The sequence below is a fragment of the Pseudomonas sp. MYb327 genome, from assembly GCF_040438925.1.
Taxonomy (GTDB): Bacteria; Pseudomonadota; Gammaproteobacteria; order Pseudomonadales; family Pseudomonadaceae; genus Aquipseudomonas.
The window spans coordinates 5,499,722-5,613,750 of sequence record NZ_CP159258.1; the positions used below are offsets into that span (position 1 = coordinate 5,499,722).

The following is a 114,029-nucleotide window of genomic DNA, read 5'->3' on the forward strand; positions in this document are numbered from 1 at the left end:
AGTTAAGCTCAAGCCATGGCCCCACGGATAAAAACCAGCGAGCGCATCGTGCAGAACAGCCTGGAGCTGTTCAATCAGCAGGGCGAGCGCAGCATCAGCACCAACCACATTGCTGCCCACATGGAGATTTCTCCGGGCAACCTGTACTACCACTTCCCTAACAAGCAGGCGATCATCGCCGTGCTGTTCAGTGAGTACGAAAGCCTGGTGGACAGCTTCCTGCGTCCGCCTCAGGGCCGCGCTGCCACGGTGGAAGACAAGCGCTTCTACCTCAAGGAATTGCTCTCGGCGATGTGGCGCTACCGGTTCTTGCATCGCGATCTTGAGCACTTGCTCGATAGCGACTCTGATCTGGCCGCGCGCTACCGGCGTTTTTCACAGCGTTGCCTGATCCAGGGCACGCACATCTACGAAGGCTTCGTTGCGGCCGGCATCCTCAAGATGGATCGAGTGCAGATCGAATCCCTGACGCTCAATGCCTGGATCATCCTCACGTCCTGGGTGCGCTTTCTGTGCACCACGCGAGAAAACTCCAGCCATCTCAGCGAGCAAGCGATTAAACGCGGGGTGTATCAGGTGCTGGTCCTGGAGGCCGGATTCGTCACCGATCAGGCCCGGGCCGAGGTGAACGCCTTGTTCGAAGAATTTTACGTGCCGCTGGCCCAAGCGCTGGAAGAAGTGCAGTAGGATCGGGTTTCGCCCAATCACAGGAGCCCGTTATGCCCATTGCGCAACTGATCAGCCCGCAAGCACTGGACCTGAAAAAGGAGCAGCCAGGGTTGGTGGTTCTGGATTGTCGTTTTGCCCTCGAAGACCCGGATTACGGTCAGCGCAGCTATGCCGAAGGACACATCGCCGGATCGAGTTTTGCCGATCTGGAACGTGATCTCAGCGGGAAAGTGATCAAGGGCGTGACCGGGCGCCATCCGTTGCCGGAGCCGGCCGATTTGATCGAACGCCTGCAAGCTTGGGGCATCAACGCCGACACTGAAGTGGTTTTGTACGATGATGGCCCGGGTGCTTTCGCGGCGCGGGCCTGGTGGTTGCTGGCCTGGCTGGGCAAGCGCGATGGCGTGTTTATCCTCGATGGCGGGCTCAAGGCCTGGCACGCGGCCGGTTTGCCGTTGAGCCTGGATGCACCGTCGATCACCCGCGGGTCCTTTGCCGGCACGCCTGACGATTCGCTGCTGCTCAGTGCAGAACGGTTGCAGAAACGTCTCGCCAAACCCGAACTGACCTTGCTCGACGCCCGCGCGTTGCCGCGCTTCAAGGGTGAAATGGAGCCGATCGACCCGATTGCCGGGCACATCCCCGGTGCGCAATGCGCGGCGTTCGCCGACAACCTCGGCAGCGACGGGCGTTTTCTGCCGGCGGATCAGCTCAAACAGCGTTTTGCCGCGAAGCTGGGTGATCGGTCGCCGAATGATCTGGTGGCGTATTGCGGCTCCGGCGTGACGGCTTGCCATAACCTGTTTGCGTTGTGTCTGGCGGGTTATCCGCTGGGGGCGTTGTATGCCGGGTCCTGGAGTGAGTGGATCAATGACCCTTCACGCGGGATCGCCACAGGCGATTAAACGCACACTTCTGTAGGAGCTGGCTTGCCAGCGATTGAGACGACGCGGTGCTTCGGATTGATGGCGTCACCGTTCATCGCTGGCAAGCCAGCTCCTACAGTTCGACACACGCTCTGAGAGATTGCCCGGCACTGCGATACGCCCCCGGCCCCACGCCATACACCTGCTTGAACTGCCGACTCAAATGACTCTGATCGGCAAAGCCCAATTGCGTCGCGACCTCCAGCGGTAAACAACCACTCTGCAACAACGCCCGCGCCCGGGCGATGCGCTGCTGCATCAGCCAGGTGTGCGGCGGCATGCCGGTAGCACGACGGAACACCCGGGCAAAATGGAACGGCGACAGGTTCACCGCCGCTGCCAGTTCTTCCAGCGAGGGCGGCGCGGCCAATTGCGTGTGCAGCAAGTCCTTGGCCAATGCCACCGCCCGGTGTTCCTTGCCAGGTTTGCCGGCATCAGGCACCGACCCGTGACGCTGCAGCAGCGACAGCATCAGCTCCCGCCATGCGGTTTGTTGTTGCAGTGCGGTGACTGGGCTTTCGAGCAGGCGGTGCAGCTGGCAAAAACCGTTCACCAGGTCCGCATCGCGATACAGCGTGGCGCCAAACGCTGGCAGGTTGTGGGTCGGCAGTTCGAGTTCGGCCAGCAGCGAGAGAATCTGCCCGCTGTCCGGATAAAACGCCCGATACAACCAGCCGTCCTCCGTGCCCTTGTGACCGGTGTGCAGTTCATCAGGGTTGATCAGCACCAGCGTGCCACTGCCCGCCAAATGCTCCGCACCGCGATAGCGATACCGTTGGGCGCCGGCCATGATCATGCCAATCACATAGCCGTCATGCACGTGAGGCGCGAAACGTTGCTCGATATAGCGCGCCGATAGCAACTCGACTCCGGCCAGCGGTGCCGTTTGCCAGAAGTGAATCGATTCGCCCTGATCGCTGCCCATTGCTTACTCGCGACCTGCCGAGGTCAGCCATTGGGGAATGCGGCGTTCCAGGTAATAGCCCGGCTGGCGTACCGAACCGTCGACGAATCCGACATGACCGCCCTTGGCCTGCAACTCGAATTGCGTGCAGGCGGACAATTCATCGGCGTGCGGCAAGCTGTGAGGAAAGACGAAGGGATCGTCCGCAGCCTGAATGATCAGGGTCGGCGTACGTATTTCCCCAAGGAAGTAGCGGCTGGAAGCGCGGCGATAGTAATCCTCGGCGTCGTCGAAACCGTTCAATGGTGCGGTTACCCGGCCATCGAAGTCCCAGAACGTGCGCATGTTTTCCAATGAGCCGAGCGCGGCCAGTGCAGCCAGGCCATCCTCGCGCCCGTCATGCTGGAACTGCCGTTGCTTGTTCTTGATGTACGCCAGCATCTCACGCATGAAATGCGCCTGGTACACCTTGGAAAATCCTTGGCCGATCCGGTCGGCGCATTGGTCCAGCCGAAACGGCACCGACACCGCTACTGCGCCGAGCACGCCGCTGTTGCTGCCGGTTTCGCCCAGATGCTTGAGCAAGACATTGCCGCCCAGGGAATAACCGACCGCGTACAACGGTGCGAGTGGGCGTTTGGCCCGCAGGTGCCTGATGGTTTCGGCCAGGTCTTCGCTGGCGCCGGAATGGTAGCTGCGCGGCAACAGATTGGGTTCGCCCGAACAACCGCGCCAGTTCAGCGCGACGCTGGCCCAACCTTGATCCCCGAGAGCCTTTTGCATCCCGGCCACATACGGCGAATTCGAAGAGCCGGTCAGCCCGTGCAACACCAGCACCAAAGGTGCCTCGGCGCTGTGCGGGCCGTGCCAGTCGAGGTCGAGAAAGTCGCCATCTTCAAGCCACAAGCGTTCGCGCTCGCGCTCGATGTGCGTGGTTTTGCGCCACAGCGGTCCCCATAAGGTCTGCAAGTGCGGGTTGCCGAGGCCGAAGGCGGGGGTGAAGGTTTTCATGGGGAATTGGGGGGTGGCTTGTAGTGAGACATTCTATTCAATTGCAGACCGTTGCTTGCGAAATGCAGAGGAGCACATGGAGCGTGTCGTGCTCGCCGCAAGTTGCTAACTTGCCATAAACCAGATGGATTCGCGACCGATGAAAACAGGCCCCTGTGCAGTGGGAACACCGGGGCCGGTTTTCCAGAACTGATGATCAGGCAGAGGTCCCGGTTACGTCGGAGGTATTTTTCTCGATGGGAAACACATGAGCCACGGTTGCGCGTTCGCGGGTGAAGCAAGCGTTGGCTGCCCGCTGAATATCCTGCGCAGTGACGCTGCGTAATTGCGCGACCTCAAGATCGATCAACTGCCATGGCTGAGCAGTTGCAACAAGATGACCGATGCTCCTCGACCGTTCAAAGGGGTTGTCATAGAGCGCTTGCAGAGTGGTGCTTTCCTGCATGGTGGCGGGCTCGATTTCCTCGTGAGTGAACGGCACGCGCTTGACGTCATCCAGCAATGCCCACAGATCAGCTTCGGCTTGCTGCGGATCACCCTTGAAGTAGAAAGCGAGGGTGAATTGATTATTGGCTCGACAGAGTCGAAAGACATTCGCAAAGATTGTCGAGCGGTCGTCATTCTCGAATGACTTCAGGCGTGCGGAGGACTTAAACAGGCAATCCAGGACTTCCAGTGCTCTGACGGATTGCGGGTCGGCGGCGTTTTCCATCCCCGGTGTGTTGAATATGAAGAGCATCAGCGGGTAGTCGGTATCCAGAAATTGCGTTATCTGGCGGTAGCCGGGTTCTGTCGGTCCTTTTATCAAGGGCCTGAAGGGAGCGACGCGCTGGTCCTCCGATCCAAAGTGTCGCTCGACCAGTCGTTTTGCCTCTTCAGCCTCGACATCGCCGACAATCACCAGGCAGGCATTACTGGGGCAATACCGGCTCTGGCGCCAGTTTCTGAGATGTTCGAAGGTCAGTCGCTCAAGATTGTCGGCAATCGTTTCCCGGGGCCTGTAGTAACTGTGCCCGGTGGTTACCAGTGCGTCGATTTCCGGACTAAAACTAACTGCAGATATGAACAAGGACTTTTCCTTGTTGTACAGAAGTGCCTCGTCCAGACAAGTGCGCAGCAATTCATCCGATAGTTCGTCCGTCATGATGGTCGACTGGATTTTGAGAGCGCTTTCCAGGTGTTCGGGGGCGATCAGTAGGCTGTCGCTCAACCTTTCAAGGCCTCCGAAGTTTTGATGAGTGGCTCCGGTCTCTTTGATGAAGTCGTCATAGTCACGCATCAGAGCATCTTGTAATACCGCTGTGACCCCGAAATCTTCGGGGCGCTCGTCATCAGTTCCTACGGCAAAAACCAGTGTGATTCCGACCTGAGGGCTTCTGTGATCCTCGCGGACAATGACCCTCAGGCCATTGTCGAGGGTTAACTCATGGGTGGGGTTGGGCGTTCGTTCAGTCGTTAGCTTGTTCATCCGTTAATCATCCATGCATCCATGCGAGACATTTCGCACGTTTACGATGAGCCAGAAACAGAGAAACAAACCACTTCAGATGTGTTGCGTTTTAAGAAACAGCCGTCGTACCGGGCAGGCCAGCGGCCTGCCCGTGCGCTTTATTCAGCGGGTTTTTCAGCGAGGCGTTGCCACAACGAGTAATACACGCGCCCGGATTTTTGCTCCCGGTGCAGGCGCCAGTTGCCCGGCAGGCCGAGGGTCGACGGCGCGGATTCGCTTTCGGTGTACACCCACGCATCCTCTGCCAGCCATTGGCGCTCTTCTAACAGCGTGCAGACGGCAGGCAGCAGGTTTTGATTGAACGGCGGGTCGAGGAACACCAAGTCGTAGGCGACCGCTGGTTGGGTTTCCAGATAACGCAGCGCATCGGCGGTCTGGACCTGGCCGTTGGTGCAGCGCAGGGTGCCCAAGTGCTCCTTGAGGCTGGACACGGCGAGGCTGCTGGCGTCCAGCGCCTGGCCCATGGCGGCGCCACGGGACAAGGCTTCGAGAAACAGCGCGCCGCTGCCGGCGAATGGATCGAGCACTTTGGCGCCAGGAACGTATGGCGCGAGCCAGTTGAACAGGGTTTCGCGCACCCGGTCCGGCGTCGGGCGCAGGCCCGGAGCGTCAGGGAAGCTCAGCTTACGGCTGCGCCATTCGCCGCCGATGATGCGCAATTGGTTCACGCCGTTATGCACGTTATGAACTGGTTTTTTTGGGCGAGAAGTGGCCATTAATGCTCCGGAACCCCGAGCGGTTGCTCGGCAGGTTTATCAGATGGGGCCGGTAACGGCTTTTGCGGCACGGTCGGGCCAGCGCTGACGATGACCATTTTGTCCGTGCTCAAGTGTTTGTTCAGTGCGGCTTTGACTTGCTCGACGGTCAGGTTCTGGGACTGTTGCATGAAGTCTTCCAGATGACTCAGCGGCAGATTATAGAAGCCGATGGCGCCCAGTTGGCCGACGATATCGGCGTTGCTGGCGGTGGACAGCGGGAAGCTGCCGGCCAGTTCGCGCTTGGCGTCGTCGAGTTCTTTTTCGGTCGGCCCGGTTTTAAGGTAATCGGCGAGAACGTCCTGCACCAGTTTCAGGGTGCCTTCGCTCATTTCGGCGCGGGTTTGCAGGTTGATCATGAACGGGCCACGCGCCTGCATCGGGGTGAAGCCCGAATACACGCCGTACGCCAGGCCGCGCTTCTCGCGTACTTCGCTCATTAGCCGAGTACCGAAACCGCCGCCGCCAAGAATCTGGTTACCCATGGACAGTGCCGCGTAGTCCGGGTCGTCACGGTCGATACCCATTTGCGCGAGCATCAGGTTGGTCTGTTTCGACGGGAATTCGATGTGACCGATGCTGGCCTTGGGTTCGGCCGGTTGCGCGATCTTCGGCAGGGCGGGTCCCTTGGGCAGGCCGGCGGACACCTGCGCGGCAATGGCTTCAGCTTCGGCGCGGGACAAATCGCCAACCAGTGCGATCACCACGTTACCCGCCGCGTAGGCTTTCTCGTGGAAGGCCCGCAACTGCGCGATGGTGATGGCTGGAACAGTGTTGGCAGTGCCATCGCTGGCGTGCGCGTACGGATGATCGCCGTACAGGCGGTTCATCAGTTCCAGGCTGGCGAGTTTGCCGGGGTTCTGTTTCTGATACTCGAAACCGGCAAGCATCTGGTTCTTGATGCGGGCAAACGAGTCGGCGGGGAAGGAGGGTTTGCCGACGACTTCGGTAAACAACTTCAATGCCGGTTCACGTTTATCCACAGCGCTGAGGCTGCGCAGGGACGCAACGGCCATGTCTTTGTAAGCGCCATTGCCGAAATCGGCGCCCAGGCCTTCGAAGCCCTGGGCGATGACGCTGACGTCCTTGCCGGCCACGCCTTCATTGAGCATGGCATTGGTCAGCAGTGCCAGACCGGGCGCGGCGCCATCCTGGCTACTGCCGGCGGCAAAGATCAGGCGCATGTCGAACATTGGCAACTCGCGCGCTTCGACAAACAACACCTTGGCGCCTTCGGCGGTGTTCCAGGTCTGCACGTCAAGTTTGCGGTGGCTCGGTGGCTTGCCGTTGAGTTCGGTCAGCGATTGCAGCTTCTGACTGGCCTTGGCTTTGTCCAGCGCTTCGCTGGCATTGGACTCTTCTGTTTTTGAGAAATAGAACGCGGCGGACCCGATCAGGGCGACGACGATCAGGCCGAGCAGGGCCAAGCGTGGTTTTTTACGCTCACTCATGAGTCGTCTCCTCTGGCAGAACATGGGCAACGCTGAGACGTTCGCGGGTGAAATACAGCTTGGCGGCGTTCTGGATATCTTGTGGTGTCACGCTTTCCAGATCGGCGAGTTCGGTGTCCATCAGTTTCCAGGACAGGCCGACCGTTTCCAGTTGACCAATGGCGGTGGCCTGGCTGGTGATCGAATCCCGCTCGTAAACCAGGCCGGCGATGACCTGCGCGCGCACGCGCTCCAGCTCTTCTGTAGACGGCGCAGTGGTTTTCAGCTGTTCGAGCAGCTTCCACAAACCGGCTTCAGCCTGGTCGATGGTTTTGTTTTTCTGCGTGTTCGGTGAGGCCGACAGGGTGAATAGGCTGTCACCTCGGGTGTAGGCGTCGTAGCTCGACGAACCGCCGGACACCAGCTCTTCGCCGCGTTCCAGTTGTGTCGGGATGCGTGCGCTGTAGCCGCCGTCGAGCAGGGCGGAAATCAAGCGCAAGGCATTCACCGAACGTTTGTCTTCGGCGGTGGCGATGCTCGGCACGTTGAAGGCCAGCATCAGACTGGGCAATTGGGTCTTCACGTGCAGGGTGATCTGGCGTTCGCCGGGCTCGGCCAGTTCCAGAGGAATCTTCGCTGATGGCACGTCGCGCTTGGCGATCGGGCCGAAATAACGCTGGGCCAGGGTTTTGACTTCGTCCGGGGTCACGTCGCCCACTACTACCAATGTGGCGTTGTTCGGTACGTACCAGGATTGGTACCAATGGCGAAGTTCTTCGACCTTCATGCGGTCCAGGTCCGCCATCCAGCCGATGGTGGGCGTGTGATAGCCGCTCGCCGGGTAAGCCATGGCCTTGAAGCGCTCGTAGGCCTTGGACATCGGCTTGTCGTCGGTGCGCAGGCGGCGTTCTTCTTTAATGACTTCGATTTCCCGGGCGAACTCGTCGGCCGGCAGGCGCAGGCTGGCCATGCGGTCGGCTTCCAGTTCGAAGGCCACGCCCAGGCGATCACGGGCCAGCACCTGGTAATACGCGGTGAAGTCGTCGCTGGTGAAGGCGTTCTCTTCGGCGCCGAGGTCACGCAGGATCAGCGAAGCTTCGCCTGGGCCGACTTTGTCGCTGCCCTTGAACATCATGTGTTCCAGGGCATGGGACAAACCGGTCTGACCCGGCGTCTCGTAACTGGAGCCGACTTTGTACCAGACCTGGGAAACCACCACCGGAGCACGATGGTCTTCGCGGACAACGACCTTCAAGCCATTGTCGAGGGTAAATTCATGGGTGGGTTGCGGGTCGGCAGCCAGGGCCGAAAGGGGCAGGCAAACTGTGCTGAGCAGCAGGCCTGCGGCGCGGCGGGCTAGAGCATTCATTCGTTTTTAAACCTTTGGGGCTGCCCGCTTGTTCTTAGCGTCAGCGGGCGAGAGGGTGCTAGGATACTGATCCGTTTTAGCGGCGACCACGCCTATCAGGTCTTTATGCTTGATCAGGTTGAATCGGTTTGCGACGGAAGGTCTGGATTTATCAACTGAATTCCGCTTTTTCGCCGATTTTGCTGCTTTAGTCCAATGAGAAATCGATTTCCTTGAGGCGCTGGTGAGCACCTCGACAAAATGTTGCGCGTGAACAAGCTGGGTCAATCGCAGTCTGTTCTGCATCGAATTTTTATTTGCCGGGGCGCCATTGGCGCGTCGCTACCGTGAGATAGCCGTCCTCCATGTTTGGTTCCAACGACGACAAGAAGACCCCAGCTGCGGCTGGCGAGAAGAAAAGCCTGTTCGGATGGCTGCGTAAAAAACCGCAGGAACCCGTCGTCGAACAGCCACAGCCACTTCCAGAGCCAACGCCTGCGCCGGTGATGGATGCAGAGCCAGCGCCCGTTGTCTTGCCCATCGCCGAACCGGTGTTGCAACCAGTTGCCGAGCCCGAACCTGAAATTGTGGCCGAGCTGCCGCTGACCCCCGTCGCCGAACCTTGGCTGACGTTGCCGGTGGCGGAAGAACCGGTTGCGCTGGTCGAAGATGAGCAGGCGCCGCACGTGACGCCGCCGATTCCTGTGCAGGTGGCTTTGGCACCTGAACCGGTTCAGGCTCCGGTTGTTGAACCTGTTGTTGCGCCAGTCGTTGAGGCTGCGCCCAAGCCAGCGGTCCCTGCATTCGTTCCGCCGGTTGCGCCGATTGTTCAAGCGCCTGCACCTGCACCTGATATCACTCCAGTTGTCGTCGCACCGGTCGAAACACCCGTCGAGCCAGTACGCACCGAAGAAACCAAAGCCGGTTTCTTCGCCCGCCTCAAGCAAGGCCTGTCCAAGACCAGCGCCAGCATTGGCGAAGGCATGGCCAGTCTGTTTCTGGGCAAGAAAGCCATCGATGACGAACTGCTCGATGACCTCGAAACCCGTTTGCTGACCGCTGACGTCGGCGTCGAAGCCACCTCGGTGATCATTCAACGTCTGACCCAAAAGGTCGCGCGCAAGGAATTGGCTGATTCCGATGCACTGTACAAATCCCTGCAAGCCGAGCTGGCGGCGATGCTCAAGCCTGTCGAGCAGCCGCTGAAAATCACTTCGCAAAACAAGCCGTTTGTGATTTTAGTGGTTGGCGTCAACGGCGCCGGCAAGACCACCACCATCGGCAAACTGGCGAAGAAGCTGCAACTGGAAGGCAAGAAAGTCATGCTCGCCGCTGGCGACACCTTCCGTGCTGCTGCGGTCGAGCAATTGCAGGTGTGGGGTGAGCGCAACAAGATTCCGGTCATTGCGCAGCACACCGGAGCTGACTCGGCATCGGTGATTTTCGATGCCGTGCAGGCCGCCAAGGCCCGTGGCATCGATGTGTTGATCGCCGACACCGCTGGCCGCCTGCACACCAAAGATAACCTGATGGAAGAGCTGAAAAAGGTTCGCCGGGTCATCAGCAAACTCGATGCCGACGCGCCGCACGAGGTGTTGCTGGTGCTCGACGCCGGTACCGGCCAGAACGCCATCAACCAGGCCAAGCAGTTCAACCAGACCGTCGAACTGACCGGGCTGGCGCTGACCAAGCTCGATGGCACCGCCAAGGGCGGGGTGATTTTCGCCCTGGCCAAACAGTTTGGCCTGCCGATCCGCTATATCGGCGTCGGTGAAGGCATCGACGATTTGCGTACTTTTGAAGCCGAACCCTTTGTCCAGGCACTGTTTGCCGAGCGGGAGCGTTCATGATTCGTTTCGAACAGGTCGGTAAACGCTACCCGAACGGTCACGTCGGCTTGCATGAGCTGAGCTTTCGAGTCCGTCGGGGCGAGTTTCTGTTTGTCACCGGCCACTCCGGCGCCGGTAAAAGCACCCTGTTGCGCCTGCTGCTGGCCATGGAGCGACCAACCACCGGCAAATTGCTGCTGGCCGGGCAGGACCTGAGCACCATCAGCAATGCGCAGATTCCATTCCTGCGGCGGCAAATCGGCGTGGTGTTCCAGAACCATCAGCTGTTGTTCGATCGCACGGTGTTCAACAACGTCGCGCTGCCGTTGCAGATTCTTGGTCTGTCCAAGGCTGAAATTGCCAAGCGCGTGGATTCGGCCCTGGAGCGCGTGGCGCTCTCGGACAAGACCGACTTGTACCCTGGCGACCTGTCTACCGGTCAGCAACAGCGCGTAGGTATTGCTCGCGCCATCGTTCACCGCCCGGCACTGCTGTTGGCGGACGAACCGACCGGTAACCTCGACCCGCGACTTGCGGCAGAAATCATGGGCGTGTTCGAAGACATCAACCGTCTGGGCACGAGCGTGTTGATCGCCAGTCACGACCTGGCACTGATCGCCCGCATGCGCCACCGCATGCTGACCCTGCAACGTGGTCGATTGATCGGCGATGGGGAGGCTGGCGTATGAGTGCGACACGCAGTCCAAAAGTATCCGAGCGCGTCGCGCCGAAGGCCGCTGACCCGCAACCGACCAAGAAAAAACGCGACGACGATGACGGCCCGGACTTCGCCACGCTGTTCCGTGCCTGGATCGAAAGTCATCGTGCCAGCCTGTTGGACAGCTTGCGTCGTTTGGGCAAACAGCCTATCGGCAGCTTCTTCACCTGCATGGTGATGGCCGTCGCCCTGAGCTTGCCCATGGGGCTGTCACTTTTGCTAAGTAATGTCGAACGCCTTGGCGGTTCCTGGCAGCGTGCGGCGCAGATTTCCCTGTATCTGGAACTCGAGGCAAGCCCTGCGCAAGGCGAAGCGTTGCGCGAGCAGATCAAAAGTATGCCTGGCGTGGCTGATGCTGAATACGTTGGCCGGGATCAGGCACTGGAAGAGTTCCAGCAGCAGTCTGGTCTGGGTGAAGCGCTCAAGGAACTGCCGGAAAACCCGTTGCCTGGCGTGGTTCTGGTGACACCAAACGAAGTCGACAAGCCGGCGCTTGAAGCATTAAGACAAAAACTTTCCGAGCTGCCGAAGGTGCAACAGGCACAGCTTGATCTAGTCTGGGTCGAGCGTCTGGCAGCGATCCTCAAGCTCGGTGACCGATTTGTCTTTGGTCTGACGGTGCTTCTGGTTTCTGCATTACTTTTGGTGATAGGCAATACCATTCGTCTTCATATTGAAAACCGCCGCACAGAGATAGAAGTGATTAAACTGGTCGGCGGCACTGACAGCTATGTACGCAGGCCCTTTCTGTACATGGGCGCGCTGTATGGCTTCGGTGCGGGGATTCTGTCCTGGGGTGTATTGGCGTTTGGCCTGAATTGGTTGAACGACGCGGTGGTTGGACTGGCCGGTTTGTACGGCAGTGATTTTGCGCTGGCCGGAGTGCCAGTTGCCGACGGTCTGTCTCTCTTGCTTGGCGCGGTGCTGTTGGGGTATATCGGTGCATGGATTGCAGTCGCACGCCACCTGAGGGAGCTTGCGCCAAAGTAGTATCATTTTGCTCGTATTGACCTTTCAGCGTTTTTGGGAACTTGTCTTTCGGTTTCCGGTCAATTTTCGCAGTGCTGAACTGCACGAGTTTGTAAGTGGGAGGTTTTTTCGTATGACCAATTCTTTGCAACCTGCATATGCTCTGGTCCCGGGTGCGAACCTGGAGGCCTATGTGCACACCGTCAACAGCATTCCATTGCTGACGCCGGAGCAGGAGCGTGAACTGGCCGAGAGTCTCTATTATGAGCAGGATTTGGGGGCGGCTCGGCAGATGGTGCTCGCCCACCTGCGTTTTGTCGTACATATCGCCCGTAGCTATTCCGGCTACGGTCTGGCTCAGGCTGACCTGATCCAGGAAGGCAACGTCGGTCTGATGAAGGCTGTGAAGCGTTTTAACCCGGAAATGGGCGTGCGCCTGGTGTCTTTTGCTGTGCACTGGATCAAGGCTGAGATTCACGAGTTCATTCTGCGCAACTGGCGCATCGTGAAAGTCGCGACCACCAAGGCCCAGCGCAAGCTGTTCTTCAACCTGCGCAGCCAGAAGAAACGTCTGGCATGGCTGAACAACGAGGAAGTCCATCGTGTGGCGGAAAGCCTCGGCGTAGAGCCGCGGGAAGTGCGCGAGATGGAAAGTCGCCTGACTGGCCACGACATGGCCTTCGATCCGGCAGCAGAAGCCGACGACGACAGTGCTTTCCAGTCGCCGGCCAACTATCTGGAAGACCACCGGTACGACCCGGCCCGTCAACTGGAAGACGCCGACTGGAGCGACAACTCCAACCACAACCTGCACGAAGCGCTGGAAGTGCTGGACGACCGCAGCCGTGACATCCTCTACCAGCGCTGGTTGGCTGAAGAGAAAGCCACGCTGCACGACCTGGCGCAGAAGTACAACGTGTCGGCCGAGCGAATTCGTCAGCTGGAAAAGAGCGCGATGAACAAGCTCAAGTTGTCGATCGCCGCATAACCGGCGAGCAGGCAATAAAAAACGCCCCGATCATTGATCGGGGCGTTTTTGTTTGTGCACGAAGTCTTGGGTTCGGCGATGTTTTTTGTAGGAGCCGGCCTGCTGGCGATCCAGGCGGCACGGTGTATCAGGCAAATCGAAATCGCTGGCAAGCCAGCTCCTACAGGGGGGCGGTGTTATTGGGACCAAGGTGCCCGACGCGAATCGTTGAGCCCCACCAGATAACTATCCCCACCCAACTGACTCATCTGTCGCCGTATCCAGCCTGCGCGTCGCGCCACGTAGCCGGTGGGATGGCTCGCACTCCAGACTCTCGGGTTGGGTAAGACGGCTGCCAGCAAGCTCGATTGCTGGCGGCTGAGAGCTTTAGCGCTCACACCAAAGTGGTGCCTGGCCGCAGCCTCAGCGCCAAACACCCCGTCATCCCACTCGACACTGTTGAGGTACACCTCAAGAATCCGCTGCTTGGGCCAGAACACTTCGATCAGCGCGGTAAACCAGGCTTCCAGACCTTTGCGAATCCAGCTACGGCCGGACCACAGAAACAGGTTCTTCGAAACTTGCTGGCTCAGGGTGCTTGCACCGCGGATAGTGCCGCCGAGTTCATTATGGGCCAGGGCTTTCTGGATCGCGCCGAAGTCAAAGCCCCAATGCTCGGGGAATTTCTGGTCTTCGCCGGCAATCACCGCAACCTTCAGATCGTCGGAGATTTCATCCCACGGTTTCCAGGTGCGTTGCAGGTCAATGGGCTCGCCGTCGATCCAGGATTCGATCTTGCGCTCGACCATCAGCGTTGTCCCGGGCGGCGGCACCACTCGAAAAATCAGCACCAGCAATACGCTGCCGCCCATGAACCAGAGCACGGCCTTCGTGAAACGACGGAAATAGATACGCAGCATAGAGATGGCTTGGCCGAACCCGTGGAGCGGGCCATTATACAGACCCTGTTGATCGAGTCTGACTGGAGTTCTTCATGCTGCGTGGCTTTCTGATGCTGGCTGCTTTTTTCGGCTTCACCGGGGTCGGCCTTGGGGCGTTTGCCGCCCATGGCCTGAAAAACCGCCTGACGCCCGAGTACCTGGCTATTTTCCACACCGGCGTCACCTATCAATTGGTGCACACCCTGGCCCTTTTGGGTGTCGCGTTGTTGGCCACGCAGATTCCCGGGCGCCTGGTGACGTGGGCCGGCGCATCGTTTGCCATCGGCATCTTGCTGTTCTCCGGAAGCCTGTATGTGCTGACCCTGACCGGTGTCAGCAAGCTCGGCATCATCACGCCATTTGGCGGGCTGGCGTTTCTGGTGGGCTGGTTCTGCCTGGGGCTCGCCGCCTGGCGGTTGAGCTGACTGCACGGTCCATTTCATGACGAATGGCTTGGGTCGCCCAGTCTGATCGGGCTAGAATGCCAGCCCTTAAAAATGATGGCGGCATCCAGCATGCGCATTCAGTTGAACGGCGAATCCTTTGAACTGCCCGACGGTGAAACCGTTGCGGCCCTGCTGACCCGTCTGGACCTGACCGGACGCCGGGTGGCGGTCGAGCTCAATCTGGATATCGTCCCGCGCAGTCAGCATGCAGACACCACGCTCAACGACGGCGACAACGTCGAAGTCGTGCACGCCATCGGCGGCGGCTAGCCGTCTGGCCCGCATGGGCCGAGAATTCTGCAAGACCCTCACCCCTACAGAGGATTTCCCATGAGCATCGTTCGTAGCGACAAGCCCTTCGTCCTGGCCGGTCGTACTTACCAGTCGCGTTTGCTGGTCGGTACCGGCAAGTACCGTGACATGGAAGAAACCCGTCTAGCCATCGAGGCCTCGGGTGCCGAGATCGTCACGTTCGCCGTGCGTCGTACCAACCTTGGCCAGATCGAAGGCGAGCCGAACCTGCTCGAAGTACTGTCGCCGGACCGCTACACCTTCCTGCCGAATACTGCCGGTTGCTACGACGCTATCGAAGCCGTGCGCACCTGCCGCCTGGCCCGTGAGTTGCTCGACGGCCACAACCTAGTGAAGCTGGAAGTCCTGGCCGACCAGAAAACCCTGTTCCCCAACGTGATCGAAACCCTCAAGGCCGCCGAAACGCTGGTCAAGGAAGGCTTCGACGTGATGGTCTACACCAGTGATGACCCGATCATCGCCCGTCAATTGGCGGAAATCGGCTGCATTGCGGTGATGCCGCTGGCCGGTCTGATCGGTTCGGGCCTGGGAATCTGCAACCCGTACAACCTGCAGATCATCCTCGAAGAAGCCAAGATCCCGGTGCTGGTGGATGCCGGTGTCGGTACGGCTTCCGACGCCACCATCGCCATGGAGCTGGGTTGTGACGCGGTGCTGATGAATTCGGCTATCGCCCACGCCCAGCAGCCGATCATGATGGCCGAAGCCATGAAACACGCGATCGTCGCGGGCCGCCTGGCCTACCTCGCCGGCCGTATGCCGAAAAAACTCTATGCCAGCGCCTCTTCGCCGCTGGATGGTCTGATCAAGTAAGAGCCATTGATGACTGAATCGAACGACACGCCAATCCAGACGGAAGAAGGCGACGAGCGCCAACACCGCCGCATCAAGAGTTTCGTGATGCGCGCCGGGCGCATGACCGAAGGCCAGCAAAAAGGCCTGGAGCAGGGCACGCCGCTGTTCGTGCTGCCATTGGCCGACGCGCCGGTGGACTTCGACCAAGTGTTCGGTCGCTCGGCGCCGCGCTCGCTGGAAATCGGTTTCGGCATGGGCCACTCGCTGCTGGAAATGGCCGCTGCTTCGCCGGAGCAGGATTTCATCGGCGTGGAAGTGCACCGCCCGGGGGTGGGTGCGTTGCTCAATGGCGTGCTGACCCAGGGTTTGACCAACCTGCGGGTCTACGATTGTGACGCGATCGAAGTGCTCAACCGTTGCGTGGCCGACAACAGCCTGGACCGCTTGATGCTGTTTTTCCCGGACCCTTGGCACAAGAGCCGTCATCACAAGCGCCGCATCGTTCAGGCATCGTTCGCTGAACTGGTGCGCAGCAAGTTGAAGGTCGGCGGTGTGCTGCACATGGCCACCGACTGGGAACCGTATGCCGAGTACATGCTGGAAGTGATGAACGTTGCGCCGGGTTATCGCAACCTGGCTGAAGACGGCAAGTGCGTTCCGCGCCCGGCCGAGCGGCCGATCACCAAGTTCGAACGCCGTGGCGAACGTCTTGGGCATGGCGTGTGGGATTTGAAGTTCGAAAAACTGTCCTAAGCCAAACGCTACAAACCTGTAGGAGCCGGCTTGCTGGCGATGGAGTGTCAGTCAACATTGATGTGTCTGACACTCCATCGCCAGCGAGCCGGCTCCTACGGTTTTTTTTGTGCCTGTGGAAATCAGCGGCGATCAGCTACTACGCCAATCAACACCAACACCACCAGCAGCACGGGCGCCAGGCTGTAGTTGTTGAACTGGCTCAAGCCTTTGACGATCCACGGCGTGGCGTAGATCAGCGCCGCACCGCTGCCGACCATGCAAAGCAGAGACATCAGCGGTACGCGCAAGGCGCCGGCGACACTGCCCAGGCGCTGTTCGACCCAACCTTTGAAATCAGCACCAAACAACACCAGCAGGCAGCCCACCAGGGCCAGGGCGATTTCCGAGAGGTTGCTGCGGCTCCAGCGAGACACGGTGGCGAGCAGGTCGAGTACCAAATCCATTCGATTTCCTTATGTCAGAAATTTCTGCAGCAAGTCGTTGAGGAAGAGTTGTCCGCGCTCGGTGGCCGCCAGACGTGACGGTTCGACCTGCAACAGGCCGCTTTGTTCGGCTTCGCGACGAGCTTCGGCAAGGCTTTCCAGCGACAGTCCGGTGCGTTCCGGATATAGCCGCGATTCGACACCATCAGTCAGGCGCAAAGCGTTCATCAGGAACTCGAACGGCATTTCGTCGTTGGTCAGGGCTTTCTCGCCCGCCTTGAAGTTTTTTGCCGGGTTTAGGTAATCCTTCGGCAGGCGGGTCTTCCAGGTGCGGATAATGCGCCCGTCCGGATGGCTGAGTTTGCCGTGGGCGCCGGCGCCGATGCCGATGAAGTCGCCGAAACTCCAGTAATTGAGGTTATGCCGCGCCGGACGCCCCGGCTGGGCATAGGCCGAGACTTCGTACTGCGCGTAACCGTGCTCGGCGAGCAGCGCCTGACCGGCTTCCTGAATGTCCCACAGCGTGTCGTCTTCCGGCAGCGTCGGCGGCTGGTTCCAGAACACGGTGTTCGGTTCCAGGGTCAGTTGGTACCAAGACAGGTGCGTGGGTTTCAGGGCGATGGCGGTGCGCAGATCGGCCAGGGCATCGTCCAGAGTCTGATTCGGCAAACCATGCATCAAGTCCAGGTTGAAGTTATCGAACCCGGCCTGGCGCGCCATGCCGGCGGCTCGCACCGCTTCGTCGCCGTTGTGGATGCGGCCCAAGGCCTGCAGTTTTTCCTGCTGAAAACTCTGGATGCCAATCGACAGCCGATTGATCCCCAGTTTCCGGTACGCCACGAACTTGTCTTGCTCGAACGTCCCCGGATTGGCCTCCAGGGTGATTTCGATGTCGCTGGCAAACGCAATGCGCTGTTCCACGCCCTTGAGCAAACGGCCCAAGGCTTCGGCACTGAACAGGCTTGGCGTGCCGCCACCGAAGAAAATCGAGCTCAGTTGGCGGCCATAAACGGCATGCAGGTCCTGATCGAGGTCAGCCAGCAACGCATCTACATACTCTTCTTCCGGCAGCACAGGGCTGGCGGTGTGGGAGTTGAAGTCACAATAAGGGCATTTGCGTACGCACCACGGAATGTGGATGTACAGCGCCAGGGGCGGCAGCACAGAAAGGGCGGCCCGAGGCGATTGAGCGTCGCCGCCGAAGATCAGCGGCGACGCGGATGATTCAACGGTCATTTCAAGCCCAGACGCTGGCGCAGCAGATCCATTGCACGGGCGCGGTGACTGATCTGGTTCTTGTCGCCCGGGCTCAGTTCGGCGCTGGAGCAATCGCGCTCCGGGACCCAGAACAACGGGTCGTAACCAAAACCGTGTTCGCCGCTGGCCTGGGTCAGGATGCGCCCGTGCCACAGACCTTCGCAGAGAATCGGCAGCGGATCGTCGGCATGCCGTACCAGCGCCAGTACGCAGACGAACTGCGCACCGCGCTCGGCTTCAGGCACATCCTTCAGTACGTCGAGCAATTTGGCGTTGTTCGCCGCATCGCCCTTGCCGTCGGCGTAACGCGCCGAGTAGATGCCCGGCGCACCGCCAAGGAAATCCACCGCCAGCCCGGAATCATCGGCCAAGGCCGGCAAACCGGAGATGCGCGCGGCATTGCGCGCCTTGAGGATGGCGTTCTCGACGAACGACAGGCCGGTTTCTTCAGGCTCGACCTGGCTGAACTCGCCGATCGAGCGCAGTTGCACCGAGTCGCCGAGCATGGCCTGGAGTTCCTTGAGTTTGCCGGCGTTATGGCTGGCCAATACGAGTTGCGTGAAATTGATCATTCGCCGGGAAAGAGCTCTTGGTTGAAATTGATGGTGTTGATTTTGTCACCGGTCTGCACCTTGATGTCGAAGGTGCGGGTTTCCTGCTGATCCACCGGGAACTGGGCGATGTAGTAGATCGCGCCTTGTTCGGTGATCTGGCGGAAGTTCAGGTTCACGCTCTGGCTGGTCAGGTCTTTGATCGTACCGCTGACCTGGGCCATCTGCGGCTTGCCGTCCTTGATCACCGAAATGTTGATCACGCCCTGGTTCTTGCTACGGGTGAGCTCCGCGGCTTTGGCGATATCCGGCGTCAGGAAGGTGGAGTTGAACGTGTTGTAGTGCACCGTCACATCGCCGAATTTTTCCTGGCGTTCACCTTTGATGGCATCTGCGGCCATGGCGGTGACGCTCAGGCAGGCGGTAAGCAAAAGCAGCGCTAGACGACCCATGATCATTCTCCTCGAAAAGTGGTGATTCAGACCGCGACCTTGTGGTCTGCAAGCCCCGGGCTGCTGACGCGGTAAATGCCGATCTCACCTAACAGATTAGGCCATAGCTTACTGGCCCACCCGTGCCGATGCTGTTGATCCACGGCAAGCCGATCAATGACCTTGGCTTCACGTTCGCGACAAAGTTCTTCAAAGTCTTCGAAGGTGCAGAAGTGGATGTTCGGCGTGTTGTACCAGGTGTACGGCAGGAACTCGGAAACCGGCATCCGTCCCTTGCTCGCCAGGTACCAGCGGCAACGCCAGTGACCGAAGTTGGGGAAGGTGATGATGCATTGGCGGCCGACCCGGAGCATTTCGTCGAGGATCTTGTCCGGGTAGTGCACCGCTTGCAGTGCCTGGGTCATGACCACGATGTCAAAACTGTTGCTGGCAAAATTGCCCAGGCCCTTGTCCAGGTCCTGTTCGATGACGTTGATGCCCTTGGCCACGCACTCGGCGATGTTGTCCGCGTCGTTTTCCAGGCCATAACCGGTGACCTGCTTGTTATCGCGCAGCCAGGTCAGCAGTTCGCCATCGCCGCACCCGAGGTCGAGCACGCGGCTGCCGGCGGGGATCCATTCCTGGATGATTTCCAGATCAGCTCTCATGTCTTCCTCAAAGCGAAATGCGGTTCATGTAATTGCCGAATGCCTGCAAATAACGCGGGATCGGAATCAGGAAGGCGTCATGGCCCTGTGGCGCGTCGATTTCCAGGTAGCAGACGTCCTTGCGCGCGGCCATCAGGGCATCCACCAGTTCCCGGGAGCGAGCAGGGGAAAAGCGCCAGTCGGTGGTGAACGACATCACGCAGAACCTGGCTTTTGCGCCTTCGAAGGTTTTGGCCAGGTTATCGTCGAAGTTCGCCGCTGGATCGAAGTAGTCCAACGCTTTAGTCATCAACAGATACGTATTGGCGTCAAAGCGTCCGGAGAACTCTTCGCCTTGATAGCGCAAGTAGCTTTCAACCTGGAATTCGACGCTGTGGAAGTCGTAGTTGAGCTTCTCGCTTTTCAGGCCGCGACCGAATTTCTCACCCATGGAGTCGTCGGACAGGTAAGTGATATGCCCGACCATCCGCGCCAGCATCAGTCCGCGCTTGGGAATCACGCCTTGTTCCTGGAACGAACCGCCGTGGAACTCGGGGTCGGTGAGAATCGCCTGGCGCGCCACTTCGTTGAACGCAATGTTCTGCGCCGACAACTTGGGCGCCGAGGCGATGGCCAGGCAGTGCCGCACGCGGTCCGGGTAGGTGATGGTCCACTGCAAGGCTTGCATGCCACCCAGGCTGCCGCCGATGACGGCGGCCCATTGGCCAATGCCGAGCAGGTCGGCCAGGCGCGCCTGGCTGTGCACCCAGTCTTCCACCGTCAGCACCGGGAAGTCGGCGCCGAACGGTTTGCCGGTTTCCGGGTTAATGCTGCTCGGGCCGGTGGAGCCATTGCAGCCGCCGAGGTTGTTCAGGCTGACCACGAAGAATTTGCTGGTGTCGATTGGCTTGCCGGGACCGATGCAGCTGTCCCACCAGCCGGGTTTGCGGTCGTCGGCGCTGTGGTATCCCGCCGCGTGATGGTGGCCGGACAAGGCGTGGCAAATCAGCACGGCGTTGCTCGCCGAGGCGTTCAGCGTGCCGTAGGTCTCGTAAATCAGGTCATAGGCTGGAAGCGAGCGACCGCAGGCCAATGCCAGGGGTTCGCTGAAGTGCGCCACTTGCGGCGTCACCAGACCAACAGAATCGGGGGAAAAGGCAGCTGGCATCGACCCTGCTCTCGTTGAAATGAGGCGTAAGTCTAAAGACCGCTGCCTTTAGCAGCAAGCTAACGCTTTCCCTCTGCAGGAGCCGGCTTGCTGGCGAGGCGGAGAGCCTGACGGACCACGTTGTCCGGATCGCTGGCAAGCCAGCTCCTACAAGGGATGTGGCGGTCGCGGAATGAACGCGACCTGTAGGAGCCGGCTTGCTGGCGATGAACGATGAACGATGACTCGGTCAACCAGGCTGTCGCAACAGAATCAAATCAGCCCGAACAATTCCTTCGGCATCAGCGCGTAGTAAGCAAGGCGCGGGATCAGCCAGCTCTGCAGCAATTGCAGCGCAATGAAGGCGAAGATTGGCGAGATGTCGAGGCCGCCAAGGTTCGGGATGATCCGGCGGAACGGCGCGAGTACCGGCTCAGTGATCTGCTGCACCAGTTCTGCGCCCGGGTTATGACTGCCCGGCGCGACCCAGGACAGGATCACGCTGATGATCATCGCCCAGAACAGGATTTTCAAAAACAGCGCGAAAATGCCGATCAACGCCCACGGAACGAGGAACAGCACGTCGACCGAGTAGCCGCTGAGCAGCAGGATGACCGCGAACAGCGCCATTTGTACGATCAACGCCAGTACCAGCGACGACATGTCCAGCCCGAACATGCTCGGGATAACCCGGCGCAGCGGCTTGAGTAGCGGTTGAGTGGCCTTCACGGCGAATTGGCAGAGCGGGTTGTAGAAGTTCGCCCGCACCAGTTGCAGGATAAAGCGCAACAGCACGATCAGCAGATACAGGCTGCCCAGGGTTTGAATCACAAAAATGGCAGCGTCATTGAGTCCGAGCATTATTGATTCCTTTGTAAGAGCTGATTAGCGGCCGAGTTGCTCAGCCATTTCGGCGGAGCGGTGCGCGGCGGCGCCGAGTGCTTTTTCTACCAATGCTTCAAAACCGTCGGCCTGGAACGACTTGATGGCGGCTTCCGTTGTGCCCGCAGGCGAAGTCACGCGGCGACGCAGTTCAGCGGCGTCGACATCGCTGGCCACGGCCATGTGCGCGGCGCCCAAGGCAGTTTGCAGGGTCAGTTGCGCGGCGATGTCCGCCGGCAGTCCGAGTTTCACCCCGGCGGCGGTCATGGCTTCGATCAGCAGGAAGAAGTACGCCGGACCGGAGCCGGACACGGCGGTGACCGCGTCCAGTTGCTGCTCTTCGGTCAACCACAAGGCGATGCCCACGGCGGACAGCAGCTCTTGCGCTTGCTGGCGCTGATCGGCATTCACTTCGGCGGTGGCGAACAAGCCGCTCACACCCTGACGCAGCAGCGCCGGCGTGTTGGGCATGCAGCGCACGATCGGCTGGGCGCCGAGCCAATTGTTCATGCTGGCGCAGGTGATGCCGGCGGCAATCGACACCACCAGTTGATTCGGTTTGAGACTTGGGCGGATCGCCTCGCAAACGGCTTTCATCGCCTGGGGTTTGACCGCTAGTACGATCAGGTCGGCGTCCTGGATGGCTTCGGCGTTATCGGCGAATACCTCGATACCGTGCTCGGCCTTGACGCGCGCACGGGTTTCTTCACCCGGATCGCTGGCGCGGATCTGCGCGGCGTCCAGACCTTTGGCCCGCAGGCCGCCGATCAAACTGGCCGCCATGTTGCCGGCACCGATAAAGGCAATTCGAGTCTTGCTCATGTCAGATCCTTATAAACAGAAGAGTCAGCCATGGATCATGGTTGGCTATGCATTTGTTGAGAGCCGCGAGCGCCGAACAGGGCTGTTCCGATGCGAACCCACGTGGCGCCCATGGCAATGGCCGATTCGAGGTCGTGGCTCATGCCCATGGAAAGTGTGTCGAGTGGCAGGTTCAGGCTGGCTTGCAGGCTTTGCACGGCCGCGAAAGCGGCATCCTGGACGGCGCGATCTTCGGTCGGCTCGGGAATGGCCATCAACCCGCGCAACTTCAGGTGCGGCAGTTCACTGATGGCGTTGGCCAGGGCTGGCAGGTCGGCCGGAGTACAGCCGGACTTACTGGCTTCACCGCTGACGTTGACCTGGATGCAGATATTCAACGGTGGCAAATCGGCGGGACGTTGTTCGGACAAGCGTTGTGCGATTTTCAGACGATCCACGGAATGCACCCAGTCGAAGTGCTCGGCGATGGCGCGAGTCTTGTTCGATTGAATGGGGCCGATGAAGTGCCAGATCAAGGGCAGGTCGGCCAATTCGAGCTGCTTGCCCAAGGCCTCCTGCAAGTAGTTCTCGCCAAAGTCGCGCAGGCCGGCGGCATAGGCTTCGCGCAGGGCTTGTGCGGGCTTGGTCTTGCTCACGGCCAGCAGCTGGACGCTGTTTTCGGCGCGGTTGGCGGCGATTGTTGCCGCGTGTATGCGCGAACTAACCAGTGAAATGTTGTCTGCTATGGTGGACATCAAGAGGCGCCAACGGTCTGAAGGTTGGCGGCATTCTACTGGAATTGAGGAGTGCTATGGATATCACTGAGCTGCTGGCGTTCAGCGCAAAACAAGGAGCTTCCGATCTGCATCTGTCCGCCGGCTTGCCACCGATGATTCGCGTCGATGGCGATGTTCGGCGGATCAATCTGCCGGCCCTGGACCACAAAGAAGTGCAGGCGCTGATCTACGACATCATGAACGACACCCAGCGGGTCGACTTCGAAAAGCATCTGGAAACCGACTTTTCCTTTGAAGTGCCCGGCGTGGCACGCTTTCGGGTCAATGCGTTCAACCAGAGTCGCGGTGCTGGTGCGGTCTTCCGTACGATTCCCTCCAGAGTCCTGAGCATGGATGAACTGGGGATGGGCGATGTGTTTCGCAAGATGACCGATGCGCCCCGGGGGCTGGTGCTGGTGACCGGCCCCACCGGTTCCGGCAAGTCCACGACGCTGGCGGCGATGATCGATCATCTGAGCAACCATCGCCATCACCATATCCTCACGATCGAAGACCCCATCGAGTTCGTTCACGAATCACGCAAATGCCTGATCAATCAGCGCGAGGTGCATCGCGACACCCGCAGCTTCGCCACGGCGCTGCGTTCGGCCCTGCGGGAAGATCCGGACGTGATCCTGGTCGGAGAGATGCGCGATCTGGAAACCATTCGCCTGGCCCTGACTGCCGCTGAAACCGGTCACTTGGTGTTCGGCACGCTGCACACCACATCGGCGGCGAAAACCATCGACCGGATCGTGGACGTGTTTCCAGGTGATGAGAAATCGATGGTGCGGTCGATGCTTTCCGAGTCGTTGCTGGCGGTGGTGTCCCAGACGCTGGTAAAGAAAATCGGCGGCGGACGCATTGCTGCCCACGAGATCATGCTCGGGACTTCGGCGATTCGTAACCTTATCCGCGAAGACAAGGTGGCGCAGATGTACTCATCGATTCAGGCAGGCGGATCGCTGGGGATGCAGACGCTGGATATGGGCTTGAAGGACTTGGTGACCAAAGGGCTGGTCAGTCGTGAGCACGCGCGGGAGAAGGCGCGCTCACCGGACAGTTTTTGAGGGATGGATACAGCATTGTGGCGAGGGAGCTTGCTCCCGCAGGTTGCGAAGCGGCCCCAAAAAGTGCGAGCGCTACGCACTCGAGCGGGAGCAAGCTCCCTCGCCACAAGTGCCCGCCTCAGGCGGGCGCTTTCAAATCAGCGCTGAACAACCCGCATCGCGTTTTGTTCTTTCGGAAGAACCCGCTTGGCCACTACGTAGTGCTTTTCCCAATACGGTTTCTTCAAGGTGTCGATGCTCACCGACTTGCCACGACGTGGCGCGTGGATGAAGCGGTCGTTGCCGAGGTAGATGGCAACGTGATTGACTCGACGACTCTTGATGTTGAAGAAAATCAGATCGCCCGGCTTCAGGTCGTCGCGATCGACTTTCTCGCCGTGACCGCTGGCCATGGCATTGGAGGTGCGTGGCAGGTCAAACGTAGCGTCGTTGAACGCGTATTTCACCAGGCCGCTGCAATCGAAACCTTTGCTCGGGCTGCTGCCTCCCCAACGGTACGGTGTACCGAGGACGTTAACGGCGCGGCTCAGCACGTTGCTGCTTTCCTTGGTCGCCATCGGCGGGACCAGGCTGCTGTTGTTGCTCAGTTGAGGAGCAAGCTTGACCGATTTCTTGCTTTTGCTGGATGGAGCAGAAGCATGGGATTTTGGGGTGTAACCATTAACATTTGGAAGACGTTGCTCACGATTGGTGGCGTGGGCGGCCAGTGGCATCAAAAGGCAAATGGTTAGCCATGTCTTGAAAAATGAACGCATTAGGCAGGGCTCGTATGTGTGAACGCGCAACTTTATAACAGCTTTTTTGTCCCTTCCGAGGCCGTTGGTCGATTCAACTTGTGGTCAACGGAACCAAATAAGCGGCAAATTGACGCAATTGTCGGACAGAAAGCAGGCGCCACGGGGCTTCGACAGGGGACAAAGTAGCATTTGCCATACGTCGGGAGCTCGTAAAAAAGTCACAAAGATTTAAAGAATATTTATCTATCGTGTGAATCGAGGTCATCCATGAACAGCTATCAATCCCCCGTTCCACATCAAGATACACACAGCAAAGTGATCGGGTATCTGCTGTGGATTTTCGGTTTTACCGGTGCTCACCGCTTCTATTACGGCAAGCCGGTGACCGGAACGATCTGGTTTTTCACCTTTGGTTTGCTGGGCATCGGCTGGCTGATCGACTTGTTCCTGATTCCGTCCATGGACCGTGAAGCAGACTTGCGGTTCACTGCGGGGCCGATCGAATACAACGTTGCATGGATTCTGCTGACGTTTCTTGGGGTGTTCGGCGTGCACCGGATGTATCAGGGGAAATGGATCAGCGGGTTGCTGTACCTGGTGACGGGCGGGTTGTTCTTCGTGGGGGTGCTGTATGACTTCTGGACGTTGAATGATCAGGTTTCCGTTCGAAATGCACAGAATCGCGGCGCCTTTCAGTAAGTCATCGCTAGCAGGCTAGCCCTGCTAGCGATTGAGACGACGCGGTTTTATGCCTGGTGGCTGATTCGTCCATCCACCAGGGTGTAGCGCACAACACCCGGCAGGCTGTGCCCCATGAACGGGCAATTCTCGCCCTTGGACAGCCAGCTCTCGCCGGCCACGGTCGAAGCCGTCGGGTCGAACAGCACGATATCCGCTGCGCCACCCACGGCCAGCTTGCCCGCCGGCAGGCGCAAGGCCTCAGCAGGACCGGCGCCGAGGCGTGCCAGCAGGGTTGGCAAGTCCAGCAAACCGTCTTCCACCAGCGTCATCGCCAGCGGTAACAGCAGTTCAACGCTGCTGATGCCCGGCTCGGTGGCCCCGAACGGCGCCAGTTTGGCGTCTCGTTCGTGGGGTTGGTGATGGCTGGAAATCGCCGAAACCACGCCCGACTTCACTGCCGCACGCAAACCCTCTCGGTCGGCGCGGGTGCGCAGTGGCGGCTGGACGTGATAGAGGCTGCTGAAATCGATCAGCGCCTCATCAGTCAGGATCAACTGATACAGGGCGACATCCGCCGTGACTTTCAAACCACGGGCCTGGGCCTGGGCGATCAATGCCACACCGCGAGCGCTGGTGAGCTGGCTGAAATGCGCGCGCACGCCGCTTTGCTCGACCAACAGCAGATCCCGCGCCAGAGCCACGGTTTCGGCAGTTTCCGGAATGCCCGGCAGACCGAGGAAACTGGCGGTCGGACCTTCATGGGCCAGACCGCCTTCCGCCAGGTCATGATCCTGAGAGTTGAAAATCACCGTCAGGTCGAAGGTCGCCGCGTATTCCAGCGCCCGGCACAGGGTGCGGGTGTTGCGGAAACTCTCCAGGCCGTTACCGAAAGCGACGCAGCCGGCGTCGCGCAACGCGACCAGTTCGGCTAGCTGTTCGCCGTCCAGGCTTTTGCTCAGGGCGCCGATCGGGAAAACTTTGGCGTTGCCGGCCTCGCGGGCGCGGTCGAGGATCAGTTCAGCCACGGCCGAGGTGTCCAGCACCGGTTTGGTCTTCGGTGGGCAGCACAGGCTGGTCACGCCACCAGCGGCGGCGGCGCGGGTTTCGCTGGCGATCGAGCCTTTACGGCTGTAACCCGGCTCGCGCAGGGCAACGTTGAGGTCAACCAGGCCGGGTGCGGCTACCAGGCCTTGGGCGTCGATGGTGTCGATGGCGACAAAATCGGCCGGCGCGGCGCCAATGGCGACGATCTTGCAGGCTTCAATGTGGATATCGGTGACTTGATCCAGGCCGCTGGCTGGATCGATGACGCGGGCGCCGAGAATGCTGAGCTTCACTGGGCGTTCTCCTGCTCGAATTGGCGTTGTGCTGTCTGCCCGCTCATGGCCATGGACAAAACGGCCATACGAATCGCGATGCCGTAGGTCACCTGGTTGAGGATCACCGAGTGCGGGCCGTCGGCCACCGCCGACTCAATCTCTACCCCACGGTTGATCGGCCCCGGGTGCATGACGATGGCATCGGGTTTGGCGCCGGCCAGGCGCGCGGTGGTCAGGCCGAACAGGCGATAGAACTCGCCCTCGCTCGGCAACAGGCCGCCGGTCATGCGTTCACGCTGCAGGCGCAGCATGATCACCACGTCGACGTCTTTCAGGCCTTCGGTCATGTCGGTGTAGACCTTCACGCCGTATTGCTCGATACCGATCGGCAGCAAAGTTTTTGGCGCGATCACGCGGATGTCCGGGCAACCGAGGGTTTTCAGGGCCAGCATGTTCGAGCGTGCGACCCGCGAGTGCAGGATGTCGCCGACGATGGCCACCGAAAGATTCTCGAAACCGCCCTTGTGCCGACGGATCGTGAGCATGTCGAGCATGCCTTGGGTCGGGTGCGCATGACGGCCGTCGCCGCCGTTGATGATCGCCACTTGCGGGCACACATGTTCGGCAATGAAGTGCGCGGCACCGGAGTCACCGTGGCGCACGACGAACATGTCGGCAGCCATGGCTTCCAGATTGCGCAGGGTATCGAGCAGTGTTTCGCCCTTGCTCGCCGACGATGTCGAGACGTTCAGGGTGATCACGTCCGCCGACAGGCGCTGGGCCGCCAGTTCGAAGGTGGTGCGGGTGCGGGTGGAGTTTTCGAAGAACACGTTGCACACGGTCTTGCCGCGCAGCAGCGGGACTTTCTTCACCGCCCGGGCGCCGACTTCGAGGAACGAGTCGGCGGTGTCGAGGATTTCCGTCAGCAACTCGCGGCGCAAGCCGTCGAGCGAGAGGAAGTGGCGCAGCTGGCCCTGATCATTGAGCTGCAGCGGGCGCTTGGTTTCTAGAGGCGTCATCGCGAGGGGGACTCTCAATAGGGCGAATTAAAGGGCGAGGTCTTGCACTTCGAGCGCAAGCTCCGGACCGGACAGCTTCACCCGTTCGTGGGCTGCCAGGGACAGGGTCGCGCCGACCACGTTCGGGCGTATCGGCAGTTCACCGGCGTCCAGGTCCAGCAGGCACACCAGCGTCACGCTGGCCGGGCGGCCGTAATCGAAGAGTTCGTTCATGGCGGCACGGATGGTGCGGCCGCTCATCAATACGTCGTCGATCAGCACCAGGTGCTGGCCTTCGATCTCGAACGGCAAGGCCGACGGGCGCACTTGTGGGTGCAGGCCGTTCTGGCTGAAATCGTCGCGGTAGAAGGAAACGTCGAGCGTGCCAAGCGGTTCAGCGCTGCCCAGCTCTTTCAGCAGGGCCTGGGCGACCCAGACGCCGCCGCTGCGGATACCGATGTAGCGCGGTTCGCTGATGCCACGGTGTTCCAGGTGTGCCTTGAGATCAGTCGCCATCTGGCGGATCAGTTCGGCGGGATTGGGCAGGCTCATGGTTGCTCCTTCTTTGGCCCGAGCGGGCTTGTGCTAGAGGTGGCTCGGGTTGTTACTAAAAGAGCCGCATCGCGACTCTTCAGGATTGGGTGCATCAGGATTCGAACAGCGCGCCATTTTCGTCGAGCCAGCCTTGCAACAGCAGGGCGGCGGCGATGGCGTCGACGGGATTGTCGCGGTAACTGCCTTTTTGCCCGCCTCGGGCCAGGCGTTCGCCCTTGGCCTCAAAGGTGGTCAGACGTTCATCGTGGGTATAAAAGGGCAGGTTGAAGCGACCGTTCAGGCGCCGGGCGAATTTTTCCGCGCGGGCGCACATGTCGCTGGGGGTGCCGTCCATGTTCAAGGGCAGGCCGACCACCACGGCGTCAGGTTTCCACTCTTTAATCAGGGCTTCGACCTGATCCCAGTCGGGAATGCCGTTCTGTGCTTTCAAGGTGCACAGCTCGCGGGCCTGGCCGGTGATGACCTGGCCGACCGCCACGCCGATTTGTTTGGTGCCGTAGTCGAAACCCAGAATCAACCGCAGGGCCATCAGGCGTGCCCCGCCTGGCTGGTGAGCAGGCTGAGATTGACGCCAAGGTGCCTGGCCGCCGCTTCGAGGCGCAGTTCGCTGCTGGTGTTGAACAGGATGTCGGCGTCGAACGGGCAAGTCAGCCAGGCGTTTTGCGCCAGTTCGGCTTCCAGTTGCCCGGCTTCCCAACCGGCGTAACCGAGGGTAATCACACTTTTCGCCGGACCGACGCCATCGGCGATGGCGAACAGCACGTCCTGGGAGGTCGACAGGGACAGCTCGCCTTCCAGATCAACGGTCGCCTGAAAGCTCTGCCCCGAAGGGTGCAGGACGAATCCGCGATCGGTCTGCACCGGCCCCCCGATGAAAATTGGCACGTGTTGGCAAAGCGCTGGAGGTTCGATATCCGGGCGCAATTGCTCAAGGATGTCGGCCAGGTTCAAGTCTTGCGGACGGTTGACCACCAGCCCCATGGCACCATTGGCCGTGTGCTCGACGATGTAGGTCAAGGTGTGCGCAAAGTTCGGGTCGACCATATGCGGCATGGCGATCAGGAAGTGATGCTTGAGGTAGCTGGGGCTGACGTTTTTCATGAGCGCTAGTGTGGCGTTGGAGGGGCGAACTGACAAGCTGGGGATGCTTTTTTGATGTGCTTTTGAGGGCCCCATCGCTGGCAAGCCAGCTCCTACAGGTTGCCGCAGTCTGTAGGAGCTGGCTTGCCAGCGATGGGGCAGTCCGATTACTGGATATCGGCCAGTCAGTTACTGGAAAGGCGGTCGCCGCGCGCAAATTTCCAGGTGCGGATGATTTCCAGCCGATCGATATCCGACAAATCCCCGGTAAACGGCGCAAATGGCGCTGCCAGCCGCACGATGCGTTGAGCCGCCTGATCCAGCAAGGGCTGCCCGGAGGACTCCAGCACCAACACCTCATACAGCGAACCGTCGCGGTTGATCGACACCATCAGCCGCAAGTTGCCGTAAATCTGTTTGCGCCGAGCCTCGTCGGGGTAATTGAGGTTGCCGATACGCTCGACCTTCTTGCGCCATTCGTCCTTGTACCAGGCGCCCTTGTCTTTCATGGTCGAGGCGGCGCTCAGGCGGTGGATGCGCGGACGTTTGGCATACAGCTGTTGTTCCTGGGCCAGTTCCGCTTCCAGGCTGGCGATGTCACTGGACAGCTGTTCACTGTCGAAGGTCGGCGCGGCCACGGCGGGTTTGGTGACGGGTTTGGGTTCTTCGGTTTGCGCTGCGGCTTTTTTCGGTTTCGGTGCGACGGTGGTCACGGCGGCCTTCGGCGCCGCTTCCTGGACTTCAGGCTTGGCGGCTGGCGGTGGCGTCACTTTCTGTACTTTGTTGTCCTGGAAAGGCGCGACCTCGGTGGTCTTGGGGATCGCCTTTTTATCCAGGGTGCCGCTGCCCTGCTGATTTTCCTGAGCGAGGAAATCGGCTTTTTCAGGCTTCTTTTCGCTTTTGAAGGTGGCGAGGGTGATTTCCAGGGTTTTGCTGATTTGCTTGGGCTCGACCATGGTAAAGCCGACGCCCAACAGCAACGCCAGATGCACCAGCGCCGCGAGAAACAGGGTAAAACCGAGGCGATCGGCCGGGCGCACGCCGTCATGGGCGAGTTCGGGAGGCAGATCGGACGGGAGTGTCATGACAAGGAAACCAACATCGCGTTTTCACAGGCCGCGCATGATAACGCAATGTTGGTTTGGCTAATCAACGAGCCTTGAGCTTCTGATCGATGGCATCCATCAACAGGCCGCCAATATCGGTGCCGAAGGCATTATCGATTTCGCGGATGCAGGTCGGGCTGGTGACGTTGATTTCGGTCAGGTGCTCGCCGATCACATCCAGACCAACGAACAGCAGGCCTTTTTCGCGAAGGGTCGGGCCGACTTGCGCGGCAATCCAGCGATCCTTCTCGGTCAGCGGACGCGCTTCGCCACGACCACCGGCGGCCAGGTTGCCACGGGTTTCACCGGCGGCGGGAATGCGCGCCAGGCAGTAATCGACCGGTTCGCCGTCGATCATCAGGATGCGTTTGTCGCCGTCCTTGATCGCCGGCAGGTAGGCCTGCCCCATAATCTGCTGGGTGCCCAGCGCCGTCAGCGTTTCGAGAATCACCGACAGGTTCGGATCGCCTGCGCGGTGGCGGAAAATCGAGGTGCCCCCCATGCCATCCAGCGGTTTCAGGATCACGTCGCCATGCTTCGCCGCGAATTCACGCAGCACATCGGCGCGGCGGCTGACCACGGTCGGCGGCGTGCACTGCGGGAACAGCGTGGCGAACAGTTTTTCGTTGCAGTCACGCAGGCTCTGCGGCTTGTTGACCACCAGCACGCCAGCGCTCTCGGCTTGCTCCAGCAGATACGTGGAGTACACGAACTCCATGTCGAACGGCGGATCCTTGCGCATCAGGATCACGTCCAGATCGCTGAGCAGCGAGTCCTGTTCGGCTTCCAGTTCGAACCATTTTTCCGGATTGGCGAAGACCTTCAGCGGACGCATCCGCGCCCGGGCCTGGCCTTCGGCCTGATACAGGTCGCGCTGTTCCATATAGAACAGTTCCCAGCCGCGCTTCTGTGCGGCCAGCAGCATGGCCAGCGAGCTATCCTTTTTATAGGAGATGCTGGCGATAGGGTCCATGACAATCCCGACGCGAACGCTCATGGGTGTTTCCTCGAAATTAGGGGCGAAATCAATCTGCAGGAGCAAGCTCGCTCGCGATAGAGTCGACGCGGTTGTTCAGAGAGACCGTGTGTTCATCGCGAGCAAGCCTGCTCCTACCGAAGGTAAGGCCGAAGGACCATATAAAAGTGGCGTCAGAGTGGCGCTGAGTGTGTTCCCGGTCAAGGAAAAACCACTGCCCGGGTTGGCCGATAGATTGCGTTTGGAGACTGTGCTAAAAAGGCTGCCAAGTGGCGCCGGGCCTTGACGTTCAAGGGTTTCGAGCGGCCAAACGGACAAATTGTTTCACAAAGGCGACGGCAGAGCATTTATGGACCAGCAACCCAGCGCCTTGAAGGTCATGGTGATCGACGATTCGAAGACGATTCGCCGCACCGCCGAAACGCTGCTCAAGAACGTGGGATGTGAGGTCATTACGGCCATCGACGGTTTCGATGCCCTGGCCAAAATTGCCGACAATCACCCCGGCATCATCTTCGTCGACATCATGATGCCGCGTCTGGATGGCTATCAGACATGCGCTTTAATCAAGAACAACAGTGCATTCAAGTCCACGCCAGTGATTATGCTGTCGTCCAAGGACGGGCTGTTTGACAAGGCCAAGGGGCGCATCGTCGGCTCCGACCAGTTTCTGACCAAGCCTTTCAGCAAGGAAGAACTGCTCAACGCGATCCAGGCCCATGTTCCGGGCTTCGCCGCTGTTTTGCCGCAGTAAGACACGCACAGTGACGCTCGGCCAGCGGGCCGGATGTCGACAAGAAAAATGGGGTAGACCATGGCACGTATTCTGATCGTCGATGATTCGCCGACCGAAATGTACAAACTGACTGGCATGCTGGAAAAACACGGTCATGAAGTCCTGAAAGCCGAAAACGGCGCCGACGGCGTGGCCCTGGCCCGCCAGGAAAAACCCGACGCGGTGCTGATGGACATCGTCATGCCCGGCCTCAACGGTTTCCAGGCAACCCGTCAGTTGACCAAAGACCCGGAAACCGGGCACATCCCGGTGATCATCATCACCACCAAGGATCAGGAAACCGACAAGGTCTGGGGCACACGCCAGGGCGCCAAGGACTACCTGACCAAACCAGTCGACGAAGAAACCCTGATCAAGACCCTGAACAACGTGCTGGCCGGTTGACCGTCCGGCCATGAGCGAGTCGCTGACAGCCTTTGAGCTGCTGCTGCAGATCGACCAGCGCTGTCGTTTGCTGGCGGCGGATCTGCCGTCGCAGCCGACCCGGCAGGACAGCTGGAGCGGCATTGGCTTCCGTATGGGCGAGCACTGGTACGTCGCCCCCATGGGCGAAGTCAGTGAAGTGCTGCACGAGCCGCGCTTCACCCAGGTGCCGGGCGTCAGGCCCTGGGTCAAGGGCGTGGCCAACTTGCGTGGCCGTTTGTTGCCGATCATGGATTTGTGCGGTTTTTTTGGCCACGAAGGCTCGGCGGCGCGCAAGCAGCGGCGGGTATTGGTGGTGGAACACAACGAGGTGTTTGCCGGGTTGTTGGTCGACGAGGTCTTCGGCTTGCAGCACTTTGCCCAGGACAGCCTGGAGCCGGCAGATCATTCGAATGGACCGATTTCGGCGTTCATCAAGGGCCAGTTTCAGCGAGAGCAGGCCTGGCAGGTGTTCAGCCCGTTTGCGCTGGCGCGGGCGCAGGGGTTCATGAACGTCGCGATATAAACGCGGAACTCTGTGGGAGCGAGCCTGCTCGCGATTGAACGATAACGCGGTGTTCCTGAGACACCGCGGTGCCTGAATCGCGAGCAGGTTCGCTCCCGCAGGTTCTTCGGAAAGGTTTCACAGGGCGTGGATTAACAGGCGAAGACCGATGATAAAAGCAAAAACAGGCAAGCCAATGGAAGGGTCGCGCAGTCGGTCGCAGATCATCGTGCTGTTCATCGCACTGATCATCTTCATCATGCTGTTGTTCGCCAACTTCGCGTACCTCAATACTCAGGCCACCTACGACAAGCAATACATCGGCCACGCCGGTGAGCTGCGCGTGCTGTCCCAACGTATCGCCAAGAACGCCACCGAAGCTGCCGCCGGCAAGGCCGCGGCATTTAAATTGCTCAGCGATGCGCGTAACGACTTTGCCCAGCGCTGGAGTTATCTGAAAAAAGGCGACCCGGTCACCGGCCTGCCGCCGGCTCCGTCCGAGGTGCGCCCGGAAATGCGCGCCGTGCAGATGGATTGGGAACGCCTGCTGAAAAACACCGACGCCATCCTCTCCAGCGAACAGACTGTGTTGTCCCTGCATCAGGTTGCCGCCACCCTGGCCGAAACCGTGCCGCAGTTGCAGGTGGAGTACGAAAAAGTAGTGGAGATTCTCCTGCAGCGCGGCGCCCCGGCCGGCCAGGTGGCCATGGCCCAGCGTCAGTCGCTGCTGGCCGAGCGGATTCTCGGCGCGGTGAATACCGTGCTGTCCGGCGACGAAAGTTCGCAGCAGGCGGCCGACGCCTTCGGTCGCGATGCAGCGCGTTTCGGCCAGGTACTCAACGGCATGCTCCAGGGCAACACAACGCTGCGGGTCAGCCAGGTCGAAGACCGCGATGCGCGTGCACGCTTGATGGAGATTTCCGAGCTGTTCGAATTTGTCTCCGGCTCCGTCGATGAAATCCTCGAAACCTCACCGGAACTGTTCAAGGTCCGTGAATCTGCAAGCAACATTTTCAGTCTGTCGCAAACCTTGCTTGACGAAGCTTCGCACCTGGCCAGCGGCTTCGAAAACCTTGCCGGCGGGCGCAAGACCGACACCATCGGCGGTTATGTGCTGGGCCTGGCGGCACTGATGTCGATCATCCTCATTGGCCTGGTAATGGTGCGCGAAACCAATCGCCAACTGCGGGAAACCGCCGAGAAAAACGAACGCAACCAGAACGCGATCATGCGCCTGCTCGATGAAATCGAAGACCTGGCCGATGGCGACTTGACGGTGACCGCCTCGGTGACCGAAGACTTCACCGGCACCATCGCCGATTCGATCAACTATTCCGTAGACCAGCTGCGCGACCTCGTGGCGACCATCAACCTCACCGCCGGCCAGGTCGCCGCCGCCGTGCAGGAAACCCAGGCCACCGCCATGCATCTGGCGCAAGCCTCGGAGCATCAGGCGCAGCAGATTTCCGAGGCCTCCACCGCGATCAACGACATGGCCCAGTCCATCGATCAGGTGTCGGCCAATGCCGCTGAATCCTCGGCGGTGGCCGAACGTTCGGTGGAGATTGCCAACAAGGGCAACGAGGTGGTGCACAACACCATCCACGGCATGGACAATATTCGCGAGCAGATTCAGGACACCGCCAAGCGCATCAAGCGCCTCGGCGAGTCTTCCCAGGAAATCGGCGACATTGTCAGCCTGATCGATGACATCGCCGATCAGACCAACATCCTTGCCCTCAACGCGGCCATCCAGGCGTCCATGGCCGGTGATGCCGGGCGCGGTTTTGCGGTGGTGGCCGACGAAGTGCAACGGCTGGCCGAGCGTTCGTCTGCCGCCACCCGGCAGATCGAAACCCTGGTGCGGGCGATCCAGACCGACACCAATGAAGCGGTGATTTCCATGGAGCAGACCACCACCGAAGTGGTGCGCGGCGCGCGTCTGGCGCAGGATGCCGGTGTGGCACTGGAAGAAATCGAAGGGGTTTCCAAGACCCTCGCGGCGTTGATCCAGAGTATTTCCAACGCCGCTCAGCAACAGACGTCGTCTGCCGGGCAGATTTCCCTGACGATGAACGTGATCCAGCAGATCACCTCGCAGACCTCGTCCGGCTCAACCGCCACCGCCGAGAGCATTGGCAACCTGGCGAAAATGGCCAGTCAGTTGCGGCGCTCGGTGTCCGGTTTCACCTTGCCGGCCGCCAAGGCGCAGGTGGCGGACAAAGCTTGAACCGCCCTCGGGCCTTGGCGTCTTGATTGGCATTTTGACTGAAGCGGGAAGTGGAGTGGTTATGGGTGATCGGCACGACTATGTGGCCCTCGAATGGGTCAAAGGCGAGATTGCCGAAACGCTGAAGCAGGCTCATCACGCGATTGAAATCCAGCTTGATGATCCGCAGGCAACTCACGCCCTGAGCGATTGCCTGGCGTGCATCCATCAGGTTCACGGCAGTTTGCAAATGGTCGAATTCTACGGCGCGGCCCTGCTCGCCGAAGAGATGGAACAGCTGGCCACAGCCCTGCAACAGAACCGCGTCAGCCATCGTGACGAGGCGCTGCACCTGATGCTGCAAGCCCTCGGGCAGTTGCCGATCTACCTCGACCGGGTGCAAAGCGCCCGCCGCGATTTGCCGTTGGTGGTGCTGCCGCTGATCAACGATCTGCGCAGTGCCCGTGGTGAAAGCCTGTTGTCGGAAACCAGTCTGTTCAGCCCGCAACTGCCCGAGCTGCCAGCCCTGGACGAAGAGGCGCTGAAGCGGCTGGAACCGGCAGATCTACCGAGCGTGCTGCGCAAGTTGCGGCAAATGTTGCAGATGGCCCTGGTCGGTTTGCTGCGCGAGCAGGATGACGACACGCATCTCAGTTATCTGGCGACCGTGTTCAGCCGACTCGAAAGCCTGTGCGGCAACGCACCCCTGAGCCCGCTGTGGCAGGTGGCTTCGGCTTTGGTCGAAGGCATGCGCGGCGGCGCGATTGCCAACAGCCCGGCCTTGCGCAGTCTGTTCAAGGACGCTGAGAAAGAACTCAAGCGTCTGCTCGAACAGGGCATGCGCGCAATCAATCAGCCGGCACCGCCGGAGCTGCTCAAAAGCTTACTGTTCTACATAGCCAAAGCCGAACATCCCACCGGGCAGATGCTGACCATGAAAGATCGCTACGGACTGGACGAGGCGCTGCCCGACAGCGCAATGGTCGATGAAGAACGCGCACGCCTGGCCGGTCCCGACCGCGATGCCATGCGTTCGGTATTGGCGGCGCTCTGCGAAGAGCTGGTGCGGGTCAAGGAGCGCCTGGACCTGTTCGTGCGCAGCGACCGGCAACACACCGCCGATCTCGACAGCCTGTTGGCGCCGCTGCGGCAAATCGCCGACACCCTGGCGGTGCTGGGCTTCGGTCAGCCGCGCAAGGTCATCATTGATCAACTGGCGGTGGTGCTGAGCCTCGCTCAGGGCCAGCGTGCGCCGGATGATGCGATTCTCATGGACGTCGCCGGGGCGTTGCTCTACGTCGAAGCGACCCTGGCCGGAATGGTCGGCACCGTGGAACCCGAGAGCCAGGAAGAGAGCCGCCTGCCCACCACCGACCTGACGCAGATCCATCAGATCGTGATCAAGGAAGCGCGTATTTGCCTGCAACAGGCCAAGGACATGATCGTCGACTACATCGACGCCGACTGGGACCGCCAGCATTTGCAAGCGCTGCCGGCCTTGTTGACCCAGGTACGCGGCGCATTGGCGATGATTCCGCTGAGCCGCGCGGCGAGCCTGATCGAAACCTGTAACCACTTCATCCGCGAGCACCTGTTGCTCGATCCGGGGCAGCCCGGTTGGCAGGAACTGGACAGCCTGGCCGACGTGATTGCCAGCCTCGAATACTACCTTGAGCGCCTCAACGACGACCCCGAAGCACCGGGCGAGCAGTTGCTCGACATCGCCGAACAAAGCCTGGCATCACTCGGTTTCTTCCCCAGCGAACACCATGTCCCGGTGCTCGAAGATGTATTGAGCCCCAGCGAAGCGCAGGTCATGCAACAAATGCAGGAACTGGACGACCCGGCCATCGTCCAGACGTTGGCCGATGTGTTGGCCAGCCCGGTTTCCGCCCTGAACCCGCCGGCCCTGACCACGCCGGGCAGCCTGTTGCCGCCGCCCGCCGGTGAAGAGCCAGTGGATGAAGAATTGCGCGAAGTGTTCCTCGAAGAAACCGACGAGGTGCTGGAGATTCTTCGTGAATACTTGCCGCGCTGGTCGGCCAACCCCGACAACACTTCAGCCCTGAGTGAAGTGCGCCGCGCCTTCCACACCCTCAAGGGCAGTGGCCGGATGGTCCGTGCCCTGGTGCTGGGCGAGCTGGCCTGGGCCATGGAAAACCTGCTCAATCGCGTGCTGGAGCACAGCGTCGCGCCGGGCAACGCGGTGCAACAATTACTTGGCGAGGTGGTGAAGTTGCTGCCGGACCTGGTGGCCGAATATGCCGACAACGCCCAACGCCAGCGTAACGATGTCGACCAATTGGCCGCCCGCGCTCATGCCCTGGCCAAGGGCGAGGAGTCGGCCGCCGATGAAGACACCCAGGACGTCGCGGCTCTTGATCCGCTGTTGCTGGAGATCTTCCGCAAAGAAGCCGAAACCCATCTGAACAGCCTCAATCGCTTCCTCGATCAGGCCGCCGAGCACCTACCCTTACAGGCCAGCGACGAGTTGCAGCGCGCCTTGCACACACTCAAGGGCAGCGCGTCGATGGCCGGGGTTTTGCCGATTGCCGAGTTGGCCGCGTCGCTGGATCAACTGGCGCGGGAGTACAAGGCCCACCAGATCGTCCTCGACCTCGATGAAGTCGAAGTGCTCCTTGAAGCCGAAGGCTTGTTCCGTCTCGGTTTGCGCCAGCTCAAGAGCGATCCGTTGGCGGAGATTCCAGACGCTCCAGCATTGATCGAGCGTACCCAGACATTGCTCGCCGAACGTCTAGCCAGCCTGTCAAACACGCCGAGCACGGGTTTGCGGACCAAGCGTAATCCGCAGTTGATCAATAACTTCCTGGCCCAGGGCATGGACATCCTGCTCGACGCCGAGAGCCTGCTGCAACGCTGGCAACAACACCCCGGCGAGCGCCAGGAACTCAGTGCGCTGCTGGATGAACTGACCACCCTCGGCGAAGGCGCACACTTGGCCGACCTGCATCCGGTGGATGCACTCTGCGAAGCCTTGCTCGATCTTTATGGCGCCGTGGAAGAAAGCAGCCTGGCGGTCAGCGAGGTGTTTTTCCATGAGGCGCAAAGTGCCCATGAAGCACTGATCAACATGCTCGACGAATTGGCCGCTGGCCAGGAAGTCAGCCCGCAGCCGGAACGAATTCGCGCCTTGCACGGTTTGCTCGACCAGAGCCTCGATCCGTCCGCCATGGGGCTGATTCGCAGTGACGGGAGCCGTTCCCTGAGCATTCGCGACCTGTCCGATGCCACCGCCGAACTGGCACAAGCCACCGTGGAAGAACCGGCACAAACCACTGTAGGAGCTGGCTTGCCAGCGATGGACTCACAGGCGCCGCGTTTATCCAATGAAAACGCGTCATCGTTAACGCCCATCGCTGGCAAGCCAGCTCCTACAGGGGAGCGCATTGCCGACCTGGATGACGAGATCGTTTCGATCTTCCTCGAAGAAGCGGTGGATATTCTCGAAAGCGCCAACCAGGCCTTGCAGCGCTGGTTGAGCGAGCCGCACAACGCCGCGCCGCTATCGTCCTTGCAACGTGACCTGCACACCCTCAAGGGTGGCGCACGCATGGCCGAGGTCGAGCCGGTCGGTGACCTGGGCCATGAACTGGAAAGCCTTTACCAAGGCCTGGTGGACCGCCGCTACAGCCAAGGCGAGGGGCTTTCGCAGTTGCTGCAACAGAGCCATGACCGACTGGCGCTGATGCTTGAACAGCTGCAACAGCACCAACCCGTGGACGACCCCAGCGAACTGATCGAGGCTATTCGCGCGTTCCGCCAAGGCCACGCGGGCAATGCCGAGGTTGCGGAACCCGCCGCGAGCGATGACTCGACTCATCATGACAGCGAGTTGCTGGACATCTTCCTCGAGGAAGGTTTCGACATTATCGAAAGCTCCGGTGCAGCGCTGGTGCGTTGGCAGGCTGAACCTTCGAGTCGCCAGGAAATGGAAACCCTGTTGCGCGACCTGCACACCCTCAAGGGTGGCGCGCGCATGGTGGAAATCGCGCCAATCGGCGATTTGGCCCATGAACTGGAATTTCTCTACGAAGATTTGTCCGCTGGCGTTCTAAAGCCCACTTCGGCGTTGTTCGAGCTGCTACAGCGCAGCCATGACCGATTGGCGCAAATGCTCGACGCCACCCGTGCCGGTGAGCCATTGCCGCCCGCTGATCGCCTGATCGACGCGATCAAGAATTTCAGCCACCCGGCAGTGCTGGAAGCGCCCGCACCGGTCACGTTGCCCCCCACGGTAAAAACCGAAACCCCGCTGCTGCAACCCGATGCCGGTGCAGACATGGTCAAGGTCTCGGCGGAGCTGCTCGATGATCTGGTTAACCTGGCCGGCGAAACGTCGATCTTCCGTGGGCGGATCGAGCAGCAGGTCAGCGATGCACAAGTCACGCTGAACGAAATGGAAACCACCATCGAGCGGATGCGCGACCAGTTACGCCGCCTCGACACCGAGACCCAGGGCCGGATCCTCAGCCGTCAGCAAGTAGACGCCGAACGCCTGGGCTATGAAGAATTCGATCCACTGGAGATGGACCGCCACTCACAATTGCAGCAACTGTCGCGCGCCTTGTTCGAGTCCGCCTCCGACTTGCTCGATCTCAAGGAAACCCTTGACCGACGCAACCATGACGCGGAAAACCTGCTTCAGCAGCAGGGCCGCATCAACACCGAGTTGCAGGAAGGGCTGATGCGCACGCGCATGGTGCCATTCGAGCGGATGCTGCCGCGCTTGAAGCGCATCGTCCGTCAGGTGTCCGAAGAGTTGGGCAAGGACGTCGAGTTCATCGTCGGCAACGCGGAGGGTGAAATGGATCGTAACGTCCTCGAACGCATGGCCGCACCGCTGGAGCACATGCTGCGCAACGCCGTGGACCATGGCCTTGAAACTGCCGAAGTGCGGGTCGCGGCGGGTAAACCGGCGCAGGGGCGGATCACCCTCGACCTGCTGCGCGAGGGCGGCGACATCATTTTCGATATCCGCGACGACGGCGCCGGGGTGCCGCTGGAGGCGGTGCGACGCAAAGCCGTCAAACGCGGCCTGCTCGACCCGAACAGCGAACTCGGCGACCGCGACGTGCTGCAATTCATCCTGCAACCGGGTTTTTCCACCGCCGAGAAAATCACCCAGATATCCGGGCGTGGCGTCGGGATGGACGTGGTGCACGAAGAAGTGCGGCAGCTGGGTGGCAGCATGAGCATTGACTCGGTGCCGGGGCAGGGGGTGCACTTCCGCATTCGCCTGCCATTCACCGTGTCGGTCAACCGGGCATTGATGGTGCACTGCGGCGAGGATCAGTACGCGATCCCGCTGAACACCATCGAAGGGATTGTCCGCGTGTTACCGAACGAACTCGAAGGGCATTTCCGCTTTGATCCGCCGACGTATGAATACGCCGGTCAACGCTATGAACTGTGCTACCTGGGCGAGCTGCTGAAAACCAGTCCACGGCCAAAACTGTTGGGCCAGAGCCTGCCGCTGCCGGTGTTGCTGGTGCAATGCAACGAGCGCCACATCGCCGTGCAAGTCGACGCCATGGCCGGTACTCGCGAGATTGTGGTCAAGAGCCTCGGCCCGCAGTTTGCAGCAGTGCAGGGCGTGTCTGGAGCGACGATTCTGGGCGATGGCCGGGTGGTGCTGATTCTGGATTTGCTGGCGCCGATCCGCGCCTTGCAAGCCCATGTGCCGCAACGGTCGAAAACCCATGATCTGGAGGTCGAACCGCAGCGGCCATTGCTGGTCATGGTGGTTGATGACTCGGTCACCGTGCGCAAGGTCACCAGCCGTTTGCTCGAGCGTCACGGCATGAACGTGCTGACGGCCAAGGACGGTGTCGATGCCATGTTGCTGCTCGAAGAACACCTGCCGGACGTGATGCTGCTGGACATCGAAATGCCGCGCATGGACGGCTTCGAAGTGGCGACACAAGTGCGCAGCGACGAGCGTCTGCAGCACCTGCCGATCATCATGATCACCTCCCGCACGGGCCAGAAACATCGCGACCGGGCCATGGCCATCGGCGTCAACGATTACCTCGGCAAGCCGTACCAGGAATCGGTACTGCTCGAAAGCATTGCCTTGTGGAGCAAAACCCATGCTTGAGCGGCTAATGAGCCAGCGCACCAACAACCTCACAGGCCTGCTGCTGCCACTGGCCGACCGTAACCTGATCCTGCCCAACGTAGCGGTTGCCGAACTGATCGATTACCAACCGGCGGCGTTCGATCTCGACACCCCACCGTGGTATCTCGGCCGGGTGACGTGGCGTAACCGGCAGATTCCGTTGCTCAGTTTCGAGTCGGCGTGCGGCAACAAAATCGCCATTGGCGAGCGCGCGCGGATCGTCATTCTCAATGCGCTGGGCGGTCGGCCTGAACTGAAATTCATGGCAATGCTGGTTCAAGGAATTCCGCGCTCGTACAAGCTCGACAGTCAGTTGAGCTACGTCGACGTGCCGTTGTGTCCACTGGAAAAAGCGGCGGTGCAGGTGGGCGATCAAGTGGCCAAGGTGCCGGATTTGTTGGCGTTGGAGGAGTTACTCGTGACGGCCGGGTTGTCCTGACTGGCTCCCTCGCCTCAGAGGAATGTTCGTTACGGTGACCGTAACAATCCACCACTCTGCTTGATTGATGCCCCCCACCAACGCTCCTAATGTGACCCCACGACAGCGAACCCGTGGAGTGGTCATGACAACATCAATTTCCCCCGACTCGCGATGGACGCGGCGGCGCAGCGAGAAGCAGCGGCGTCTCGAGCTGGTGCGAGGTCTCGCCGATGGTGTGGTGTTGCCCACCGACAAGATCGTGGCGGCGCTGGAAGCGTTGATCCTGCCCGGCGACCGCGTGGTGCTGGAGGGCAACAACCAGAAGCAGGCGGATTTTCTTTCCCGTTCACTGGTCAAGGCTGACCCGGCCAGGCTGCATGACCTGCACATGATCATGCCCAGCGTTGGTCGCGCCGAGCACCTGGACCTGTTCGAACGCGGTATCGCCCGCAAACTCGATTTCGCCTTCGCCGGCACCCAAAGCCTGCGCATCAGCCAATTACTCGAAGACGGCCTGCTGGAAATCGGCGCGATTCACACCTACATCGAGCTTTACGCTCGGCTGGTGGTGGACCTGATTCCCAACGTCGTGCTCTCGGCCGGTTTCATGGCCGACCGTGCTGGCAACATCTACACCGGCGCGAGCACCGAAGACACCCCGGCCCTGATCGAACCAGCGGCCTTCAGCGACGGCATCGTCATTGTCCAGGTCAACCAGTTGGTGGATGACGTCAGCGAATTGCCCCGCGTCGACATTCCGGCGTCATGGGTCGATTTCGTGGTGGTGGCCGACAAACCGTTCTACATCGAACCGCTGTTCACCCGCGACCCGCGCCACATCAAGCCTGTGCACGTGTTGATGGCGATGATGGCGATCCGCGGGATCTACGAAAAACACAACGTGCAGTCGCTCAACCACGGCATCGGTTTTAACACCGCCGCCATCGAACTTATCCTGCCGACCTACGGCGAATCCCTCGGTCTCAAAGGCAAGATCTGCCGTAACTGGACGCTCAACCCGCACCCGACCTTGATCCCGGCGATTGAAAGCGGCTGGGTCGAAAGCGTGCATTGCTTCGGCACCGAACTGGGCATGGAAAACTACATCGCCGCCCGGCCCGATGTGTTCTTCACTGGGCGCGATGGCTCCATGCGTTCCAATCGGATGTTCAGTCAGCTTGCCGGGCAATACGCGGTGGATCTGTTTATCGGCGCCACGCTGCAAGTCGATGGCGACGGTCATTCCTCCACTGTGACCCGCGGACGCCTGGCCGGATTCGGTGGCGCGCCGAACATGGGCCACGACCCGCGCGGTCGCCGTCACGGTACGCCGGCCTGGCTTGACATGCGTCACGGCGACGCTGTCGAGCCGATGCTCGAACGCGGCAAGAAGCTCGTGGTGCAAATGGTCGAGACGTTCCAGGAGGGCGGCAAACCGACTTTCGTCGAAACCCTTGATGCGGTGGACGTGGCGAAAAAAAGCGGCATGCCGCTGGCGCCGATCATGATCTACGGCGACGACGTCACTCACCTGCTGACCGAAGAAGGCATCGCCTACCTGTACAAGGCGCGATCCCTGGAAGAACGCCAGGCAATGATCGCCGCCGTCGCCGGGGTGACAGCCATCGGCCTGCGCCATAACCCGAAAGACACCGCGCGCATGCGCCGCGAAGGTCTGATCGCCTTGCCCGAAGACCTCGGCATCCGCCGCACCGACGCCACCCGCGAATTGCTCGCCGCGAAAAGCGTGGCCGATCTGGTCGAGTGGTCCGGTGGCCTCTACAACCCGCCCGCCAAATTCAGGAGCTGGTAATGCACGCCTTCAACCTGCAACCGAAAACCCTGACCCTGGCCGAACGGCTGGCGGACCTGGCGGTGGACGCGCTGATCGACGAAGCCGACCTGTCGCCGAAACCGGCATTGGTCGACCGTCGTGGCAACGGTGCTCACACTGATTTGCATCTGGGGCTGATGCACGCGTCGGCGCTGGCGTTGTGGCCGGCGTTCAAGGCGATGGCTGAAGCCGCCATTGAAATTGGCGAGATTGGATTGCCGCTGCGCGAGGCCATCGGCCAGATCGGTCGTGACGGCGAACAAGCGATGCTCGCCACCACCAACGGTGTGAACACCCACCGTGGCGCGATCTGGGCCTTGGGTTTGTTGGTCGCCGCTGCGGCGCTTGAGCCCAAGTCCACCGCCGCGAGTTCCCTCTCTTTACGCGCTGCGCGCCTGGCCTTGCTCGATGATCGTTATGCGCCGCGACCGCTGAGCCACGGCGCCCAGGTCGCTCTGCGCTACGGCGCACGCGGTGCCCGTGAGGAAGCGCAGCTCGGATTTCCGGCAGTCACTCAACGCGCACTGCCGCAACTCAAACGCAGCCGTGCTGCCGGCCATGGCGAACAGAACGCCCGGCTCGATGCGCTGCTGGCGATCATGACCAATCTGGCCGACACCTGCGTGCTGTATCGCGCTGGCGAAGAAGGCCTGCAGTCCATGCAGCTCGGTGCCCAGGCAGTACTCGACGCGGGCGGCAGTGCCAACCTCGCCGGGCGCCGTCGCTTACATGAGCTGGACCAACAATTAATTGCGTTGAACGCCTCGCCCGGCGGCGCTGCCGACCTGCTCGCAGCCTGCCTGTTCATCGACCGAATCGAGTCCGGCGACGGCATCATCCAGGGAGTTTTCTGATGGAAACCTTATCCTTTGAATTCCCCGCGGGGCAGCCGCCACGCGGCCGCACGCTGGTGGGTTGTGTCGGCTCGGGCGATCTGGAAGTGCTGATCGAACCGGGGCAGGCCGGCAAGTTGACCATCACCGTGCAAACCTCGGTCAATGGCAGCGAACAGCGCTGGCAGCATCTGTTTGCGCGGATGTTCGACGGGCAGATGCCGCCGGCGATGGACATCGATATCCACGATTTCGGCGCGACTCCTGGTGTGGTGCGCCTGCGTCTGGAACAAGGCTTCGAGGAGATCAGCCATGACTGACAGCGCAGCGTTGCTGAGCAAACACAGCTTCGTCGAGCTCGGTGCTCGGCAGCGGGCAAAAGCCTTGCTCGATGCGGGTACCTTTCGCGAATTGCTCGATCCGTTCCAGCGCGTCATGTCGCCCTGGCTGTCGCGTCAGGGCGTGGTGCCGCAAGCCGATGACGGCGTGATCATCGCCAAGGGCAGCATTGATGGTTTGCCGGTGGTGATTGCCGCCATCGAAGGCGCGTTCCAGGGCGGCAGCCTTGGTGAAGTCGGCGGGGCGAAAATTGCCGGCGCGCTGGAGTTGGCGGCCGAAGATAACCGCAAGGGCATTGCGACCCGCGCCGTATTGCTGTTGGAAACCGGCGGTGTGCGTTTGCAGGAAGCCAATCTTGGCTTGGCCGCGATTGCTGATATTCACGCGGCGATTGTCGATCTGCGCCAGTACCAACCGGTGGTGGGTGTGGTCGCGGGCAGCGTTGGTTGCTTCGGCGGCATGTCGATTGCCGCCGGTTTGTGCAGCTACTTGCTGGTGACCCAGGAAGCACGCCTCGGTCTGAACGGCCCACAAGTGATCGAACAGGAAGCCGGGCTTGAAGAATACGACTCCCGGGATCGTCCGTTAATCTGGAGCCTGACAGGTGGTGAGCAACGCTTTGCCACCGGACTGGTGGATCGCTACGCCGAAGATGACGTGGCGCAGATCCGCCAGCAGGTCAGCCAATTGCTCCAGCAAGGTTTACCAGCGCAGCATCGCAGCACTCAGGCCGAGCTGTTCCTGCAACGGCTGACGCGTCTGGACGCCGAGCCGCAAATCGAGCCTTCGGTGGTTCGCGATCTGTATCAAGGAGAGCGTTCATGAGTTCGTATTCCCTGAGAGGCTTGAACTGGTTCAACGCCTTGAGTGTTGGCGCCAAAGCGGTCAACGGCTTGCCCGCTTCGCTGAAAGTGGCCGATGGATTTCTGGGTGAGCAACCGGTGCGGTTTATCGCCGTGGTGGCCGATCCTGACAACCGATTTGTCCGTGCCCGTAACGGTGAGGTCGGTTTGCTCGAAGGCTGGGGCCTGGCCAAGGCTGTGGATGAAGTCATCGCAGCCGATCAGGACAAACCGCAAAAACGCGCCTTGATCGCCATCGTCGATGTACCGAGCCAGGCTTATGGTCGTCGCGAAGAAGCGCTGGGCATTCATCAGGCCCTGGCCGGCGCCGCCGACAGTTATGCCCGCGGCCGACTGGCTGGGCACGCCGTGATTGGTTTGCTGGTGGGCAAGGCGATGTCCGGGGCATTTCTCGCGCATGGCTATCAGGCCAACCGGTTAATCGCCCTGCGCGATCCGGGCGTGATGGTGCATGCCATGGGCAAGGCGTCGGCGGCGCGGGTGACGCTGCGCAGCGTCGAAGAGCTGGAAACCCTGGCCGCCAGCGTGCCGCCGATGGCCTATGACATCGATAGCTATGCCAGCCTTGGTTTGCTTTGGGAAACCCTGTCGGTGGAACAAATCGAACAGCCATCGAAGAGCGACCTGGCGCGGGTGACTGAATGCCTGACTTTGGCGATCAGCGATGTGGCGACGAAGGGGCACGACCTGAGCGGTCGACTCGGCGCCGTCAATCGCGCGGCGTCGAGCAAGGTGCGCCAATTGCTGAGGGAACAGTGGTGAACACGCTCCTGGCTCACGACTTGCTCTGGGGCATGGCCTCGGAGCAACTGCCTGCGGATGCGCCTGCGTGGTTGGTTGAGTCGATTAGCGCCGGGCAGCCCGTTGTGGTGCGCCGCGCATTGTCGGTGGCCGGCGAGATCGCGGTCGGCGTGCGCGGACGTTTGCGTGAGCAGCGTTATGCGACGTCGATGGCGATCACTTCAATGACTCGTCGCGTTACGCCGGAAGAACTTTGCCATGTTGATATCGATCGTGATTTGCCGGCCCTTCAAGCCTTGGCTCAACTGCGTCCGATGCTTGATGCGAGGGGCTGGGTGTGGGGTGTCAGCGGCAGCGCCGGGTTTGAACTGGCGAGTGGTTTTACGGCGTTGCACGAGGGCAGCGACCTCGACCTGATCCTGCGTACACCGCAGCCGCTGAGCCGTGTCGAATCCCGGGCGATGGTAGCGATGCTCGATACCGTCAACTGTGTGGTGGACATGCAACTGCAAACGCCATTCGGCGCCGTCGCCTTGCGCGAATGGGCGGGATCGTCGAATCGCGTGCTGCTCAAGAACGCCCGCCAGGCCTGTCTGGTGCTCGATCCGTGGAACCCACTGGAGCAAGCAGCGTGAGCAGCCTGTTGGTGTTCCCCGGTCAGGGCGCGCAGCAGCCGGGCATGCTCCAGCGTTTGTCTCGGGAAACGCTAATCGAAGCAAGTGACGTGCTCGGTGAAGATGTTCTGCTGCTGGATTCTGCCGAGGCGTTGCAATCGACGCGGGCCGTTCAGTTGTGCCTGTTGATCGCCGGTGTGGCGGCGGCGCGGCAGTTGTCGTTGCCAGCCGATTACGTCGCCGGGTTGTCCATCGGTGCGTATCCGGCAGCAGTGGTGGCGGGTGCCTTGAGTTTCAGCGACGCGCTGCATCTGGTCAGCCTGCGCGGTGAGTTGATGCAGCAGGCTTATCCACAGGGCTATGGCATGACCGCGATCATCGGTCTGGATCTGGTCACGTTGGAAGGTTTACTGGCGCAGGTGCACAGCGCGGAAACGCCGGTTTACCTGGCCAACATCAATGCCGACAACCAGGTCGTCATCGCCGGCAGCGACGCGGCGATGAAAGCCGTTGCCGGGTTGGCGAAAGGTTGCGGCGCAGGGCTGGCCAAACGTCTGGCAGTCAGCGTGCCGTCGCACTGCCCGCTGCTGGACGCGCCCGCAAAACGTCTCGCAGAAGCCTTCGCCAAGGTGCAACTGAAAACGCCGACTCTCGGTTACTTGAGCGGCAGCCGCGCCCGACCGGTGATCAACGCCGAAGCCTTGCGCGATGACCTGGCCTTCAACATGTGCCGCGTGGTGGATTGGCGCGGCACAGTGCAAAGCGCTTATGAGCGTGGCGTACGTCTACAGATCGAACTGCCGCCCGGTGCGGTGCTGACCGGGCTGGCGCGCCGGGTGTTCGAGCAGGGCACCGTAATTGCTTTCGACGGTGCCCGCCTCGATACCTTGCAGGCGCTGTTGCGTGAGGAGGGAAGCCGCCAACTCTAGAGCACCGACTCAAGCTTCGAAAACAAAAACAACATTCGACGATGCACTTTGAGGACGACAAACAATGATTATTTACGGTGTGGCGCTGTTGGCGATCTGTACGCTGGCAGGGGTGATCATGGGTGACATGCTCGGCGTGTTGCTCGGTGTCAAATCCAATGTCGGCGGGGTCGGGATCGCGATGATCCTGCTGATCTGCGCGCGGCTGTGGATGCAAAAACGCGGCGGCATGACCAAGGATTGCGAGATGGGCGTCGGCTTCTGGGGCGCCATGTACATCCCGGTGGTGGTCGCAATGGCCGCGCAACAGAATGTGGTGACGGCGCTGCACGGCGGCCCGGTGGCGGTGCTGGCGGCGATCGGTTCGGTGGTGATTTGTGGCTGCGCCATCGCCCTGATCAGCCGGACTCACAAGGGCGAACCGTTGCCCGATGAACCCGAAGAGATAAGTCCCGTTGGCACACCCGTAGGAGGTCGCTGATATGTGGGATCTCATCGAGAAAGGCCTGGAACATAACGGCCTGGTCACTGCGTTCGCCTTCGTCGGCGTGATCATGTGGGTGTCCGTGGTGCTCTCCAAACGCCTGACCTTCGGGCGGATTCACGGCTCGGCGATTGCCATCGTCATCGGCCTGGTGCTGGCCTGGGTCGGCGGCACCCTGACCGGCGGGCAAAAAGGCCTGGCGGACTTGACGCTGTTTTCCGGCATCGGCTTGATGGGCGGCGCCATGCTGCGGGACTTTGCCATCGTCGCCACGGCGTTCGAAGTACAGGCCACCGAAGCGAAAAAGGCCGGGCTGATCGGCGTGATCGCGCTGCTGTTGGGTACGGTGCTGCCGTTCATTGTCGGCGCGAGCATCGCCTGGGCCTTCGGGTATCGCGATGCGGTGAGCATGACCACCATCGGTGCCGGCGCGGTGACATACATCGTTGGTCCGGTGACTGGTGCGGCGATTGGCGCCAGTTCCGATGTGGTGGCGTTGTCGATTGCCACCGGGTTGATCAAGGCGATTCTGGTGATGGTCGGCACGCCGATGGCGGCGCGCTGGATGGGCCTGGATAACCCGCGTTCGGCGATGGTGTTTGGTGGGCTGGCCGGGACGGTGAGCGGGGTGACGGCGGGGCTGGCGGCGACGGATCGGCGGTTGGTGCCTTATGGCGCGTTGACGGCGACGTTCCACACCGGGCTTGGCTGTCTGCTGGGGCCTTCGTTGTTGTACTTCATTGTTCGGGGGATTGTCGGCTAACCCGCAGGTTGTACCGGCTGATCTGACGCAATCGCCAGCAAGCCGGCTCCTACAGGATTTGTTCCGTCCCTGTAGGAGCCGGCTTGCTGGCGATTGGCGGCGGCACAGTTTCAGGCCTGGCGATTGGCATACATCCGACACTCCGCCAGCAACGCCAGCAGATTCGGGTCGCGCTCCTTGGCTTTCAGAAACACCACACCGATGTGCTGCTGTAACCGGTACTTCTCCTGCAACGGAATCAGCTTCACCCGGTTCTCGTACACCGCCGCGATCCTTCCCGGCAGCAACGCATAACCGACGCCCGAGCTGACCATGCTCAGCAGGGTGAAGATGTCGTTGACCTGCATCGCCACCTTCGGCTCGAAGCCTGCCTGTTCGAATACCCGTTTGCCGTCCTGGTGCGTGGCGAAGCCCTGGGTCAGGGTGATGAAGGTCTCATCGCGCACTTCGGCCAGGTCGACTTCGGTCCTGTGGGCAAACTTCGAATCGGCGGGCGTGGCGAGGAAGATATCGTCGGAAAACAGCGGAATGTGCTCCAGATCCGGGTCGACGATGCTGTCGTCCAGCGACACCAGGATCGCGTCGACTTCCATGTTCTTGAGCTTGTACAGCAGGTCGAAATTCGAGCCGAGGATCAGATCGATATTGAGCTCGCTGCGGCGGATCTTCAGGCCCATGATCAGTTGCGGCACGGTCTTTACCGTCAGCGAATACAGCGAGCCGAGTTTGAAGCGTTCAGCGGAAAATCCGGCGGCTTCGCGGGTCAGGCGCACGCTTTCAACGACGTCCTGAATCAGCTTTTGCGCACGCTCTTCCAGCACGTAAGCACTTTCCAGCGGCGTCAGGTTGCGGCCCTCGTGTTTGAATAACGGGCAGCGCAGGGCGCTTTCCAAGGAGTGGATCGCCCTATGCACGCTGACATTGCTGGTCTGAAGCTCAGCGGCGGCCCGAGCCAGATTGCCAGTGCGCATGAAGGCGAGGAACACCTCGAGTTTTTTCAGGGTCAACTCTTCGTCGATCAGCATGGCGCGGACTCTTTTTGGAATGGCCCGATTGTACGGCTCTTTGTGGGAGCTGGCTTGCGAGCGATGGCGCCCTGAAGATCAACGTAAAGCCTGAGGCCCTATCCAGCAAGCCGGCTGCTACGGGAGGATTTGTGTTCTGAAACATTGCGCTTTTACGCTCGAGGCCTGAGCCTTGCGCACTGCGGGAACGAATGTCGAGGTGAGCAACACATGTATCACGGGGAAAGATTGAATGCCTGGACGCATCTGGTCGGGGCGGTGGCGGCGACGGTCGGGGTGGTGTGGATGCTGGTGATCGCCAGCATGGACGGCAGCCCGTGGAAGATTGTCAGCGTGGCGATTTACGGGTTTACCTTGATGTCGCTTTACAGCGCCTCGACCGTGTACCACAGCGTGCGCGGGCGCAAGAAAGCGATCATGCAAAAGGTCGATCACTTTTCGATCTACTTGCTGATTGCCGGCAGTTACACGCCGTTCTGCCTGGTGACCCTGCGTGGGCCGTGGGGCTGGACGTTGTTCGGGATTGTCTGGGGATTGGCGCTGATCGGCATCCTGCAGGAGATCAAGCCGCGTTCGGAAGCGCGGATTCTGTCGATCGTGATTTACGCGGTGATGGGCTGGATCGTGCTGGTGGCGGTCAAGCCGTTGCTGGCGGCATTGGGCAGCGCCGGGTTTGCGTGGTTGGCGACGGGCGGAATCTTGTACACCGTGGGCATAGTCTTTTTTGCCCTCGACCATAGACTGCGGCATGCCCACGGGATCTGGCACTTGTTCGTGATCGCCGGGAGTTTGCTGCACTTTGTGGCGATTTTCTTCTACGTTTTATAAACCGAGTCTCGGCCAATCGCCAGCAAGCCGGCTCCTACAGGTTAGGTGTCGCACTCAAAAACTGCGGACATCTGTAGGAGCCGGCTTGCTGGCGATGTCGTTTTAAAAATCTCCCCAAAGCTGCTGGGCCACCGCCAATGCCACCACCGGCGCTGTCTCGGTGCGCAACACCCGTGGGCCGAGGCGTGCGGCATGAAAACCGTTGCCCTTGGCTTGTTCCACTTCGGCGTCCGACAACCCGCCTTCCGGCCCGATCAAAAACGCCAGCGTCGCCGGTTTGGCGTGGCTGACCAGAGGCTCAGCCACCGGATGCAACACCAGCTTCAGTTGCGCCTCGGTTTGTTTCAACCAATCCGCCAACAGTACCGGCGGATGAATCACCGGCACCCGCGAACGCCCGCATTGCTCGCACGCGCTGATCGCCACCTGGCGCCAGTGCAGCAGGCGTTTGTCGGCGCGTTCGTCCTTGAGCCGGACTTCGCAGCGGTCGCTGAAGATCGGGGTGATTTCAGTCACGCCCAATTCCGTGGCTTTCTGAATCGCCCAGTCCATGCGCTCGCCACGGGACAGACCCTGGCCCAGGTGGATTTGCAAAGGCGACTCGACCTGGCCGGCGAAACTTTCATCGATTTGCACAACGACGCGCTTCTTGCCGACTTCGACCAGCGTGGCGCGAAACTCCTGGCCCGAGCCATCGAACAGTTGCAGTGCATCGCCCTCGGCCATGCGCAGCACGCGGCCGATGTAATGGGCCTGGGCCTCGGGCAATTCGTGCTCGCCGGTGCTCAAGGGGGCGTCGATAAAGAAGCGGGACAGTCTCATGATGAATCTCTAAAAAATGGATCGGAATCGCATTTGTGGCGAGGGAGCAAGCTCCCTCGCCACAGGGGTTGTGCAATGACGGTCAACCCGGATCACGGAACCCTGGATGGAAGTCCTTGGGCACTGAAACACTCACGCTGTCGCGAGTGGCAATGTCGATCCCTTCGCTGGCCACTTCGGCCAGAAAGTCGATCTGCTCCGGCGTAACCACGTACGGCGGCAGGAAATACACCACGCTGCCCAACGGCCGCAGCAGAGCACCACGCTCCAGCGCATGCTGGAACACCTTCAGACCGCGACGTTCCTGCCACGGATAGGCTTCCTTGGTGGCCTTGTCCTTGACCATCTCGATGGCCAGGACCATGCCGGTCTGGCGCACTTCGCTGACGTTCGGGTGATCGACCAGATGCGCCGTGGAGGAAGCCATGCGTTGCGCCAACGCCTTGTTGTTTTCGATGACGTTGTCTTCTTCGAAGATGTCCAGCGTCGCCAATGCCGCCGCGCACGCCAGTGGATTGCCGGTGTAGCTGTGGGAGTGCAGGAAGGCGCGCAGAGTCGGGTAGTCGTCGTAGAAGGCGCTGTAGACATCTTCGGTGGTCAGACAGGCGGCCAGCGGCAGGTAGCCGCCGGTCAGGGCCTTGGACAGGCAGAGGAAATCCGGACGAATGCCGGCCTGTTCGCAGGCAAACATGGTGCCGGTGCGGCCGAAGCCGACGGCGATTTCGTCGTGGATCAGGTGCACGCCATACCGATCGCAAGCTTCGCGCAGCAGCTTGAGATACACCGGGTGGTACATGCGCATGCCGCCAGCGCCCTGGATCAGCGGCTCGACAATCACTGCTGCAACGGTGTCATGGTTCTCGGCCAGGGTCTGTTCCATCGCGGCGAACATGTTGCGCGAGTGGTCTTCCCAGCTCATGCCCTCGGGGCGCAGGTAGCAATCCGGGCTCGGCACCTTGATGGTGTCGAGTAGCAGGGCTTTATAGGTTTCGGTGAACAACGGCACGTCGCCCACCGACATCGCCGCCATGGTTTCGCCGTGGTAGCTGTTGGTCAGGGTGACGAAGCGCTTCTTGTCCGGCAGTCCGCGATTGAGCCAGTAGTGAAAGCTCATTTTCAGCGCGACTTCGATGCAGGAAGAACCGTTATCGGCGTAGAAGCACCGGGTCAGGCCTTCCGGTGTCATCTTCACCAGGCGTTCGGACAACTCGATCACAGGTTGATGGCTGAAACCGGCGAGGATCACGTGTTCCAGCTGATCGACCTGATCCTTGATGCGCTGGTTGATCCGCGGGTTGGCGTGGCCGAACACGTTGACCCACCAGGAACTGACCGCATCGAGGTAGCGCTTGCCTTCGAAATCCTCCAGCCAGACCCCTTCACCGCGCTTGATCGGGATCAGCGGCAGTTGTTCGTGGTCTTTCATCTGGGTGCAGGGATGCCACAACACCGCGAGATCGCGCTCCATCCACTGTTTATTCAGGCCCATTTTCACTCTCCTCGAGGCGGTCCGTGACACGCGCGGACATACAATCGCGCAAGCCTATGCAATGCGTCGCACGGGGACAACCCATTGTGTCGAATGAGCTACTTTGTATAGGTCGATAGACGTTGCTGGCGGGCGTTTGAAGGCTGACGTATCCTTCGCGGTTCTTGAGTCGTCTGGCTCGCAAAACCGCTATTTTTCTCGTGTATTTCCGGAGTTCGCTGAATGTCTGTCGGTTGGCTGCGCGCCTGTGCGCTGGTGATGTTGGGGCTGTTCAGCGTGTCTGCGCTGGCAAAGGATAAAACCGCGATCGTGATCGGCGGTGGGGTCGCGGGCCTCACCGCTGCTTATGAGCTGCAGAACAAGGGCTGGCAAGTCACGCTGCTGGAAGCCAAGCCGAGCCTGGGTGGGCGTTCCGGCATGGCCACCAGTGAGTGGATCGGCAACGACAAGGCTCAACCGGTTCTGAACAAGTACGTCTCCACGTTCAAGCTGAGCACCACGCCAGCGCCTGAATTCGTGCGGACCCCGAGTTACCTGATCGATGGCGTGTATTACACCGCTGCCGATCTGGCTACCAAGGATCCAACCACGGCCGAAGCGCTCAAGCGCTATGAAAAGACTGTGGACGACCTGGCACGCTCGGTCGAAGACCCGCTGAACCCGGCAGCGAACAACACGCTGCATGCTCTGGACCAGATCAACGTGTCCAATTGGCTGGACCGCCTGAGCCTGCCGGTGACTGCCCGTCAGTTGGTGAACCAGCAGATTCGTACCCGTTATGACGAGCCTTCGCGCCTGTCGCTGCTTTATTTCGCGCAGCAAAGCAGTGTCTACCGTGGCGTTTCCGACCGTGACCTGCGAGCTTCGCGTCTGGTCGGTGGCAGCCCGGTGCTGGCCCAGGCCTTCGTCAAACAACTGAAAACCATCAAGACCAGTTCCCCGGTCTCGTCGATTACCCAGGACAAGGACGGCGTCACCGTCAAGGTCGGCAGCGTGGGCTATCAGGCTGACTACGTGGTACTGGCCGTGCCGTTGCGCGCGCTGAACAAGATCCAGATGACCCCGGCGCTGGACGCCCAGCACCTGGCCGCGATCAAGGGCACCAACTACGGTTGGCGCGACCAGATCATGCTGAAGTTCAAGACGCCGGTGTGGGAACCCAAGGCCCGCATGTCGGGCGAGATCTACAGCAACACTGGCCTGGGCATGTTGTGGGTCGAGCCTGCCTTGAAGGGCGGCGCCAACGTGGTGATCAACCTGTCCGGCGACAACGCACGGGTGATGCAGGCGTTCGGCGACAAGCAGATGGTCGATCAGGTGCTGATTCGCCTGCATGCGTTTTATCCCCAGGCACGCGGCTCGTTCACCGGTTATGAAATCCGTCGCTACAGCACCGACCCTTCGATGGGCGGCGCTTACCTGGCTTTCGGCCCGGGCCAGATCAGCAAGTTCTGGCGCATTTGGGAACGTCCGATTCAGCGCGTAGCGTTCGCTGGCGAGCACACCGACACCTTGTATCCGGGCACTCTGGAAGGTGCACTGCGCACCGGTCAGCGTGCGGCCAGTCAGGTTGAAGACCTGGCGGCGGGCAAATCGTTTGAACCGGCGAAGGTCGGTCCGGCAGCGACGGCCGCTGCTGCGGCAGGTGCTGGCGCGGTGGCGGCGAAGAAGGGCAACTTCTTCACGAACTTGTTCGGCGGGTCGGACGACGAGAAGAAGCCGGAACCGGTTAAGGCGCCTGAGCCTATTGCACCGCCAGCTCCGGCGCCTGCTCCAGCCCCGGTCGCTGCCCCGGCGCCGGTTGAAGCACCGAAGCCTGCAACTCCGGTGAAAGCCGAGCCTGCGAAGAAGGCTCCAGCCAAGACCCCGGCGAAACCGGCAGCCAAAACCGAGGCCAAAAAAGCCCCGGCCAAGACTCCGGCAAAAAAGGCTGAACCGGCGAAGAAGCCAGCAGCCAAACCGGCGGCGACTACTGAGACCAAGGCTCAGTAACGTTCAGATGTAGAAAAAAGCGCGGCCTAAGGGTCGCGCTTTTTTTTGGTTCTTCACGGATTACCGGGAAAGACGCTCTTGATCTTCATGAAAAAGAACTCGCTATCCCGGTAACCGTACGCCATCCGTTTAATGACTTTTATTCGATTGTTTATTCCTTCCAACTGACCGGTGTGCATCGGCCAGCGCACTCGGCTCACGATGCCCCGCCAGTAGCCCTTTAGCCGTTTGGCAAACTGGATCAGAGCTGGTATTTCGCTTTCATGAGCATGGCGCAGCCATTGCTTCCAGGCCGATCTCCAGGCCCAAGCAGCACTCGGCGTCCAGAGCGTTTTGAGCTCAGCTTTCATCAAATAAACCGTCATCAGCGATTGGTTGGCCGCCAACAAATCCTGCAAGTGAACCTGTTGTTCCGGCCTTTTCAGGTTCTCTGGATTGCGCAGCAACAGCCACCGCGCTTGCTTGATGACCTTGCGAGCCGGCTTGTCGTGGCGCAGTCGGTTAGCCTCGTCGACGCGGACCCGATCAATCACCTCTCGGCCATATTTGGCCACCACATGAAAGAGGTCGTAGACCACTCGCGCTTTCGGGCAGTGCTGACGAACCTCCAGGTCAAAAGCGGTGTTCATGTCCATCGCCACCGCTTCGATTCGAGCACACCCCTCTGGCCCCAGCTCCTCGAAAAAGGGCCGAACCGCCGCCCGGCTGCGGCCTTCACCGATCCATAGCACTCGTCGCGTATCGGCATCCAACACCACGCTGGCGTAGCGATGCCCTTTGAACAGCGCGAATTCATCCATCACCAGGCGTCGTGGTTGCGCCTTTGGCAGCGTGCTCAACGCCGCCTGTAAGGCTCGACGCTCCAGCAACCGAACGGTGTCCCAATGCAGCCCAAACATCTGGGCCACGTGCAGGGTGGGAAGGCGCTAGCAGGTCTGAATGACCGCATCGGCTAAGCGGCGCGTCATGCGGGCATAGCGATCCAGCCAACTGACGGCCTCCATGCGCTTGCCACAGTCGCGGCAGCCAACCCGCCTGAGCAAAACGCTGAGGCGTACCGCGCGACCGAGAATGGGAAGATCACGAACAGTTCGCTCGCAATACTCATGAGTGGTTGAACACGGTTTTTGGCAGCCGCCGCAGGAAGGGAATCGGGTGGCATGGGGAATCAGATCGATCTGTAGGGCGTCACCATCGGGCTTGATGGTGACGACAGAAAAGCCCTCCCAAAAAGGAAGGAAAGTATTAATATCACGCATAAGAACGCCGGTTTTTTAGATGTGTTTGCTCGCACGAACATCATCAATCAAATCGGCGTTCTTGTTTCTGTCTTTCCCGGGATTCCGTGAAGAACCTTTTTTTTGCTTATCTAACAAGCGGAAGACATTACTTTTTTCAAACGCAGTAATCAGGTGCCGCGATTCATGATCCTGGTCCTACACGCTTCGACCATATATCAGATTCTTCCCACAAATTAATCAGAAGCAAATGATGGGTGGCGCCTTGAATTAAAATCTATGCTTTCGGAAAATCTGGAGGGCGTATGAAAACAATATTGGTTTTAGTGGTGTTGATAACATTCACAGGATGTGTTGATGGGAAATTCACTCTTAAAAGACATGCTCCTGAATTGGCCCATAAGTGCCATATTAATCCATACGACCCAGATTGTTTGGATCCGCCTCCAATCTTCAAAAGCTCTTAAGTGTTCGATTAATGAATCATGAGGTGTTATGGAAATTTCCATATAGGAATTTCAGTGCCATCCGGAAGCACTTTTACCCACCTTTCCTTTGGCTTTGGAATGCGGCCAGGGGTGAATCCAAAGCGAGCCCAGCACATACTCCCTGTCCGTTTATCGTAGATGACTAGATTCCCGTCATCCTGAATAACCATACACGTGTTGTACCAAAGCGATTTATCAATGCTGTGAGTGCTGTCAGCAATCCATAAGCGCCGTCTGGACGGGTCATAAAGAAACCCATTATTGCTAATCACAAACATCAGAGGCTCACGCATCTTTTTCGGATATAAGGTTCTGCTGTAAATCTGATTGCCATCTGCAATCCAGACTACAGCGCCGTTATCGGTGATTACTAAATTGCCATCCACTTGCAGCACCAAGCGAAATCGCCCGTTTGGGGACATGAGATATTGACCCGGCGTCATCGTTTGGTTGGGCGGTAGTACTGGCGAGCCACTTGCTTGAAATGGTGTGTATCTGATAGCCATGTTTCATTCCTTAATCAATGAGTTGTTGAGCACTCATTGAATCAAGCTCGAATACGGAAATGGCGATACATATGTATTACAAGCCAATTAATTAAGCCGCAACGCGTTCCGCGTAGCAGCTGCCGAAGGCTGCGTTCGGCTGCGCAGCAGTCGTAAGCCAGTGGCACCGGCCCCAGCACCTGCTCCGACGCCAGCCCCGGCCGCTGCACCGGCGCCGGTTGAAGCGCCGAAGCCTGCGACGCCAGTGAAAGCCGAGCCTGCGAAGAAGGCTCCAGCCAAGACCCCGGCGAAACCGGCAGCCAAAACCGAGGCCAAAAAAGTCCCGGCCAAGGCTCCGGTGAAAAAGGCTGAACCGTCGAAGAGGCCAGCGGCCAAGCCGGCGGCGACTACTGAGACCAAGGCTCAGTAACGTTCAGGTATAGAAAAGCGCGGCCCGAGGGCCGCGCTTTTTTTCTGATCCGATTTACATGAACTGAACTCTGTAGTCGCAAAGCGATGATTTCAGTCCTACAAGCTTCAGCGATGTATCAGATACTTCTCACAACATAATCGGAAGCGAATGATCGAACTGGTTGAGCTTGAAGTATAGGCTCTTCAAAAAATCTGGAGCCTATATGAAACTAATATCAGTAATTTTAATATCGATAATACTTTCTGGTTGTGTGGTTGGCAAAAGCAGGGATCCACTGAGGATTCAAATGCTTCCCAAGCGCGACACTGAGTTAGCCCACAAATGTCGGATTGATCCTTATAAGCCTGAATGTTCAGTCAATTAGATGTTAAAAGGGTTTTAATTTCGGTAAGTGCTCGTAATCAAGATTAATTAAAGTCCCAGTGAAAGATAGGTATGCCCTGAACTATCACATTAAGCCGCTTTTGTTTAGGGAAGCGGCCAGGAACAAATCCAGAGCGAGCCCAACGCAGATCTCCTGTTCGCATATCGTAGATGACCAAATTTCCATCATCTTGAATAATCAAACAAGTGTTGTGCCAAAGTGATTTATCCGTGCTGTGAGTGCTCTCAGCAATCCACAAACGACCCCGAGATGGGTCATAAAGAAAACCGCTATTGCTGATCACGAACTGCAAAGGCTCACGCATTTTTCGTCGGTGCAATGTTTGGCTATAGGGTTGGTTGCTGTCTGCAGCCCAAATAATAGTCTCGCCGTTCTTGATGACTAAGTTTCCGTCAGTTTGCAAGATTAGTCGAAACTGTCCATTTTGTGATGTGAGGAATTGTCCAGACGACATCGTTTGGTTGGGGGGTAACACCGAGGTGCCATTTGCTTGAAACGGGGTATAAGTGATAGGCATGTTTTTCCCTTGAACAATGAGTTGGTGAGCCTCATTGAATCAAGTTCAAATGTGTAAAATGCGGTACATATGTATTGCACGCCAATTAATGAAGCCGAAACGCGTTCCACGTAGCAGCTGCCGAAGGCTGCGTTCGGCTGCGCAGCAGTCGTGGATCCTGCGCCTGTGGTTTATCTGACAGACCGCGAGTTTTGACTTTGCGCCTGCTTCGCAGCCGAACGCAGCCTTCGGCAGCTGCTACAGGTTGCATATGGGCTTAAGGACCGTGGCGAAAAAATCAGTAGTAGCCATCGAATAAACCTTTTGATACAGGTGTTCTCTGGTTCGTATTCAGTTTTTTTCACAATTTCGACTTTAATCTTTACTTAACTCGCTTGCTTCAGACTCTTGATCGGTTTTCTCGATATTTCAAAGCGAAATTTTCCGCTTTAATTCGATAGATAACTCGATAGTCTTGGGCCAGCACTTACAGGGATCTAGGCAATGCAGCTACGAAACTCTACTTCCCGCTACGGCTGGGTCAGCATTTTCATGCACTGGGGCGTGGCGCTGGCGGTTGTCGGTCTGTTCGCGTTGGGGTTGTGGATGGTCGGTCTCGACTACTACAGCACCTGGCGTAAAGACGCGCCGGATCTGCACAAGAGCATTGGCCTGGTGTTGTTGGGCGTGATGGTGTTGCGGGTGTTGTGGCGCTTCATCAGCCCGCCGCCGCCAACCCTGTCCAGCTACAGCCGCATGACGCGCCTCGGCGCCAAATTCGGCCATGGCTTTCTGTATCTCAGTCTGTTCGCTGTGATGATTGCCGGTTACCTGATTTCCACCGCAGAAGGTGTCGGTATCCCGGTGTTTGGCTTGTTTGAAGTCCCTGCGCTGGTATCCGGACTGCCGGACCAGGCAGATACCGCAGGCGTGATTCACCTCTACCTGGCGTGGGTGTTGGTAATTTTTTCCGGCCTCCATGCGTTGGCAGCATTGAAACACCACTTTATCGACCGTGATGTGACCCTCAAGCGCATGCTGGGTCGCAAAGCCTGAAGTTCAACCTCGACTCCAAAGGAAAACAAAGCATGTTGAAAAAGACTCTGGCCGCTCTGGCAATCGGTTCCGCCCTGTTGTCCGCCGGTAGCGCAATGGCCGCTGACTACGTAGTCGACAAAGAAGGCCAGCACGCCTTCGTTGACTTCAAGATCAGCCACCTGGGCTACAGCTACATCACCGGTACCTTCAAGGACATCGACGGCAAGTTCAGCTTCGACGCTGCCAAGCCTGAAGACAGCAAGATCGAGTTCAACGTGAACACCGCCAGCGTGTTCACCAACAACGCCGAACGTGACAAGCACATCTCCAGCAAAGACTTCCTGAACGGCAGCAAAGCCACGTTCGTTTCCACCAGCGTCAAATCCACCGGCAAAAACGCCGCTGGCAAAGACACTGCCGACGTGGCCGGCGACCTGACTATCCTTGGCGTGACCAAGCCAATCGTGGTCAAGGCTACTTTCCTGGGTGAAGGCAAGGATCCATGGGGCGGCTACCGTGCAGGCTTCGAGGGTACTTTCGCCCTCAAGCGTTCTGATTTCGGCAAGCAGAAAGACCTGGGCCCATCGTCCGACGCCGTTGATCTGTACGTGACCTTTGAAGGTGTCAAAGCGAAGTAATGCTGAGACCGTAGGAGCCGGCTTGCTGGCGATAGCGCCTTCTGCAACACAGCAGAAACCAAGTCGCCCCAATCGCCAGCAAGCCGGCTCCTACAGCCCATAAAAAAATGCCCCGACTCTCACGAGCCGGGGCATTTTTTATTGCAGCGATAAATCAGCGATTGCGGGTCAGCAAGGCCGGTTTTTCACCGCGAGGACGGCTTGGCAGTTGATCGAGCTGCTCAGGTGTCGGGAAGCGGTCAGCCTTCGACTCCTTGTGCATGATCTTCGGCGCAGGACCGCGCGGGTTTTGCACGGCCGGTTCCGAACGAGGCTGCTCGTCACGGGCCGGGCGGCGGTTGCGCGAGTCTTCGCGACGGGCCTGGCCGTCACGTGGCGCGCCATTGCGTGGGCCGCTACGTTTGGCTGGCGGTGTGCCGGTGCTGGCGCCATCGCTGTTGCGCGGACCGTTCTGGCGACCCTGTGGCTTGCCGCCACGTGGTGCGCCCGAGCCGGCAGCAGTGCCTTGTGCCGGAGCACCCGGACGGCGGCCACGGCCTTGGGCCGGTTTTGGCTGAGGCACGTAGTCGACACGGTTACCGAAGTTATCGATATCGTCGTCCAGGAACTCGTCCGGTGCACGATCAGCCGCGGCGCGTGGTGGCTGGCTGGGCTGACGCTGTTCGCGGGCCGGGGTGCCTTCGCGTGGTTTTTGCTGACGGGCTGGACGCTCGCCGCGTTCACCCGACGCCGGTTTTTCCTTGCCCTTGTCCTTGCCCTTGTCTTTACGACCGCCGCCACCGCCGCCGCCGTTCGGACCATCGCCGCGCGGGCCACGTGGATTGCGCGGGTTACGCACATCCGGACGCTCGCGGACTTCTGGCTTCTCGGCTTCCACGGCGCTCGAATCGAAGCCCATCAGGTCGCCGTCGGCGATTTTCTGCTTGGTCATGCGTTCGATACTTTTCAGCAGTTTTTCTTCGTCCGGGGCTACCAGCGAGATCGCCTCGCCCGAACGACCCGCACGGCCGGTACGGCCGATACGGTGCACGTAGTCTTCATCGACGTTCGGCAGTTCGAAGTTGACCACGTGTGGCAACTGGTCGATGTCCAGCCCGCGCGCGGCGATGTCGGTGGCAACCAGGATGCGCACGTCACCGGCCTTGAAGTCGGCCAGGGCTTTGGTGCGGGCGTTCTGGCTTTTGTTACCGTGGATCGCGACGGCGCTCAGGCCGTGTTTGTCCAGGTACTCGGCCAGGCGGTTGGCGCCGTGCTTGGTGCGGGTGAACACCAGCACCTGTTCCCAGGCGCCGGCGGTGATCAGGTGCGCCAGCAGGGAGCGCTTGTGGCTGGCCGGCAGACGGAATACGCGCTGTTCGATGCGTTCGACCGTGGTGTTCGGCGGCGTGACTTCGATGCGTTCCGGATTGTGCAGCAGTTTGCCGGCGAGGTCGGTGATGTCCTTGGAGAACGTTGCCGAGAACAGCAGGTTCTGCCGTTTGGCCGGCAGGCGCGCCAGGACTTTCTTCACGTCATGGACGAAGCCCATGTCGAGCATGCGGTCGGCTTCGTCCAGCACGAGGATTTCCACGTGGGACAGGTCGACGCTGCCTTGGCCGGCGAGGTCGAGCAGACGGCCAGGGCAGGCCACCAGCACGTCTACGCCACGGGACATGGCTTGAACCTGCGGGTTCATGCCGACGCCGCCGAAGATGCAGGCGCTGACGAACTTCAGGTCACGGGCGTAGATCTTGAAGCTTTCGTGTACCTGGGCCGCGAGTTCGCGAGTAGGCGTCAGGACCAGTACGCGCGGTTGGCGCGGGCCGTGACGCTGGGATTTGTCCGGGTGACCGTTGGGGAACAACCGCTCCAGAATCGGAAGGGCGAAACCGCCGGTTTTACCAGTACCTGTCTGTGCCGCGACCATCAGGTCGCGACCTTGCAACACGGCGGGAATGGCCCGCTGTTGCACCGGAGTAGGCTCGGTATAGCCCGCTGCCTCGATGGCGCGGACTAAAGCCTCGGAGAGACCGAGGGAAGCAAAGGACATGAGTAATCCTGTTTTAGTTAGGGCTTGGCCCAATGGGAGTCTTGCCTGGCGCGAATAGCGTTTAAGAGGAACGCAATCCCGTCCGGTCCTGCTGGGCCTTGAAAGCTCGTCTGGAGCGCTCGCGCGGGCTGGAAAGCTGCGCCGTAGCGGGGTCGAGATGCCTTGAACAAGTCCGAGCGTCCGGGCGTGAGCCTGGCGGGAAGGCCGGAGTATAACAGAGCAATCACTGCGCGCCGCTTTCCTGCTGCTCAACGGTTTTTACCGTGATGGCGGAGGCTCTCGCCGGGTTGACGGTAGCGGCCGGGTCGGCGCCGTAACGGGCGCTTAGCTCTGCGTAGGCCGGCTCGCGTTTGAAACGCTTGAGTTCGGCACCGAAGCGCTGCACCAGTAAATCCATGCCGGCATTGCGTCGCACCGCCAGGTATTGGCTTTGCTGGCTGATCACGGTCGGGTTTTCGGAGATCTTGTCGCGAATGTTCAGTTCGTCGAGCAAATGCTGGCCGACCCGGCGATCCGTGATCAGCAGGTCGATCCGTCCGCGCACCAGTTTGCCGAAGTTGGCTTCATGGCTCGGTGCCGGTTCACGGATGAACAGATTCGAATCCCTGAAATCCTGGCTGTACAGATAGCCCGGCGAGGTGCCGATGGTCAGGCCATGCAGTTCGTCGAGGGTACGGAAGGGGTGCGGACGCTCGTTGGCGTAGAACATCACGAACTGCACTTCCGAGAGCGGTTCGCTGGGGTAGAGCAATGTCGCATCGCGCTCGTCGCTGTGGAAAATGTCCAGTGCGCCATCGGCCTGGCCGGTTTCAAGCATCGACAGGCAACGTTTCCATGGCAGGAACTGCCACTCGACTTCGATGCCCAGGCGCTTGAAGACAATCGCGGTGGTTTCGTAGTCGAGTCCCAGGGATTTGCCGTTCTCCTCATACACATAAGGCGCCCACGGTTCTGTGACAATGCGCAATTTCTCGCCCCGAGCGGTGAAGCTCAGGCAAGTGAAAAGCACAACGGCAAGCAACTGGACAATGGCGGGCATGGCCTGAGGTTAGTACGCCCAACGGCTAATGAGAAGCTCTGGCTTGCATGTTTCGCGCAGTGCTTGAGCATATTGGGCGCCAAGTCTCTATTTGTCGGGCCTGTTGAGTAAGTGTTCGTGGATTGCCGTGCGCCGCTGTCCAAGAATCATCTTGACCAGGCCGTTGGTGAACCAATCCTCTAGCAGGTTGCGGCAAACCGGTGTGCCAAGGCGTTCCTGTTGGTTTTGCAGTGCTTTATCCCACCAGACTGGTCCGCAGGCCTTGTCGAACTCGTTGGGATGCTCGTAGCAACCGTAAAGGATTTCGCGAATGAACTGACGAAGGTGTTCGGGCAGTGCCAGGGTGATGAGCTTGTAGAGCATTCGCTGGGATCGCGGTGGCCGTGGAAGTTGGGCCGACACGCGACGAGTGTCGTCCAGTGCGCCCAGGCTCGTTGGGCGCCCGCCATGTTTGTTGACCCAAGCCCTGACCTTGGCCCTGAACAATTGCTTGCGGCTCCAGTAATGATGGATCAGGTCCGGGCACTTTTTGACTTCCAGCGTACGGTAGGCCGCGACCGACAGGCAGAACTCTTCGAGGGTGTAGGCCGTCTTCGCGGACGGATACAATTCGTCGATCAGGGCGATCGAGCGATCAAGCACCTGGATATCCTGCTTGTGCAGGCCGATGACGCCAGAATTGAGCAGCATCATTTGATCGTCCGCCAGGCCCTTTTCCCTTAGGGTTGACGACAACGCTCTGTAGAGCAGGTTTTCTTTGTTGTTGCCGTATTCGGCGTAATAGTCATTACACAACAGGGTGCCGGGCTGCACGCGCTCGAACAGTTTGAGCGGCGAGCAGTGGAAGAAGGTGTCGGTATCAATCAACAGCGCAATTTCGGATTCTTCGAGCACCGTGCGCAGTGCGACGTGTTTGGCGCGGAAATGATAGCCGTGGGGCTCGCTCCAGCGTCGACGTGTTTCCTCATCGAGAGGGCGTACGCGAACCGGCAGATGTTTGTAGGGTTGCGGGTTGTCGCTGAAGACCTGGATGTCGAGCGCTGCATCGGGTGTTTCGCGTAGCCGGCCCAAGGCGCTGGCTATGCTGAAAACCGCTTCCTGATGATAAGTCTCGGGCCCGAAAACCAGATAGACAAGTTGAGGGCGTGCTTGCGAGGGTGCGGTATTCATTGAACTACAACTTTCCATGTTCTTTTAAATGTAAAAGGCCCTCCGAAGAGGGCCTGGGTACTGCGTGGAAACAATCAGCGAGGTAGCTTCAAATTGTTCCATACAGCCAGGCTGGCTTCAGCCTGGTTCAGGGTATAGAAATGCAACCCTGGTGCACCGCCTTGTAACAACTGTTCACACATTTCGGTAATCACTTGCTCACCGAACTGTTGAATGCTCTGCGCATCGTCGCCGTAGGCTTCCAGTTGCTTGCGGATCCAGCGCGGGATTTCCGCACCGCAGGCATCGGAGAAACGCGCGAGTTTGCTGTAGTTGGTGATCGGCATGATTCCCGGCACGATCGGGATGTTCACGCCAGCCGCCCGTACACGCTCGACGAAATAGAAGTAGCTGTCGGCGTTGAAGAAGTATTGGGTGATCGCACTGTCGGAGCCGGCGTTGGCCTTGCGCACGAAGTTGGCGATGTCGTCTTCGAAATTGCGCGCTTGCGGATGCATTTCCGGGTAAGCGGCGACTTCGATGTGGAAATGATTGCCGGTCTCTTCACGAATGAATTCAACCAGGTCATTGGCGTGGCGCATTTCGCCACTGGCCATGCCCATGCCGGAAGGCAGGTCACCGCGCAGGGCAACGATACGCTTGATGCCGGCGGCCTTGTATTGGCTCAGCAGGCTGCGCAAGTCGTCCTTGCTGTCGCCAACGCAAGACAGGTGCGGTGCGGCAGGGACTTTGACTTCGCTTTCGAGCTGCAACACGGTGTTGAGCGTGCGATCACGAGTCGAACCGCCAGCGCCGTAGGTGCAGGAGAAAAAATCGGGGTTGTACGTGGCCAGCTGACGAGCAGTGGCAAGCAGCTTTTCATGCCCAGCGTCGGTCTTCGTAGGGAAGAATTCGAAGCTGTAGCGACGATCTTGGGACATGGTCATATCCTTGGAAACGCGTAAGCCTGTGGGGCCGGTATGTCGCGACACCGCTAATCGCTGGCAAGCCAGCTTCTACAGGTTTGCGTCGTACCGTAATGTTGCGTACGACCACTCACCTGTAGGAGCCGGCTTGCTGGCGATGCAGACGATGCGGTGCACAAGGCGCACCGCATCGTGAGCAAACCTGCGGCGAATCAGTAGCGGTAAGCGTGCGGCTTGAACGGGCCTTCGACGGCCACGCCGATGTAGTCGGCCTGGGTCTTGGTCAGTTGAGTCACAACGCCGCCGAAGCCACGGACCATTTCCAGGGCCACTTCTTCGTCGAGTTTCTTCGGCAGTACTTCAACGGTCAGGCGCTCGGCTTTCTGGGCTGGCGACAGGTCGGCGTACTTCTGGCCGAACAGGAAGATCTGCGCCAGAACCTGGTTGGCGAACGAACCGTCCATGATGCGGCTTGGGTGGCCAGTGGCGTTACCCAGGTTAACCAGACGGCCTTCGGCCAGCAGGATCAGGTAGTCGTCGTTCTGAGCATCGAATGCGCCAGCGCCGGTACGGTGGATCTTGTGAACCTGTGGCTTCACTTCTTCCCATGCCCAGTTCTTGCGCATGAAAGCAGTGTCGATTTCGTTGTCGAAGTGGCCGATGTTGCAGACAACAGCACGCTTCTTCAGAGCTTTGAGCATGTTCGCGTCGCAAACATTGACGTTACCGGTGGTGGTCACGATCAGGTCGATCTTGCCCAGCAGCGCTTTGTCGATGCTGTCTTCGGTACCGGTGTTGATACCGTCGATGAACGGCGAAACCAGTTCGAAACCGTCCATGCAGGCTTGCATGGCGCAGATCGGGTCGACTTCGGAGACCTTGACGATCATGCCTTCCTGACGCAGGGACTGAGCGGAACCCTTGCCCACGTCACCGTAACCGATGACCAGCGCTTGCTTGCCGGACAGCAGGTGGTCAGTACCACGCTTGATCGCATCGTTGAGGCTGTGACGGCAGCCGTACTTGTTGTCGTTCTTGCTCTTGGTGACCGAGTCGTTGACGTTGATCGCAGGGATCTTCAGCTCGCCCTTGGCCAGCATGTCCAGCAGGCGGTGAACGCCAGTGGTGGTTTCTTCGGTCACGCCGTGGACGCGATCCAGAACCTGTGGGTATTTGTCGTGCAGCAGCTGAGTCAGGTCGCCGCCGTCGTCGAGGATCATGTTGGCGTCCCAAGGCGCGCCATCTTTCAGAATGGTTTGCTCCAGGCACCACTCGTACTCTTCTTCGGTCTCACCTTTCCAGGCGAAAACCGGGATGCCGGCAGCGGCGATGGCAGCGGCAGCCTGGTCCTGAGTCGAGAAGATGTTGCAGGACGACCAGCGTACTTCGGCACCCAGGGCAACCAGGGTTTCGATCAGCACGGCAGTCTGAATAGTCATGTGGATGCAGCCAAGGATCTTCGCGCCCTTGAGCGGTTGCTCGGCGGAGTACTTGTTACGCAGACCCATCAGTGCCGGCATTTCGGATTCGGCGATGATGGTTTCGCGACGGCCCCAGGCAGCGAGGGACATGTCGGCAACTTTGTAATCGTTAAAATCTGCAGGCGTGATAACAGCGCTCATGAAGAGCCTCCATTCGTAAAGTATGCGAATGGGCGCCGTTGTGCGTTTAGTGTCTGGCCGGTGATGGCCAAGCAACGCCCCATCCGAGCCTGACAGGTCTAGCCTGCTGCAGCGCCCCTCGGACAGGTGGCGGGAAAACGGTAGCAAGTGAAGGTTACCGTTTTGAAACGGGGGCGATTATAGCGGTCTATGCTGATCTTCCAAAGGGTTTCTGTTGTTCAATGTCCGAACGGTAATCGAGACCATAGTCGATGGTTAATAGAGCTCTGGCCCGGGGTCTGCCAAGATACCGCCCATCATTCGGCAAGACGCTCAGGAGTGACCATGAATTTCCACACCCGCAAGTGGGTTAAGCCCGAAGACCTCAATCCCAACGGAACGCTGTTCGGCGGCAGCCTCCTGCGTTGGCTCGACGAAGAAGCGGCGATCTACGCCATCGTCCAGCTGGGCAATCAGCGCGTGGTGACCAAGTACATTTCCGAAATCAACTTCGTCAGTGCCTCGCGCCAGGGCGACATCATCGAACTGGGTATCACCGCCACCGAGTTCGGTCGTACCTCCATCACCCTCAAGTGCGAAGTACGAAACAAGATCACCCGCAAAAGCATCCTGACAGTGGAGAAGATTGTGTTCGTCAACCTGGGCGAAGACGGTCTGCCTGCTCCGCACGGCCGGACCGAGATCAAGTACGTCAAAGACCAGTTCAAGGACGACGCCAGCATCGAATAATGCGAGACCTGTAGGAGCCGGCTCGCTGGCGATGGCGCCATAAGCGTCACCCCGGAAATCGAGTCGATCCCTTCGCCAGCAAGCCGGTTCCTACAAGATCCGGTTTGTTTTTACGTGCATTGAACAGTGCTGATCCCCACGTGTCGTACCTACAAGACTCGTCACCGGTTCTGGAAACTTATGGATACGCACAAAGCTGGCAAGACCCCGGACCTCTCGGCGAAAGAGCAGCATGAGGTCGAAAAAAACCAGCCACCACGCGCGGCGGTATTGCACGAAATCATCCGTACCCAAGGCGATCAGGAACTGGAGCGCAGCGTCGCTGCCTTGTGGTGGTCGGCATTGGCCGCCGGCCTGACCATGGGCCTGTCGCTGATGGGCATGGGCTTGCTCAATTCCCGTCTGCCGGACGGCGAAGGTTTCAAGGTGATCGCCAGTTTCGGCTATTGCGCTGGTTTTCTCGCAGTGATTCTTGCGCGTCAGCAACTCTTCACCGAAAACACCCTGACCGCCGTGCTGCCGATCATGAGCAAGCCGACACTGGGCAACTTCGGCCGATTGCTGCGGCTGTGGGGGGTAGTGCTCTTCGGCAATCTGTGCGGGACGTTGCTGGTGGCTTACGTCATGCTCGAACTGCCGATTTTCGACAGCAAGACCGATGTGGCCTTCCTCGACATCGGCCGCAAGGTCATGGAAAACGACGTCAGTCAGATGTTCGCCAAGGGCATCATCTCGGGCTGGATGATCGCCACCATGGTTTGGATGATCCCGTCCATGGAGAGCGCCAAGATGTGGATCATCATCCTCATCACCTACCTCATGGCGCTGGGGGATTTCACTCACATCGTGGTCGGTTCGCTCGAGGTCGGTTATCTGGTGTTTGCCGGCGAGTTGCCGTGGAAAGATTTCTGGCTGGTGTTCGCGGGGCCGACACTGGTGGGGAACATTGTGGGTGGCAGTTTCATCTTCGCGTTGATCAGTCATGCGCAAATTCGCAGCGAGAGCGGGCCGCCGAAAGACACCGCGAATCAAGCCGAGGAACCCGGCCCGCAGAACATCAAAAAGTAATCAGCTCGGCACATTCACCGCAGCGGCACTTCGTCGTTGCAGGTAGATAAAAAACAGTGCGGTCAGCACGGTCAAGCCACTGACCAGTGCGCCTGTCCACGGCAGGTCTGCGAGGTCTGCGCCGCTGGCGACCACCAGTCCGCCGATCCAGGCGCCGGCAGCGTTACCGAGATTGAATGCGCTCTGGTTAAGTGTCGAGCCAAGGTTGGGCGCTTCATGAGCCTGGTCGATAATCAGCAGTTGCAGGATCGGGCACAGGGCGAAAGCGAAAATGCCCCACAACACCAAGGTAATTGCCGCTGGAATAACCGAGTGGCTGGTCTGGCTGAACGCGGCCAATACCACCACGACGGCCAGCGCCATGCCGACGAGTGAAGGCAGCAAGCGGCTGTCAGCCAGTCGCCCGCCGAGCATGCTGCCCGCCGTCAGGCCGACCCCGAACAACAGCAGCATGATGGTCACGCCGTGGGGACTGACGCCGGTGATGTCCTGCAGGATCGGCGCGATGTAGGTGAATACGCTGAACAGACTGGTCGAGGCCAGCACGCTCATCCCCAGCGCCAACAGCACATTGGTCTTGCCCAGCACTTTGAACTCGCTCGCCAGGTTGGCTCTATCCATCGCGATGTTCTTTGGCAGCCAGACCCATTGCGCAATCGCAGCGATTACGCCGATCACAGATACCGCCCAAAACGTCGAACGCCAGCCGGCGTATTGGCCGAGCGCCGTGCCCAATGGCACGCCCAGTACGTTGGCCAGGGTCAGGCCGGTGAACATCATGGCAATCGCCTGGGCCCGTTTGTTCGGTGCCACCAGGCCAGCGGCAACGACCGAACCGATACCGAAGAATGCGCCATGGCACAACGCGGTAATCACCCGTGCGGCCATCAGCGTGGCGTAATTCGGCGCCAGCGCACAGAGTATGTTGCCGAGAATAAACATCAGGGTCATGCCCAGCAGCGTGGCTTTGCGCGGCATGTTGGCAGTGCCGACCGCGAGGATCGGTGCGCCGAACACCACGCCCAGGGCATAGCCGGTGATCAGCAATCCTGCATGGGGAATGCTTACAGCGAGATCTCGGGCAACATCGGGCAACAAGCCCATGATGACGAATTCAGTGGTGCCGATGCCGAACGCGGCAACAGCGAGGGCAAGCAAAGCGAGTGGCATGCGCAAAGTCTCTGTCGGTAGTCTTGACGCTGTGATCAGGCATACGCATGCCGATGACCGTTCTCGAGGAGAGCGGGCAGGGCAGAATTTTTATTGGAATTAGTCGGTGCGCAACTGAGTGCGGCGTGGTCGCTTGCAGTATAAACAGCTGCTGACATATGGCGAATCAATTCTCCGTCCGTTTCATGTAGGAGCCTGGCTGCGATTTCAAATACGCCATCGCCGGCAAGCCGGGCTCCTGCAGGGAAAGGGTGGGCAACATAAGGAGTTTGCCGTGCTTGCGACGGCGTTGGTGTTGGTGGCGGCGCTGTTGCATGCGGCGTGGAATACCCTGATCAAATTCAGTGCCGAACGGTTACTGGTGGTGGCCTGCATGGACAGCGTCGCGATGTTATTTGTCGCGCTGATGCTGCCGTTTGTAGAGCTGCCTCCGCTGGAGATCTGGCCGTGGATTCTCGCCTCGGCAGCGTTCGAATTGATCTACCGCTATTTGCTGATCCAGGCCTATCGAGTTGGCGATCTGGGACTGGTCTATCCGCTGATGCGCGGTTTATCGCCGCTCGTGGTGCTGGCGCTGACATTGGTGTTCGCCGGCGAAGTGCTGACCCATCAGCAGATCATGGGAATTCTGTTGATCCCGCTCGGCATGCTTTGCCTGCTTTGGCAGGGCGGGGGTGGTGCACGATTACCGTGGTCGATGCTGCCGGTGGTGGCGCTGATCGGTCTGTGCATCGGTTGCTACACCTTTATCGATGGTCAGGCGCTGCGGCGATGGTCGCATCCGCTGGATTACCTGGTCTGGGTGACGCTGATCAGTGCCTGGCCGTTTCCGCTGCTGGCCTGGGTGCGCAAACGGCCAGCGTTCAAGTTGTTCTGGCGTGAGCAGTGGCGACTCGGCCTGGCGGTCGGGTTCTGCGTGTTGTTCAGCTACGCTCTGGTGCTGTGGGCCATGCAGCTGGGTTCGATTGCCGAAGCGGCTGCGTTACGCGAGATCAGCGTGATTCTGGTGGTCTTGTTCGGCATGCGTTACCTGAAAGAACCTTTCGGCGGGCCAAGGCTCTTAGCCTGTGGGTTGGTTTTGATCGGCATGTTGGTCATGAAATTTTGATTGCTCTGATACGTGAGAAAGGGACTGCTATATGAATGTTGCTCTGTGGTGCATTTTGATCGCGATTTTCCTGCCCTATATCTGCACGGGCATCGCCAAGGCCAGTGGCGGATATCGTCTGAGTGACAACCATGACCCCCGGGACTTTCTCGAGTCGCTCAATGGTTTGGCCAGGCGTGCGCATGCGGCGCAATTGAACAGTTTTGAAGTGACCCCGGCGTTCGCGGCGGCAGTGATCGTGGCGCACCTGGTGGGCAACGCCGAACTGGTCACGCTCAATGTGTTGGCGGTGCTGTTCATCACCAGTCGGCTGCTGTACATCATTTGCTATCTGGCGGACTGGGCGATCTTGCGCTCGCTGGTGTGGTTTGTGGGGATGGGGTTGATTGCTGCGTTCTTCGTTGTTTCAGTCTGAAAACGTAGTTCTGTAGAAGCCGGCTTGCTGGCGATAGCGGCGGCTCAGTCGACAATGATCGCGCCTGATACACCGCATCGCCAGCAAGCCGGCTTCTACAAGTTTCACTGGTTCACGGATTATTTCACTGCATCCGGTACTTGCGGCACTTGCGGCAACGCCGCGCCCTTCGGCCACAGCATCCAGATCTGCCCCTGCTGCTTCATGTCTCCCGCCAGTTGCCCGGCCGCATCGCCGGTGCCCCAGAACAGATCCGCGCGAACCTCGCCGGCAATCGCGCCGCCGGTGTCCTGGGCTGCCACGGGGCGTACCAGCGCTGTGCCGTCCGGTTTGGTGGTGGATAGCCACAACAGGCTGCCCAGCGGAATCACCTTGCGGTCTACCGCCGCGCTGTAGCCGGCCGTCAACGGCACGTTCAGCGAGCCGCGTGGACCTTCGTTGCTGTCCGGGTTCTGGGTGAAAAACACATAACTTGGGTTGCTGGCGAGCAGTTCCGGAATGCGCGAAGGATTGGCCTTGGCCCAACTGCTTATCGCACCCATGGTCACGTCTTCCTTCTTCAATTCGCCTTGCTCGACCAGCCAACGCCCGATCGGTCGGTAAGGGTGACCGTTCTGGTCGGCGTAGGCGATTCGAAGTTGACGACCGCTGTCGAGCTGGATCCGACCCGAGCCCTGGATCTGCAGGAACTGCAGGTTCATGGGATCGGTCAACCAGGCCACGACGGGAGCCTTGACACCTTTGCTGCCGATGGTTGCGGCATCGTCGTAAGGCTTGAGCACGCGCCCCTCAAGTCGACCGCGCAGGCGTTTGCCTTTGAGTTCCGGGTAGATGCTATCCAGCGAGACGATGATCATGTCTTCGGGCACGCCATATACCGGCACGTTCGCCGTTGCGGTCTGGGTCAGGCTGCCGGGGTAGACCGGTTCGTAATAGCCGGTAATCAAACCGTTGGGGTTGTCGTTGGCGGCGCGCAGGCCGTAGACATCAAGGTTCTGTTTGAGGAATCCGCGAATGTCGCTGGCGGTTTGCGGCACGTTGGCGGCCGCCGCGCAGGTTCCGCCCCAGACCGGGTCGGCCTTGAGTCGAGTGCAGGCGCTGCGCCATGAGCCGAAACCGGCAACGAGATCATTGTCGGATACCGCCGGCAGGGCTTCCCACGTGGCGCTGGAGTAAGTGGCCAGGGCATGGGTTTTCGGCTTGTTGCTGTCGCCACCGGTGCAGCCTGCGAGCAGGGCCACCATTGGCAAGGTCCAGGTCAGGCTGTGACGCCATGCCTTGAAACGGCTGTTCATGAAGTGATTCCTTTGCCAGTTGCCCGCGTGCTCCCTGCGCTCAGGCAACCCGTATTGATAATAGGGGTATTGGTCTTTGACGATGACGCGAGGATACTGGCCGCCGTTCCCGTGACCTGAAGCCACCATGACTCTCAAAAGACTTTCTGTTGTATTGCTGGCCTGCCTGACGTTGTCCGCTTGCGGTGGTGTCGACCCCAATTCGCCGCTCGGTCAGCGCAAGGCTATTTTCAAGCAGATGCTCAAGACCGGTGAAGACCTGGGTGGCATGTTGCGTGGCCGTATTCCGTTCGATGGCCCGAAGTTCGCGGACGGCGCGGTGAAGCTCGATGCGTTGTCCCATGAGCCGTGGAAACATTTTCCGCAAGTGCGTGAAGAAGACCACACCAGTGCCAAAAGCGATGTCTGGGAACAGCAAGCCCGCTTTCAGGCAATGGCCCGGGACCTTGAGTTCGCCACCGGTGAATTGGTAGTTGCCAGTCAGGTTCAACCTTATAAGGCCAGTAACCTGGGGCCGGCGGTGCAGAAGGTCGAGGATGCCTGCAGTGCTTGCCATAAGGCGTTTCGGGATCATTGATTTGAGTTGACCTGCTGCGCATTTGTGGCGAGGGAGCAAGCTCCCTCGCCACAAATGCTTACTTGCTCAGCCGGGGTCTTACTTGTCTAGTTCATCCACCGCTTCCTGCAATTCCTTGCGGGACTCGGCGAGTTTGTCCTTGCGCTTGTTGATCTTCTCCGGATCGCCTTTTTTCATGGCCTTGTCGAGGTCGGCCTGACGCTTGCTGACTTCGTGCTTGGCATCAAGCACCTTGTTTTCCCGTTCTTTTTTCAACGAAGCGTCAGTGCAGTTGGCCGTGACTTCGCTCAGGGCAGTCTCCAGGCCGGCCTGCTGGTCGGCATTGCCGTGGGATTTGGCCAGTTCGATCTGATTGATGATGCCTTGCTTCTTGGCGGCGCAGCCGGTCAGCTCCGGTGCATCTTCGGCCGCCATCAACGGGGCGGCCATCACGCTGCAAAGGGCCAACAGGGCGAGCGGTGAAAGAAATTTCATAAAAGCTCCATGTGGAAAGGCAATCGGGTCTATGCGGCGATGGCTGTTTGAGCTCATCAGTGCCATGGGGTTCCCCGGTGGGTGGGCGTTGCCGGCCTACTGAAAACCGTCAATCCCTGCCCTGCGTAATATCTCACTCAAGGCCTGGACCTGCGGGTCGCGGAAAAATGCGCTCAGTTGCGCCGCACGTCCAGGACCTATGCCGTCTTCGGCCTGCCATTGTTCAGTGTCTCGTTGTGCCAGCTCCCGCCATGAATTGGTCAGACGTGCCTGACCTGTCGGTGGCAAGCCCAAGGCCTTCAACCATCGCAAAAAAGGACGCTGGCGGGCGCTGTTGAAACTGATCTCAAGACGGGCAGCACTGCGCTCGCCGAAACCGTCAATGTTAGCAAGCTCTCGAGCATCAAGGGTCAACCAATCCAGAAGGCTGTTCAGGCGACCTGTTTCAAGAAGTATTTCCCAAGTGCCAGGGCCGACATGGGCCAACGCCAGGCCCTGCTTGCCACTGAGCCAGGTCAGGCGCGCGAGAAACTGGCTTTCGCACCCCGCTGTCGGCTGCCAGCAACTCAGCGGATGAAAGTCCTCGGCCCGCGGCACATTCAGTTCGGCGCGTTCGGTGCTGCGCAGCACAACACCCTCCAGCCTGGGAATGGTCAGGCCTGCGAGGCTAATGGCGACCTGGTCGCCCGGTCGAATGTCCAGCGCTTGCCAGCGTTGCAGCGAGCCCACACTGACGCGTTTGATTTGCCTGTCATCGAGCAACACGGGCGTCAGCTCCAGCAACGGGGTAATGCGCCCGGTACGGCCAATCTTGAAGTGAACCTTGCGCACTTCGGCCAATGCCTTAGCAAAGGGGTATTTCCATGCCACGCTCCAATAAGGTGGCTTGGCTTGCCACCGTTCGGCGGGCTGGCGTTGCTCCTGGCGCAGGACAACGCCGTCGCTGGCAAAGGGCAGGGGCGCCCGATACCAGTGTTCGCGCCAGCGCTCGGCGTCCGACAGTGTGCTGATCCGCTGGCTGTAAGGCGTGGTGTCCGGAAAGCCCAGTTCATGCAGCGTTTTGATCCGGGTCGGCAAATTTTCCGGGCCTTGAGGCCAATCCCAGACAAACAGGCCGATGCCGCCAGCCTGCTCCGTACTCAATGTTTTTTTGCGTGCCATCAGGCCGGCCACTGTGGCGCGAGCGTTGAGGCTGCCGGCCTGCGCTTGCACGTGGTCTGTGAGACGCCAGTAAAGTTCGCCTTGCACCAGCAGGTCCCGAGGCTGTGACAGTTGCCGGGGGATGGCAACGACCTGGCGCGCCGAGGTCGTCCAGTCCTGGCCCTGCGTACCGTCGCCGCGACTGATGGCTTGAGCAAGCAAGCCTTGACGATAAACCAGGGTGACGGCCACGCCATCGACTTTGGGTTGAATCCAAACGTCCTTGCGGTCACGCAGCCAGCGTTCGACGTCAGGAGCGCTGTGCAGTTTTTCCAGTCCGGTATGGGCGACCGGGTGGGGAATTGTGCCGCGCGCGGTGAGCAACGGTTCTTTGGTCGGGCCCGGATTGAAGCATTGGCGCCATTCGGTGAGTTGGGCGCGGGACTGGTCGTAAAGTTCGTCGGCGATTAATGAGCGACCTGCGCGATGGTATTGGTCGTCCCAGGTGTCGATTTGTTTTTGCAGTGCGGCGACTTCGGCCAAGGCTCGTTCGGATGGCCAGTCGGGGCATGTGGCGGCGTTTGTTGCATGACAGAAGAAGGTCAGAAGGAAAGCGATGAACACGCGCATTGTGAGCTTCCTTGCTCATTATGGATGCTCGAAGGTTAGTCAGGATTTTGCGATCGGAATGACGGGTGTTTTGCTTGGTATTTCTAAGGTGATTGGGCTGGCCCGTCGTGCACAGGTTTTGTATTCACACCGATCAATGGGTGCGAGCCTGCTCGCGAAAGCGGCAACACGGTCTTGAGCGCAAGGCAATAAAAAGGTTCTTCACGGATTACCGGGAAAGACGCTCTTGATCTTCATGAAAAAGAACTCGCTATCCCGGTAACCGTACGCCATCCGTTTAATGACTTTTATTCGATTGTTTATTCCTTCCAACTGACCGGTGTGCATCGGCCAGCGCACTCGGCTCACGATGCCCCGCCAGTAGCCCTTTAGCCGTTTGGCAAACTGGATCAGAGCTGGTATTTCGCTTTCATGAGCATGGCGCAGCCATTGCTTCCAGGCCGATCTCCAGGCCCAAGCAGCACTCGGCGTCCAGAGCGTTTTGAGCTCAGCTTTCATCAAATAAACCGTCATCAGCGATTGGTTGGCCGCCAACAAATCCTGCAAGTGAACCTGTTGTTCCGGCCTTTTCAGGTTCTCTGGATTGCGCAGCAACAGCCACCGCGCTTGCTTGATGACCTTGCGAGCCGGCTTGTCGTGGCGCAGTCGGTTAGCCTCGTCGACGCGGACCCGATCAATCACCTCTCGGCCATATTTGGCCACCACATGAAAGAGGTCGTAGACCAGTCGCGCTTTCGGGCAGTGCTGACGAACCTCCAGGTCAAAAGCGGTGTTCATGTCCATCGCCACCGCTTCGATTCGAGCACACCCCTCTGGCCCCAGCTCCTCGAAAAAGGGCCGAACCGCCGCCCGGCTGCGGCCTTCACCGATCCATAGCACTCGTCGCGTATCGGCATCCAACACCACGCTGGCGTAGCGATGCCCTTTGAACAGCGCGAATTCATCCATCACCAGGCGTCGTGGTTGCGCCTTTGGCAGCGTGCTCAACGCCGCCTGTAAGGCTCGACGCTCCAGCAACCGAACGGTGTCCCAATGCAGCCCAAACATCTGGGCCACGTGCAGGGTGGGAAGGCGCTCGCAGGTCTGAATGACCGCATCGGCTAAGCGGCGCGTCATGCGGGCATAGCGATCCAGCCAACTGACGGCCTCCATGCGCTTGCCACAGTCGCGGCAGCCAACCCGCCTGAGCAAAACGCTGAGGCGTACCGCGCGACCGAGAATGGGAAGATCACGAACAGTTCGCTCGCAATACTCATGAGTGGTTGAACACGGTTTTTGGCAGCCGCCGCAGGAAGGGAATCGGGTGGCATGGGGAATCAGATCGATCTGTAGGGCGTCACCATCGGGCTTGATGGTGACGACAGAAAAGCCCTCCCAAAAAGGAAGGAAAGTATTAATATCACGCATAAGAACGCCGGTTTTTTAGATGTGTTTGCTCGCACGAACATCATCAATCAAATCGGCGTTCTTGTTTCTGTCTTTCCCGGGATTCCGTGAAGAACCAATAAAAAGCCCCGCGCGGCGAACCGTGCGGGGCTTTGAGACTGCTGGGGAAGTCTTACAGGCCGGCAGCGGAACGCAGGTCGTCGGCGCGGTCGGTTTTTTCCCAGGTGAAGGTGGTGAAAGTATCGCCACCAACGGTCTTGCTCGCAGGAGTGCGACCGAAGTGGCCGTACGCAGCGGTTTCCTGATACATCGGGTGCAGCAGGTCGAGCATGGTGGTGATTGCGTATGGACGCAGGTCGAACACTTCGCGTACCAGTTTGACGATCTTGTCGTCGCTGATCTTGCCGGTGCCGAAGGTGTTCAACGAGATCGAAGTCGGTTGAGCAACACCGATCGCGTAGGAAACCTGAATCTCGCAACGCTCGGCCAGGCCGGCAGCGACGATGTTCTTTGCAACATAACGGCCGGCGTAAGCAGCCGAACGGTCAACCTTCGATGGATCTTTACCGGAGAATGCGCCACCGCCGTGACGAGCCATGCCGCCGTAGCTGTCAACGATGATCTTGCGGCCGGTCAGGCCGCAGTCGCCAACCGGACCGCCGATGATGAACTGGCCGGTCGGGTTGATGTGGAACTGGGTGTCTTTAGTCAGCAGTTCGGCAGGCAGCACGTGCTTGACGATCAGCTCCATCACGCCTTCGCGCAGGTCGTTGTACGACACTTCAGGGTTGTGCTGGGTCGACAGTACAACGGCGTCGATACCGACAACCTTGCCGTTTTCGTAGCGGCAGGTCACTTGCGACTTGGCGTCCGGACGCAGCCAAGGCAGCAGGCCGGATTTGCGGGCGTCAGCCTGGCGCTGCACCAATTGGTGCGAGAAGGTGATCGGAGCAGGCATCAGCACGTCGGTTTCGTTGCTGGCGTAGCCGAACATCAGGCCCTGGTCGCCGGCGCCCTGATCTTCAGGCTTGGCACGGTCAACACCCTGGTTGATGTCAGGGGATTGCTTGCCGATGATGTTCATCACGCCGCAGGTCGCGCCGTCGAAGCCGACGTCGGAGCTGGTGTAGCCGATGTCGGTGATCACGTCACGAACGATCTGCTCCAGGTCAACCCAGGCGGTAGTGGTGACTTCGCCGGCGATGATGGCTACGCCCGTTTTCACCAGAGTCTCGCACGCCACACGGGCGAACTTGTCTTCAGCAATGATGGCGTCCAGCACCGCATCAGAAATCTGGTCGGCGATTTTGTCCGGATGCCCTTCAGACACGGACTCGGAGGTGAAAAGGGAGTATTCGCTCATCTCGATATTTTCCTGAATTTACCGTTGGTGAGTGTTGCCAGCCGGTCGCTGAAAATGGCGGACCTGAATCTGGAAACCATTACGTAACCCCACATAGAGGCTTTCCCCGGGAACGAGTCCCGCAGCGGTGGCCCAACGGGCCAGATCGTCCTGTTCAAACCCCAACCAAAGATCACCGCAGGCCTCCCTGGCCCAACTCTGGTTGTGGCTACATAACTCTGTCACTAACAGGCTACCGCCTGGTTGCAGCAAGTCGGCCATGTGCTTGAGCGCTTCGGCCGGCGCGGCGAAATGGTGCAACACCATGTTCAGTACAACGCAGTCTGCTGTCAGGTTTACGCCGTTCAATGCATCGGCCAGTTGCAGGCTAACGTTAGCCAGGGCTTCACGATCGCAGAGCTGGCGTGCCAGTTCGAGCATCGCCGGGCTGTTGTCCAGCGCCGTAACCTGAGTGAAGCGACGCGCGAGTTCCGGCAAAAATGCGCCGTCACCAGGGCCGACTTCGATGGCGGTGGCGCCTTCACCGAAACTCAATTTGTCGAGCAGTGCCACCACGCTTTCGCGGTATTGCGGCAGGCCGGCGATCAAGTCTTGCTGGGCGCGAAATTTTTCCGCTATACGTGAAAAAAAGTCCTGGCTCGCCGCCGCGCGTTGCCCATGGACCTGACCAATCCGCGACTGCACATCGGCAGGCAGGGTCAAGTCGTCCACCTCATCGAGCAAGGCAGCGTGCAGCTTTCCGCCCAGCAAGTCGGTGTGGGGCAGGGCGCGACGGTAGAAAATCGCATTGCCCTCGCGGCGAGTCGCCACCAGTTCGGCCTGGGCCAGAACCTTGAGGTGATGACTCATGCCTGACTGGCCGATACCAAAAATCTGCGCCAGCTCCAATACGCCAAACGAATCGTTGGCCAATGCGCGCAATACATTCAACCGCAAGGGATCTCCAGCAGCCTTGCATAAGGCCGCCAGCTCATCGCAATCGTCATGTCGAATGGAAGGCACACGTAAATTCATAAGGCCGGCAGTCTAGTCACGCACCGAAAGCATCGCAAGAGCAATATCAAAAAGTTTTGATATTGCTCGATAGATGGCACTTCTTGGGCAGTGGGTCACTCTACAAACGAACAGCGGAAAGGTTTCATCAACTCAATCCGCCGTAATCCATTGGAAAAACGTCCTCAGATGACTATCTGTCATTGCCCCGAGGCGGTCCGGTGAGGGAAAATGCTCGCCTTTTTTCCGTTTCATTTTATTCAAGTCCCCAGGAGAACAGCGATGCCTAGCCGTCGTGAGCGTGCCAACGCCATTCGTGCCCTCAGCATGGATGCCGTGCAAAAAGCCAACAGCGGCCATCCCGGTGCCCCTATGGGTATGGCAGATATCGCCGAAGTGCTTTGGCGCGACTACCTCAAGCACAACCCGAGCAATCCATCGTTCGCCGACCGTGACCGCTTCGTGCTGTCCAACGGTCATGGCTCGATGTTGATCTACTCGCTGCTGCACCTGACCGGCTACGATCTGTCGATCGACGACCTCAAACAATTCCGCCAGTTGCACAGCCGCACTCCGGGTCACCCGGAGCTCGGCTACACCCCTGGCGTTGAAACCACCACTGGTCCACTGGGCCAGGGTCTGGCCAACGCCGTAGGTTTTGCCCTGGCTGAAAAAGTCCTGGCGGCACAGTTCAACCGTCCTGGCCACAACATCGTTGACCACCACACCTACGTGTTCCTGGGTGATGGCTGCATGATGGAAGGCATTTCCCACGAAGTCGGCTCCCTGGCCGGCACTTTGGGCCTGGGCAAACTGATCGCCTTCTACGATGACAACGGCATCTCCATCGATGGCGAGGTCGAAGGCTGGTTCACCGATGACACGCCGAAGCGTTTCGAAGCCTACAACTGGCAAGTGATCCGCAACGTCGACGGTCACGACCCGGAAGAAATCAAGACCGCGATCGAAACCGCTCGCAAAAGCGACCAGCCGACCCTGATCTGCTGCAAGACCACCATCGGCTTCGGTTCGCCGAACAAGCAGGGCAAAGAAGACTGCCACGGCGCTCCATTGGGTGACGCGGAAATCGCCCTGACCCGAGCTGCGCTGAAGTGGAACCACGGCCCGTTCGAAATCCCGGCCGACATCTACGCCGAGTGGGACGCCAAGGAAGCCGGCCTCGCCGTCGAAGCCGATTGGGATCAGCGTTTCGCTGCCTATTCCGCCGCTTTCCCGACCGAAGCCAACGAGCTGATCCGTCGCCTGAGCGGCGAGCTGCCGGCTGACTTCGCCGAGAAGGCCGATGCCTACATCGCCGAAGTGGCTGCCAAAGGCGAAACCATCGCCAGCCGTAAAGCCAGCCAGAACGCCCTGAACGCGTTCGGTCCGCTGCTGCCTGAGTTCCTCGGCGGTTCGGCTGACCTGGCAGGTTCCAACCTGACCCTGTGGAAAGGCTGCAAAGGCGTGACCGCCGAAGACGCCAGCGGCAACTACATGTACTACGGCGTGCGCGAGTTCGGCATGACCGCGATCATGAACGGCGTTGCCCTGCACGGCGGCCTGGTGCCTTACGGCGCGACTTTCCTGATGTTCATGGAATACGCCCGAAACGCCGTGCGCATGTCGGCCCTGATGAAGCAGCGCGTGATCCACGTCTACACCCACGACTCGATCGGTCTGGGCGAAGACGGTCCGACTCACCAGCCAATCGAGCAATTGGCCAGCCTGCGCTGCACGCCGAACCTCGACACCTGGCGTCCAGCCGATGCCGTTGAATCGGCGGTGTGCTGGAAGTATGCGCTGGAGCGTAAAGACGGTCCTTCGGCCCTGATCTTCTCGCGTCAGAACCTGCAGCACCAAACCCGTGATGCCGGCCAGATCGCCGACATCAGCCGTGGTGGTTATGTGCTGAAAGACTGCGCTGGTGAGCCAGAGCTGATCCTGATCGCCACTGGTTCGGAAGTCGGCCTGGCCGTTCAAGCCTTCGACAAACTGAGCGAGCAGGGTCGTAATGTGCGCGTGGTTTCCATGCCTTGCACCAGCGTGTTCGATGCCCAGGACGCCGGCTACAAGCAATCGGTTCTGCCGTTGCAGGTCAGTGCCCGTATTGCCATCGAGGCATCCCACGCGGACTACTGGTACAAGTACGTCGGCCTGGAAGGTCGCGTGATCGGCATGACCACCTACGGCGAGTCGGCGCCTGCGCCTGCCTTGTTCGAAGAGTTCGGCTTCACCCTGGAAAACATCCTGGGTCAGGCTGAAGAGCTGCTGGAAGACTAAAAGCGCGAATGCGGTGGCTTCGGTCACCGCAATCCTTGTAGGAGCTGGCTTGCCAGCGATCCGCGGTGTGTCAGATACATCGCCAATCGCTGGCAAGCCAGCTCCTACAAGGGGTGTGTGTTTACCGAGATTTCGTCTGACTGCGTTTATCGAGAACCCAATGCCTCAACCGCGTCCCTACAAAGTTGCACTCAACGGCTACGGCCGGATTGGTCGTTGCGTCTTGCGTGCGTTGTTCGAGCGGGGCGAAAAGGCCGGGTTTGAAATTGTCGCGATCAACGATCTGGCCGACATGGCCAGCATCGAATACCTGACACGTTTTGACTCCACTCATGGGCGTTTTCCCGGTGAAGTGAAGATCGACGGCGATTGTCTGCATATTAATGGTGACTGCGTGAAGGTCCTGCGCAGTGCCACTCCCGAAGGCATCGATTGGGCGTCCCTGGGCGTCGATCTGGTGCTGGAGTGCTCCGGCGCTTATCACACCCGCGAAGACGGCCAGCGTTTCCTCGACGCCGGCGCCCCGCGCGTGCTGTTTTCCCAGCCGATGGCCAGCGAGGCGGATGTCGACGCCACCATCGTCTACGGCGTGAACCAGGATTGCCTGACCGGCCGTGAGTTGCTGGTGTCCAACGCCTCCTGCACCACCAACTGCGGCGTGCCGCTGTTGCGTCTACTGGATCAGGCCATAGGGCTTGAATACGTGTCGATCACCACCATTCACTCGGCGATGAACGATCAGCCGGTGATCGACGCCTATCACCACGAAGACCTGCGCCGTACCCGTTCGGCGTTCCAGTCGGTGATTCCGGTGTCCACTGGTCTGGCGCGAGGCATCGAACGCTTGCTGCCGGAACTTGCGGGGCGAATTCAGGCCAAAGCCGTACGCGTGCCGACGGTGAATGTGTCTTGCCTCGACATCACGATGCAGACAGTCAGTGATACCGACGCCACCGAGGTCAACCGGATCTTGCGCGAGGCAGCCACCAGCGGCCCGCTCAAAGGCCTTCTGGCCTACACCGAGCTCCCCCATGCAAGTTGTGATTTCAACCATGACCCACATTCGGCCATCGTCGATGCCAGTCAGACCCGCGTTTCCGGCCCACGGCTGGTGAACATCCTGGCCTGGTTCGACAACGAATGGGGTTTTGCCAACCGAATGCTGGATGTTGCAGAGCACTATCTGCAAACAGCAACTTCAAAAAAACCGTAGGAAGTGCGACCCATGACCGTGTTGAAGATGTCCGACCTCGATCTGCAAGGTAAGCGCGTATTGATCCGCGAAGACCTCAACGTCCCAGTCAAGGACGGTGTAGTCACCAGCGATGCGCGAATCCTGGCTTCGCTGCCGACCATCAAGCTGGCCCTGGAAAAAGGCGCGGCCGTAATGGTTTGCTCACACCTTGGCCGTCCGACCGAAGGCGAGTTCTCGTCCGAAAACAGCCTCAAGCCAGTCGCTGACTACCTGAGCAAGGCGCTGGGCCGTGAAGTGCCGCTGGTGGCTGATTACCTGGGCGGCGTCGACGTGAAAGCAGGCGACATCGTGCTCTTCGAAAACGTGCGCTTCAACAAAGGCGAGAAAAAGAACGCTGACGACCTGGCCAAGCAATACGCGGCACTGTGCGACGTATTCGTTATGGACGCCTTTGGCACCGCTCACCGTGCCGAGGGTTCGACCCACGGCGTGGCCAAGTTCGCCAAAGTCGCTGCTGCCGGCCCTCTGCTGGCTGCCGAACTGGACGCGCTGGGCAAAGCCCTGGGTGCTCCGGCCCAGCCAATGGCAGCCATCGTTGCCGGTTCAAAGGTGTCGACCAAACTCGACGTCTTGAACAGCCTGAGCCAGATCTGCGACCAGTTGATCGTCGGCGGCGGCATTGCCAATACGTTCCTGGCCGCTGCCGGTCACCCGGTCGGCAAGTCGCTGTACGAGCCGGACCTGCTGGACACCGCTCGCGCCATCGCCGCCAAGGTCAGCGTGCCGTTGCCGGTTGACGTCGTGGTTGCCAAGGAATTCGCTGAAAGCGCTGCAGCGACCGTCAAACTGATCGCTGACGTTGCCGCCGACGACATGATTCTCGACATCGGCCCACAGACCGCTGCCAACTTCGCCGAGCTGCTGAAATCGTCGAAAACCATCCTGTGGAACGGCCCGGTCGGCGTGTTCGAGTTCGACCAGTTCGGTAACGGCACCAAAGTGCTGGCCCAGGCCATCGCTGAAAGCCCGGCGTTCTCCATCGCGGGTGGCGGCGACACCTTGGCTGCCATCGACAAATATGGCGTTGCTGAACAAATCTCTTACATTTCTACCGGCGGCGGCGCGTTCCTCGAATTCGTCGAAGGCAAAGTGTTGCCAGCCGTTGAAGTCCTGGAAAGCCGGGCCAAGGCCTGAGGCCGCCCGTTTGACCAGGCAAGGGAGTGGTGAAATGGTCAAGACGTTAGCGCTGTTGATCGTTGCGGGTTCGCTGGCGGCTTGCGGGAGTAACCCGAAAGCCACGCCGGAGCCTGCGCCGACTGCGCCGCAGAATGGCTGCTACCAGGCCGATTGGCAGGCGGAAACCAATCCGGTGCTCAACAAGCGTTCCGGGCCTGATGGCCTGGACAAATACGAGACCCAGACGCCCGCCAAGGAACATGGTTGTCCTTGACAGGTCTGACTCTTTACTCAGGGCCGGCGGCGAGTGCTGCCGGTCGAGGAACACGGATGAAAGGTTTTATCGCCATTACGGCGTTGGCATTGCTGGCCGGGTGCGCCAATTTGAACCCGTTCCAGTCATCGGCACCGGCGGATAACTGGACCACCTGGACGTGCGACAGCCAGGCAAAAGTTCTTTGGCGCTACACCGACGACAGCCGTAAGGAAGTCGACGTGCGTCTGGGCGGCGCGGATCAGGTCTACCGCTTGAAGCAGGAGCCGGGCGCGTCGGGTTCGCTGTACAGCAACGATATGCTGGCGTTTCACGTAAAAGGTGAGGAAGGCTTGGTTTACTGGGTCGCCACCAATGATTTGATTGGGCGTGGTTGCAAGGCGCAATAACAACGGCTGACGCAAAACCTGTAGGAGCTGGCTTGCCAGCGATGAGGCCCTTGAGGCACACGCTGTCCAAACGGACACCATCGCCAGCAAGCCGGCTCCTACAGGGATATGTCGGCCAGTACGTAGTGACCGAATTCGCAGTCCGGGCCACCCCCGATCTGCAATAACTTGAATAGCCGCCGCCGCTACGGCAGGCTGGCACGATTAACGACCCAAACCGGGAGAGAGACACACAATGGCACTTATCAGCATGCGCCAGATGTTGGACCACGCAGCCGAATTCGGCTACGGCGTTCCAGCCTTCAACGTCAACAACCTTGAGCAGATGCGCGCCATCATGGAAGCCGCTGACAAGACTGACTCCCCGGTGATCGTCCAGGCTTCGGCCGGTGCTCGCAAATACGCCGGCGCGCCGTTCCTGCGTCACTTGATCCTGGCGGCAATCGAGGAATTCCCGCACATCCCGGTGTGCATGCACCAGGACCACGGCACCAGCCCTGACGTTTGCCAGCGTTCCATTCAACTGGGCTTCAGCTCGGTAATGATGGACGGTTCCCTGGGCGAAGACGGCAAGACCCCGACCGACTACGACTACAACGTCCGTGTCACCCAACAAACCGTGGCCATGGCTCACGCCTGCGGCGTTTCGGTAGAAGGTGAGCTGGGCTGCCTGGGTTCGCTGGAAACCGGCATGGCCGGTGAAGAAGACGGCATCGGCGCCGAAGGCGTTCTGGATCACAGCCAGATGCTGACCGACCCGGAAGAAGCCGCTGACTTCGTCAAACGCACCCAGGTCGACGCCCTGGCCATCGCCATCGGTACCAGCCACGGCGCGTACAAGTTCACCAAGCCGCCTACCGGCGACGTACTGGCGATCGACCGCATCAAGGAAATCCACAAACGCATCCCGAACACTCACCTGGTGATGCACGGTTCGTCTTCGGTCCCTCAAGAGTGGCTGGCGATCATCAACCAGTACGGCGGCGACATCAAAGAAACCTACGGCGTACCGGTTGAAGAAATCGTCGAGGGCATCAAGCACGGCGTGCGCAAGGTCAACATCGACACCGACCTGCGTCTGGCGTCCACCGGCGCCATGCGTCGTTTGATGGCCACCAACCCGAGCGAATTCGACCCGCGTAAATTCTTCGGCGCCACCGTCACCGCCATGCGCGACGTGTGCATCGCTCGCTACGAAGCCTTCGGCACTGCCGGCAACGCTTCGAAGATCAAGGCGATCTCGCTGGAAGGCATGTATCAGCGTTATCTGAAAGGCGAGTTGAACGCCAAGGTCAACTAAGACCCACAACGTTTAAGTTGTATGAAAAACCCGCCGAGAGGCGGGTTTTTTATTGAATATGCTTAAGTCAAAGCAAATACATATTTATGTTTGGTTGTAGGAATAATTGCTCAGTGTGCAGGTACTTTTCTGTTTGTTTTGTTTGCCTTTGACAGCGTTAAGATCTTTGCGCTAAATGAATTTATCGATGACTGGATCGCCATCGATTTAATTCATTGAAAGGGAGCATTCACATGGTTTTTGATAAATATAGTAAGCAATTAGGTTTTTACGTTTCACTTATTGTGTTGCTGTGGGCTGGCTCAACCAGCCTGTATGCAGCAGACCGTTACTTTACGGCCTCTATCGATAGCAAAGGCCAAGTAATGAGGCAGTCACCCGACTGGGTAGGTAACGTGAAGCATAATCCCCGGACGGGCTATTTCTCTGAGTATGAAGTAATCCTCAAGGCTGGAGTATTTGAGCGAGCACCTGGATTCTGCTCCGTATCTGTGACGGATGTTGAGTCATATGACGATTTGCTTTTCGCTCATGCCAAACTGGCCGGAACACCGACGACGCGTGCTTTGAAGGTTGTTACGCAAGTGACGGGCAACTCAGCAAAGGATGTTGGAACGTCGAAGAGTTTCATGCTGATGTGCGTTCGTTAGAATTTGGGTGATTGAAAAGTGATCCGGCGTGTGCACGGTCGCGCCGGATCCTCTGTAGCAGTTTCGCAGCCTTGTCAGTTGCTATGGGATATGAAAAAAATCATCATTTATCGTGATCAATATCCAGCTTGCTAAATGTCACTTTTCCGCCTTCACTGGTGTACCCGGTATTGTCCTGAACGTAGACCCCGGCCTTGAAGTACAACGGTTTATTGCGCCACGTCGCGCTGATGTTGGTGTCCCACTGATAGCCCGCTGCGCTGATGCCCAGGGCGCCGCCTGGGCTTAGGTGGATGAGGTAGGAGAATTCCTGGTCGAGCTTTACCCCGGTGGCGACTGTGATGACCCGGCCTTCATCGTCATCGGGATGCATGCGCACTTTGGCGACGATGTTGCCGGTGGAAGTTTTGGTCTTGTACTGATATTCGACCTTCACCAGGGGTTTCTGGCTGTTGTAGGCATGGATCTGGCCAATGACGATCTTGCCCGAGCTCGGCACCTGGTTGACTGCCAGGGTTGCACGCAGGGAGTTGTCGGCATCAGGGTAGTACCAGTTTTTCAACGTGCCGTTGCTGTAGGTTTCACGCAGTTCAGTGCGTGGATAGATGGCATTTTCAGTACGCGAACCGGTTACCGGGGACCAGAAGAACAAAACGCCGGTGTCGGAATGGAAGTATTGATCCTTGAAGCCATTCACCAGTTTCGATGTTTCAACGGTGTAAGGTGGGCTGCCGACGGGAACGCTTAGGTTCCAGGATGCGAGGTCAATCATAATCAAAGCTTCCACTGATTTTTTGCTGCACGCCCGTGCCACAAGCTCTGGCACGTGCCTTGGAGGGCGGTCTTTATAATCGTAGAATGCTTTTTTGTTAACGCCCGCCTGGAAGTTAGTTGGCGTCAACATCCTGTCGAAGTGCCATCTTTGCCGATTTCAGCGGGCTGTAGCTCCGACCGTTAGTCGGCAAATGGACGCTTCAGTTAAATGATGGCTCACTGACAGCTTCTGCTTTCGCGGAACCCGGTCTAGAGTGAAGCCTCAGTATTTGTCCGGTTTTCACGAGAAACCGGCCTGACGCCCTGAACAAGAGAAGCAGCATGGAATGCGCGCACCCCCCGCCAATTGAAGGCAGCTCAACGTTATTAATCGTCGACGATTACCCTGAAAACCTGATCAGTATGCGGGCGCTCTTACAGCGTCAGGACTGGCAGGTCATCACTGCGGCCTCAGGTTTCGAGGCCCTCGGCGTGTTGCTTGAACACGATGTCGACCTGGTGCTGCTGGATGTGCAGATGCCGGGCATGGACGGTTTCGAAGTGGCGCGCCTGATGCGTGGCAGTCAGCGAACCCGCCTGACACCGATTATTTTCCTCACCGCCAACGAACAATCCCAGGATGCCGTGATCAAGGGCTATGCCAGTGGCGCGGTGGATTACCTGTTCAAGCCATTCGACCCGCAGATTCTCAAGCCCAAAGTCCAGGCGTTGCTGGAACATCAGCGCAACCGACGGGCGTTGCAGCGCCTGAGCCACGATCTGGAGGTCGCGCGCGCCTTCAATGCCTCGGTGCTGGAGAATGCCGCCGAAGGCATTCTGGTGGTGGGTGAGGACGGTTTGATCCGCTTTGCCAATCCGGCGATCTCGCGGCTCCTCAACGCTACGGTGCAAGAGCTGCAAGGCAAAGAGCTGCTGGGCTTTCTGCAAAAACCGCACATCCCGCTCTGGGCCGACTCGGATCTGTTGGCCGGCTACAGGCGCGGCGAGACGTTACGCCTGCACGATGCGCTGCTGCGCACTGCACCCGGCCAGCAAGTGCCGGTTGCGTTGTCGTGCGCGCCATTGCCCGCCGAGCAGCGCGCCATGGTGGTGACCGTGCAGGATATGTCGGTGGTGCGCCACCTGCATCAGCAGCTCGAATTCCAGGCCGTCACCGACCCGTTGACCGGATTGCTCAACCGCCGTGGCTTTTACCAGACTGTGGAAAACCTGCTGCTGCGCAGTGATCGAACCGACAGTGCCTGGGTGTTGTTGTACCTGGATCTCGACGGCTTCAAGCGGGTTAACGACTCCCTCGGCCACGATGCCGGCGATCGGGTGCTGCGTTGGGTGTCCGAGCAGTTGAAGGCCTGTCTGCGGCCCTTCGACATTCTGGCGCGCATTGGTGGCGACGAATTCACCGCGCTACTCGACCTCGAGGTCCCTGATCAAGCGGCCCGGATTGCCGAAAAACTCATTGAGCGGGTATCGGTCAGTCAGCAAATCGATGGATTGGACATTACCCTGGGTGCCAGCATCGGTATCGCCACGTTTCCCGATTGCGGTCTCAATCTTGACGGTTTGCTGCGGGCGTCCGACATCGCCATGTACGAAGCCAAACGCGCCGGTCGCCAACAGTATCGCTTCTACGATCGCGAAATGAATGGCCGGGCACGCTCGCGACTGATGCTTGAAGAAAGCGTGCGCACGGCGATTGAAAACCGCGATTTCAACCTGGTGTATCAACCGCAGGTGGCGATCGGTGACGGGAAGATTCGCGGGTTCGAGGCATTACTGCGTTGGCAGCACCCGAGCGTCGGCGACGTACCGCCGGGGCTGTTTTTGCCGCTGCTGGAAGAAGCACGGCTGATCAGCCGGCTCGGTAGCTGGATTTACCAGCGTGGCGCCGGGCAACGCAAGGCCTGGGAAACCCTGTTCGCCGAGGATCTGGTGCTGAGCGTCAGTCTGAGCCGCACGCAGTTCTCCATGCCCCATCTGGTCACCGAGTTGCGTCAAGTGCTTGAGCGCCATGGTTTGCAGGCGCGTCATCTGGAAGTCGAGGTAACGGAAGAGGCCTTGATGCACGACCCTGAAGAAACCCGCAAACAACTGCGTTTGCTGCGCAACCTGGGTGTCAGGGTGGCGCTGGATGATTTCGGTTCCGGGCCGTGCTCACTGTCGCACCTGCGTGATCTGGAGCTGGACACGGTCAAGCTCGACCGGCATTTGATCGCGCGCCTGCCTGACTCTTCGCGGGACGCGGCGTTGGCGCGTAATGTCATCGACCTGTGCAAACAGTACGGGATACTGGTGATTGCCGAAGGGGTGGAAAGCATTGCGCAGTACGATTGGCTGCAAGCCAATGGCTGCGAATATGTGCAAGGTTTTCTGGTGGCACGGCCAATGATGGCTGAAGACGTCCGCGACTTCGTGCAGCCCTTCGACTGGAGCGCGCTGCCCCGTTGAATTCGCTACACTGGCGACCTTTTAGTGATTTGTGTTGCCGCTCCGATGACCGTGTTGAAATATCTCCAGGCCTATCCCGCTTCATTGCAGGACCAGGTGCGCCAGCTGATTGCCGAGGGTCGGCTGGGCGATTACCTGAACCAGCGCTACCCGGAAAAACACGGGGTGCAGAGTGACAAGGCGCTGTACACCTATGCGCTGGACCTCAAGCAGGAATACCTGCGCAACGCCCCGGCCATCGATAAAGTGTTGTTCGACAACCGCCTGGACCTGACGCACCGTGCTCTCGGCCTGCACACCACGATTTCGCGGGTGCAGGGCGGCAAGCTCAAAGCCAAAAAGGAAATTCGAATTGCTTCGTTGTTCAAGGAAGCACCCTCGGAATTTCTGAAAATGATCGTGGTGCACGAGTTGGCGCATTTCAAGGAGTCGGATCACAACAAGGCTTTCTACAAGCTGTGCGATCACATGTTGCCGGGATATCACCAGGTGGAGTTCGATGTGCGGGTGTACCTGACGTGGCGGGATATGCAATAGAAGATCAAAGGGATCGTCAGATGGAAGTAAGCAAGACCAAGAGCAGCTTCTACCGCCGCTTGTACGTGGCGTACTTGATCGACAGCGGTCTGGCCAGCAGTGTTCCGGCATTGACCGACGTCACCGGCATGCCCCGGCGTACAGCCCAGGACACCATCGCCGCGTTGGCGGATCTGGATATTGTTTGCGAGTTCGAGCAGGAAGAAGGCGCACGCAACCATGCCGGGCGCTATCGGATTCGCGAGTGGGGGGCAATTGATCGGGGGTGGATCGAGCGTAATTTGCAGCAGATCAAAGCGGTGCTGGAGTATCCCTGATATTTGCGCTGATGCCATCGCCAGCAAGCCGGCGCCTACAGGTTCCGATCCGATCCGCCCGCAATCACTGTAGGAGCGGGCTTGCCAGCGATAGCGCCCTCAGGAACGACGCATACCGATATGCGGAATCCCGTCCTCGACAAATTCCTCACCCGCCACAACAAACCCGTACCGTCCGTAATACCCCTTCAAATGAGCCTGTGCCGAGAGATAGACAGGCATGTCAGGCCAGCGCTTCTCGGCCTGTTTCAACGCTTGGGCCATGAGCTCATGGCCCAGCCCTGATCCCCGGGCCTGAGGTGCAGTGACAACTCGCCCGATCACCACGTCGCCACCCTGCAGCTCGGGGTCGAGCAGGCGCAGGTAGGCCACCAGTCGATCCTCGTCCCAAGCCATCAAATGGCAGGTATCGCCTTCCAGATCCTGACCATCAATGTCCTGATAGACGCATTTCTGCTCGACGACGAACACCTCGGCCCGCAGTTGCAGGATGGCGTACAGCTGCTCTTTGCCCAGATCACTGTGATGTTTGCAGACCCAATCGATTGTCATGTTCTGATTTCCTGAAAACGTATCCTCGATACTAAGCGCCCGGGCGATAGATGTCTTGATGGCAAAGAAATCTGTGACAAAGACCAAAATGCCATCATTCATTTCGCGCGGCGCTGATTTCTTTGTGTAATCTGGGATCAAGCAATGTGCAGTGGCTTCAGTGAACTAATGTTTAGTGCCTGGGTGTGCCGGTACGGGGTCTTGGAGTTTTGGCTGAAAACATGTCGGGCAGCCCGCCCGCTAAGGATTTTCTAGCATGCCGCGATTGCATCAAGCCTTTGCTTTGGTCGGATTGCTGTTGCTGATTCAAAACGCGGCGGCAGAAAAACTGCGACTGGTGGCGGATGCCTGGCCGCCATTTACCGACGCCACGCTGGTCAACGGTGGATTAGCCACCGATATAGTCAGCACCGCCCTGTCGCGGGCCGGCTATGCCAGTGATTTTGAACAGGTGCCGTGGGCGCGAGCTTTGCTGGGCGTGGGGGAGGGCCGCTATGACGTGCTGGTCAACGCCTGGTACGCCGAGGAACGCACGAAGCTCGGCCAGTTTTCCGGCGAGTACTTGCTCAATCGCATTCGTTTTCTCAAGCGCAAAGACGCGCCGATCGAATTCAACAATCTGCAACAACTGCACACCTATCCGATCGCGGTAGTGCGCGGTTATGCCTATTCGTCAGCGTTCGATGAAGATGAATCCTTGCAGAAGATCCCGGTGCACAGTTTTGCCATGGCTGTGCGCATGGTCGCTGCCGATCGGGTGAAGCTGACGCTGGAAGATGAATACGTTGCTCGGTATTACCTGGCCCGCGAATCATCCAAAGTGCGCAATGCCGTGGAGTTTTTGCCCAAGGCGTTAAGCGAGAACAGCCTGCACATTCTGGTCAGCCTGAAGAACCCTAAGCATGAGCAAATCGTCGCCGGGTTCGATCGGGAGATTGCCAGGATGAAGGCGGATGGGAGTTATGCGCGGTTGCTGAAACAGCATGGGATGTAGATCTTGTGGTGGGGCTAATGGCCTCATCGCAGGCAAGCCAGCTCCTACAGGTTTTGCGCTGCCCTTGTAGGAGCTGGCTCTCAATCTTCACCCGTATCCTTGATCAAATGCGCCGCCAGCGTGCGCAATGGCCCAAGCTGCCTGCAGATCAACGCTAATTGCGTTTGCACCAGTCGCTGACCTTCATCGATTTCATCCGGCATCTGCTCCAGCTCATTGGCCAGCGCTTCTTCCTCATCGCTTTGAATCGCAACCGGCGTTTTACTCGCTAGGCCTTGGGCGATTTCATCGATGCTGCTGGCCAGCTTCACGCCAGCGCCTTCAATCAAATGCTCGCGCACATCCGCCGGTAGTTGGGTTTCGCGGTGCGCGCCGAGTCCCGACAGGTAACTGAGCAACGTGTGCGACAAAACAAGGAAGCGGAACCCGACGTCCGCTTCCTTACGGAAATGCCCCGGCTCCATCAGCATGTTGGCCAGGGTGGTCGACAGCGCAGCGTCGGCGTTGTGCGCGTTGCGTCGGGCCAGGCGATAGGCCAGGTCATCACTTTTACCGGCAGCGTATTGCTGCATGATTTGACGCAGATAAATGCTGTTGCAGCTCAGGGTGTTGGACAGCACTTTATTCAGGCGCCGACCCTGCCAGTCCGGCAGGAACAGGAACACCGCGAGGCCCGCGATCAGGCTGCCGAGCAAGGTATCGAACAGCCGTGGCAGGAACAGCCCGTAACCGTCACCCACCTGGTTGAAGCAGAACAGCACCATCAGGGTGATTGCGGCCGTCGCCAGGGTGTAGCGGGTGGTGCGGTTGGTAAAGAACACCACCCCGGCCGCGATGGCGAAACACGACTGGATCAACGGGTTGGGAAACAGGTCGAACAGCGCCCACGCCAGGGTCAGGCCGATCGCGGTGCCGATGATCCGCTGACCGAGTTTGCGTCGAGTGGCGCCGTAGTTCGGCTGGCAGACAAACAGCGTCGTCAGGATGATCCAGTAACCCTGGGACGGGTGAATCAAATGCACCATCGCGTAGCCGATGCTTAAAGCCAGGGGCAAGCGCAGGGCGTGACGGAACAGCAGCGACGTGGGTGTGAGCTGTGTGCGCAAACGCGTCCAGACGTCTTTGAGACTGCGCGGCGAGCGGTCGAGCAGGCTGCTGTCGGTGGCATCGGCCAAGGCGTCAGGATTGCTGGCATCGCTAAGCAAGCGGTCGAGGGTACCGAGGTTGGCCGCCAGTGCCCGCAATGAGCGCAGCAAACCTCGCCAGGCTGGGTTGCTCTGGATGCGCAAGTGCTCGAGGGAGGCGTGCAGGTCGCTCAAGGCTTCGGCGAAACTTGCGTCATAGATGAACGGCTGGCGCATCTGGATCGACTCGGCCAGAGCGCGACAGGCCTTGCCTTGCTGGCGCAGCAAACGCTGGCAGCGGAACAGCACGTCGCTGTGAAAGAATGCTTCGGCCAGGGCGTTGTAGGGATAGTGCGAGGAACTGGCGCGTTCGTGGATGTCCTGGGCGAGGAAGTACAGCTTCAGGTAGCGGCTGACTTTCGAGCCGGGGCGACCATTACCGACCCGGTGCAGGATGATTTCCTTGGCGGCGTTCAGTGCGGCGACCACTCGGCCGTTCTGCTGGGCCAACTCCAGTCGCCGCGCCTCCACGTCCATCTGCCGAATCGGCTCGAACAGCGACGATTTCAACTTCAGGTAAAACCCCAGTTCGCGGAATAATCGCGCCAGGCTCTGTTGCACTGGCTGGTTGGAAAACAGTGCCTGCCATAAAACCGACAGCAAGCCGTACCAGGCCGCGCCCGCCACCAGCAGCAACGGCTCATGCCAGAAATCAGTGACTGCCCCGCCGCGTTGGTCCACGCCGATCATGGTGTAGACGGACAGAATCAGCGTCGCCGATGCAATTGCCCCATAGCGCTCGCCGAGGGCACCGAGCATGGTCAGGCAGAAGGCGGCGAGGGCGAAGGCGATGATGAAGAGGTAAGGGTAGGGAAAGAGCAATTCGACCGACAGCGCGGCGACTGCGAAACACACCAGCGTCACCGCCAGCGCGTTGAGGCGGCCTTGCCAACTGTCGTCGGTCTCGGCCAGGGCGCTGGCGATAATTCCCAGGAATAACGGGATCAGCAATCCCATTTCATCCTTGTACCAACACAGCGCCATGGTGCCGGTCAGGGCGATGAACACCCGCACGCTGTAGCTGAATTTATCCAGCGCCCAAAGGCGACGCAAAGACTGACGAAACGAGGTCGATGACATGAAGTGCGAGGGCCTTCCGAGGCGATGACGCTAAATTGAGCCAGTAATGACGCCGACGCAATGGCGGCGATCACATCTGACAGCAAAATCTGTTCCTTCCCTGTGAGACACGACCTTTGTAGGCGCCGGCTTGCTGGCGATGAACGATCATGCGGTCTGCCTGACAGACCGTGTTGTTGGCATCGCTGGCAAGCCAGCTCCTACTGGGATCTGGGTATCAGACGTACTGCGCGGCGGCGTAACCCGAGGCCCAGGCCCACTGGAAGTTGAAACCGCCCAGATGCCCGGTCACGTCCAGCACTTCACCAATGAAATACAGGCCAGGGCTTTTCAGTGATTCCATGGTCTTGGACGACACCTCGTGGGTATCCACGCCACCCAGGGTCACTTCGGCGGTGCGGTAGCCTTCGGTGCCGGCGGGTACGACTTTCCAGCTCGCCAGTTTTTCGGCGATGGCGGCAATTTCCGCGTGGGTGTACTGCTTCATCGGTTTGGAGACGAACCAGTTGTCCGCCAGCAAATTGGCCATCTTCTTGGTGAAAATTTCACCGAGCAGGGTTTTCAGTTCGCTGTTGGGGCGTTCGGCTTGTTGCTGTTGCAGCCAGTCCGATGCGTCATGGTCCGGCATCAGGTTGATTTCCACCGTGTCACCGGATTCCCAGAACGAAGAAATCTGCAAAATCGCCGGGCCACTCAGGCCGCGGTGAGTGAACAGAATGTTCTCGCGAAAGCTCTGGTCATTGCAGCTGACCAGGCAATCCACCGACGTCCCGGACAACTCGGTGCACAGTTCCTTGAGCTGATCGGTGATGGTGAACGGCACCAAACCGGCGCGGGTCGGCAACAGGTCGTGACCGAATTGCTTGGCCACTTGGTAGCCGAAACCGGTGGCGCCCAGGGTTGGAATCGACAGGCCGCCCGTGGCGATCACCAGGGATTCGCAAGTGATCTGGCCCATTGTGGTGTCCAGCAAGTAACCCTGTTCGAGCTTCTCGATGGACTGGATCGCAGTGTCCAGGTGCAGGCTCACGCCGACCTGATCGCACTCGTTGAGCAGCATCTCGAGGATGTCGCTGGACTTGTTATCGCAGAACAATTGGCCGAGTTTTTTCTCGTGATACGGCACGCCATGCTTGGCGACCATGCCGATGAAATCCCACTGGGTGTAACGCGCCAAGGCAGATTTGCAAAAGTGTTCGTTTTGCGAGAGGAAATTGCCCGGTTCGGTGTACATGTTGGTGAAATTGCAGCGGCCACCGCCCGACATCAGGATTTTCTTGCCGGCCTTGTTCGCGTGGTCGAGCAACAACACCTTGCGTCCGCGCCCGGCGGCGGTCAGTGCACACATCAACCCTGCGGCGCCAGCGCCAATGATCACGACTTCGGTAGAGCGCAAAACGGTGTCCTCACACAAGAGCTGATCTGGAATGAAATCAAATGTGGGAGCGGGCATGCCGGCGATGGCATCACTCGGTCTGCCTGGAAAGCCGAGTCGATGCCATCGCTGGCAGGCCAGCTCCCACAGGGGGGCGCGTTGTTCTTACAGGATGCGAACGCGCAGCGAACGGCCTTTGATCTTGCCGTCGTTCAGGCGCTGCAAGGCCTGCTTGGCGATACCGCGTTCCACCGCCACATAGGCCTGGAAATCGAAAATTGCGATCTTGCCGACCTGGGCACCGGGAATGCCGGCATCGCCCGTCAGTGCGCCAAGGATGTCACCCGGGCGAACCTTGTCTTTACGGCCGGCGCCGATGCACAGGGTGCTCATCTGCGGCAGCAATGGACCACCACCTTGATTGGTCAGGTTGTCCACCTGGTCCCAGGTCAGCGGCGATTTCTGCAACTGTTCGATGGCCTGTGCACGCTGAGCCTCGGACGGAGCGACCAGACTGATCGCAATGCCTTTCTCGCCAGCACGACCGGTACGGCCGACGCGGTGAATGTGGATTTCCGAATCACGGGCCAGTTCGACGTTGATCACCATGTCCAGGGAATCGATGTCGAGGCCGCGTGCGGCAACGTCGGTGGCAACCAGTACCGACGTGCTGCGGTTGGCGAACATTGCCAGCACTTGATCGCGGTCGCGTTGTTCCAGATCGCCGTGCAGGCCGACGGCGGAGATACCTTTAGCGGTCAGGTGATCGACGGTTTCCTGAACCTGCTGCTTGGTGAAGCAGAAGGCCACGCAAGACGCCGGGCGAAAGTGGCCGAGGACCTTGGTCACGGCGCTCATGCGCTCTTCCGGGGAAATCTCGTAGAAACGCTGTTCGATCTGCGTGTCATCGTGGAACGCCTCGGCCTTCACTTGCTGCGGATTGCGCATGAATTTCGACGCGAGCTGCTTGATGCCCACCGGGTACGTGGCGGAGAACAGCAAGGTCTGGCGACGCTCCGGGGCCTGCATGATGATCTCTTCGATGGAATCGTAGAAACCCATGTCCAGCATGCGGTCGGCTTCGTCGAGGATCAGCGTGTTGAGGCCGTGAAGCACCAGCGAACCCTTGCGCAGGTGCTGCTGGATGCGTCCCGGGGTGCCGACGATGATGTGTGCGCCGTGCTCCAGCGAAGCGATCTGCGGGCCGAGGGACACGCCGCCGCACAGGGTCAGGACCTTGATGTTGTCTTCGGCACGGGCCAGGCGACGGATTTCCTTGGCGACCTGGTCGGCCAGTTCGCGGGTCGGGCACAGAATCAATGCCTGGCAGCCGAAGTAGCGCGGATTGATCGGGTTAAGCAGGCCGATACCGAACGCGGCGGTCTTGCCGCTGCCGGTCTTGGCCTGGGCGATCAGGTCCATCCCCTTGAGGATCACCGGCAAGCTTTGCGCCTGGATCGGCGTCATCTGGGCATAACCGAGGGAGTCGAGGTTAGCCAGCATGGCGGCGGACAGCGGCAAAGTATTAAAAGCGGTGGCGATGGTGGTCACGGGACTGGCCTGCAAAACAAAATGTCGCGCAGTGTACCAGTCCGATGGCCTTTAGCCCTAAGGTTCGATGTGCTCTTCCGGACGTTTGACGCGCCGTCCGTCTTCCTTTGAGAGCTGCGAGAAGATCGTCGCGGCCAGCATCGCCATGATGCCGACGGTCACAAAGGTCAGTTGAAAAGCACCCAAAACGGTTTGAACGCCGTCGTTTCCAATTTCCGCCGTAAAACCACCAAGCAACGCACCGGCGCACGCAACACCCAGGCTCAGGGACAATTGCGCGACTACCGACAGCAAGCTGTTGCCGCTGCTGGCGCTGGCGTCGTCGAGGTCGATCAGGGTCACGGTGTTCATCGCGGTGAACTGCAAGGAGTTGATCGCGCCGAGAACTGCCAATAGACACAGCAGCAGCCAGTACGGCGTCTGCTCGCTGACCAGACCCATGCTCGCCAACATGATCCCCAGCGCCAGGGTGTTGCCGGTCAGCACGATGCGGTAACCCAGGCGCTCGATAAGTGGCCGCGCCACCCACTTGGCGATCATCGCCGCAGCCGCCAGTGGCAGCATGCTCATCCCGGCCTGGGACGGCGAATAGCCCAGTGCCACTTGCAGCAGCAGCGGCACGAGGAACGGTAAGGCGCCGCTGCCCAGGCGGGCGAATAGATTGCCGAGGATGCCGACGGCGAAGGTGCGGGTCTTGAACAGCGACGGGGCGAACAGAGGGTTTTCGATGTGCCCGGCGCGCAGCCAGTAGGCCGCCAGACACGCCATGCCGCTGAACAGCAGCAACATCACTCGCAGATGTGGCAGGTGCAGTTCGCCGAGTCCTTCCATGGCGATGGTGATCAGGATCATCGCTGCGCCGAACAGCACGAACCCCAGGCTATCGAAACGGGTGCGCTCGGTGCCGCGCAGGTCCGGGATGAATTTCCACACGGCGTAGCAGCCGATTGCACCGACCGGCAGGTTGATCAGGAAGATCCAGTGCCAGGTCAGGTATTCGACCATCCAGCCGCCCATGGTCGGGCCGATAAGCGGGCCGAGCAGCCCGGGAATGGTGATGAAGCCCATGATTCGCACCAGTTCCGAGCGCGGGTAGGCGCGCAGCACCACGAGGCGCCCGACTGGCAGCATCAAGGCGCCGCCCAAACCCTGAATCACTCGGGCGCCGATCAGCATGCTCAAGCTTTCCGAGAGCGCGCAGAGCAGCGAGCCGAGGCTGAACAGCAGGATGGCGCCGAAGAAGATTTTCTTGGTGCCGAAGCGGTCGGCGATCCAGCCTGAAGCGGGGATCAGCAAGGCGACCGTGAGCATGTAGGCGATGATCACGCCTTGCATACGCAACGGGTCTTCCGCCAGGTCGCGGGCCATGGCGGGCAGGGCAGTGTTGAGGATGGTCCCGTCGAGGGACTGCATGAAGAAGGCAATGGCGACGACCCACGGCACCCAGCGGGCGGTGATGGGATCGAGAGGCGGGCGGTTGGGCATGGGACCTCTTGGCAAGGAAAATCAGCGTTTCACCGATACTGTAGAAGCTGGCTTGCCAGCGATGAGGCCGTCAAATTCAACGTAGTTGTCAGCTGACAGAACGCGATCGCTGGCAAGCCAGCTCCTACAGGGTTTTGCGTGTTTACAGGGTCAAGGTTAGTTTGCTGACCAGCGCTCCCGGCAACAACGCCGAAGCCGTTGCCCGTTGGCTGTAAGTACTCGCCGACAACAGCATCTCGCGCTCCTGGGTCAGCGCTTCCAGTTGTGAACCCAACAAGCTGAAGGCGCTGTCATCAAACCGCATGGTGCTGACCGGCGCCTGAATCTCGCCGTTCTCGACCCAGAACGTCGCAAACCGCGTCATGCCGGTCAGGCGTGCCGCCGGTTGATCCGAGAAGTTCAGGTACCACAGGTTACTGATGTACAAACCCGTGCCCAGTTGCTTGAGGATTTGCGCCTCAGGCAGATCCCCGGCCCGCATGTTCAATGCTGTTGGCGACTCCCCGCCGCTGGCGCCGTTGGCGGTCAAACCGTATTCGGCGGCGCTGCGTGAACCGACCAGTTGCGCGCCAGCCTTGCCCTCGACAATCAACCCCAGGTCGCTGCGCGGATAGCCTTCGTCGGAGAACGCCGGGCTCAACGAACCGCTGACTTTTTCATCCAGCGAAACCAGCGGACTGAACGCCTGATCACCACCGTAGAGCCTTTGCAACGGACTGCTTTTGCTGGCAATCGACTGCGCGGAAAAACCGCCCCAGCACAGCATGCTCATGATTTCTTCCATTGCCGCGGGGGCGAGGTAGGCGCGGTACTGACCGGGCGCCAGGGTACGCAGCGGTCGACTCAAAAACTCAAGCTGTTCGCGGGCCTGCTGGAAGCGTTTGGCAAAGCCTTCGCTGCTCCAGTCGTGCCCGGCGTAACTGGCTTTCACCGCTTGGCCGTTTTCATGGAACAGGCTGAAATCGAAGTTGAAACTATTGGCTTGATGCCAGCCGAATGCCCCGCAAGAACTGGCGAAACCACGGCTGATGGGGCCGGCAGCATAGAACCCGACGAGGTCCAGGCCTTCGGCAGCCCGGGTGATTTCGGCCACCACTTGCTCGGTATCCGGCAGCGGATGTTCCTGCACGTTCTGGCTTTTCCAGCCGGTGTAGTTGAGCAGCAAGTACGGGTCTTGCGGCAGCAGCGGCAAGGTTTCGCGAAGTTGTTGCAGGCCTTCGGCCAAGCGCTGCAGGTCAACCAGTGGATCGCCAGCCAGGGTGATGTCGAGGTCGGCGTGGCGCCCATCGTTGATCAGTTTCAGGCCGATGCTCGCCTGCTGCACATGCCCGGCCTGACGCACCTTGGCGTGATTGAAGCGCACGAAAGCCGATGATTCGGCGGCGTAGCTGAGGGTGAATTGCTCCGGCTCGTGAAGCGCTTCACGCAAACCGGTGACCAATGCATTGAATGACTCGGCCTGAGCCTTGGACGTACTCATCAGGCGTCTCCCCCGAACACATCAACGTTACTGAATACACACGCTGGCGAGGCATGTCCGACGCGGATCACCTGATTCGGTTCGCCCTTGCCGCAGTTCGGTGTGCCGAGGACCTTAAAGGTGCTGGCATCGCCCACCGCGCTGAGACTCTTCCAGAACTGCGCGGAAATCGCCCGGTAATTTGGGTTCTTCACCACGCCCTTGAGTTCTCCATTCTCGATCAACTGACCCCACTCGCAGCCGAACTGGAACTTGTTGCGCGCATCGTCGATGGACCACGAGCGGTTGGTGCTCATCAGAATGCCGTGCTCGATGTTCCCGATCAGTTGCTCCAGGGGTTGGTCGCCGGGCTCGATGTTGAGGTTGGCCATGCGATCAATCGGCGGGCGGTTCCAGCTGCAGGCGCGGCTGTTGGCGACGCCTTCCATGCCCGCGCGAAATTGCGACAGCGCACCGCCCAAGGGGCGTAGCAGCAGGCCTTCGTGAATCAGGAATTGCTTGCTGGCGGCCGTGCCGTCGTCGTCATGACCGTAACTGGCGAGTTGCTCGGGGATGTCTGGGTCGAAGGTCACGTTGAGCAGGTTCGAGCCGTATTGCAGGCTGCCGAAATCTTCGGCCTTGACGAAACTGGTGCCGGCGTAATTGCGCTCGTCGCCGAGGATGCGGTCCAGCTCAAGCGGGTGGCCGATGGATTCGTGGATCTGCAATATCATCTGGTCAGGCGTCAGCAGCAGGTCGCGAGGGCCTTGCGGAGTGTTCGGTGCCAGCAGCAATTGCAGCGCCTGATCGGCGATTTTTTTCCCTGCGCCAATCAGCCCGCAGCGGCTGACTACATCAAAGCCACCCTGTTGGCCGAAGTTTTCCCGCCCGAACGTTCGGGTCTGGCTGTCGTTACCGTCGTAGGCGGTGACCTCCAGTCCGGGGAAGACGAAGCGCTGGGCCTGACGCAGCTCGGCGCCGGCGCTGTTGAGGTAGATCTGTTCGACATGAGTGATGCCGATGCTCACCTGCCAGTTCACCAGCCGCTCGTCCTTAGGGACGGCGGCGGATTCGGCGCCGAGCAGTTGGTAGCAATCGCTCAGGGACGGGAACGGTTGGTCGAAGTTTGGTGAGACGTAGTCGGCGCGGTCACTCGACACGGCCTGTTCGCGCAGGTCCAGCAAGGCGTGGGGCTTGAGCTGGCGTGCTTGCTGTTCGGCCCGTTCGAGTGCGGCTTGCAGGCCTTGTTGCGACAGGTCGTTGGTCGCGGCATAGGCTTCGACGCCATTGACGCGCACGGTCAGCATCGCCCCTTCGTCACGGCTCATGCTCGGCGGCTCGGCAACGTTCTTGCGCACCGACAGGTGCTGGCCGGACTCGCGCACATAACGCAGGGAAAAGAATTCAGCGTTCGTGCGCAACGCAGCAAACCGCTGCTTGAGCTGGGGGTGGAAATCGAACATTCGGGAACCTCCTTGGCGTGGAGTGACGGTGACGCGGTGCTGCGAGGGGGGTGAAAGATTGCGTGGCGCTAGAGTAGGCTTGCGCGGGGGGAGGATCAAGTTTGGATCTGTGGCGAGAGGATTGCCGGGTTTGTCTGGACGAGGTGTGCTGCTTTTCATGGCCTCATCGCTGGCAAGCCAGCTCCCACAGGACCGAGTTGGACGCAAATTTTGCGGCCGACATAAAACCTGTGGGAGCTGGCTTGCCAGCGATTGGCCGTGATGCTGTGTTACGCGGTCTGGCTCACTTCACGCAAAGGCTTGCCCTTCACCGGCGCATCGCCCGCGACGTAGTAGTCAGCCTTGCTGCGCGGTAGTGGTTGGCGACCACGGATCTTGTCGGCGATTTTCTCGGCGATCATGATCGTTGGTGCGTTCAGGTTGCCGGTGGTGATGATCGGCATGATCGAGGCATCGACCACACGCAGGCCCTGCATGCCATGCACGCGACCTTCGCCGTCGACCACGGCCATCTCGTCGGTGCCCATCTTGCACGAGCAGGACGGGTGGAACGCGGTCTCGGCGTGCTCGCGGATGAACTTGTCCAGTTGCTCGTCGGTTTGCACGTCGATGCCCGGGCTGATTTCGCGGCCACGGAAGGCGTCCAGCGCAGGTTGCTGCATGATTTCACGGGTCAGGCGGATGCCGTCGCGGAATTCCTGCCAGTCCTGCTCGGTGGCCATGTAGTTGAACAGGATGCTCGGGTGCTGGCGCGGATCCTTGGACTTGGCCTGGATGCGACCACGGCTCGGCGAACGCATGGAACCCATGTGCGCCTGGAAACCGTGTTCTTTCACGCCGTTGCTGCCGTTGTAGTTAATCGCTACCGGCAGGAAGTGGTACTGGATGTTCGGCCATTCGAATTCCGGACGGGAACGGATGAAACCGCCCGCTTCGAACTGGTTGCTGGCGCCGATGCCGGTGCCGTTGAACAGCCACTCGGCACCGATGGCCGGCTGGTTGTACCAGAGCAGTGACGGGTACAGCGAGACCGGTTGGGTGCAAGCGTATTGCAGGTACAGCTCAAGGTGATCCTGCAGGTTTTCACCCACGCCCGGCAAGTCGTGGACCACCGGGATGTCGAGCTTGTTCAACAGTTCGGCAGGGCCGACGCCTGAGCGTTGCAGGATCTGCGGCGAAGCGATGGCGCCGGAGCACAGCAGCACTTCCTTGCGCGCTTTGACCTCGACGCGCTCTTCGGCATCGCCCACCAGGTAACGCACGCCGACCGCACGTTTGCCTTCGAACAGGATCTTGTCGGTCAGGGCGTGGGTGACGATGGTCAGGGTTGAACGCTTTTTGGCCACGTCCAGGTAACCGCGAGCGGTGGAAGCGCGACGGCCTTTCGGCGTCACGGTGCGGTCCATCGGGCCGAAGCCTTCCTGCTGGTAACCGTTGAGGTCTTCGGTGCGCGGGTAACCGGCCTGCACGCCTGCTTCGACCATGGCGTGGAACAGTGGGTTGTTGCCGGCTTTCGGCGTGGTCACGCTGACCGGGCCGTCGCCGCCGTGGTAATCGTTCGGGCCGATGTCGCGGGTTTCCGCTTTACGGAAATACGGCAGGCAATCGAGGTAGGTCCAGTCTTCCAGACCTGGCAGTTTCGCCCAGCCGTCGTAGTCCATGGCGTTGCCGCGGATGTAGCACATGCCGTTGATCAGCGAAGAACCACCCAGGCCCTTGCCGCGACCGCATTCCATACGGCGACCGTCCATGTGTGGCTCGGCATCGGTTTCGTAGGCCCAGTTGTAGCGACGGCCTTGCAGCGGGAACGCCAGGGCGGCCGGCATTTGTGTGCGGAAGTCGAAACGGTAATCCGGGCCGCCCGCTTCGAGCAGCAGGACGGTGACGCCGGCGTCTTCAGTCAGACGGGTCGCCAGGGTGTTACCGGCCGAGCCGGCACCAATGATGATGTAATCGAATTCTTGGGACATTGAATGCACCCTCTTTGATAGTGGTCAGGTCGGGCCTCGGCGAGTGCTTCGCACTCGATCGCCGGCTCCTACAGGATCGGGGTAACCGATGATTTGGCGAACGACGCCAAACCTGTAGGAGCTGGCTTGCCAGCGAAAGCGGCCTCACGGGCAATACAAAACCCGGGTTAGAACACCGAGGCGTAATCGCCCAGCTCGACCTGTACCGATTTGATGCGGGTGAAGTTGTTCAGCGAGCTGATGCCGTTCTCACGACCAACACCCGACTGCTTGTAGCCGCCAACCGGCATCTTCGCGTCGGACTCGCCCCAGGCGTTGATCCAGCAGATACCGGCTTCCAGTTGATGAATCACGCGGTGGGCGCGGTTCAGGTCCTTGGTGACGATACCGGCGGCCAGGCCGAAGTCGGTGTCGTTGGCGCGGCGGATCACTTCTTCTTCGGTTTCGTAGGTCAGGATCGCCATCACCGGGCCGAAGATTTCTTCACGAACGATGGTCATGTCGTCGGTGCAGTCGGTGAACACGGTCGGAGCAACGAACGCACCTTTGGCGAATTCGCCCTCAGTCAGACGCTCGCCGCCGCACAGCAGGCGTGCGCCTTCTTCTTTGCCCTTGGCGATGTAGCCCAGCACGCTTTCCATGTGGGCGAAGCTCACCAGCGGACCGAAGTTGGTGTTTTCGTCTTCCGGGTTGCCGATGCGGATGCGTGCAACGCGCTCAGCGATCTTGGCTTCGAAAGCGGCTTTCAGGTGCGCCGGTACAAACACGCGAGTGCCGTTGGTGCAGACCTGGCCGGAGCTGTAGAAGTTGGCCATCATCGCGGTGTCGGCGGCGCGATCGAGGTCGGCGTCGTCGCAGATGATCAGCGGCGACTTGCCGCCCAGTTCCATGGTCACGTCCTTGAGCGAAGAGCTCGAAGCGCTGGCCATGACTTTCTTGCCGGTGTCGGTGCCGCCGGTGAACGAGACTTTCTCGATGCGTGGGTGCTCTGTCAGCCAGGTGCCGACTTCACGGCCGCTGCCGGTCAGAACGTTGAACACGCCCGCTGGCAGGCCGGCTTCGGTGTAGATCTCGGCCAGTTTCAGCGTGGTCAGGGAAGTGACTTCGCTTGGTTTGAAGATCATCGCGTTACCGGCCGCCAGAGCCGGAGCGGATTTCCACAGGGCGATCTGGATCGGGTAGTTCCACGCGCCGATACCGGCCACGACGCCCAGCGGCTCGCGACGGGTGTAGACGAACGACGTGGTGCGCAGCGGGATCTGCTCGCCTTCGATGGCCGGAACCAGGCCAGCGTAGTACTCCAGCACGTCAGCGCCGGTAACGATGTCGACGTAGCGGGTTTCGGAGTACGACTTGCCGGTGTCCAGGGTTTCCAGGGCGGCCAGTTCATCGTTGCGCTCGCGCAGGATGTCTACCGCGCGACGCAGGATGCGCGAACGCTCCATGGCGGTCATCGCAGCCCAGATTTTCTGGCCCTTTTCGGCGCTGACTACCGCGCGCTCGACGTCTTCCTTGGTTGCGCGCTGTACTTTTGCGAGGACTTCACCGTTAGCCGGGTTGATGGCTTCGAAAGTGGCGTCGCTGCTGGCGTCGCTGTAAGCACCATCGATGTAGAGTTTTTGCAATTCGAAACGGGCCATAAAGTCCTCGCAAGAGCATAAGTGGTGGCACGGTCCGGTGGTTGAGCGTTTATGTGTGCTCTAACTCACCCGCTTGGCCAGTTGGAAATCCATGTATTCGTAAGCGATCCGGTGCGCTTGCTCAGTGTCGAAAGCATCTCCCGACAGGGCGCCGCGCAACCACAAACCGTCAATGAGGGCTGCCAGGCCACGGGCTGCACTGCGCGCATCATCGAGCGGCAATACGCGGCGGAACTGGCAGCACAGGTTGGAATACAGACGGTGATCGTTGATCCGCTGCAACCTGTGCAAAGACGGGTGGTGCATGCTGGTGGCCCAAAAGGCCAGCCAGGTTTTCATTGCCGGGCCATTGACCTGGCTGGCGTCGAAGTTGCCTTCGATGATCACCTGCAGATGCGCCCGCGGGCTGTCATCTGTCAGCGCCTGACGGCGCGCGGTGACGTTCTCGCTGAGGACACTCATCAGGTACTGCGCCGTGGCAGCGATCAGGCCGTTCTTGTCCTGAAAGTAATGACTGATGATGCCGTTCGAGACACCGGCCAAACGGGCGATCAGCGCAATGCTGGCGTCCCCCATTCCGACCTGGTCGACCGCCAGCAATGTGGCTTCGATCAACTGCTGGCGACGGATGGGTTGCATACCGACCTTGGGCATCTTGCACATCTCCTTAGGCCTTCCGGCAGACGTAAAACGGCTACCGGCTTGAGGCCAGTCTATTTTGTTTTGATTGAACGTTCAATCAACAAAGAATAAGATCTGCGACAAATCGTCGCTGCTTACAGATTTTTCCTACGTGTAAATGGCGAAAAACCGACATCCGAAACAGCTCGAAACCTGTACGCCAAGGCGTCTCCAGGGCTTCGGGCTTTTTTCGGGGTGTCTTTATATCACCCGCTGGTCGGCTGCCCACTAACCGATTAGTCGGGTAACACGTTTGTCTTGCGTTCTTCTCTCGCACTGCCCGGAGCATCTGTGCCATGAGTTCTGCCTCGCTTATAAAGACCCCACCCGAGAAGGTGACGGTCAACGGTTGGGTGTTCTACACCTCTACCGCGTTGATTCTGTTGTTGACCGCCATTCTGATCATTGCCCCGCAAGAGGCCGGCAGACTGCTCGGTACGGCGCAAGCCTGGTTGTCCCGCAGCTTCGGCTGGTACTACATGGTAGTGATCGCCGCCTATCTGATCTTTGTGGTTGGCCTGGCGTTTTCGTCCTACGGCGAACTCAAGCTGGGCAGCAAGGACGACACCCCGGACTTTAGCTACGGCGCCTGGGCGGGGATGCTGTTCTCGTCGGGTATCGGCATTTCGCTGCTGTACTTTGGTGCCTCCGAGCCGCTCGACCACTATTTCAATCCGCCGGAAGGCGTGGCCGCCAGCAACCTCGCCGCACGTCAGGCCGTTCAGCTGACGTTTCTGCACTGGGGTCTGCATGGCTGGGCGATCTACGCACTGGTCGGTCTGGCCGTGGCTTACTTTGCCTACCGTCATAATCAGCCGCTGGCGTTGCGTTCGGCGTTGTATCCGCTGGTGGGCGAGCGTTGGGTCAAAGGCGCGGCCGGGCATGCGGTAGACGGTTTTGGCATGTTCGTGACTTTGCTGGGGCTGGTCACCAACCTGGGCATTGGCTCGCTGCAGGTGTCGTCCGGGCTGGAAAACCTGTTCGGCATGGAACACAGCAACACCAACCTGCTGATCGTGATCATCGTGATGAGCACCGTGGCGACCATCGCCGCCGTGTCGGGTGTGGAAAACGGTATTCGTCGCCTGTCCAACCTCAACATCGTGCTGTTCAGCGGCCTGCTGATTTTCGTGCTGTTGTTCGGCCCGACCTTGCACCTGCTCAACGGCTTTGTGCAGAACGTCGGGGATTACCTGAACGGCGTGGTGCTGAAGACCTTCGATCTCTACGTGTACGAAGGCGACAGCGAGAAGTCCGACCGCTGGTTGGGTCTGTGGACCCTGTTCTACTGGGCCTGGTGGATTTCCTGGGCGCCATTCGTGGGCATGTTCATCGCGCGTATTTCCCGTGGTCGCACGGTGCGCGAACTGGTCGCTGGCGTACTGCTGATTCCGCTGGGCTTCACTTTGGCGTGGCTGTCGATCTTCGGTAACTCGGCGCTGGACCTGGTGATGAACCACGGCGCGGTTGAGCTTGGGAAAACGGCGCTGGAACAGCCGTCCATGGCGATCTACCAATTGTTGGAGCATTACCCGGCATCGAAGGTGGTGATCGGCGTGTCGATTTTCGTCGGTTTCGTACTGTTTCTGACCCCGGCGGATTCCGGCGCGGTGATGATGGCCAACCTTTCCTGCAAGGGCGGTAACGTCGACGAAGATGCGCCGCACTGGCTGCGGATCTTCTGGTCGGTGGTGATCACCCTGGTGACCATCGGCCTGCTGTTCGCCGGTAACTTCGAAGCCATGCAAACCATGGTGGTGCTGGCCGGACTGCCGTTCTCGGTGGTGCTGGTGTGCTTCATGTTCGGCCTGCATAAGGCGATGCGCCAGGACGTGCAGATCGAACAGGAACAAGCGGAATTGGCGGCACGTGGTCGCCGTGGTTTCAGCGAGCGTTTGACGCAACTGGACCTGCAACCGAGCCAATCGGTGGTGCAGCGTTTCATGGACAAGCACGTGAGCCCGGCCTTGCAGGATGCGACCACGCAAATGCGTGCTCAAGGGCTGGAAGTGCAGACGCTGCTGGGCAAGTCCAAGCGTTGCATGGGCGTGCGGGTCGAGATGGAGGAGGGCAACCCGTTTGTCTATGAAGTCAGCCTGGATGGCTATCTGGCTACGCCGACCGAGTCGGCCGTCTCTGATGAAATGCGGCCCGATGAGGCGCGCCAGCGCTACTACCGCGCCGAGGTGTACCTGCACAACGGCAGCCAGGACTACGATTTGATGGGTTTCACCCAGGACCAGATCACCCGTGACGTGCTCGATCAGTTTGAAAGCCATCGGCAGCTCCTTGGCCGGGTTTACAGCTGAGTGACCGCACAGCCTTTGTAGGAGCTGGCTTGCCAGCGATGGCCCCACCGCGGTGTATCTGATACGCCGCCATCGCTGGCAAGCCAGCTCCTACAGGGATAGCGTCATTACAAATAATCTGTTCAAACAAAAACGCCGCGATCCACTCGCGGCGTTTTTGTGTCTGTTGCCTTTATCCCAGGTTCTTGCCGAGCAGTGCGTGGTACAGCTCGCTGTCTCCCAGAATCCCGACCACATGGTTGTTGTCGTGTAGCACCAGTTTGTTGCCAGTCTGATAGCGAATCTGCAACGCGTCGCGCATGCCGATGTTCGAATCCACCAACGTTGGCCGACGACCCAGACCTTCAACCGCCTGGCCCGGTACCCAATTCTGCAAGTCCAGGGCAGAACCGTTCTGACGTGCACCCTTGATGGTGTTGCCTTCCGCCAGGTCCAGCCACGAATCACCGCCCGGATCGAGGCACACCGAACCGTTGATGCGCTTGCAGTTGTCCAGGGTGCGCATCAGGCTGCGACCGCACAGCACGTTCAGTGGGTTGGTGTGGGCCACGAAGGTGCGCACGTAATCGTCGGCAGGGTTGAGGACGATTTCTTCCGGCTTGCTGTACTGGATGATCCGGCCGTCTTTCATGATCGCGATACGGCTGCCGAGCTTCAGGGCTTCATCGAGGTCGTGGCTCACGAACACGATGGTCTTGCTCAGCTTGCGTTGCAGCTCCAGCAGTTCGTCCTGCAGGCCCTGGCGGATCAACGGGTCGAGCGCCGAGAACGGTTCGTCCATCAGCAGAATGTCGGCGTCCATCGCCAGCGCACGGGCCAGGCCCACACGCTGCTGCATACCGCCGGACAGTTCATCGGGTTTCTTGTTGCGCCATTGGGTCAGGCCCACCAGCTCGAGTTTTTCATCGACCAGTTTCTTGCGTTCCTTCTCCGGACGGCCCTGCATTTCCAGACCGAAACTGATGTTCTCGCGCACCGTCAGCCAAGGCATCAGGGCGAACTTCTGGAACACCATGGCGATGCGCTTGGTGCGCATCATTTTCAGTTCGGCCGGGGTGCAGGAAGCAATGTTGATCTGCTTGCCTTCGTGCTCGACGAACAGCTTGCCGCGGCTGACGGTGTTGAGGCCGTTGATGCAGCGCAGCAGGCTGGATTTGCCAGAGCCGGACAGGCCCATCAACACGCAAATTTCACCTTTCTCGACATCCAGGCTGGCCTTTTCCACGCCAACGATCTGCCCGGTTTTTTTCAGGATCTCGCTGCGGGTCATGCCCTGGTCGAGTAGTTTCAAGGCTTCGCGCGGGTCCTTGGTGAAGATCACGTCGACGTCTTCGAAGCGAATTATGCTCATGCGTCACCCCCTACTTTGGCGTCGGGTTGTTTGCAGATACGGTCGAGCATGATCGCCAGCAGTACGATCGCCAGGCCTGCTTCGAAGCCCAGGGCGATATCAGCGGTATTCAGTGCGTTGACCACGGGTTTGCCCAGGCCGTCGGCGCCCACCAGTGCCGCAATCACCACCATCGACAACGACAGCATGATGCACTGGGTGATACCGGCCGCGATGCTTGGCATGGCGTGGGGCAGTTCGATTCGCGAAAGCAGCTGGCGTCGCGAGCAGCCAAAGGCCTTGCCGGCGTCCATCAATTCTTGCGGGACATCACGGATGCCCAGGTAAGTCAGGCGGATGGGCGCGGCAATCGCGAACACCACCGTCGAGATCAGACCGGGGACCACACCCAGACCGAAGAGGGTCAGGGTAGGAATGAGGTAGACGAAGGTCGGCACGGTCTGCATCAGATCGAGCACCGGACGCATCATGGTGTAGAACATCGGTTTGTGCGCGGCGACGATACCCAGCGGTACGCCGATGACTACGCAGACCAGGGTCGCGAACAACACCTGGGCGAGGGTTTCCATGGTTTCCTGCCAGTATCCCAGGTTGAGGATCAGCAGAAAGGAGGCAACGACGAAGGCGGTCAGGCCCCATTTGCGCTGGATGAAGTGGGCAAGTATTGCGATTAGGCCGATCAAGACCAGCGGGTTGAACCAGGTCAGCGCAAACGTCACGCCGTGGATCATCGTTTCCAGTGACACGGCAATTGCGTCGAAGGTGTTGGCGCCGTGTTGCGTCAACCATTCAACGAAGCCTGCGATGTACTGGCCTAGAGGTATTTTCTGATCAATCAGCATGGTAGTGAACGTCCGCATGCAAGGAAATAAACAGCCCGGACGGCCGGAGCCGTCCGGCGTAAGCGATTACTGATTCAGCTTGGCTTTCACGGCCTCCAGGCCAGGTTTACCGTCAATGGTGGTCACGCCAGCGAGCCAGGTATCGAGCACCTGGGGATTCTTTTTCAGCCAGGCCTTGGCGGCCGCGTCAGGCTTCATTTTGTCGTCCAGGATGTTGCCCATCAGTTCACTTTCCATGTCGACGGTGAACTCCAGGTTCTTCAGCAACTGACCGACGTTGCTGCATTCCTCGGCGTACCCTTTGCGGGTGTTGGTCGCCACGGTGGCGGCACCAAAATCGGGGCCGAAGAAATCGTCGCCGCCGGTCAGGTATTGAATCTTGAAGCGCTTGTTCATCGGGTGCGGGGCCCAGCCCAGGAACACCACGGCGGTATCGCGTTTTTGCGCGCGGTCGACCTGCGACAGCATGCCCGCTTCGCTTGATTCAACGACCTTGAAGCCGGCGTCCTTCAGGCCGAAGGCGTTCTTGTCGATCATACTCTGGATCAGGCGGTTGCCGTCGTTACCCGGTTCGATGCCGTAGATCTTGCCGTCGAGTTCTTTCTTGAACTTGGCGATGTCGGCGAAATCATGCAGACCTTTGTCATACAGCGCCTGGGGCACAGCGAGGGTGTACTTGGCGCCCTTGAGGTTGGTGCGCACGGTTTCCACGGTGCCGGCATCGCGGTAGGCCTTGATGTCGTTTTCCATGGTCGGCATCCAGTTACCGAGGAACACGTCCATGTTCTTGCCGTCGGCCAGGGACTTGTAGGTCACCGGCACGGAAATCATGGTGGTCTTGGTCTTGTAGCCGAGGGCGTTGAGCACGACGCTGGTGGTCGCGGTTGTCGCGGTAATGTCGGTCCAGCCGACATCGGAGAAGTTTACGGTGTTGCATTGGGCCGGATCGGCGGCTTGCGCCAGAACCGGCAGACTAAGCAGGGCGGCCAACAACAACGACGGGGAACCTTTCATGGATGGACTCCTTGGTGTTTTTTTTGGCAGTGTTTCCGACTGGAACCACCGCACTTATAGGTTGCGGTTGGATGGCGTTTTGGAGACAGCTCTACCACGGCGCCTTGCAATCGAGTCGATACGATCATGTACCAGTGAAAATCTGACGCCTACAGGGTGCGTCGTAACCAGTACAGGGATGGTCGCATCCAGTGTCGGTGACGTCGTTTACAGCTTTTTTCAGCCTCTTTTGTCCGTCTGAGCCGCAAGAAAACGGCGCAAACACGACGTGAAAGACACGCGGCGTTCGTGGACATGAGTGCGTCGGTGTGAGACGTCGAACGACGGGATAAAAGCCTGATGATGCGGCCATCCCGACGGATTGCAGCTTGAGCGTAGCAGCTCCGTCACCGGGCGCTTTTGCGCCTGGCGTTGGCACATCCAGGAGTTACGCAGCAATGGCTATCAGTGTTTTCGACCTGTTCAAAATCGGTATCGGCCCTTCCAGTTCGCACACCGTGGGGCCTATGCGGGCGGCGGCGCTGTTCGTGCAGGGTTTGCGTGAGCGGGGGCTGCTTGATCAGGTTCGGCGTGTCGAAGTGCAGCTGTTTGGTTCGTTGTCCGCCACCGGCATCGGCCACGGCAGCGACAACGCGGTGATCATGGGGCTAATGGGCGAGTGGCCGGATGCGATCGATCCATCGCAAATCGGCATCCGCATCGCCACCCTGCGTGAAACCGACACCCTGTTGCTCGACGGCCGCGTGTCGGTGCCATTCAACTGGACTCGGGACATGCGCCTGATCGACGAAAACCTGCCGTTCCATCCCAACGCCATGACCTTGATTGTCGAAGGCGATGACGGTGAGTTGTATCGCGATACCTACTATTCGGTTGGCGGCGGTTTTGTCGTCGACGAAGCCCAGGCTTCAAGCGGTGTCGTCGACCTTGATCGCACTGTATTGCCTTACGATTTCTCCAGCGCCGCCGAGTTGCTGGAGCTGTGCAAGAAGCACAACCTGCGCGTGGCCGATTTGATGATGGCCAACGAGAAGGTCTGGCGCAGCGAAGAGGAAATTCGCAGCGGCTTGATGACGCTCTGGCGCGCCATGCAGGATTGCGTCGAGCAAGGCCTCAAGCACGAGGGCATCCTGCCCGGTGGCCTGAACGTGCGCCGACGTGCGGCCAAGTTGCATCGCAGCTTGCAGGAACTGAACAAGCCCAACGTGATCGGCTCGACGCTGAGCGCCATGGAGTGGGTCAACCTGTTCGCCCTGGCGGTCAATGAAGAAAACGCTGCCGGTGGGCGCATGGTCACGGCGCCGACCAATGGCGCGGCGGGGATCATTCCGGCGGTGTTGCACTACTTTATGAAGTTCAGCGAAGACGTGACCGACGCCAACGTTGTCGATTACTTCCTCGGTGCGGCAGCGGTTGGAATCCTGTGCAAGAAGAACGCCTCGATCTCCGGTGCCGAAGTCGGCTGCCAGGGTGAAGTGGGCTCGGCCTGCGCCATGGCAGCGGCGGGGCTGGCGGAAATCCTCGGCGCCACGCCGGAGCAATTGTGCAACGCGGCGGAAATTGGTCTGGAACATAACCTTGGACTGACCTGCGACCCGGTGGGCGGGTTGGTGCAGGTGCCGTGCATCGAGCGCAACGCGATTGCCGCGGTGAAAGCGATCAATGCGGCGCAGATGGC

105 protein-coding genes, 1 pseudogene and 1 riboswitch (1 of these 107 cut by a window edge) are annotated in these 114,029 nt (G+C 59.6%); of the genes and pseudogenes, 50 read left to right on the forward strand and 56 right to left on the reverse strand.

The features are described 5' to 3' along the window. Positions 1-15 precede the first annotated feature (15 nt). The gene (locus ABVN21_RS24840) at positions 16-687 is read left to right on the forward strand and encodes a TetR/AcrR family transcriptional regulator (protein WP_339556537.1); all 672 of its coding nucleotides are present in this window, start codon (positions 16-18) and stop codon (positions 685-687) included. A 32-nt stretch (positions 688-719) separates the two neighbouring features. Then, a complete protein-coding gene (locus tag ABVN21_RS24845; RefSeq protein WP_339556538.1) occupies positions 720-1,574 on the forward strand; it encodes a sulfurtransferase in 855 nt (284 codons plus the stop codon). 94 nt (positions 1,575-1,668) lie between these two features. On the opposite strand, the gene ABVN21_RS24850 is transcribed toward ABVN21_RS24845, so the two are convergent. The 6 genes from ABVN21_RS24850 to ABVN21_RS24875 form a co-directional block, all read right to left on the reverse strand. Next, entirely contained in the window at positions 1,669-2,520 is an 852-nt protein-coding gene (locus ABVN21_RS24850; protein ID WP_339556539.1) for an AraC family transcriptional regulator, read from the reverse strand. Between the two features lie 3 nt (positions 2,521-2,523). Next, positions 2,524-3,510: a hydrolase gene (locus tag ABVN21_RS24855; RefSeq protein WP_339556540.1), complete on the reverse strand. Its 987-nt coding sequence runs from the start codon at positions 3,508-3,510 to the stop codon at positions 2,524-2,526. Positions 3,511-3,706: 196 nt separating this feature from the next. Beyond that, positions 3,707-4,978, reverse strand: coding sequence for an insulinase family protein (locus ABVN21_RS24860; RefSeq protein ID WP_339556541.1), 1,272 nt, complete (start codon positions 4,976-4,978; stop codon positions 3,707-3,709). A gap of 140 nt (positions 4,979-5,118) precedes the next feature. Continuing rightward, a complete protein-coding gene (gene rsmD / locus ABVN21_RS24865) occupies positions 5,119-5,736 on the reverse strand; it encodes a 16S rRNA (guanine(966)-N(2))-methyltransferase RsmD (RefSeq protein ID WP_339556542.1) in 618 nt (205 codons plus the stop codon). Further along, complete coding sequence (locus tag ABVN21_RS24870) at positions 5,736-7,226, reverse strand: pitrilysin family protein (RefSeq protein WP_339556543.1); 1,491 nt, start codon at positions 7,224-7,226, stop codon at positions 5,736-5,738. Before ABVN21_RS24870 ends, rsmD begins: the two co-directional genes overlap by 1 nt. Further along, positions 7,219-8,574: a pitrilysin family protein gene (locus ABVN21_RS24875; RefSeq protein WP_339556544.1), complete on the reverse strand. Its 1,356-nt coding sequence runs from the start codon at positions 8,572-8,574 to the stop codon at positions 7,219-7,221. Before ABVN21_RS24875 ends, ABVN21_RS24870 begins: the two co-directional genes overlap by 8 nt. 344 nt (positions 8,575-8,918) lie before the next feature. Between ABVN21_RS24875 and ftsY the strand changes: the two genes are divergently transcribed. The 4 genes from ftsY to rpoH all read left to right on the forward strand — a co-directional run bounded on the left by ftsY (position 8,919) and on the right by rpoH (position 13,057). Next, entirely contained in the window at positions 8,919-10,403 is a 1,485-nt protein-coding gene (ftsY, locus tag ABVN21_RS24880) for a signal recognition particle-docking protein FtsY (protein ID WP_339556545.1), read from the forward strand. Then, entirely contained in the window at positions 10,400-11,071 is a 672-nt protein-coding gene (gene ftsE, locus ABVN21_RS24885; RefSeq protein ID WP_034147564.1) for a cell division ATP-binding protein FtsE, read from the forward strand. Before ftsY ends, ftsE begins: the two co-directional genes overlap by 4 nt. After that, positions 11,068-12,090, forward strand: a complete 1,023-nt coding sequence (gene ftsX, locus ABVN21_RS24890; RefSeq protein WP_339556546.1) for a permease-like cell division protein FtsX — start codon at positions 11,068-11,070, stop codon at positions 12,088-12,090. Before ftsE ends, ftsX begins: the two co-directional genes overlap by 4 nt. Before the next feature lie 112 nt (positions 12,091-12,202). Continuing rightward, positions 12,203-13,057: an RNA polymerase sigma factor RpoH gene (gene rpoH / locus ABVN21_RS24895; protein ID WP_007897890.1), complete on the forward strand. Its 855-nt coding sequence runs from the start codon at positions 12,203-12,205 to the stop codon at positions 13,055-13,057. 176 nt (positions 13,058-13,233) lie between these two features. Here the strand turns inward: rpoH and mtgA are convergent, their stop codons facing one another. Continuing rightward, positions 13,234-13,956 carry a monofunctional biosynthetic peptidoglycan transglycosylase gene (mtgA, locus tag ABVN21_RS24900; RefSeq protein ID WP_339556547.1) on the reverse strand — a complete coding sequence of 241 codons (723 nt, stop codon included), beginning with the start codon at positions 13,954-13,956 and terminating at the stop codon, positions 13,234-13,236. 74 nt (positions 13,957-14,030) lie between these two features. Between mtgA and ABVN21_RS24905 the strand changes: the two genes are divergently transcribed. The 4 genes from ABVN21_RS24905 (at position 14,031) to trmB (ending at position 16,283) form a co-directional block, all read left to right on the forward strand. Continuing rightward, positions 14,031-14,402, forward strand: a complete 372-nt coding sequence (locus ABVN21_RS24905; protein ID WP_150773672.1) for a DUF423 domain-containing protein — start codon at positions 14,031-14,033, stop codon at positions 14,400-14,402. 90 nt (positions 14,403-14,492) lie between these two features. Then, positions 14,493-14,693: a sulfur carrier protein ThiS gene (gene thiS, locus ABVN21_RS24910; RefSeq protein WP_007953386.1), complete on the forward strand. Its 201-nt coding sequence runs from the start codon at positions 14,493-14,495 to the stop codon at positions 14,691-14,693. 60 nt (positions 14,694-14,753) lie between these two features. Then, entirely contained in the window at positions 14,754-15,548 is a 795-nt protein-coding gene (locus ABVN21_RS24915; RefSeq protein WP_032884143.1) for a thiazole synthase, read from the forward strand. Between the two features lie 9 nt (positions 15,549-15,557). After that, the gene (gene trmB / locus ABVN21_RS24920) at positions 15,558-16,283 is read left to right on the forward strand and encodes a tRNA (guanosine(46)-N7)-methyltransferase TrmB (protein ID WP_339556548.1); all 726 of its coding nucleotides are present in this window, start codon (positions 15,558-15,560) and stop codon (positions 16,281-16,283) included. Positions 16,284-16,405: 122 nt separating this feature from the next. Here trmB and ABVN21_RS24925 read toward each other — a convergent pair whose 3' ends face one another. The 9 genes from ABVN21_RS24925 to ABVN21_RS24965 form a co-directional block, all read right to left on the reverse strand. Next, positions 16,406-16,729 (reverse strand): DUF3392 domain-containing protein, encoded by a 324-nt coding sequence (locus ABVN21_RS24925; RefSeq protein WP_339556549.1) that lies wholly within the window; start codon positions 16,727-16,729, stop codon positions 16,406-16,408. A gap of 9 nt (positions 16,730-16,738) precedes the next feature. Further along, the gene (gene hemW, locus ABVN21_RS24930) at positions 16,739-17,944 is read right to left on the reverse strand and encodes a radical SAM family heme chaperone HemW (protein WP_339556550.1); all 1,206 of its coding nucleotides are present in this window, start codon (positions 17,942-17,944) and stop codon (positions 16,739-16,741) included. Then, complete coding sequence (rdgB, locus tag ABVN21_RS24935; protein ID WP_339556551.1) at positions 17,941-18,537, reverse strand: RdgB/HAM1 family non-canonical purine NTP pyrophosphatase; 597 nt, start codon at positions 18,535-18,537, stop codon at positions 17,941-17,943. Before rdgB ends, hemW begins: the two co-directional genes overlap by 4 nt. Next, positions 18,534-18,968, reverse strand: a complete 435-nt coding sequence (locus tag ABVN21_RS24940; RefSeq protein WP_339556552.1) for a DUF4426 domain-containing protein — start codon at positions 18,966-18,968, stop codon at positions 18,534-18,536. The genes rdgB and ABVN21_RS24940 overlap by 4 nt, the downstream gene beginning before the upstream one ends. 26 nt (positions 18,969-18,994) lie before the next feature. Then, positions 18,995-19,615, reverse strand: a complete 621-nt coding sequence (metW, locus tag ABVN21_RS24945) for a methionine biosynthesis protein MetW (RefSeq protein ID WP_339556553.1) — start codon at positions 19,613-19,615, stop codon at positions 18,995-18,997. A 7-nt stretch (positions 19,616-19,622) separates the two neighbouring features. Beyond that, positions 19,623-20,762, reverse strand: coding sequence for a homoserine O-acetyltransferase (locus tag ABVN21_RS24950; RefSeq protein ID WP_339556554.1), 1,140 nt, complete (start codon positions 20,760-20,762; stop codon positions 19,623-19,625). 252 nt (positions 20,763-21,014) lie between these two features. Continuing rightward, positions 21,015-21,602: a YggT family protein gene (locus ABVN21_RS24955; protein WP_339556555.1), complete on the reverse strand. Its 588-nt coding sequence runs from the start codon at positions 21,600-21,602 to the stop codon at positions 21,015-21,017. A 24-nt stretch (positions 21,603-21,626) separates the two neighbouring features. After that, on the reverse strand, positions 21,627-22,445 hold the full coding sequence (gene proC / locus ABVN21_RS24960; RefSeq protein ID WP_339556556.1) for a pyrroline-5-carboxylate reductase: 819 nt from the start codon (positions 22,443-22,445) through the stop codon (positions 21,627-21,629). A 35-nt stretch (positions 22,446-22,480) separates the two neighbouring features. Further along, positions 22,481-23,179: a YggS family pyridoxal phosphate-dependent enzyme gene (locus ABVN21_RS24965; protein ID WP_339556557.1), complete on the reverse strand. Its 699-nt coding sequence runs from the start codon at positions 23,177-23,179 to the stop codon at positions 22,481-22,483. Positions 23,180-23,235: 56 nt separating this feature from the next. Between ABVN21_RS24965 and ABVN21_RS24970 the strand changes: the two genes are divergently transcribed. After that, complete coding sequence (locus ABVN21_RS24970; RefSeq protein WP_339556558.1) at positions 23,236-24,270, forward strand: type IV pilus twitching motility protein PilT; 1,035 nt, start codon at positions 23,236-23,238, stop codon at positions 24,268-24,270. A gap of 137 nt (positions 24,271-24,407) precedes the next feature. Here ABVN21_RS24970 and ABVN21_RS24975 read toward each other — a convergent pair whose 3' ends face one another. Continuing rightward, positions 24,408-25,025: a C40 family peptidase gene (locus ABVN21_RS24975; RefSeq protein ID WP_339556559.1), complete on the reverse strand. Its 618-nt coding sequence runs from the start codon at positions 25,023-25,025 to the stop codon at positions 24,408-24,410. 249 nt (positions 25,026-25,274) lie between these two features. On the opposite strand from ABVN21_RS24975, the gene ABVN21_RS24980 reads away from it, so the two are divergent. Then, complete coding sequence (locus ABVN21_RS24980) at positions 25,275-25,706, forward strand: TM2 domain-containing protein (RefSeq protein ID WP_339556560.1); 432 nt, start codon at positions 25,275-25,277, stop codon at positions 25,704-25,706. Positions 25,707-25,753: 47 nt separating this feature from the next. Here the strand turns inward: ABVN21_RS24980 and ABVN21_RS24985 are convergent, their stop codons facing one another. The 7 genes from ABVN21_RS24985 to gshB form a co-directional block, all read right to left on the reverse strand. Beyond that, complete coding sequence (locus ABVN21_RS24985) at positions 25,754-27,025, reverse strand: dihydroorotase (RefSeq protein WP_339556561.1); 1,272 nt, start codon at positions 27,023-27,025, stop codon at positions 25,754-25,756. Beyond that, the gene (locus ABVN21_RS24990) at positions 27,022-28,026 is read right to left on the reverse strand and encodes an aspartate carbamoyltransferase catalytic subunit (protein ID WP_007939362.1); all 1,005 of its coding nucleotides are present in this window, start codon (positions 28,024-28,026) and stop codon (positions 27,022-27,024) included. The genes ABVN21_RS24985 and ABVN21_RS24990 overlap by 4 nt, the downstream gene beginning before the upstream one ends. 27 nt (positions 28,027-28,053) lie before the next feature. Beyond that, positions 28,054-28,557, reverse strand: a complete 504-nt coding sequence (gene pyrR, locus ABVN21_RS24995; RefSeq protein WP_034147547.1) for a bifunctional pyr operon transcriptional regulator/uracil phosphoribosyltransferase PyrR — start codon at positions 28,555-28,557, stop codon at positions 28,054-28,056. A 94-nt stretch (positions 28,558-28,651) separates the two neighbouring features. Next, positions 28,652-29,089 (reverse strand): Holliday junction resolvase RuvX, encoded by a 438-nt coding sequence (ruvX, locus tag ABVN21_RS25000; RefSeq protein WP_034147546.1) that lies wholly within the window; start codon positions 29,087-29,089, stop codon positions 28,652-28,654. Further along, positions 29,089-29,661, reverse strand: coding sequence for a YqgE/AlgH family protein (locus ABVN21_RS25005; RefSeq protein WP_034147545.1), 573 nt, complete (start codon positions 29,659-29,661; stop codon positions 29,089-29,091). Before ABVN21_RS25005 ends, ruvX begins: the two co-directional genes overlap by 1 nt. A 164-nt stretch (positions 29,662-29,825) precedes the next feature. Continuing rightward, complete coding sequence (locus tag ABVN21_RS25010; RefSeq protein ID WP_339556713.1) at positions 29,826-30,725, reverse strand: energy transducer TonB; 900 nt, start codon at positions 30,723-30,725, stop codon at positions 29,826-29,828. 64 nt (positions 30,726-30,789) lie between these two features. Next, the gene (gene gshB, locus ABVN21_RS25015; RefSeq protein WP_339556712.1) at positions 30,790-31,743 is read right to left on the reverse strand and encodes a glutathione synthase; all 954 of its coding nucleotides are present in this window, start codon (positions 31,741-31,743) and stop codon (positions 30,790-30,792) included. Between the two features lie 328 nt (positions 31,744-32,071). Between gshB and pilG the strand changes: the two genes are divergently transcribed. The 15 genes from pilG (at position 32,072) to madM (ending at position 49,594) form a co-directional block, all read left to right on the forward strand. Then, entirely contained in the window at positions 32,072-32,476 is a 405-nt protein-coding gene (gene pilG, locus ABVN21_RS25020; RefSeq protein ID WP_034147542.1) for a twitching motility response regulator PilG, read from the forward strand. 60 nt (positions 32,477-32,536) lie between these two features. After that, entirely contained in the window at positions 32,537-32,902 is a 366-nt protein-coding gene (pilH, locus tag ABVN21_RS25025) for a twitching motility response regulator PilH (protein WP_008068134.1), read from the forward strand. A gap of 10 nt (positions 32,903-32,912) precedes the next feature. After that, entirely contained in the window at positions 32,913-33,446 is a 534-nt protein-coding gene (locus ABVN21_RS25030) for a chemotaxis protein CheW (RefSeq protein WP_339556711.1), read from the forward strand. 175 nt (positions 33,447-33,621) lie between these two features. Further along, the gene (locus ABVN21_RS25035; RefSeq protein WP_339556714.1) at positions 33,622-35,655 is read left to right on the forward strand and encodes a methyl-accepting chemotaxis protein; all 2,034 of its coding nucleotides are present in this window, start codon (positions 33,622-33,624) and stop codon (positions 35,653-35,655) included. Between the two features lie 61 nt (positions 35,656-35,716). Then, positions 35,717-41,752, forward strand: a complete 6,036-nt coding sequence (locus ABVN21_RS25040) for an Hpt domain-containing protein (RefSeq protein ID WP_339556710.1) — start codon at positions 35,717-35,719, stop codon at positions 41,750-41,752. Continuing rightward, positions 41,745-42,212: a chemotaxis protein CheW gene (locus ABVN21_RS25045; RefSeq protein ID WP_339556709.1), complete on the forward strand. Its 468-nt coding sequence runs from the start codon at positions 41,745-41,747 to the stop codon at positions 42,210-42,212. The genes ABVN21_RS25040 and ABVN21_RS25045 overlap by 8 nt, the downstream gene beginning before the upstream one ends. 124 nt (positions 42,213-42,336) lie before the next feature. Then, positions 42,337-44,007, forward strand: coding sequence for a malonate decarboxylase subunit alpha (gene mdcA / locus ABVN21_RS25050; protein WP_339556708.1), 1,671 nt, complete (start codon positions 42,337-42,339; stop codon positions 44,005-44,007). Then, a complete protein-coding gene (locus tag ABVN21_RS25055) occupies positions 44,007-44,882 on the forward strand; it encodes a triphosphoribosyl-dephospho-CoA synthase (protein WP_339556707.1) in 876 nt (291 codons plus the stop codon). Before mdcA ends, ABVN21_RS25055 begins: the two co-directional genes overlap by 1 nt. Then, entirely contained in the window at positions 44,882-45,181 is a 300-nt protein-coding gene (locus ABVN21_RS25060) for a malonate decarboxylase subunit delta (RefSeq protein ID WP_339556706.1), read from the forward strand. The genes ABVN21_RS25055 and ABVN21_RS25060 overlap by 1 nt, the downstream gene beginning before the upstream one ends. Then, positions 45,174-46,025, forward strand: coding sequence for a biotin-independent malonate decarboxylase subunit beta (locus tag ABVN21_RS25065; RefSeq protein ID WP_339556705.1), 852 nt, complete (start codon positions 45,174-45,176; stop codon positions 46,023-46,025). Before ABVN21_RS25060 ends, ABVN21_RS25065 begins: the two co-directional genes overlap by 8 nt. Then, positions 46,022-46,825 (forward strand): biotin-independent malonate decarboxylase subunit gamma, encoded by an 804-nt coding sequence (mdcE, locus tag ABVN21_RS25070; RefSeq protein WP_339556704.1) that lies wholly within the window; start codon positions 46,022-46,024, stop codon positions 46,823-46,825. Before ABVN21_RS25065 ends, mdcE begins: the two co-directional genes overlap by 4 nt. Next, the gene (locus ABVN21_RS25075) at positions 46,819-47,439 is read left to right on the forward strand and encodes a malonate decarboxylase holo-ACP synthase (RefSeq protein ID WP_339556703.1); all 621 of its coding nucleotides are present in this window, start codon (positions 46,819-46,821) and stop codon (positions 47,437-47,439) included. The genes mdcE and ABVN21_RS25075 overlap by 7 nt, the downstream gene beginning before the upstream one ends. Beyond that, positions 47,436-48,347 carry a malonate decarboxylase subunit epsilon gene (gene mdcH / locus ABVN21_RS25080; protein ID WP_339556702.1) on the forward strand — a complete coding sequence of 304 codons (912 nt, stop codon included), beginning with the start codon at positions 47,436-47,438 and terminating at the stop codon, positions 48,345-48,347. The genes ABVN21_RS25075 and mdcH overlap by 4 nt, the downstream gene beginning before the upstream one ends. A gap of 64 nt (positions 48,348-48,411) precedes the next feature. Next, positions 48,412-48,828, forward strand: coding sequence for a malonate transporter subunit MadL (madL, locus tag ABVN21_RS25085; RefSeq protein ID WP_339556701.1), 417 nt, complete (start codon positions 48,412-48,414; stop codon positions 48,826-48,828). Between the two features lies 1 nt (position 48,829). Further along, positions 48,830-49,594: a malonate transporter subunit MadM gene (gene madM, locus ABVN21_RS25090; protein ID WP_339556700.1), complete on the forward strand. Its 765-nt coding sequence runs from the start codon at positions 48,830-48,832 to the stop codon at positions 49,592-49,594. Positions 49,595-49,704: 110 nt separating this feature from the next. Here the strand turns inward: madM and ABVN21_RS25095 are convergent, their stop codons facing one another. Next, the gene (locus ABVN21_RS25095; protein WP_339556699.1) at positions 49,705-50,619 is read right to left on the reverse strand and encodes a LysR substrate-binding domain-containing protein; all 915 of its coding nucleotides are present in this window, start codon (positions 50,617-50,619) and stop codon (positions 49,705-49,707) included. A 210-nt stretch (positions 50,620-50,829) separates the two neighbouring features. Between ABVN21_RS25095 and ABVN21_RS25100 the strand changes: the two genes are divergently transcribed. Beyond that, complete coding sequence (locus tag ABVN21_RS25100; protein WP_339556698.1) at positions 50,830-51,447, forward strand: hemolysin III family protein; 618 nt, start codon at positions 50,830-50,832, stop codon at positions 51,445-51,447. Between the two features lie 102 nt (positions 51,448-51,549). On the opposite strand, the gene ABVN21_RS25105 is transcribed toward ABVN21_RS25100, so the two are convergent. Together ABVN21_RS25105 and ABVN21_RS25110 are read right to left on the reverse strand one after the other, a co-directional pair. Next, entirely contained in the window at positions 51,550-52,269 is a 720-nt protein-coding gene (locus tag ABVN21_RS25105; protein WP_339556697.1) for a 16S rRNA (uracil(1498)-N(3))-methyltransferase, read from the reverse strand. A gap of 82 nt (positions 52,270-52,351) precedes the next feature. Continuing rightward, complete coding sequence (locus tag ABVN21_RS25110; RefSeq protein ID WP_339556696.1) at positions 52,352-53,758, reverse strand: adenosylmethionine--8-amino-7-oxononanoate transaminase; 1,407 nt, start codon at positions 53,756-53,758, stop codon at positions 52,352-52,354. Between the two features lie 222 nt (positions 53,759-53,980). Between ABVN21_RS25110 and ABVN21_RS25115 the strand changes: the two genes are divergently transcribed. Further along, the gene (locus tag ABVN21_RS25115) at positions 53,981-55,750 is read left to right on the forward strand and encodes a flavin monoamine oxidase family protein (protein WP_339556695.1); all 1,770 of its coding nucleotides are present in this window, start codon (positions 53,981-53,983) and stop codon (positions 55,748-55,750) included. A gap of 53 nt (positions 55,751-55,803) precedes the next feature. Here ABVN21_RS25115 and ABVN21_RS25120 read toward each other — a convergent pair. Beyond that, positions 55,804-57,009 (reverse strand): annotated as a pseudogene (locus ABVN21_RS25120) (ISL3 family transposase). 472 nt (positions 57,010-57,481) lie between these two features. Next, positions 57,482-57,982 carry a hypothetical protein gene (locus ABVN21_RS25125; RefSeq protein WP_339556773.1) on the reverse strand — a complete coding sequence of 167 codons (501 nt, stop codon included), beginning with the start codon at positions 57,980-57,982 and terminating at the stop codon, positions 57,482-57,484. 160 nt (positions 57,983-58,142) lie between these two features. Between ABVN21_RS25125 and ABVN21_RS25130 the strand changes: the two genes are divergently transcribed. After that, positions 58,143-58,391 (forward strand): hypothetical protein, encoded by a 249-nt coding sequence (locus ABVN21_RS25130; protein WP_339556772.1) that lies wholly within the window; start codon positions 58,143-58,145, stop codon positions 58,389-58,391. Positions 58,392-58,801: 410 nt separating this feature from the next. Here the strand turns inward: ABVN21_RS25130 and ABVN21_RS25135 are convergent, their stop codons facing one another. Beyond that, complete coding sequence (locus ABVN21_RS25135) at positions 58,802-59,296, reverse strand: hypothetical protein (protein WP_339556771.1); 495 nt, start codon at positions 59,294-59,296, stop codon at positions 58,802-58,804. A gap of 483 nt (positions 59,297-59,779) precedes the next feature. On the opposite strand from ABVN21_RS25135, the gene ABVN21_RS25140 reads away from it, so the two are divergent. Both ABVN21_RS25140 and ABVN21_RS25145 read left to right on the forward strand, forming a co-directional pair. Then, the gene (locus ABVN21_RS25140) at positions 59,780-60,331 is read left to right on the forward strand and encodes a cytochrome b (protein ID WP_339556770.1); all 552 of its coding nucleotides are present in this window, start codon (positions 59,780-59,782) and stop codon (positions 60,329-60,331) included. A gap of 32 nt (positions 60,332-60,363) precedes the next feature. Next, positions 60,364-60,951, forward strand: a complete 588-nt coding sequence (locus ABVN21_RS25145; protein WP_339556769.1) for a YceI family protein — start codon at positions 60,364-60,366, stop codon at positions 60,949-60,951. Between the two features lie 154 nt (positions 60,952-61,105). On the opposite strand, the gene ABVN21_RS25150 is transcribed toward ABVN21_RS25145, so the two are convergent. The 5 genes from ABVN21_RS25150 to ahcY all read right to left on the reverse strand — a co-directional run bounded on the left by ABVN21_RS25150 (position 61,106) and on the right by ahcY (position 67,716). After that, positions 61,106-62,980 carry a DEAD/DEAH box helicase gene (locus tag ABVN21_RS25150; RefSeq protein ID WP_339556768.1) on the reverse strand — a complete coding sequence of 625 codons (1,875 nt, stop codon included), beginning with the start codon at positions 62,978-62,980 and terminating at the stop codon, positions 61,106-61,108. Between the two features lie 223 nt (positions 62,981-63,203). Next, positions 63,204-64,019, reverse strand: coding sequence for a transporter substrate-binding domain-containing protein (locus ABVN21_RS25155; protein ID WP_339556767.1), 816 nt, complete (start codon positions 64,017-64,019; stop codon positions 63,204-63,206). An 87-nt stretch (positions 64,020-64,106) separates the two neighbouring features. Beyond that, positions 64,107-65,189, reverse strand: a complete 1,083-nt coding sequence (locus ABVN21_RS25160) for a hypothetical protein (RefSeq protein WP_339556766.1) — start codon at positions 65,187-65,189, stop codon at positions 64,107-64,109. Between the two features lie 74 nt (positions 65,190-65,263). Beyond that, positions 65,264-66,109, reverse strand: a complete 846-nt coding sequence (gene metF, locus ABVN21_RS25165) for a methylenetetrahydrofolate reductase [NAD(P)H] (RefSeq protein WP_339556765.1) — start codon at positions 66,107-66,109, stop codon at positions 65,264-65,266. Between the two features lie 197 nt (positions 66,110-66,306). After that, positions 66,307-67,716, reverse strand: a complete 1,410-nt coding sequence (gene ahcY, locus ABVN21_RS25170) for an adenosylhomocysteinase (RefSeq protein WP_339556764.1) — start codon at positions 67,714-67,716, stop codon at positions 66,307-66,309. 23 nt (positions 67,717-67,739) lie between these two features. Continuing rightward, positions 67,740-67,842: riboswitch (S-adenosyl-L-homocysteine riboswitch) on the reverse strand. Positions 67,843-68,040: 198 nt separating this feature from the next. Here ahcY and ABVN21_RS25175 point away from each other — a divergent pair. Both ABVN21_RS25175 and ABVN21_RS25180 read left to right on the forward strand, forming a co-directional pair. Next, positions 68,041-68,445 carry a hotdog domain-containing protein gene (locus ABVN21_RS25175; RefSeq protein ID WP_339556763.1) on the forward strand — a complete coding sequence of 135 codons (405 nt, stop codon included), beginning with the start codon at positions 68,041-68,043 and terminating at the stop codon, positions 68,443-68,445. A gap of 180 nt (positions 68,446-68,625) precedes the next feature. Then, complete coding sequence (locus ABVN21_RS25180) at positions 68,626-69,513, forward strand: formate/nitrite transporter family protein (RefSeq protein ID WP_339556762.1); 888 nt, start codon at positions 68,626-68,628, stop codon at positions 69,511-69,513. Here the strand turns inward: ABVN21_RS25180 and ABVN21_RS25185 are convergent, their stop codons facing one another. Beyond that, positions 69,514-70,683, reverse strand: coding sequence for an MFS transporter (locus ABVN21_RS25185; protein ID WP_339556761.1), 1,170 nt, complete (start codon positions 70,681-70,683; stop codon positions 69,514-69,516). 274 nt (positions 70,684-70,957) lie between these two features. On the opposite strand from ABVN21_RS25185, the gene ABVN21_RS25190 reads away from it, so the two are divergent. Together ABVN21_RS25190 and ABVN21_RS25195 are read left to right on the forward strand one after the other, a co-directional pair. Continuing rightward, on the forward strand, positions 70,958-71,791 hold the full coding sequence (locus ABVN21_RS25190; protein ID WP_339556760.1) for an EamA family transporter: 834 nt from the start codon (positions 70,958-70,960) through the stop codon (positions 71,789-71,791). 31 nt (positions 71,792-71,822) lie between these two features. Continuing rightward, complete coding sequence (locus ABVN21_RS25195; protein WP_339556759.1) at positions 71,823-72,206, forward strand: MAPEG family protein; 384 nt, start codon at positions 71,823-71,825, stop codon at positions 72,204-72,206. 119 nt (positions 72,207-72,325) lie between these two features. Here the strand turns inward: ABVN21_RS25195 and ABVN21_RS25200 are convergent, their stop codons facing one another. Continuing rightward, the gene (locus tag ABVN21_RS25200; protein WP_339556758.1) at positions 72,326-73,501 is read right to left on the reverse strand and encodes an MltA domain-containing protein; all 1,176 of its coding nucleotides are present in this window, start codon (positions 73,499-73,501) and stop codon (positions 72,326-72,328) included. 127 nt (positions 73,502-73,628) lie between these two features. On the opposite strand from ABVN21_RS25200, the gene ABVN21_RS25205 reads away from it, so the two are divergent. Then, entirely contained in the window at positions 73,629-74,078 is a 450-nt protein-coding gene (locus tag ABVN21_RS25205; protein ID WP_339556757.1) for a cytochrome c, read from the forward strand. Between the two features lie 78 nt (positions 74,079-74,156). On the opposite strand, the gene ABVN21_RS25210 is transcribed toward ABVN21_RS25205, so the two are convergent. From ABVN21_RS25210 to ABVN21_RS25230, 5 genes are all read right to left on the reverse strand, one after another. Further along, positions 74,157-74,552 (reverse strand): DUF1090 domain-containing protein, encoded by a 396-nt coding sequence (locus ABVN21_RS25210; RefSeq protein WP_339556756.1) that lies wholly within the window; start codon positions 74,550-74,552, stop codon positions 74,157-74,159. A 96-nt stretch (positions 74,553-74,648) separates the two neighbouring features. Next, positions 74,649-76,322, reverse strand: coding sequence for an NAD-dependent DNA ligase LigB (gene ligB, locus ABVN21_RS25215; RefSeq protein ID WP_339556755.1), 1,674 nt, complete (start codon positions 76,320-76,322; stop codon positions 74,649-74,651). A 201-nt stretch (positions 76,323-76,523) separates the two neighbouring features. Next, positions 76,524-77,729: an ISL3 family transposase gene (locus tag ABVN21_RS25220; protein ID WP_353637214.1), complete on the reverse strand. Its 1,206-nt coding sequence runs from the start codon at positions 77,727-77,729 to the stop codon at positions 76,524-76,526. Positions 77,730-77,880: 151 nt separating this feature from the next. Continuing rightward, the gene (metK, locus tag ABVN21_RS25225; RefSeq protein WP_339556613.1) at positions 77,881-79,071 is read right to left on the reverse strand and encodes a methionine adenosyltransferase; all 1,191 of its coding nucleotides are present in this window, start codon (positions 79,069-79,071) and stop codon (positions 77,881-77,883) included. An 18-nt stretch (positions 79,072-79,089) separates the two neighbouring features. Beyond that, positions 79,090-80,085, reverse strand: a complete 996-nt coding sequence (locus ABVN21_RS25230) for a metalloregulator ArsR/SmtB family transcription factor (RefSeq protein WP_339556612.1) — start codon at positions 80,083-80,085, stop codon at positions 79,090-79,092. A 261-nt stretch (positions 80,086-80,346) separates the two neighbouring features. Here ABVN21_RS25230 and tkt point away from each other — a divergent pair, with 261 nt between their 5' ends. From tkt to ABVN21_RS25265, 7 genes are all read left to right on the forward strand, one after another. Continuing rightward, complete coding sequence (gene tkt, locus ABVN21_RS25235) at positions 80,347-82,344, forward strand: transketolase (RefSeq protein ID WP_339556611.1); 1,998 nt, start codon at positions 80,347-80,349, stop codon at positions 82,342-82,344. 160 nt (positions 82,345-82,504) lie between these two features. After that, the gene (gene epd, locus ABVN21_RS25240) at positions 82,505-83,557 is read left to right on the forward strand and encodes an erythrose-4-phosphate dehydrogenase (RefSeq protein WP_339556610.1); all 1,053 of its coding nucleotides are present in this window, start codon (positions 82,505-82,507) and stop codon (positions 83,555-83,557) included. Between the two features lie 12 nt (positions 83,558-83,569). Continuing rightward, entirely contained in the window at positions 83,570-84,733 is a 1,164-nt protein-coding gene (locus ABVN21_RS25245; protein ID WP_339556609.1) for a phosphoglycerate kinase, read from the forward strand. Positions 84,734-84,767: 34 nt separating this feature from the next. After that, the gene (locus ABVN21_RS25250; protein WP_339556608.1) at positions 84,768-84,989 is read left to right on the forward strand and encodes a hypothetical protein; all 222 of its coding nucleotides are present in this window, start codon (positions 84,768-84,770) and stop codon (positions 84,987-84,989) included. A gap of 56 nt (positions 84,990-85,045) precedes the next feature. Further along, positions 85,046-85,378, forward strand: coding sequence for an MliC family protein (locus tag ABVN21_RS25255; protein ID WP_339556607.1), 333 nt, complete (start codon positions 85,046-85,048; stop codon positions 85,376-85,378). Between the two features lie 235 nt (positions 85,379-85,613). Beyond that, positions 85,614-86,678, forward strand: a complete 1,065-nt coding sequence (gene fba, locus ABVN21_RS25260) for a class II fructose-bisphosphate aldolase (RefSeq protein ID WP_007981624.1) — start codon at positions 85,614-85,616, stop codon at positions 86,676-86,678. 233 nt (positions 86,679-86,911) lie between these two features. Then, positions 86,912-87,328, forward strand: coding sequence for a hypothetical protein (locus ABVN21_RS25265; protein WP_339556606.1), 417 nt, complete (start codon positions 86,912-86,914; stop codon positions 87,326-87,328). 103 nt (positions 87,329-87,431) lie between these two features. Here ABVN21_RS25265 and ABVN21_RS25270 read toward each other — a convergent pair whose 3' ends face one another. Then, the gene (locus ABVN21_RS25270; protein WP_339556605.1) at positions 87,432-88,100 is read right to left on the reverse strand and encodes a polysaccharide lyase family 7 protein; all 669 of its coding nucleotides are present in this window, start codon (positions 88,098-88,100) and stop codon (positions 87,432-87,434) included. Positions 88,101-88,423: 323 nt separating this feature from the next. Between ABVN21_RS25270 and ABVN21_RS25275 the strand changes: the two genes are divergently transcribed. From ABVN21_RS25275 to ABVN21_RS25285, 3 genes are read left to right on the forward strand one after another with little or no spacing between them, the layout of a single operon-like run. Continuing rightward, positions 88,424-90,547, forward strand: a complete 2,124-nt coding sequence (locus ABVN21_RS25275; RefSeq protein WP_339556604.1) for an EAL domain-containing protein — start codon at positions 88,424-88,426, stop codon at positions 90,545-90,547. Positions 90,548-90,592: 45 nt separating this feature from the next. Continuing rightward, entirely contained in the window at positions 90,593-91,084 is a 492-nt protein-coding gene (locus tag ABVN21_RS25280) for a M48 family metallopeptidase (RefSeq protein WP_339556603.1), read from the forward strand. A 20-nt stretch (positions 91,085-91,104) separates the two neighbouring features. Then, a complete protein-coding gene (locus tag ABVN21_RS25285; RefSeq protein ID WP_339556602.1) occupies positions 91,105-91,401 on the forward strand; it encodes a winged helix-turn-helix domain-containing protein in 297 nt (98 codons plus the stop codon). 99 nt (positions 91,402-91,500) lie between these two features. On the opposite strand, the gene ABVN21_RS25290 is transcribed toward ABVN21_RS25285, so the two are convergent. Further along, positions 91,501-91,953, reverse strand: a complete 453-nt coding sequence (locus ABVN21_RS25290) for a GNAT family N-acetyltransferase (RefSeq protein WP_339556615.1) — start codon at positions 91,951-91,953, stop codon at positions 91,501-91,503. Between the two features lie 256 nt (positions 91,954-92,209). Between ABVN21_RS25290 and ABVN21_RS25295 the strand changes: the two genes are divergently transcribed. Then, positions 92,210-92,947: a transporter substrate-binding domain-containing protein gene (locus ABVN21_RS25295; RefSeq protein WP_339556601.1), complete on the forward strand. Its 738-nt coding sequence runs from the start codon at positions 92,210-92,212 to the stop codon at positions 92,945-92,947. Between the two features lie 80 nt (positions 92,948-93,027). Here ABVN21_RS25295 and yccS read toward each other — a convergent pair whose 3' ends face one another. The 9 genes from yccS to betI all read right to left on the reverse strand — a co-directional run bounded on the left by yccS (position 93,028) and on the right by betI (position 106,808). After that, the gene (yccS, locus tag ABVN21_RS25300) at positions 93,028-95,211 is read right to left on the reverse strand and encodes a YccS family putative transporter (protein ID WP_339556600.1); all 2,184 of its coding nucleotides are present in this window, start codon (positions 95,209-95,211) and stop codon (positions 93,028-93,030) included. Positions 95,212-95,428: 217 nt separating this feature from the next. Beyond that, positions 95,429-96,607, reverse strand: coding sequence for an NAD(P)/FAD-dependent oxidoreductase (locus ABVN21_RS25305; protein ID WP_339556599.1), 1,179 nt, complete (start codon positions 96,605-96,607; stop codon positions 95,429-95,431). A 144-nt stretch (positions 96,608-96,751) separates the two neighbouring features. Further along, positions 96,752-98,089 (reverse strand): ATP-dependent RNA helicase DbpA, encoded by a 1,338-nt coding sequence (dbpA, locus tag ABVN21_RS25310; protein WP_236708449.1) that lies wholly within the window; start codon positions 98,087-98,089, stop codon positions 96,752-96,754. 105 nt (positions 98,090-98,194) lie between these two features. Beyond that, entirely contained in the window at positions 98,195-99,622 is a 1,428-nt protein-coding gene (mdtD, locus tag ABVN21_RS25315; RefSeq protein ID WP_339556597.1) for a multidrug transporter subunit MdtD, read from the reverse strand. A gap of 142 nt (positions 99,623-99,764) precedes the next feature. Next, positions 99,765-101,102, reverse strand: coding sequence for a TldD/PmbA family protein (locus tag ABVN21_RS25320; RefSeq protein WP_339556596.1), 1,338 nt, complete (start codon positions 101,100-101,102; stop codon positions 99,765-99,767). Further along, on the reverse strand, positions 101,102-102,544 hold the full coding sequence (locus ABVN21_RS25325) for a TldD/PmbA family protein (protein ID WP_339556595.1): 1,443 nt from the start codon (positions 102,542-102,544) through the stop codon (positions 101,102-101,104). Before ABVN21_RS25325 ends, ABVN21_RS25320 begins: the two co-directional genes overlap by 1 nt. Positions 102,545-102,813: 269 nt before the next feature. Beyond that, on the reverse strand, positions 102,814-104,514 hold the full coding sequence (betA, locus tag ABVN21_RS25330; protein WP_339556594.1) for a choline dehydrogenase: 1,701 nt from the start codon (positions 104,512-104,514) through the stop codon (positions 102,814-102,816). 167 nt (positions 104,515-104,681) lie between these two features. Next, positions 104,682-106,154, reverse strand: a complete 1,473-nt coding sequence (betB, locus tag ABVN21_RS25335) for a betaine-aldehyde dehydrogenase (RefSeq protein WP_339556593.1) — start codon at positions 106,152-106,154, stop codon at positions 104,682-104,684. 60 nt (positions 106,155-106,214) lie between these two features. After that, a complete protein-coding gene (gene betI / locus ABVN21_RS25340; RefSeq protein WP_027926636.1) occupies positions 106,215-106,808 on the reverse strand; it encodes a transcriptional regulator BetI in 594 nt (197 codons plus the stop codon). 380 nt (positions 106,809-107,188) lie between these two features. Here betI and ABVN21_RS25345 point away from each other — a divergent pair, with 380 nt between their 5' ends. Next, positions 107,189-109,144: a BCCT family transporter gene (locus ABVN21_RS25345; protein WP_339556614.1), complete on the forward strand. Its 1,956-nt coding sequence runs from the start codon at positions 107,189-107,191 to the stop codon at positions 109,142-109,144. 172 nt (positions 109,145-109,316) lie between these two features. Here the strand turns inward: ABVN21_RS25345 and choV are convergent, their stop codons facing one another. The 3 genes from choV to ABVN21_RS25360 form a co-directional block, all read right to left on the reverse strand. Then, positions 109,317-110,495 (reverse strand): choline ABC transporter ATP-binding protein, encoded by a 1,179-nt coding sequence (choV, locus tag ABVN21_RS25350; protein ID WP_339554898.1) that lies wholly within the window; start codon positions 110,493-110,495, stop codon positions 109,317-109,319. Continuing rightward, the gene (gene choW / locus ABVN21_RS25355) at positions 110,492-111,337 is read right to left on the reverse strand and encodes a choline ABC transporter permease subunit (protein WP_034147473.1); all 846 of its coding nucleotides are present in this window, start codon (positions 111,335-111,337) and stop codon (positions 110,492-110,494) included. Before choW ends, choV begins: the two co-directional genes overlap by 4 nt. 66 nt (positions 111,338-111,403) lie before the next feature. Continuing rightward, positions 111,404-112,351, reverse strand: a complete 948-nt coding sequence (locus tag ABVN21_RS25360; protein WP_339554897.1) for a choline ABC transporter substrate-binding protein — start codon at positions 112,349-112,351, stop codon at positions 111,404-111,406. 437 nt (positions 112,352-112,788) lie between these two features. Between ABVN21_RS25360 and ABVN21_RS25365 the strand changes: the two genes are divergently transcribed. Beyond that, positions 112,789-114,029: the 5' portion of an L-serine ammonia-lyase gene (locus ABVN21_RS25365; RefSeq protein WP_339554896.1), read on the forward strand. 136 nt of this gene lie beyond the right edge of the window; 1,241 of the gene's 1,377 nt are visible here — the first part of the coding sequence; the start codon lies at positions 112,789-112,791; the stop codon falls past the right edge of the window.

Coding starts and splice junctions, on each gene's coding strand:
- ABVN21_RS24840 (WP_339556537.1), top strand. CDS start 16: ATGGCCCCACGGATAAAAACCAGCGAGCGCATCGTGCAGAACAGCCTG.
- ABVN21_RS24845 (WP_339556538.1), top strand. CDS start 720: ATGCCCATTGCGCAACTGATCAGCCCGCAAGCACTGGACCTGAAAAAG.
- ABVN21_RS24850 (WP_339556539.1), bottom strand. CDS start 2,520: ATGGGCAGCGATCAGGGCGAATCGATTCACTTCTGGCAAACGGCACCG.
- ABVN21_RS24855 (WP_339556540.1), bottom strand. CDS start 3,510: ATGAAAACCTTCACCCCCGCCTTCGGCCTCGGCAACCCGCACTTGCAG.
- ABVN21_RS24860 (WP_339556541.1), bottom strand. CDS start 4,978: ATGAACAAGCTAACGACTGAACGAACGCCCAACCCCACCCATGAGTTA.
- rsmD (WP_339556542.1), bottom strand. CDS start 5,736: ATGGCCACTTCTCGCCCAAAAAAACCAGTTCATAACGTGCATAACGGC.
- ABVN21_RS24870 (WP_339556543.1), bottom strand. CDS start 7,226: ATGAGTGAGCGTAAAAAACCACGCTTGGCCCTGCTCGGCCTGATCGTC.
- ABVN21_RS24875 (WP_339556544.1), bottom strand. CDS start 8,574: ATGAATGCTCTAGCCCGCCGCGCCGCAGGCCTGCTGCTCAGCACAGTT.
- ftsY (WP_339556545.1), top strand. CDS start 8,919: ATGTTTGGTTCCAACGACGACAAGAAGACCCCAGCTGCGGCTGGCGAG.
- ftsE (WP_034147564.1), top strand. CDS start 10,400: ATGATTCGTTTCGAACAGGTCGGTAAACGCTACCCGAACGGTCACGTC.
- ftsX (WP_339556546.1), top strand. CDS start 11,068: ATGAGTGCGACACGCAGTCCAAAAGTATCCGAGCGCGTCGCGCCGAAG.
- rpoH (WP_007897890.1), top strand. CDS start 12,203: ATGACCAATTCTTTGCAACCTGCATATGCTCTGGTCCCGGGTGCGAAC.
- mtgA (WP_339556547.1), bottom strand. CDS start 13,956: ATGCTGCGTATCTATTTCCGTCGTTTCACGAAGGCCGTGCTCTGGTTC.
- ABVN21_RS24905 (WP_150773672.1), top strand. CDS start 14,031: ATGCTGCGTGGCTTTCTGATGCTGGCTGCTTTTTTCGGCTTCACCGGG.
- thiS (WP_007953386.1), top strand. CDS start 14,493: ATGCGCATTCAGTTGAACGGCGAATCCTTTGAACTGCCCGACGGTGAA.
- ABVN21_RS24915 (WP_032884143.1), top strand. CDS start 14,754: ATGAGCATCGTTCGTAGCGACAAGCCCTTCGTCCTGGCCGGTCGTACT.
- trmB (WP_339556548.1), top strand. CDS start 15,558: ATGACTGAATCGAACGACACGCCAATCCAGACGGAAGAAGGCGACGAG.
- ABVN21_RS24925 (WP_339556549.1), bottom strand. CDS start 16,729: ATGGATTTGGTACTCGACCTGCTCGCCACCGTGTCTCGCTGGAGCCGC.
- hemW (WP_339556550.1), bottom strand. CDS start 17,944: ATGACCGTTGAATCATCCGCGTCGCCGCTGATCTTCGGCGGCGACGCT.
- rdgB (WP_339556551.1), bottom strand. CDS start 18,537: ATGATCAATTTCACGCAACTCGTATTGGCCAGCCATAACGCCGGCAAA.
- ABVN21_RS24940 (WP_339556552.1), bottom strand. CDS start 18,968: ATGGGTCGTCTAGCGCTGCTTTTGCTTACCGCCTGCCTGAGCGTCACC.
- metW (WP_339556553.1), bottom strand. CDS start 19,615: ATGAGAGCTGATCTGGAAATCATCCAGGAATGGATCCCCGCCGGCAGC.
- ABVN21_RS24950 (WP_339556554.1), bottom strand. CDS start 20,762: ATGCCAGCTGCCTTTTCCCCCGATTCTGTTGGTCTGGTGACGCCGCAA.
- ABVN21_RS24955 (WP_339556555.1), bottom strand. CDS start 21,602: ATGCTCGGACTCAATGACGCTGCCATTTTTGTGATTCAAACCCTGGGC.
- proC (WP_339556556.1), bottom strand. CDS start 22,445: ATGAGCAAGACTCGAATTGCCTTTATCGGTGCCGGCAACATGGCGGCC.
- ABVN21_RS24965 (WP_339556557.1), bottom strand. CDS start 23,179: ATGTCCACCATAGCAGACAACATTTCACTGGTTAGTTCGCGCATACAC.
- ABVN21_RS24970 (WP_339556558.1), top strand. CDS start 23,236: ATGGATATCACTGAGCTGCTGGCGTTCAGCGCAAAACAAGGAGCTTCC.
- ABVN21_RS24975 (WP_339556559.1), bottom strand. CDS start 25,025: ATGCGTTCATTTTTCAAGACATGGCTAACCATTTGCCTTTTGATGCCA.
- ABVN21_RS24980 (WP_339556560.1), top strand. CDS start 25,275: ATGAACAGCTATCAATCCCCCGTTCCACATCAAGATACACACAGCAAA.
- ABVN21_RS24990 (WP_007939362.1), bottom strand. CDS start 28,026: ATGACGCCTCTAGAAACCAAGCGCCCGCTGCAGCTCAATGATCAGGGC.
- pyrR (WP_034147547.1), bottom strand. CDS start 28,557: ATGAGCCTGCCCAATCCCGCCGAACTGATCCGCCAGATGGCGACTGAT.
- ruvX (WP_034147546.1), bottom strand. CDS start 29,089: ATGGCCCTGCGGTTGATTCTGGGTTTCGACTACGGCACCAAACAAATC.
- ABVN21_RS25005 (WP_034147545.1), bottom strand. CDS start 29,661: ATGAAAAACGTCAGCCCCAGCTACCTCAAGCATCACTTCCTGATCGCC.
- ABVN21_RS25010 (WP_339556713.1), bottom strand. CDS start 30,725: ATGACACTCCCGTCCGATCTGCCTCCCGAACTCGCCCATGACGGCGTG.
- gshB (WP_339556712.1), bottom strand. CDS start 31,743: ATGAGCGTTCGCGTCGGGATTGTCATGGACCCTATCGCCAGCATCTCC.
- pilG (WP_034147542.1), top strand. CDS start 32,072: ATGGACCAGCAACCCAGCGCCTTGAAGGTCATGGTGATCGACGATTCG.
- pilH (WP_008068134.1), top strand. CDS start 32,537: ATGGCACGTATTCTGATCGTCGATGATTCGCCGACCGAAATGTACAAA.
- ABVN21_RS25030 (WP_339556711.1), top strand. CDS start 32,913: ATGAGCGAGTCGCTGACAGCCTTTGAGCTGCTGCTGCAGATCGACCAG.
- ABVN21_RS25035 (WP_339556714.1), top strand. CDS start 33,622: ATGGAAGGGTCGCGCAGTCGGTCGCAGATCATCGTGCTGTTCATCGCA.
- ABVN21_RS25040 (WP_339556710.1), top strand. CDS start 35,717: ATGGGTGATCGGCACGACTATGTGGCCCTCGAATGGGTCAAAGGCGAG.
- ABVN21_RS25045 (WP_339556709.1), top strand. CDS start 41,745: ATGCTTGAGCGGCTAATGAGCCAGCGCACCAACAACCTCACAGGCCTG.
- mdcA (WP_339556708.1), top strand. CDS start 42,337: ATGACAACATCAATTTCCCCCGACTCGCGATGGACGCGGCGGCGCAGC.
- ABVN21_RS25055 (WP_339556707.1), top strand. CDS start 44,007: ATGCACGCCTTCAACCTGCAACCGAAAACCCTGACCCTGGCCGAACGG.
- ABVN21_RS25060 (WP_339556706.1), top strand. CDS start 44,882: ATGGAAACCTTATCCTTTGAATTCCCCGCGGGGCAGCCGCCACGCGGC.
- ABVN21_RS25065 (WP_339556705.1), top strand. CDS start 45,174: ATGACTGACAGCGCAGCGTTGCTGAGCAAACACAGCTTCGTCGAGCTC.
- mdcE (WP_339556704.1), top strand. CDS start 46,022: ATGAGTTCGTATTCCCTGAGAGGCTTGAACTGGTTCAACGCCTTGAGT.
- madL (WP_339556701.1), top strand. CDS start 48,412: ATGATTATTTACGGTGTGGCGCTGTTGGCGATCTGTACGCTGGCAGGG.
- madM (WP_339556700.1), top strand. CDS start 48,830: ATGTGGGATCTCATCGAGAAAGGCCTGGAACATAACGGCCTGGTCACT.
- ABVN21_RS25095 (WP_339556699.1), bottom strand. CDS start 50,619: ATGCTGATCGACGAAGAGTTGACCCTGAAAAAACTCGAGGTGTTCCTC.
- ABVN21_RS25100 (WP_339556698.1), top strand. CDS start 50,830: ATGTATCACGGGGAAAGATTGAATGCCTGGACGCATCTGGTCGGGGCG.
- ABVN21_RS25105 (WP_339556697.1), bottom strand. CDS start 52,269: ATGAGACTGTCCCGCTTCTTTATCGACGCCCCCTTGAGCACCGGCGAG.
- ABVN21_RS25110 (WP_339556696.1), bottom strand. CDS start 53,758: ATGGGCCTGAATAAACAGTGGATGGAGCGCGATCTCGCGGTGTTGTGG.
- ABVN21_RS25115 (WP_339556695.1), top strand. CDS start 53,981: ATGTCTGTCGGTTGGCTGCGCGCCTGTGCGCTGGTGATGTTGGGGCTG.
- ABVN21_RS25125 (WP_339556773.1), bottom strand. CDS start 57,982: ATGGCTATCAGATACACACCATTTCAAGCAAGTGGCTCGCCAGTACTA.
- ABVN21_RS25135 (WP_339556771.1), bottom strand. CDS start 59,296: ATGCCTATCACTTATACCCCGTTTCAAGCAAATGGCACCTCGGTGTTA.
- ABVN21_RS25140 (WP_339556770.1), top strand. CDS start 59,780: ATGCAGCTACGAAACTCTACTTCCCGCTACGGCTGGGTCAGCATTTTC.
- ABVN21_RS25145 (WP_339556769.1), top strand. CDS start 60,364: ATGTTGAAAAAGACTCTGGCCGCTCTGGCAATCGGTTCCGCCCTGTTG.
- ABVN21_RS25150 (WP_339556768.1), bottom strand. CDS start 62,980: ATGTCCTTTGCTTCCCTCGGTCTCTCCGAGGCTTTAGTCCGCGCCATC.
- ABVN21_RS25155 (WP_339556767.1), bottom strand. CDS start 64,019: ATGCCCGCCATTGTCCAGTTGCTTGCCGTTGTGCTTTTCACTTGCCTG.
- ABVN21_RS25160 (WP_339556766.1), bottom strand. CDS start 65,189: ATGAATACCGCACCCTCGCAAGCACGCCCTCAACTTGTCTATCTGGTT.
- metF (WP_339556765.1), bottom strand. CDS start 66,109: ATGTCCCAAGATCGTCGCTACAGCTTCGAATTCTTCCCTACGAAGACC.
- ahcY (WP_339556764.1), bottom strand. CDS start 67,716: ATGAGCGCTGTTATCACGCCTGCAGATTTTAACGATTACAAAGTTGCC.
- ABVN21_RS25175 (WP_339556763.1), top strand. CDS start 68,041: ATGAATTTCCACACCCGCAAGTGGGTTAAGCCCGAAGACCTCAATCCC.
- ABVN21_RS25180 (WP_339556762.1), top strand. CDS start 68,626: ATGGATACGCACAAAGCTGGCAAGACCCCGGACCTCTCGGCGAAAGAG.
- ABVN21_RS25185 (WP_339556761.1), bottom strand. CDS start 70,683: ATGCCACTCGCTTTGCTTGCCCTCGCTGTTGCCGCGTTCGGCATCGGC.
- ABVN21_RS25195 (WP_339556759.1), top strand. CDS start 71,823: ATGAATGTTGCTCTGTGGTGCATTTTGATCGCGATTTTCCTGCCCTAT.
- ABVN21_RS25200 (WP_339556758.1), bottom strand. CDS start 73,501: ATGAACAGCCGTTTCAAGGCATGGCGTCACAGCCTGACCTGGACCTTG.
- ABVN21_RS25205 (WP_339556757.1), top strand. CDS start 73,629: ATGACTCTCAAAAGACTTTCTGTTGTATTGCTGGCCTGCCTGACGTTG.
- ABVN21_RS25210 (WP_339556756.1), bottom strand. CDS start 74,552: ATGAAATTTCTTTCACCGCTCGCCCTGTTGGCCCTTTGCAGCGTGATG.
- ligB (WP_339556755.1), bottom strand. CDS start 76,322: ATGCGCGTGTTCATCGCTTTCCTTCTGACCTTCTTCTGTCATGCAACA.
- ABVN21_RS25220 (WP_353637214.1), bottom strand. CDS start 77,729: ATGCGTGATATTAATACTTTCCTTCCTTTTTGGGAGGGCTTTTCTGTC.
- metK (WP_339556613.1), bottom strand. CDS start 79,071: ATGAGCGAATACTCCCTTTTCACCTCCGAGTCCGTGTCTGAAGGGCAT.
- ABVN21_RS25230 (WP_339556612.1), bottom strand. CDS start 80,085: ATGAATTTACGTGTGCCTTCCATTCGACATGACGATTGCGATGAGCTG.
- tkt (WP_339556611.1), top strand. CDS start 80,347: ATGCCTAGCCGTCGTGAGCGTGCCAACGCCATTCGTGCCCTCAGCATG.
- epd (WP_339556610.1), top strand. CDS start 82,505: ATGCCTCAACCGCGTCCCTACAAAGTTGCACTCAACGGCTACGGCCGG.
- ABVN21_RS25245 (WP_339556609.1), top strand. CDS start 83,570: ATGACCGTGTTGAAGATGTCCGACCTCGATCTGCAAGGTAAGCGCGTA.
- ABVN21_RS25250 (WP_339556608.1), top strand. CDS start 84,768: ATGGTCAAGACGTTAGCGCTGTTGATCGTTGCGGGTTCGCTGGCGGCT.
- ABVN21_RS25255 (WP_339556607.1), top strand. CDS start 85,046: ATGAAAGGTTTTATCGCCATTACGGCGTTGGCATTGCTGGCCGGGTGC.
- fba (WP_007981624.1), top strand. CDS start 85,614: ATGGCACTTATCAGCATGCGCCAGATGTTGGACCACGCAGCCGAATTC.
- ABVN21_RS25265 (WP_339556606.1), top strand. CDS start 86,912: ATGGTTTTTGATAAATATAGTAAGCAATTAGGTTTTTACGTTTCACTT.
- ABVN21_RS25270 (WP_339556605.1), bottom strand. CDS start 88,100: ATGATTGACCTCGCATCCTGGAACCTAAGCGTTCCCGTCGGCAGCCCA.
- ABVN21_RS25275 (WP_339556604.1), top strand. CDS start 88,424: ATGGAATGCGCGCACCCCCCGCCAATTGAAGGCAGCTCAACGTTATTA.
- ABVN21_RS25280 (WP_339556603.1), top strand. CDS start 90,593: ATGACCGTGTTGAAATATCTCCAGGCCTATCCCGCTTCATTGCAGGAC.
- ABVN21_RS25285 (WP_339556602.1), top strand. CDS start 91,105: ATGGAAGTAAGCAAGACCAAGAGCAGCTTCTACCGCCGCTTGTACGTG.
- ABVN21_RS25290 (WP_339556615.1), bottom strand. CDS start 91,953: ATGACAATCGATTGGGTCTGCAAACATCACAGTGATCTGGGCAAAGAG.
- ABVN21_RS25295 (WP_339556601.1), top strand. CDS start 92,210: ATGCCGCGATTGCATCAAGCCTTTGCTTTGGTCGGATTGCTGTTGCTG.
- yccS (WP_339556600.1), bottom strand. CDS start 95,211: ATGTCATCGACCTCGTTTCGTCAGTCTTTGCGTCGCCTTTGGGCGCTG.
- dbpA (WP_236708449.1), bottom strand. CDS start 98,089: ATGCTGGCTAACCTCGACTCCCTCGGTTATGCCCAGATGACGCCGATC.
- mdtD (WP_339556597.1), bottom strand. CDS start 99,622: ATGCCCAACCGCCCGCCTCTCGATCCCATCACCGCCCGCTGGGTGCCG.
- ABVN21_RS25320 (WP_339556596.1), bottom strand. CDS start 101,102: ATGAGTACGTCCAAGGCTCAGGCCGAGTCATTCAATGCATTGGTCACC.
- ABVN21_RS25325 (WP_339556595.1), bottom strand. CDS start 102,544: ATGTTCGATTTCCACCCCCAGCTCAAGCAGCGGTTTGCTGCGTTGCGC.
- betA (WP_339556594.1), bottom strand. CDS start 104,514: ATGTCCCAAGAATTCGATTACATCATCATTGGTGCCGGCTCGGCCGGT.
- betB (WP_339556593.1), bottom strand. CDS start 106,154: ATGGCCCGTTTCGAATTGCAAAAACTCTACATCGATGGTGCTTACAGC.
- betI (WP_027926636.1), bottom strand. CDS start 106,808: ATGCCCAAGGTCGGTATGCAACCCATCCGTCGCCAGCAGTTGATCGAA.
- choV (WP_339554898.1), bottom strand. CDS start 110,495: ATGAGCATAATTCGCTTCGAAGACGTCGACGTGATCTTCACCAAGGAC.
- choW (WP_034147473.1), bottom strand. CDS start 111,337: ATGCTGATTGATCAGAAAATACCTCTAGGCCAGTACATCGCAGGCTTC.
- ABVN21_RS25360 (WP_339554897.1), bottom strand. CDS start 112,351: ATGAAAGGTTCCCCGTCGTTGTTGTTGGCCGCCCTGCTTAGTCTGCCG.